95 protein-coding genes, 4 tRNA genes and 1 pseudogene (1 of these 100 running past the window's edge) are annotated in these 115343 nt (G+C 46.1%); 53 read left to right on the top strand and 47 right to left on the bottom strand.

Translation table 11 applies throughout. The features are described 5' to 3' along the window. Positions 1-480 carry the 5' portion of an endonuclease/exonuclease/phosphatase family protein gene (locus HGH91_RS28990; RefSeq protein ID WP_168742742.1) on the bottom strand. Its footprint begins 372 nt before the window's first position, so only the first 480 of its 852 coding nucleotides appear in the window; it begins with the start codon at positions 478-480; its stop codon lies off the left edge, out of view. Between the two features lie 105 nt (positions 481-585). Then, complete coding sequence (locus HGH91_RS28985) at positions 586-1272, bottom strand: peptidoglycan DD-metalloendopeptidase family protein (protein ID WP_168742741.1); 687 nt, start codon at positions 1270-1272, stop codon at positions 586-588. Positions 1273-1338: 66 nt separating this feature from the next. On the opposite strand from HGH91_RS28985, the gene HGH91_RS28980 reads away from it, so the two are divergent. Genes HGH91_RS28980 through HGH91_RS28970 form a run of 3 tightly spaced genes read left to right on the top strand, consistent with a single transcriptional unit; the run spans position 1339 to position 3782 of the window. Further along, entirely contained in the window at positions 1339-2097 is a 759-nt protein-coding gene (locus HGH91_RS28980) for a prolipoprotein diacylglyceryl transferase (protein ID WP_168742740.1), read from the top strand. After that, a complete protein-coding gene (locus HGH91_RS28975) occupies positions 2090-3499 on the top strand; it encodes a radical SAM protein (RefSeq protein WP_168742739.1) in 1410 nt (469 codons plus the stop codon). The genes HGH91_RS28980 and HGH91_RS28975 overlap by 8 nt, the downstream gene beginning before the upstream one ends. Positions 3500-3515: 16 nt before the next feature. Then, positions 3516-3782 carry a hypothetical protein gene (locus HGH91_RS28970; protein ID WP_168742738.1) on the top strand — a complete coding sequence of 89 codons (267 nt, stop codon included), beginning with the start codon at positions 3516-3518 and terminating at the stop codon, positions 3780-3782. 350 nt (positions 3783-4132) lie between these two features. On the opposite strand, the gene leuS is transcribed toward HGH91_RS28970, so the two are convergent. Further along, positions 4133-6898, bottom strand: a complete 2766-nt coding sequence (leuS, locus tag HGH91_RS28965; RefSeq protein ID WP_168742737.1) for a leucine--tRNA ligase — start codon at positions 6896-6898, stop codon at positions 4133-4135. 259 nt (positions 6899-7157) lie between these two features. Between leuS and HGH91_RS28960 the strand changes: the two genes are divergently transcribed. From HGH91_RS28960 to HGH91_RS28950, 3 genes are all read left to right on the top strand, one after another. Next, positions 7158-8030, top strand: coding sequence for a cell division protein FtsX (locus HGH91_RS28960; protein WP_168742736.1), 873 nt, complete (start codon positions 7158-7160; stop codon positions 8028-8030). A gap of 38 nt (positions 8031-8068) precedes the next feature. Then, a complete protein-coding gene (locus HGH91_RS28955) occupies positions 8069-8365 on the top strand; it encodes a DUF3098 domain-containing protein (protein ID WP_168742735.1) in 297 nt (98 codons plus the stop codon). A gap of 75 nt (positions 8366-8440) precedes the next feature. Further along, entirely contained in the window at positions 8441-9241 is an 801-nt protein-coding gene (locus tag HGH91_RS28950) for an undecaprenyl-diphosphate phosphatase (protein ID WP_168742734.1), read from the top strand. A gap of 54 nt (positions 9242-9295) precedes the next feature. Here the strand turns inward: HGH91_RS28950 and HGH91_RS28945 are convergent, their stop codons facing one another. Both HGH91_RS28945 and tsaE read right to left on the bottom strand, forming a co-directional pair. After that, complete coding sequence (locus HGH91_RS28945) at positions 9296-10513, bottom strand: alanine dehydrogenase (protein ID WP_168742733.1); 1218 nt, start codon at positions 10511-10513, stop codon at positions 9296-9298. A gap of 43 nt (positions 10514-10556) precedes the next feature. Beyond that, a complete protein-coding gene (gene tsaE / locus HGH91_RS28940) occupies positions 10557-10994 on the bottom strand; it encodes a tRNA (adenosine(37)-N6)-threonylcarbamoyltransferase complex ATPase subunit type 1 TsaE (RefSeq protein WP_168742732.1) in 438 nt (145 codons plus the stop codon). Positions 10995-11178: 184 nt separating this feature from the next. Here tsaE and HGH91_RS28935 point away from each other — a divergent pair, with 184 nt between their 5' ends. Together HGH91_RS28935 and HGH91_RS28930 are read left to right on the top strand one after the other, a co-directional pair. After that, the gene (locus HGH91_RS28935; protein ID WP_168742731.1) at positions 11179-13281 is read left to right on the top strand and encodes a heavy metal translocating P-type ATPase; all 2103 of its coding nucleotides are present in this window, start codon (positions 11179-11181) and stop codon (positions 13279-13281) included. 159 nt (positions 13282-13440) lie between these two features. After that, entirely contained in the window at positions 13441-15348 is a 1908-nt protein-coding gene (locus HGH91_RS28930; protein ID WP_168742730.1) for an ATP-dependent DNA helicase RecQ, read from the top strand. A gap of 22 nt (positions 15349-15370) precedes the next feature. Here the strand turns inward: HGH91_RS28930 and HGH91_RS28925 are convergent, their stop codons facing one another. Then, on the bottom strand, positions 15371-16417 hold the full coding sequence (locus HGH91_RS28925; RefSeq protein WP_168742729.1) for a Gfo/Idh/MocA family oxidoreductase: 1047 nt from the start codon (positions 16415-16417) through the stop codon (positions 15371-15373). A gap of 51 nt (positions 16418-16468) precedes the next feature. Next, positions 16469-18022, bottom strand: coding sequence for a helicase HerA-like domain-containing protein (locus tag HGH91_RS28920; RefSeq protein ID WP_168742728.1), 1554 nt, complete (start codon positions 18020-18022; stop codon positions 16469-16471). Positions 18023-18190: 168 nt separating this feature from the next. Here HGH91_RS28920 and HGH91_RS28915 point away from each other — a divergent pair, with 168 nt between their 5' ends. Then, positions 18191-18688 carry a DUF2975 domain-containing protein gene (locus tag HGH91_RS28915; protein ID WP_168742727.1) on the top strand — a complete coding sequence of 166 codons (498 nt, stop codon included), beginning with the start codon at positions 18191-18193 and terminating at the stop codon, positions 18686-18688. A gap of 8 nt (positions 18689-18696) precedes the next feature. After that, positions 18697-18900: a helix-turn-helix domain-containing protein gene (locus tag HGH91_RS28910; RefSeq protein WP_168742726.1), complete on the top strand. Its 204-nt coding sequence runs from the start codon at positions 18697-18699 to the stop codon at positions 18898-18900. A 91-nt stretch (positions 18901-18991) separates the two neighbouring features. On the opposite strand, the gene HGH91_RS28905 is transcribed toward HGH91_RS28910, so the two are convergent. The 8 genes from HGH91_RS28905 to HGH91_RS28870 all read right to left on the bottom strand — a co-directional run bounded on the left by HGH91_RS28905 (position 18992) and on the right by HGH91_RS28870 (position 26928). After that, entirely contained in the window at positions 18992-19372 is a 381-nt protein-coding gene (locus HGH91_RS28905) for a co-chaperone GroES family protein (RefSeq protein WP_211092464.1), read from the bottom strand. A gap of 56 nt (positions 19373-19428) precedes the next feature. Then, positions 19429-20268: an MBL fold metallo-hydrolase gene (locus HGH91_RS28900; RefSeq protein WP_168742725.1), complete on the bottom strand. Its 840-nt coding sequence runs from the start codon at positions 20266-20268 to the stop codon at positions 19429-19431. A gap of 73 nt (positions 20269-20341) precedes the next feature. After that, positions 20342-21625 (bottom strand): MFS transporter, encoded by a 1284-nt coding sequence (locus HGH91_RS28895; protein WP_168742724.1) that lies wholly within the window; start codon positions 21623-21625, stop codon positions 20342-20344. An 81-nt stretch (positions 21626-21706) separates the two neighbouring features. Next, positions 21707-22324, bottom strand: coding sequence for an ATP-binding cassette domain-containing protein (locus tag HGH91_RS28890; protein ID WP_168742723.1), 618 nt, complete (start codon positions 22322-22324; stop codon positions 21707-21709). After that, a complete protein-coding gene (gene lpxA, locus HGH91_RS28885) occupies positions 22308-23108 on the bottom strand; it encodes an acyl-ACP--UDP-N-acetylglucosamine O-acyltransferase (RefSeq protein ID WP_168742722.1) in 801 nt (266 codons plus the stop codon). The genes HGH91_RS28890 and lpxA overlap by 17 nt, the downstream gene beginning before the upstream one ends. A gap of 5 nt (positions 23109-23113) precedes the next feature. Further along, positions 23114-24523: a bifunctional UDP-3-O-[3-hydroxymyristoyl] N-acetylglucosamine deacetylase/3-hydroxyacyl-ACP dehydratase gene (locus HGH91_RS28880; RefSeq protein WP_168742721.1), complete on the bottom strand. Its 1410-nt coding sequence runs from the start codon at positions 24521-24523 to the stop codon at positions 23114-23116. Between the two features lie 42 nt (positions 24524-24565). Further along, positions 24566-25615 carry a UDP-3-O-(3-hydroxymyristoyl)glucosamine N-acyltransferase gene (lpxD, locus tag HGH91_RS28875; RefSeq protein ID WP_145660475.1) on the bottom strand — a complete coding sequence of 350 codons (1050 nt, stop codon included), beginning with the start codon at positions 25613-25615 and terminating at the stop codon, positions 24566-24568. A 68-nt stretch (positions 25616-25683) separates the two neighbouring features. Continuing rightward, the gene (locus HGH91_RS28870) at positions 25684-26928 is read right to left on the bottom strand and encodes an HD domain-containing protein (RefSeq protein WP_168742720.1); all 1245 of its coding nucleotides are present in this window, start codon (positions 26926-26928) and stop codon (positions 25684-25686) included. Between the two features lie 347 nt (positions 26929-27275). On the opposite strand from HGH91_RS28870, the gene HGH91_RS28865 reads away from it, so the two are divergent. The 6 genes from HGH91_RS28865 (at position 27276) to HGH91_RS28840 (ending at position 33450) form a co-directional block, all read left to right on the top strand. Continuing rightward, positions 27276-28829: a response regulator gene (locus HGH91_RS28865; protein WP_168742719.1), complete on the top strand. Its 1554-nt coding sequence runs from the start codon at positions 27276-27278 to the stop codon at positions 28827-28829. A gap of 23 nt (positions 28830-28852) precedes the next feature. Beyond that, a complete protein-coding gene (locus HGH91_RS28860) occupies positions 28853-29179 on the top strand; it encodes a hypothetical protein (RefSeq protein ID WP_168742718.1) in 327 nt (108 codons plus the stop codon). Between the two features lie 23 nt (positions 29180-29202). After that, positions 29203-29964 carry an MBL fold metallo-hydrolase gene (locus tag HGH91_RS28855; RefSeq protein ID WP_168742717.1) on the top strand — a complete coding sequence of 254 codons (762 nt, stop codon included), beginning with the start codon at positions 29203-29205 and terminating at the stop codon, positions 29962-29964. Between the two features lie 70 nt (positions 29965-30034). Then, entirely contained in the window at positions 30035-30997 is a 963-nt protein-coding gene (locus tag HGH91_RS28850; protein WP_168742716.1) for a helix-hairpin-helix domain-containing protein, read from the top strand. Between the two features lie 12 nt (positions 30998-31009). Further along, complete coding sequence (locus HGH91_RS28845) at positions 31010-32149, top strand: acyl-CoA dehydrogenase family protein (RefSeq protein ID WP_168742715.1); 1140 nt, start codon at positions 31010-31012, stop codon at positions 32147-32149. Between the two features lie 425 nt (positions 32150-32574). Next, positions 32575-33450 carry a c-type cytochrome gene (locus HGH91_RS28840; protein WP_168742714.1) on the top strand — a complete coding sequence of 292 codons (876 nt, stop codon included), beginning with the start codon at positions 32575-32577 and terminating at the stop codon, positions 33448-33450. Between the two features lie 62 nt (positions 33451-33512). Here HGH91_RS28840 and HGH91_RS28835 read toward each other — a convergent pair whose 3' ends face one another. From HGH91_RS28835 to HGH91_RS28815, 5 genes are all read right to left on the bottom strand, one after another. Then, positions 33513-33797 carry a hypothetical protein gene (locus HGH91_RS28835; RefSeq protein WP_168742713.1) on the bottom strand — a complete coding sequence of 95 codons (285 nt, stop codon included), beginning with the start codon at positions 33795-33797 and terminating at the stop codon, positions 33513-33515. Between the two features lie 58 nt (positions 33798-33855). Continuing rightward, complete coding sequence (gene clpX / locus HGH91_RS28830) at positions 33856-35103, bottom strand: ATP-dependent Clp protease ATP-binding subunit ClpX (protein ID WP_168742712.1); 1248 nt, start codon at positions 35101-35103, stop codon at positions 33856-33858. A 223-nt stretch (positions 35104-35326) separates the two neighbouring features. After that, complete coding sequence (gene clpP / locus HGH91_RS28825; RefSeq protein WP_145660446.1) at positions 35327-36028, bottom strand: ATP-dependent Clp endopeptidase proteolytic subunit ClpP; 702 nt, start codon at positions 36026-36028, stop codon at positions 35327-35329. After that, positions 36018-37397, bottom strand: coding sequence for a trigger factor (gene tig / locus HGH91_RS28820; protein ID WP_168742711.1), 1380 nt, complete (start codon positions 37395-37397; stop codon positions 36018-36020). Before tig ends, clpP begins: the two co-directional genes overlap by 11 nt. A gap of 215 nt (positions 37398-37612) precedes the next feature. Next, positions 37613-37694 (bottom strand) — tRNA-Leu (locus HGH91_RS28815). Between the two features lie 234 nt (positions 37695-37928). Between HGH91_RS28815 and HGH91_RS28810 the strand changes: the two genes are divergently transcribed. Then, positions 37929-39152 (top strand): ROK family transcriptional regulator, encoded by a 1224-nt coding sequence (locus HGH91_RS28810; protein WP_168742710.1) that lies wholly within the window; start codon positions 37929-37931, stop codon positions 39150-39152. Between the two features lie 56 nt (positions 39153-39208). Further along, the gene (locus tag HGH91_RS28805) at positions 39209-39631 is read left to right on the top strand and encodes a VOC family protein (RefSeq protein ID WP_168742709.1); all 423 of its coding nucleotides are present in this window, start codon (positions 39209-39211) and stop codon (positions 39629-39631) included. 92 nt (positions 39632-39723) lie between these two features. Here the strand turns inward: HGH91_RS28805 and HGH91_RS28800 are convergent, their stop codons facing one another. Continuing rightward, entirely contained in the window at positions 39724-42012 is a 2289-nt protein-coding gene (locus HGH91_RS28800) for a hypothetical protein (RefSeq protein ID WP_168742708.1), read from the bottom strand. Between the two features lie 129 nt (positions 42013-42141). Here HGH91_RS28800 and HGH91_RS28795 point away from each other — a divergent pair, with 129 nt between their 5' ends. Continuing rightward, positions 42142-43530 (top strand): S41 family peptidase, encoded by a 1389-nt coding sequence (locus tag HGH91_RS28795; protein ID WP_168742707.1) that lies wholly within the window; start codon positions 42142-42144, stop codon positions 43528-43530. 152 nt (positions 43531-43682) lie between these two features. Here HGH91_RS28795 and HGH91_RS28790 read toward each other — a convergent pair whose 3' ends face one another. After that, complete coding sequence (locus tag HGH91_RS28790; RefSeq protein ID WP_168742706.1) at positions 43683-44084, bottom strand: response regulator; 402 nt, start codon at positions 44082-44084, stop codon at positions 43683-43685. 154 nt (positions 44085-44238) lie between these two features. On the opposite strand from HGH91_RS28790, the gene HGH91_RS28785 reads away from it, so the two are divergent. The 5 genes from HGH91_RS28785 to HGH91_RS28765 are packed head-to-tail and all read left to right on the top strand — an operon-like array spanning position 44239 to position 51346. Then, complete coding sequence (locus HGH91_RS28785) at positions 44239-48249, top strand: response regulator (RefSeq protein WP_168742705.1); 4011 nt, start codon at positions 44239-44241, stop codon at positions 48247-48249. 6 nt (positions 48250-48255) lie between these two features. Further along, complete coding sequence (locus HGH91_RS28780; protein WP_168742704.1) at positions 48256-48630, top strand: response regulator; 375 nt, start codon at positions 48256-48258, stop codon at positions 48628-48630. A gap of 3 nt (positions 48631-48633) precedes the next feature. After that, complete coding sequence (locus HGH91_RS28775) at positions 48634-49461, top strand: protein-glutamate O-methyltransferase CheR (protein ID WP_317166862.1); 828 nt, start codon at positions 48634-48636, stop codon at positions 49459-49461. 18 nt (positions 49462-49479) lie between these two features. Next, entirely contained in the window at positions 49480-50052 is a 573-nt protein-coding gene (locus HGH91_RS28770) for a chemotaxis protein CheB (protein WP_168742703.1), read from the top strand. A gap of 22 nt (positions 50053-50074) precedes the next feature. Beyond that, complete coding sequence (locus tag HGH91_RS28765) at positions 50075-51346, top strand: response regulator (protein WP_168742702.1); 1272 nt, start codon at positions 50075-50077, stop codon at positions 51344-51346. 39 nt (positions 51347-51385) lie between these two features. On the opposite strand, the gene HGH91_RS28760 is transcribed toward HGH91_RS28765, so the two are convergent. The 6 genes from HGH91_RS28760 to HGH91_RS28735 all read right to left on the bottom strand — a co-directional run bounded on the left by HGH91_RS28760 (position 51386) and on the right by HGH91_RS28735 (position 57077). Beyond that, positions 51386-51458 (bottom strand) — tRNA-Ala (locus HGH91_RS28760). Between the two features lie 61 nt (positions 51459-51519). Beyond that, entirely contained in the window at positions 51520-51939 is a 420-nt protein-coding gene (locus tag HGH91_RS28755) for a two-component system response regulator (protein WP_168742701.1), read from the bottom strand. Beyond that, positions 51923-53020: a sensor histidine kinase gene (locus HGH91_RS28750; RefSeq protein ID WP_168742700.1), complete on the bottom strand. Its 1098-nt coding sequence runs from the start codon at positions 53018-53020 to the stop codon at positions 51923-51925. Before HGH91_RS28750 ends, HGH91_RS28755 begins: the two co-directional genes overlap by 17 nt. Positions 53021-53035: 15 nt before the next feature. Beyond that, a complete protein-coding gene (locus HGH91_RS28745; protein ID WP_168742699.1) occupies positions 53036-55189 on the bottom strand; it encodes a 7TM diverse intracellular signaling domain-containing protein in 2154 nt (717 codons plus the stop codon). 56 nt (positions 55190-55245) lie between these two features. Next, on the bottom strand, positions 55246-55896 hold the full coding sequence (locus tag HGH91_RS28740; RefSeq protein WP_246121026.1) for a hypothetical protein: 651 nt from the start codon (positions 55894-55896) through the stop codon (positions 55246-55248). 86 nt (positions 55897-55982) lie between these two features. Further along, entirely contained in the window at positions 55983-57077 is a 1095-nt protein-coding gene (locus HGH91_RS28735; RefSeq protein WP_168742698.1) for a ThiF family adenylyltransferase, read from the bottom strand. A gap of 454 nt (positions 57078-57531) precedes the next feature. On the opposite strand from HGH91_RS28735, the gene HGH91_RS28730 reads away from it, so the two are divergent. Beyond that, entirely contained in the window at positions 57532-58260 is a 729-nt protein-coding gene (locus HGH91_RS28730) for a superoxide dismutase (RefSeq protein ID WP_168742697.1), read from the top strand. A gap of 70 nt (positions 58261-58330) precedes the next feature. On the opposite strand, the gene HGH91_RS28725 is transcribed toward HGH91_RS28730, so the two are convergent. The 3 genes from HGH91_RS28725 to HGH91_RS28715 all read right to left on the bottom strand — a co-directional run bounded on the left by HGH91_RS28725 (position 58331) and on the right by HGH91_RS28715 (position 62184). Further along, complete coding sequence (locus HGH91_RS28725; protein ID WP_168742696.1) at positions 58331-59950, bottom strand: ArnT family glycosyltransferase; 1620 nt, start codon at positions 59948-59950, stop codon at positions 58331-58333. Between the two features lie 85 nt (positions 59951-60035). After that, positions 60036-60710 carry a phosphatase PAP2 family protein gene (locus HGH91_RS28720; protein ID WP_145660389.1) on the bottom strand — a complete coding sequence of 225 codons (675 nt, stop codon included), beginning with the start codon at positions 60708-60710 and terminating at the stop codon, positions 60036-60038. Positions 60711-60744: 34 nt separating this feature from the next. Then, positions 60745-62184 carry an LptF/LptG family permease gene (locus HGH91_RS28715; RefSeq protein ID WP_168742695.1) on the bottom strand — a complete coding sequence of 480 codons (1440 nt, stop codon included), beginning with the start codon at positions 62182-62184 and terminating at the stop codon, positions 60745-60747. A 133-nt stretch (positions 62185-62317) separates the two neighbouring features. Between HGH91_RS28715 and HGH91_RS28710 the strand changes: the two genes are divergently transcribed. Next, positions 62318-62935: a hypothetical protein gene (locus tag HGH91_RS28710; RefSeq protein ID WP_168742694.1), complete on the top strand. Its 618-nt coding sequence runs from the start codon at positions 62318-62320 to the stop codon at positions 62933-62935. Here the strand turns inward: HGH91_RS28710 and HGH91_RS28705 are convergent. Further along, the gene (locus tag HGH91_RS28705; protein WP_145660380.1) at positions 62932-63312 is read right to left on the bottom strand and encodes an START-like domain-containing protein; all 381 of its coding nucleotides are present in this window, start codon (positions 63310-63312) and stop codon (positions 62932-62934) included. The two genes, HGH91_RS28710 and HGH91_RS28705, sit on opposite strands and share 4 nt — an antisense overlap. A 363-nt stretch (positions 63313-63675) precedes the next feature. Here HGH91_RS28705 and HGH91_RS28700 point away from each other — a divergent pair, with 363 nt between their 5' ends. The 9 genes and pseudogenes from HGH91_RS28700 (at position 63676) to HGH91_RS28660 (ending at position 71692) form a co-directional block, all read left to right on the top strand. Further along, positions 63676-64542 (top strand): RNA polymerase sigma factor RpoD/SigA, encoded by an 867-nt coding sequence (locus HGH91_RS28700; RefSeq protein ID WP_089758842.1) that lies wholly within the window; start codon positions 63676-63678, stop codon positions 64540-64542. A gap of 228 nt (positions 64543-64770) precedes the next feature. Continuing rightward, positions 64771-66096 (top strand): signal recognition particle protein, encoded by a 1326-nt coding sequence (ffh, locus tag HGH91_RS28695; protein WP_168742693.1) that lies wholly within the window; start codon positions 64771-64773, stop codon positions 66094-66096. A 108-nt stretch (positions 66097-66204) separates the two neighbouring features. Continuing rightward, positions 66205-66456 (top strand): annotated as a pseudogene (gene rpsP / locus HGH91_RS31350) (30S ribosomal protein S16); the annotation flags it as partial. A gap of 339 nt (positions 66457-66795) precedes the next feature. Continuing rightward, a complete protein-coding gene (gene rimM / locus HGH91_RS28685) occupies positions 66796-67317 on the top strand; it encodes a ribosome maturation factor RimM (RefSeq protein ID WP_168742692.1) in 522 nt (173 codons plus the stop codon). Positions 67318-67330: 13 nt separating this feature from the next. Further along, a complete protein-coding gene (gene trmD, locus HGH91_RS28680; protein WP_145660367.1) occupies positions 67331-68002 on the top strand; it encodes a tRNA (guanosine(37)-N1)-methyltransferase TrmD in 672 nt (223 codons plus the stop codon). A 119-nt stretch (positions 68003-68121) separates the two neighbouring features. Continuing rightward, the gene (gene rplS / locus HGH91_RS28675; RefSeq protein ID WP_079473603.1) at positions 68122-68469 is read left to right on the top strand and encodes a 50S ribosomal protein L19; all 348 of its coding nucleotides are present in this window, start codon (positions 68122-68124) and stop codon (positions 68467-68469) included. A gap of 160 nt (positions 68470-68629) precedes the next feature. Further along, complete coding sequence (locus tag HGH91_RS28670) at positions 68630-68911, top strand: twin-arginine translocase TatA/TatE family subunit (protein WP_145660364.1); 282 nt, start codon at positions 68630-68632, stop codon at positions 68909-68911. Between the two features lie 59 nt (positions 68912-68970). Continuing rightward, positions 68971-70416, top strand: coding sequence for an Asp-tRNA(Asn)/Glu-tRNA(Gln) amidotransferase subunit GatA (gene gatA, locus HGH91_RS28665; RefSeq protein ID WP_168742691.1), 1446 nt, complete (start codon positions 68971-68973; stop codon positions 70414-70416). 10 nt (positions 70417-70426) lie between these two features. Beyond that, positions 70427-71692 carry a lytic transglycosylase domain-containing protein gene (locus HGH91_RS28660; protein ID WP_168742690.1) on the top strand — a complete coding sequence of 422 codons (1266 nt, stop codon included), beginning with the start codon at positions 70427-70429 and terminating at the stop codon, positions 71690-71692. A gap of 77 nt (positions 71693-71769) precedes the next feature. Here HGH91_RS28660 and HGH91_RS28655 read toward each other — a convergent pair whose 3' ends face one another. From HGH91_RS28655 to gap, 3 genes are all read right to left on the bottom strand, one after another. Then, positions 71770-73185: a cation:proton antiporter gene (locus tag HGH91_RS28655; RefSeq protein WP_168742689.1), complete on the bottom strand. Its 1416-nt coding sequence runs from the start codon at positions 73183-73185 to the stop codon at positions 71770-71772. Between the two features lie 149 nt (positions 73186-73334). Further along, a complete protein-coding gene (locus HGH91_RS28650) occupies positions 73335-74534 on the bottom strand; it encodes a phosphoglycerate kinase (protein WP_168742688.1) in 1200 nt (399 codons plus the stop codon). Positions 74535-74699: 165 nt separating this feature from the next. Continuing rightward, positions 74700-75716 (bottom strand): type I glyceraldehyde-3-phosphate dehydrogenase, encoded by a 1017-nt coding sequence (gene gap / locus HGH91_RS28645; protein WP_168742687.1) that lies wholly within the window; start codon positions 75714-75716, stop codon positions 74700-74702. A gap of 142 nt (positions 75717-75858) precedes the next feature. Between gap and HGH91_RS28640 the strand changes: the two genes are divergently transcribed. The 6 genes from HGH91_RS28640 to HGH91_RS28615 all read left to right on the top strand — a co-directional run bounded on the left by HGH91_RS28640 (position 75859) and on the right by HGH91_RS28615 (position 81372). Beyond that, positions 75859-75930, top strand: a tRNA-Glu gene (locus HGH91_RS28640). 404 nt (positions 75931-76334) lie between these two features. Continuing rightward, positions 76335-77783: a hypothetical protein gene (locus tag HGH91_RS28635; RefSeq protein ID WP_168742686.1), complete on the top strand. Its 1449-nt coding sequence runs from the start codon at positions 76335-76337 to the stop codon at positions 77781-77783. 3 nt (positions 77784-77786) lie between these two features. After that, positions 77787-78719: a hypothetical protein gene (locus tag HGH91_RS28630; RefSeq protein WP_168742685.1), complete on the top strand. Its 933-nt coding sequence runs from the start codon at positions 77787-77789 to the stop codon at positions 78717-78719. Then, positions 78655-79662 (top strand): gliding motility-associated C-terminal domain-containing protein, encoded by a 1008-nt coding sequence (locus HGH91_RS28625; protein ID WP_168742684.1) that lies wholly within the window; start codon positions 78655-78657, stop codon positions 79660-79662. Before HGH91_RS28630 ends, HGH91_RS28625 begins: the two co-directional genes overlap by 65 nt. Before the next feature lie 5 nt (positions 79663-79667). Beyond that, positions 79668-80666: a type IX secretion system membrane protein PorP/SprF gene (locus HGH91_RS28620; RefSeq protein ID WP_168742683.1), complete on the top strand. Its 999-nt coding sequence runs from the start codon at positions 79668-79670 to the stop codon at positions 80664-80666. A 61-nt stretch (positions 80667-80727) separates the two neighbouring features. Then, a complete protein-coding gene (locus tag HGH91_RS28615) occupies positions 80728-81372 on the top strand; it encodes a hypothetical protein (protein ID WP_168742682.1) in 645 nt (214 codons plus the stop codon). Positions 81373-81413: 41 nt separating this feature from the next. Here HGH91_RS28615 and HGH91_RS28610 read toward each other — a convergent pair whose 3' ends face one another. Then, entirely contained in the window at positions 81414-84191 is a 2778-nt protein-coding gene (locus tag HGH91_RS28610) for a TonB-dependent receptor (protein ID WP_168742681.1), read from the bottom strand. Positions 84192-84476: 285 nt separating this feature from the next. Between HGH91_RS28610 and HGH91_RS28605 the strand changes: the two genes are divergently transcribed. The 3 genes from HGH91_RS28605 (at position 84477) to HGH91_RS28595 (ending at position 88825) form a co-directional block, all read left to right on the top strand. Further along, positions 84477-85163: a DUF1345 domain-containing protein gene (locus HGH91_RS28605; RefSeq protein WP_168742680.1), complete on the top strand. Its 687-nt coding sequence runs from the start codon at positions 84477-84479 to the stop codon at positions 85161-85163. Between the two features lie 255 nt (positions 85164-85418). Beyond that, positions 85419-85490: transfer RNA gene (locus HGH91_RS28600), tRNA-Glu, on the top strand. Positions 85491-85624: 134 nt separating this feature from the next. Further along, positions 85625-88825 carry a sensor histidine kinase gene (locus tag HGH91_RS28595; RefSeq protein WP_168742679.1) on the top strand — a complete coding sequence of 1067 codons (3201 nt, stop codon included), beginning with the start codon at positions 85625-85627 and terminating at the stop codon, positions 88823-88825. Positions 88826-88909: 84 nt separating this feature from the next. Here the strand turns inward: HGH91_RS28595 and HGH91_RS28590 are convergent, their stop codons facing one another. From HGH91_RS28590 to HGH91_RS28570, 5 genes are read right to left on the bottom strand one after another with little or no spacing between them, the layout of a single operon-like run. Further along, positions 88910-90313, bottom strand: a complete 1404-nt coding sequence (locus HGH91_RS28590) for an MBL fold metallo-hydrolase RNA specificity domain-containing protein (protein ID WP_168742678.1) — start codon at positions 90311-90313, stop codon at positions 88910-88912. A 31-nt stretch (positions 90314-90344) separates the two neighbouring features. Beyond that, complete coding sequence (locus tag HGH91_RS28585) at positions 90345-90854, bottom strand: DUF4442 domain-containing protein (protein WP_168742677.1); 510 nt, start codon at positions 90852-90854, stop codon at positions 90345-90347. Positions 90855-90861: 7 nt separating this feature from the next. Continuing rightward, on the bottom strand, positions 90862-91365 hold the full coding sequence (locus HGH91_RS28580) for a thioredoxin family protein (RefSeq protein WP_168742676.1): 504 nt from the start codon (positions 91363-91365) through the stop codon (positions 90862-90864). A gap of 28 nt (positions 91366-91393) precedes the next feature. Further along, a complete protein-coding gene (gene ppk1 / locus HGH91_RS28575) occupies positions 91394-93385 on the bottom strand; it encodes a polyphosphate kinase 1 (RefSeq protein WP_168742675.1) in 1992 nt (663 codons plus the stop codon). Between the two features lie 6 nt (positions 93386-93391). Continuing rightward, a complete protein-coding gene (locus tag HGH91_RS28570) occupies positions 93392-94624 on the bottom strand; it encodes a Pycsar system effector family protein (protein WP_168742674.1) in 1233 nt (410 codons plus the stop codon). Positions 94625-94772: 148 nt separating this feature from the next. On the opposite strand from HGH91_RS28570, the gene HGH91_RS28565 reads away from it, so the two are divergent. Both HGH91_RS28565 and HGH91_RS28560 read left to right on the top strand, forming a co-directional pair. Next, on the top strand, positions 94773-95624 hold the full coding sequence (locus HGH91_RS28565; RefSeq protein WP_168742673.1) for a hypothetical protein: 852 nt from the start codon (positions 94773-94775) through the stop codon (positions 95622-95624). After that, the gene (locus HGH91_RS28560; protein WP_168742672.1) at positions 95621-99274 is read left to right on the top strand and encodes a BamA/TamA family outer membrane protein; all 3654 of its coding nucleotides are present in this window, start codon (positions 95621-95623) and stop codon (positions 99272-99274) included. The genes HGH91_RS28565 and HGH91_RS28560 overlap by 4 nt, the downstream gene beginning before the upstream one ends. 49 nt (positions 99275-99323) lie before the next feature. Here the strand turns inward: HGH91_RS28560 and HGH91_RS28555 are convergent, their stop codons facing one another. The 5 genes from HGH91_RS28555 to HGH91_RS28535 form a co-directional block, all read right to left on the bottom strand. Then, on the bottom strand, positions 99324-101654 hold the full coding sequence (locus tag HGH91_RS28555) for a GAF domain-containing protein (protein ID WP_168742671.1): 2331 nt from the start codon (positions 101652-101654) through the stop codon (positions 99324-99326). 213 nt (positions 101655-101867) lie between these two features. After that, the gene (gene lysA, locus HGH91_RS28550) at positions 101868-103091 is read right to left on the bottom strand and encodes a diaminopimelate decarboxylase (protein WP_168742670.1); all 1224 of its coding nucleotides are present in this window, start codon (positions 103089-103091) and stop codon (positions 101868-101870) included. Between the two features lie 179 nt (positions 103092-103270). After that, the gene (locus HGH91_RS28545; protein ID WP_168742669.1) at positions 103271-103666 is read right to left on the bottom strand and encodes an RNA-binding S4 domain-containing protein; all 396 of its coding nucleotides are present in this window, start codon (positions 103664-103666) and stop codon (positions 103271-103273) included. A gap of 67 nt (positions 103667-103733) precedes the next feature. Next, complete coding sequence (locus tag HGH91_RS28540; RefSeq protein ID WP_168742668.1) at positions 103734-105107, bottom strand: dipeptidase; 1374 nt, start codon at positions 105105-105107, stop codon at positions 103734-103736. A 170-nt stretch (positions 105108-105277) separates the two neighbouring features. Continuing rightward, positions 105278-105742, bottom strand: a complete 465-nt coding sequence (locus HGH91_RS28535) for a response regulator (protein WP_168742667.1) — start codon at positions 105740-105742, stop codon at positions 105278-105280. 390 nt (positions 105743-106132) lie between these two features. Between HGH91_RS28535 and HGH91_RS28530 the strand changes: the two genes are divergently transcribed. From HGH91_RS28530 to HGH91_RS28515, 4 genes are all read left to right on the top strand, one after another. After that, positions 106133-106720 carry a LemA family protein gene (locus tag HGH91_RS28530; protein WP_168742666.1) on the top strand — a complete coding sequence of 196 codons (588 nt, stop codon included), beginning with the start codon at positions 106133-106135 and terminating at the stop codon, positions 106718-106720. A gap of 78 nt (positions 106721-106798) precedes the next feature. Next, entirely contained in the window at positions 106799-107257 is a 459-nt protein-coding gene (locus HGH91_RS28525; protein ID WP_168742665.1) for a TPM domain-containing protein, read from the top strand. 35 nt (positions 107258-107292) lie between these two features. Then, a complete protein-coding gene (locus tag HGH91_RS31460; protein WP_211092462.1) occupies positions 107293-108066 on the top strand; it encodes a TPM domain-containing protein in 774 nt (257 codons plus the stop codon). Positions 108067-108083: 17 nt separating this feature from the next. After that, positions 108084-109007 (top strand): hypothetical protein, encoded by a 924-nt coding sequence (locus tag HGH91_RS28515; protein WP_168742664.1) that lies wholly within the window; start codon positions 108084-108086, stop codon positions 109005-109007. Between the two features lie 86 nt (positions 109008-109093). Here the strand turns inward: HGH91_RS28515 and HGH91_RS28510 are convergent, their stop codons facing one another. Beyond that, positions 109094-111643: a M1 family metallopeptidase gene (locus tag HGH91_RS28510; protein WP_168742663.1), complete on the bottom strand. Its 2550-nt coding sequence runs from the start codon at positions 111641-111643 to the stop codon at positions 109094-109096. 134 nt (positions 111644-111777) lie between these two features. Here HGH91_RS28510 and HGH91_RS28505 point away from each other — a divergent pair, with 134 nt between their 5' ends. From HGH91_RS28505 to truA, 3 genes are all read left to right on the top strand, one after another. Beyond that, complete coding sequence (locus HGH91_RS28505) at positions 111778-112275, top strand: biotin/lipoyl-containing protein (protein WP_168742662.1); 498 nt, start codon at positions 111778-111780, stop codon at positions 112273-112275. Positions 112276-112314: 39 nt separating this feature from the next. Beyond that, positions 112315-113889 (top strand): DUF4476 domain-containing protein, encoded by a 1575-nt coding sequence (locus HGH91_RS28500; protein WP_168742661.1) that lies wholly within the window; start codon positions 112315-112317, stop codon positions 113887-113889. 117 nt (positions 113890-114006) lie between these two features. Continuing rightward, the gene (gene truA, locus HGH91_RS28495) at positions 114007-114768 is read left to right on the top strand and encodes a tRNA pseudouridine(38-40) synthase TruA (RefSeq protein WP_168742660.1); all 762 of its coding nucleotides are present in this window, start codon (positions 114007-114009) and stop codon (positions 114766-114768) included. Positions 114769-115343 lie beyond the last annotated feature (575 nt).

Genomic DNA, 115343 nt, shown 5'->3' with positions numbered 1-115343 from the left:
ATGATCAAAGTGGGTATTGAAGTGGAAGAAGAGCTTGTTGGTTTTCTTATCCTTGAATTTTCCCCAGGTAACAATACGGGTACAGGCGCCATCCCAGCCAATTTTTCCTGCTACAGCGGGTGTTTCAGATAACCAGAATGTTTCACTTTTCAGCAACTGTAAGCGCGTAGTATCGTAAAAAATAGCAGAAAATTCCCCCTTGGTTTTACCATCGTCCCGGCCTACGCCAATGCTTTTGTATTGTGGCAGTTGTTGCTGGAGGTCCTGCATCTGGTCGTTCAGCGCTTCCTGAACCCCCAATGTATGCGCTCCCAGGAATAGCACTTCTGAAGCCACTTTGTCCTTGCGGTGAGGCCATGCGTTAAGACTATCATCCGGGTTATTGTAGCGGATGTTGAAGGTCATTACTTTTAAAGGTACCTGTGCGGTTGCCATGCCAACTATCAGGCTGCAAACGCCAGACAGCAATAGTTTTCTCATACCAAATCGATTTAAACGCATAAAAATAGCATCTGTGCGGATAAATCCTAATGAATCGGTAACAATTTACTATTTCATCATCTCTGTACTGGGCTGGCAGCGAAGTTAATGTGTGTATTGATTGAGTTGTAAAATGATATCCGGATCTGGGCAGTTGGACAAGTATTTTTCTTTCTCGCTATAACGGCATACGCCCGGGTAGTCGCCACGGAAGCCCTGCATATCTTCAATAACCTGGAAATGCAGGTGTGGTGGCCATCCACCATTTTCTGACGGAGTGCCGAAATGTGCCAGCTGGTGCCCGGCTGCAATAGGCATGTTTTCATATAGTCCCTGTAAATTGGAGATACTCAAATGCCCGTACAAGGTATAGAAGGTGTATCCATCAAGCTGGTGCTGCAAAATAATAGTAGCGCCATAATCCCCGAAATGATCATTAAACCGGAAACTATGTACATGTGCATTCAGCGGAACATACAACTGTGTACCGGCTTCTCCCCATACATCCATACCCAGGTGAAGGCGCCGGGGTTCTTCGCCCGCATCGAAATGAGGACTCACCGCGTATATGGTCCGGTGCTCGGCATAACCGCCAATGCCCAGGCGGCAACCACTTTGTTCCAACGTGGTATCAATGTATTTGCTAAACCGGTTGATGTCCTGCAGGATATTTTTGGTAAGCGTGGTGTTGTTGGCAGTGAAATCCATTACCAGCAGGGGTTCATGATCGCCCATCAGCGGAATAACCGGCTTGAAGGAGGACTGATACTTCTTTAATACCTCTTGTAACATATTTTTGCGTACTTGAAGTTCATCTAAATATAAATATTAATTTGTGTATTAAATAATCATTGCCCATTGCAGTTCCCTGTTTACATCCATTTATTTTCTGTACAGCTGCCGTTACATGCGGTCACGGAAACGTTGGGCATGTTTATCGGCTTCCGGTATTTCTTGTACCTGCGCAAGCAGCGGGGCGACCAGGTAAATCAGCCAAACCGGCTTTGGGCCATTATCGGGGCTATTTTTGGCGCGCTATTCGGAAGCCGCCTGTTGGGAGCATTGGAAAATCCACCGGGATTGCTTCAGACCGGTAATATCCTGTTATATATCTACCAAAGTAAAACTATTGTAGGAGGCTTGCTGGGCGGCCTGATAGGGGTGGAGCTGGTAAAGAAGATAATTGGTGAACGTCAATCTACCGGCGACCTGTTTGTATACCCGCTTATTCTTGCTATGATCATAGGCCGGATAGGCTGCTTTTCCATGGGTATTTATGAAGAAACATACGGGATACCCACTTCACAGCCCTGGGGCATGAAGCTGGGCGATGGTATCTCCCGGCACCCGGTATCTCTCTATGAAATTATTTTCCTGCTGGTCCTGTGGATGTTGCTGGTAATGATCAATAAGAGATATACCCTGGTTAGCGGCGCTACTTTTAAATTGTTTATGATAGGATACCTGTTATTCCGGCTCTTGCTCGATTTTATCAAACCCGGCTATCGTTATGCCTTTGGCCTGGGATCGATACAGCTGGCCTGTTTGGCAGGATTGCTCTATTATTTACCCAGCATTGTTTTCCCCTCACGATTAATTCAAAAGCAATATGCCTGAAAAAAATTATACCTATTACGATTTTACACTGAGCATCTGTAGTACTTGCCTACGGCGGGTTGACGCCAAAGTGATATTTGAAGACGGGAAAGTTTTCATGATAAAACATTGTCCGCATCACGGGCGCGAAAAAGTGTTGATTGCAACAGATATCGACTACTACAAGAATACCCGCAACTATAACAAGCCGTCGGAAGCACCGTTGAAAACCAATACCCATACGCATTATGGGTGTCCATATGATTGTGGACTATGTCAAGATCATGAGCAGCATTCCTGCCTGAGCGTAATAGAAGTAACCGATCGGTGCAACCTTACCTGCCCTACCTGCTATGCCATGTCGTCGCCCCATTATGGCCGGCACCGCACACTGGAAGAAATAGAGCGGATGATTGATATCATCGTGGAAAATGAGGGCCAGCCCGATGTAGTACAGTTGAGCGGAGGGGAGCCAACCTTGCATCCACAGTTTTTTGAGATATTGGATATTGCCAAACGTAAGCCTATACGGCACCTGATGATCAATACCAATGGCGTACGCATTGCCAAAGACCTGGAATTTACCAGGAGACTGGCGACCTATATGCCCGATTTTGAAGTATATCTCCAGTTTGACTCTTTCAAACCGGCAGCGCTGGAACGTATGCGTGGTAAGGATCTGACGGAAGTGCGCCAGCAGGCGCTGTCCAACCTGAACGCCGTTAACCTCAGTACTACGCTGGTGGTTACACTTCAGAAAGGCGTAAACGACGACGAAATGGGTGCCATTATCGACTATGCCCTCAAACAGCCTTGTGTGCGTGGCGTTACCTTTCAGCCAGTACAGGTGGCAGGCCGTACAGATGATTTTGACCCTGCCACCGACAGGATCACGTTAACGGAAGTACGACAACAAATATTACAGCAGTCGCCTGTCTGGCATGCCAATGATATTATCCCGGTGCCCTGCAACCCGGATGCACTGGCCATGGCCTATGCGCTTAAAATAGATGGACAGGTATACCCGCTCACCCGGTATGTAGATCCTGCTGTATTACTCAATAATTCAAAGAATACGATTGTATACGAACAGGACGAACGGCTGCATCAGCATGTGCTGAAAATATTCAGTACAGGGATTTCTACCGATGCTGCGGTAAATGATATGCAATCGCTGCTCTGCTGCCTGCCGCAGGTACAGGCTCCCGGTCTTGACTATACGAATCTCTTCCGCATCGTGATTATGCGCTTCCTGGACGCGTACGACTTTGATGTGAGGGCCATTAAAAAATCATGTGTGCATATTGTACACAAAGATGGACGTATTATTCCTTTTGAAACGATGAATCTTTTTTACAGGGATGATAAAGAGGAATACCTGAATACATTACAGGCAGAGCGGACTTTTACGCCACTCGTTTAATCAAATCTTTTATACCATGAATCAAACATTTAAAGATTTGTTGAAAGCTACATTGATCCCGTTGGGGCTTATGTTGTTGATGTGTATTACCGGCGATGGAGGGATCATCGTAGCGGGTATTGCTGTACTACTTTGTACAGGAGCGTATGTTTTAGTAGGGATTATTTGTTTGCTAACGGATAAAATGCATTGGGGAAAAGTACTGTTGCTATCGGCCGGAGTTATCCTGCTCGTGGGCTTTTCCACCTGTGGATTAATTATGAATGGGATGAATTTTCATTGATGTCTGTAAGAATAGGTAAACATGAGTAACACATTTAAACAAGTACTTTTATACACATTTATCCCATTGGCGTTGATGGGAATTTTAATCTATACGAGCGGACAAAGCGGGCTAACAAGTCCGCAGGTATTGGCATTGGTACCTGGTGGTTATATTGTTGGAGGACTTTTTTTGTTGCTTACCCGGCGCCATCCATTAGGAAAAGTATTATTGATGTCTGGAGGTTTGATGGTGTGTATAGCGTTAGGACTTTTTGTATACATTATCACGACTTTTCATGATTGTTAGCAATAAAAAACGGGCTATTGTGATTTGCGCAACAGCCCGTTTTTATTATACTGGCAGCGGTTTTACACCACCACGTTAATCATCTTTCCTTTTACGATAATCACCTTTTTAGGGGCTTTACCTTCGAGCCATTTCTGTACTACTTCGTTGGCCAGCACTTCTTTTTCGATATCCGGTACTGCGGCATCCAGCGGGAATCCCATTTCAGAGCGGGTTTTGCCATTAATGGCTACCGGGTAGTTGAAGGCGGTTTCTTTGGTATACTTTTCTTCATATACCGGGAAGATAGCATTCAGGATGCTTTCATTGTGTCCCATATACTGCCACAGTTCTTCGCAGAGGTGTGGTGCATACGGTGTTAACAATATCAGCAAAGGCTCCAGGATAGCGCGTTTATGACAGCGCAGGGTAGCAAGTTCATTTACACAGATCATAAACTGGCTTACGGCGGTGTTATAAGAGAAGCTGGAAGTATCGTGATCTATCTTCTGGATCGTTTTATGCAAAATTTTCAGCTCTTCTGGCGTAGGTGCCTGTTCATTTACCAGGATACCCTTTTGTTCATCGGCAAATAAGCGCCACAGCTTTTTGAGGAAGCGGTGTACGCCTTCAATACCTTTGGTATCCCAGGGTTTGGACTGTTCTACAGGGCCAAGGAACATTTCGTACATGCGGAAAGTATCGGCGCCGTATTTTTCTACCAGGTCGTTAGGATTAACCGTATTGAATAAACGCTTACTCATTTTTTCCAGCTGTATGCCGCAGATGTATTTGCCATCCTCCAGGATGAAGGTGGCATCGGCGAAGTCTGGTTTCCAGTGTTTAAACGCCTCTGTGTCCAGCTCTACACCATCTACTATGTTTACATCCACATGGAGTTGATCTGTTTCGTATTGGTCTTTCAACCCATGAGATACGTACTGGTGGGTGCCGCGAACGCGGTATACAAGTCGGGAGCTTCCGCCGATCATACCCTGGTTGATCAGGGATTTAAACGGCTCGTCGAAGCCGATATGCCCCAGGTCATACAGCACTTTGGTCCACATGCGGGAGTAGAGCAGATGCCCTACGGCATGTTCGGTACCACCTACGTATACATCTACCTGGTTCCAGTAGTCGGTGGCTTTACGGTCGGCAAAGGTATGGCTGTTATGAGGATCCATGTAGCGCAGGAAGTACCAGCTACTGCCGGCATAGCCAGGCATGGTATTGGTTTCGCGTTTTACGCCGGGCGCTACATTTACCCAGTCAGTGATGTTGGCCAGAGGGCCTTCGCCTTCTTCACCGGGTTTATAGTTTTCCACATGAGGCAGCTCCAGCGGGAGGTCTTTTTCATCCATCGCATAGGGAACGCCGTCTTTATACACGATTGGGAATGGCTCACCCCAGTAGCGCTGGCGGCTGAAGCCTGCATCGCGCATTTTGTAGTTGATCTGGCGTTTGCCAATGCCCATTTCTTCGAGTTTGCTGTTCACCACGTCCATGGCGGGTTTCATATCCATGCCATCGATGAAGCCACTATTTTGCAGTTTAGCATCCTTGGTAGGATTGGCTTCCTGGCCGTTGAAGGCATCGCCGATGATGTTGGTGATGGGGATATTGAAATGTTTGGCAAAGCCATAGTCGCGCTGGTCGCCGCAAGGTACGGCCATGATGGCGCCGGTACCGTAGCCCGCCAGTACATATTCTGCAATCCACACTGGTATTTCGCGGCCATCAAACGGGTTGATGGCATAGGCGCCGGTAAAGCAGCCGGTAATTTGTTTTACATCGGCCATACGTTCCCGCTCGGAGCGGCTTTGCACGTATTCGAGGTATTTATCAATAGCGGCTTTTTGTTCCGGGGTGGTGATCAGGGATACCAGGTCGTGTTCTGGCGCCAGTACCATGAAGTCTACGCCGAAAATAGTATCGGGGCGGGTAGTATATACTTCTACGTGTTCGCTGGAGTTTTTCAGGGCAAATTTTATTTCTGCTCCCTGGCTTTTCCCGATCCAGTTACGTTGCATTTCTTTCATGGCATCGCTGAATGCCACCGTTTCCAGGCCTTCCAGCAAGCGATTGGCGTAGTCGGTGATGCGCAGGAACCACTGGCTCATCTTCTTCTTGATCACGGGGTAACCTCCACGTTCGCTCACGCCATTTACCACTTCATCGTTGGCCAACACGGTTCCCAGGGCGGGGCACCAGTTTACCTCGGCATGAGCCAGGTAGGCCAGGCGGTATTGCATTAATATGTCCCGTTGCTCTTTTTCGCTATAATTTTTCCAGTCACCGGCGGTAAACTGGATGCTGCGGTCGCCCGGGCATATGTGGCCGGCATTGCCTGCCTGCTCAAAAATAGCGGTCAGGGTGCTGATAGGTTCCGCCTTCTGGCTGCTGCGGTTATACCAGCTTTCAAAGATCTGAAGGAAGATCCATTGGGTCCACTTATAATAAGAAGGATCGCTGGTAGTTACCTGGCGGTTCCAGTCGTAGCAAAAGCCGATATTATCGAGCTGTTCACGGAAAGCTTTGATATTTTGCTCGGTAGTGACTGCGGGGTGCTGGCCGGTTTCCAGGGCATATTGTTCGGTCGGCAGCCCAAAAGCGTCATAACCCATGGCATGGAGCACATTATAGCCTTTTAGCCTTTTATAACGTGCATAGATGTCTGTAGCAATGTATCCCAGGGGGTGTCCTACGTGAAGACCAGCCCCGGAGGGGTAGGGGAACATGTCCAGTACGTAACATTTGGGCTTTGGACTGTCATTGCTCACACGGTAAGCATGCGATTGCTCCCATTGTTGCTGCCATTTTTTTTCGATTGCCCTGAAATTGTATTCCATATCGGTTGCAGATGGACCTTTATCAGCGGATATGACAATACATCCTATGATAAAGGCGTTATCATTTATAGTTTAAAAATTTTTAATAATGCCGGTTCAGCAAAATAATGTTAAATTCATTAATACTCCAATGTCAATCCCCAACATCTGTATATATTGCTATTCTAATGCCCGGATATGGTGTATTCCCTGAACGGGTTGGCAAAATTAAACACATAACTATTAATTTTTATTATTTTCGCCGATAAACTGCAGATTAATGGCGCAATCCGGGAAATCATCAGCAAAGAAGTCGAAACCATCCTACCTGTATTCCATCATTGGGGTGGCATTGGTATTGTTTTTATTGGGCACACTGGGTCTGGTGGTAATACATGCTAATAAGTTAAGCAAGTATTTTAAGGAAAGCATTGAGGTACAGGTGATCCTCCGGGACAATGTAAAAGAAAACCAGGCACTGGCTCTCCGCGACTCTATGGCTCATAAGCCGTATGTGAAGTCGATCGAGTACGTGTCGAAAGATATGGCCGCCCAGCGGTTCAAAAAGGACTTTGGGGAAGACTTTATCACCCTGTTACAATACAATCCGCTTTACAGCAGCATCAATATCAAGGCTAACGCTAACTATGTTAACAACGACAGCCTGAAGATTATTGAAAATAACCTTTCCCAGCAGAGCATTGTGAGGGAAATTTCCTATCAGCGCATGCTGGTGAGCAAATTGAACGAAAATGTGAACCGGATAGGGCTGATCATACTGATCATTAGCGGGTTATTATGCCTGGTGGTAATTTTCCTGATAGATAATACCATCCGCCTGGCCATGTTCAGTAACCGTTTCCTGATTAAAACCATGCAAATGGTGGGTGCTACCCGCTGGTTCATTGCCAAGCCGTTCGACCTGCGTAGTATTGCCAATGGGGCTATCAGCGCTGCTATTGCCATTGCAGGCCTGGTGGGTATCATGTCTTTTGCAGATAAATTACTGCCTGAATTGACGGGGTTAAGAGACAACCTGATGATTGCCCTGCTTTTTGTAGGCATGATCCTGATCGGTATCTGTATTTCCCTGGTGAGTACGCATCGCTCTGTGATGAAGTACCTACGACTGAAACTGGATGATCTGTATTAATTAATTGCTTTAACTGAAGATATAACACACCAAATATTATGGCTAAAACAAGCATAAACCCAGGTTCCAAAAAGGATGTACAGACCAAGGAAGAAGCATTGGTCAACAGCCACCCTATTTTACCCAAAGAAAACTACAAATTTATGCTGGCTGGTATTGTTGTCATCGTATTGGGTTTTCTCCTGATGATGGGAGGCGATTCCAACGATCCCAACTCCTTTAAACCAGAACAGGTATATAGCTTCCAACGTATTACCCTTGCGCCTATTGTGATTGTGCTGGGTTTGTTGGTGGAGGTATATGCCATTATGCGTCGTCCCAAGACCAACGCATAGTGTATGCCCGTAAAAGTATTCTTACAGCGATGATTGCTCATCGCTTTTTTTTTAACTTTTAACCATATTAAATCAATGAATGTTTTACAGGCTATCATTATTGCCATTGTAGAAGGATTGACAGAGTTTCTCCCTATTTCCTCCACTGGTCATATGATCATTGTGAGTTCATTACTGGGAATAAGCAAGGACGAATTTACCAAGCTGTTTGAAGTAGTGATCCAATTGGGCGCTATCCTGGCGGTAGTGGTATTTTACTGGAGAAAGTTCCTGGTATTCGACAAAAACCGGTTTAACTTCTATCTCAAGTTGATCGTAGCTGTTATCCCCGCGCTGATCTTAGGATTCTTATTCAGCAAAAAAATAGACGCCATGCTGGAAAGTCCGCTGACGGTGGGCATTACCCTCTTCGTAGGGGGTATCATACTACTTTTTGTAGATAACTGGTTTAAGGCACCTGTCATCGATTCAGAGGAAAAGATCAATATTTTTACGGCCCTTCGCATTGGGTTTTACCAGTGCCTGGCCATGATCCCCGGTACCAGTCGTAGTGCGGCTTCCATTGTTGGAGGTATGCAGCAAAAATTATCGCGCAGTGTAGCCGCAGAATTCTCCTTTTTCCTGGCAGTGCCTACCATGGCGGCAGCTACAGGATACAAACTCCTGAAAGGAAAAGAACTGCTGATGGCACATCCTGAAAACCTGAAACTTCTGCTAATAGGCAACGTGGTAGCATTTGTAGTAGCCCTGGGCGCTATCAAATTCTTTATCGGTGCAGTAAAGAAATACGGATTTAAAATGTGGGGTTATTACCGGATTGTGATCGGGCTGGTTATTATAGCCGCTATCCTGATGGGGTATTCTCTCGAAGTATAATTTTATTGACTGCTTTATGCCGGTTGCCGGCATAAAGCAGTCAATCTTATCCGCCTATCCTTTCACCGCCAGCAGCAGTTCCAGGTCGGTATATTTCAATTTGAATTTCTCGCTCAAATGGTAATTGGTTAATGCCCCTTTATACAGGTAAATACCATTACGTACGCCCCGCTTAATCCACACCAGGTTCTCAAATCCGCCATCATCGGCAGCTTCTACCAGTAACGGCATCAGTACATTGCTGATGGCTTCAGAGGCCGTGCGGGCAAATCCGGAAGGAATATTGGGTACACAGTAATGCACCACATCATATTTTTTGAACACGGGGTTTTCGTGGGTGGTAATTTCAGAGGTTTCGAAACAACCGCCCCGGTCGATGCTCACATCCACGATCACGGAACCGGCTTTCATATTGCTCACCATCGATTCGCTTACTACTATGGGGGTGCGTCCGCTTTGCGACGACAGGGCGCCTACTGCTACGTCGGCATTCCGTAGTTGCTCTGCCAGTACTTTGGGCTGGATAACGGAGGTGAACACCCGTACGCCGATGTTGTTTTGAAGCCTTTTCAGCTTATAAATGTTGTTATCGAATACTTTTACGGAAGATCCCAGGGCCAGCGCGGTACGGGCTGCAAATTCGCCCACAATACCGGCGCCTATGATCACCACCTTGGTAGGTGGGATACCAGTAACACCTCCCAGCAGGATGCCCTTACCTTTGTTATCATTGCTCAGGTATTGCCCGGCAATCAGCATACAGGCCCCACCGGCAATTTCACTCATAGCCCGTACAATAGGGTAGGTACCGGCATCATCTTTCAGGTTTTCGAAAGATAACAGGGTGATACGCTTATCCATCATTTTCTGTACCTGTAGCGCTTTCAGGGCTGCCAGGTGAATAGGGGAAATAACGATCTGATGAGCGTGGAGGAGTTCTATTTCTTCATCGTTCAGGGGAGCGGATTTTACGATAATTTCCGCTTTAAAGACTTCTTTTTTATCGTATACTATTTCTGCCCCGGCTTCGGAGTAGTCAGTATCATAATAGTGCGATCCATCGCCCGCTTTATGTTCTACCACAATGTGGTGTCCATGTGCCGCTAAAATGCTGACTGCATCGGGCGTAAGGGCAATCCGGTTCTCCTGGAAAGACGTCTCTTTGGGAATACCTATAAACAAACGGGAATTTTTCTGCGGAATGTCCAGCGTCTCCTCGAGTGGTGAATAGGTAAATCCAGCACTTACTACAGGTTTTTGCCTCTGCTCCATATGCGGTGTTCAGTTTTTATAAATCGAAGTATTCAAAGATACATCATTTGAGAGAGGAAGCGATTTCACGCAGCACCCTTTTTTCGTCGGGCTGCACTTCCAGTTGCAGATGTATGGTACCGGGTGGTAAAAGGGGGGCTACTACTTCGGGCCATTCCACAAAGCAGATCGCATCCTGGTAAAGGGTATCCTCCACGCCGGCGCTGATGGCGTCATCTTCGTCCCGGAGCCGGTAGAGGTCCAGGTGGAAGATACGCCGGGGCTGGCCTCCGGCATCTGTGTAGCCATATTCGTTGATAATGGAAAAAGTGGGGCTGGCGGTGGCGTCTTCTACACCTTTGGCTGTGCATAAAGCCTTTACCAGTGTGGTTTTACCTGCTCCCATCGGGCCGTCTAATGTAAATACCTGTTTGTCAGCAAAATATTCCCAGAATTGTTGGGCGGTTGCCGGTAGTTGGTCCAGCGTAAATGTCCATTGCATGCACGAATTTACATAAATAACCCCAAAATGCTGCTTCGTTGCATTAATACCTGCTCATCGGTAAGAAGAAGATAAATCGGCCACCCTGGCCGAAAATGCCCGTTCAAATGACTCGCCGTTGCATTAATATTTTCCAGCTTTATTGCCTCAGCCAATAACTTTGTAAACAGGAGGAAGATCTCAGATGACACCAGTAAGTTGCAAGGTAGAAGGGATGCATTGCACCAGTTGTGCACTCAGTGTTTCCAAATACCTGGAAAAAAAAGGGATGCAGGATGTAAATGTCAGTTTCGCTACAGAAGAAGTGAGCTTTACAGCCCCGTCGGGAGCCGATTCTAAGGAAGCGCTGGAAGGAATTGCCCAGATGGGTTACCGCGTGGTATTGCCGGAAGATAAGCCCGCCGAACGGAAGTTTTATACCTCCCTTACATTCAAATTCATTTTTTGCGCCATATTTACGGCACCCCTGTTATTGCATATGTGGGTGAGCTGGCCCTGGCTGCACCAGTCCTGGGTACAGTTTGGGCTTACCCTGCCGGTATATCTCACCGGGATGTGGCATTTTGGAAAGAGCGCAGTCAGATCCCTGATCAACCGTATGGCCAATATGGACGTGCTGGTAACATTGGGCGCTACCGCTGCCTTTGTATATAGTTTTGTAGGTACCGTGGTATATGGCAGCCCCGACTATATGTTTTATGAAACTACCGCCGCCATCATTACCCTGGTATTCCTGGGTAATATGCTGGAAGAGCGATCCGTAAAACAAACTACCACGGCCATTTCAGAGCTGGCCCGTATGCAAATTACCACTGCAAGGCTTATTAACACGGATCACGGACACGAACATATCCATGAAGTAGATAACCGCACCCTTCGCACAGGCGATTGCGTACTGGTAAATACGGGCGACAAAATACCCATGGATGGCACCATCTACTGGGGCAGCGGGCATATCAATGAATCGATGATTACCGGCGAAAGCACCCCTGTCAGTAAAAAAGAAAAGGATAAGGTCATAGGCGGTACGATACTGGAAGATGGCAGCATCAAGGTATATATCACCGCTACAGGCAAGGATACAGTATTATCCTACATTATAGAGCTGGTAAAACAAGCCCAGGCCGATAAACCGCCCATGCAAAAGCTGGCCGACCGCATCAGCGCTATATTCGTACCCCTGGTGCTCAGTATTGCAGTGATTACTTTTGCAGGCTGGTATTTCATCGGACATACTACGCTGGCTACAGCCATGATGCGCAGCGTAGCTGTACTGGTGATTGCCTGTCCCTGTGCCATGGGACTGGCTACGCCGGCGGCAGTAATGGTGGGCCTGGGACGTGCTGCCCGTAATGGTATTCTCATTAAAGGCGGACATACCCTGGAAATGTTTAAAGATATCAGGCAGGTGGTATTCGACAAAACGGGTACCCTTACCACCGGTAAGCTGGAGCTGAGCGCCTGCCGGTTTTTTAATATGTCGGAAGATGAGTTTAAACAGGTGGTATATAGCCTGGAGAAATATTCCTCGCACCCGATTGCCCGCTCTATCGCCGCACTTTGGAAAACCGCCGGGGAACTGCCTTTACAACAGGTGAGAGAGCATAAAGGATTGGGGATGCGCGCCAGCGATAAAGCCGGTAATCAATGGGAACTGGGTTCTTTCCGACTGGCCGGTAATGCCACCACCGATGACAGTCACAACTTATATCTCCTGAAGAATGGCCAGCTGACCGGGTGGATTGACTTCAGCGATGAAATCAGACCGGAAGCTGCTGCCGTAATTGCTCAACTGAAACAGGCTGGTATTGAGCCGATCCTGCTGAGCGGAGATACTACCCGCAAATGCCGGGAGCTGGGCGAAAAGCTGGGCATCACGGCTATCTATGCTGAACAATCGCCGGAGCAAAAACTGCAAATGGTGGATACGCTCCTGAAAACAGCACCTACCGCCATGGTGGGCGATGGGATCAACGATGCGCCGGCACTGGCTAAAGCCACCATCGGTATATCATTGAGCGATGCTACACAGGTAGCTATGCAAAGCGCCAACGTAGTGCTGCTCAATAATCATCTCGGATCTCTGCCACTGGCCCTGGGCTTGGGAAAGCATACTTATCTCACGATTAAACAAAACCTCTTCTGGGCGTTTATTTATAACGTAGTAGCCATACCGGTAGCAGCCCTGGGATTCCTGAATCCTATTGTGGGTGCAGGTATTATGGGATTGTCTGATGTAGTGCTGGCAGTTAATTCTGTGAGATTGCGTTATAAGAAAGTATTCTAAAAAAGCGCAAAGCAGAAAGCGCAAAGCAAAAAGCTATTGTGAAGAACAATCTTAGCGGATACCAATTCGCGCTGGTCATTCTCCTCAATAGCTTTTTGCTTTGCGCTTTCTGCTTTACGCCCTTATAAGTTATCTTCGCAATAACCATTAAATTTTTCTTTGAGTACACCCGTAGCCATATTGCAACAATACTGGGGATACCAGCAGTTTCGCCCTTTACAGGAAGATATTGTCAATTCCATATTAAAGGACCAGGATACGCTGGCACTGCTGCCTACCGGAGGGGGAAAGTCTATCTGTTTCCAGGTGCCGGCCATGATGAAACCAGGTTTATGCCTGGTTATTACGCCGCTCATTGCCTTGATGAAAGACCAGGTTGTGAACCTGAAACGAAGAGGTATTACGGCCTATTCCATCTATTCCGGCATGCAATATAAAGAGGTAGAGAGAGTACTGGAAGCCGCCCGCCGCGGTGGATGCAAGTTTTTATATGTATCTCCGGAAAGACTACAAAGCAAACTTTTTCAAACCTACTGCGATGGACTACCGGTAAATATGATAGCGGTAGATGAAGCACATTGTATTTCACAATGGGGATACGATTTCCGGCCAGCCTACCTGGAAATTGCCGAAATCCGGAGTTTCTTCCCACACGCGCCGGTACTGGCACTTACTGCTTCTGCCACGCCTAAAGTGCAAACGGATATCTGTGATAAGCTGCTGATGAAAGACGCCCAGGTATTTACCAAAAGCTTTGCCAGGGCCAATCTTTCTTACAGCGTGCTGGAGGAGGCTACCAAAATTGATAAGGTAAAATACCTGCTGGAACGTGTGCCCGGATGTGGTATTGTGTATTGCCGCAATCGCAAAAAAACAAAAGAGATAGCCTCCCTGCTGGCATTACAGGGCATCCCGGCCAGTTACTATCATGCCGGATTGCCCCAGGCAGAACGCGCTGCGAGACAGGAAGCCTGGATCAATAATGAAACCCGTATCATGGTATGCACCAATGCTTTTGGGATGGGGATCGATAAACCGGATGTACGCATCGTGGTACACTATGATATGCCCGACAGCCTGGAAGCCTATTACCAGGAAGCCGGACGGGCAGGGCGTGATGAACAAAAAGCCTACGCGGTATTGCTTTATAATGAAGATGAACTGGCAGATATGCAGGAACGCATAGCCATGCAGTTTCCTACACTGGAACAAATTCGCGAGGTGTACCAGGCCATCGTCAACTATTTACAAGTGCCTATAGGCAGCGCAGAAGGCATGTACTTTGATTTTGATATCAATGACTTTGCCCGTGTTTTTCAGCTGAACCTTACCATGGCCTATAGCGCCGTACGCCTGCTGGAACAGGAAGGGGTGCTGCAATTAAGCGAAAGTGTATTCCTGCCCTCCCGTGCAGAATTTGTTACCGACAAAGCATCGTTGTATGAGTTCGAAAATGCATATCCTGCATTGGAAGAAATTATTAAAACGTTGCTGCGTACCTATGAAGGAATCTTCGATAATGCCGTACCTGTTTATGAAAGGCAGATAGGCCGTATCATGCTCATGGAAGACGATGATATTGCTGCCCAACTGCAACAACTGCATAACTACGGTGTATTGCGGTATCAGCCGCGCCGCGATCAGCCACAGCTCTGCTTCCTGCATGAACGGGCCTCGGCGCAGTACCTGCGCGTTAATATGGCCAGGGTAGAGGTGCGTAAAAAAGTGTATGCCGACAGACTGGAGGCAATGTTTGCGTATGCCCGGAACCGTGATACCTGCCGCACACAGCAGCTGGTAGCCTATTTCGGAGAAAAGGAATGTGCGCCCTGCGGCGTATGTGATATTTGTTTGAAAAAGAAATCAAAACCGCTGGATGCCACCGCATTTAAACGTATATCCGATACCGTTATCAACTATTTGAAAGCAGAACCTCTGTTGTTTATCGCATTACAGGGAAAAATGCAGGACGTGGGAAGAAACGACCTGATGGAAGTATTGCAATTCCTGAATGAAGAAGGACTGGTGTTTCGCGATGAAGCGGGTAGGCTTTCAGCTCTCAGGTAGCTGAGAGCTGAAAGCACAGCAATTATAAGGTAACTACTTTCCCTTCCTTACTGCTCTCAAAAGCAGCTTCTATTACCCTGATTACTTTAATAGCATCTTGCGGAGGCACCGGGTTGGCGGCTTTATTGACCAGGGCTTCGTATACTCCCTGGTAATAGTCCATGTAATTGCCGCTACCGCCGGGGATATATTTCTTTACGACTTTACCATCAATTTCGGTATGTAATAAACCCCATTCGTGTGGCGCTTCTGCTCCCCAGTCGGGACTGTTGGGGAAAAGGCCTCTTTGCAGCTGGGCTTCCTGTATATCGGACTTGGTTTTGATAAAGGAACCAATGCGTCCGTGTATCTGGTAAGCCGGCAGGGCTTCCCTTACCAGGTAACTGCATTTTACGCGGGCGCGCAGCTGATCATAATAAAGTACCAGTTCAAAATAATCATCTACAATCGAGTCCCTGCGGATAACCCGGATATCCGCCCATACTGCTTTAGGCATGCCAAACAGTGTAATGGCCTGGTCGATCAGGTGAGAGCCCAGGTCGTACAGGGAGCCGGTACCAGGACCGCCCACTTCTTTATGCTTTTTGTAGCTGAGTTCTTCTTTGAAACGGTCGTAGTGTATTTCTGCTTCAAGGATGTCGCCCAACTGGCCGGATTGCACTATTTGTTTAACAACTTTGTAATCGCTGTCGTAGCGGCGGTTGTGATAAACGCTGAGCAGCAGTCCTTTTGATGCAGCCAGGGCCGCCAGCTCTTCACCTTCTTTAGCGTGTACTGTAAAAGGCTTTTCTACGACTACATTCTTTCCTGCTTCCAGGGCGGCTTTTACATAATCGTAGTGCGTGTAGTTGGGGGTATTTACTACAATCAATTCCAGGTCTTTATCGGCCAGCATCTCTTCCACGCTCGTATATACCTTTACGTTAGGGTACCGCTGTTGAGCCAGGTGCTTGCTTCTTTCTACAACCGCTGTAAATTCGAATCCCGGATTTACGTGGAGGAAGGGGGCATGAAATATTTGCCCGGACATGCCGTACGAGCATACGCCCGTCTTGATAATTCTACTCATACTTTAAATATATTGATGTAAGCAGGCAGCGAAGTGCTACCGGTTGCATAATTAAAACCAACTTTTACTTTTACTGCTTCGTCCACCCAGGCCCAGTGCGCCCAGCAGGCTACGTGTAATAACGCTGGCGGCCGTACGTCCTACCTGTCTGGCGGCAGAGCTTTCCAGTACCTGTTCAATAAATCCTTTTTCTTCTTTTTGTTTACCGCCAGCGGCTTTAGGCGCTTCCTGGGCGGCGGTTTTGTCGGCTGCTTCCTGCAGTTTGGCAGTAAGAATTTCGTAGGCGCTTTCGCTGTCAATTTCTTCGCTGTATTTTTTTACGAGCTTGGAATTGTCCGCGATGGCATCGACTTCCGCTGTTGTTAAAACATCCATCCGGGATCTTGGGGAAACCAGCATGGTAGCGGCGAGCGGGGTAGGTACCCCTTTTTCATTCAGGCAGGTAACCAGCGCTTCACCAATTCCTATCTGCGTTAACAGCTCGTCTGTTTTATAGAAGTCCGATAACGGGTAGTTCTCGGCGGTTTGCTTGATGGTTTTCCGGTCGTTGGCGGTAAACGCGCGCAGGGCGTGTTGTACTTTGAGGCCCAGCTGTCCCAGTACAGAAGGAGGTACGTCCATCGGGTTTTGGGTACAGAAGAAAATACCTACTCCTTTTGAGCGGATCAGTTTTATGATGGTATCTATTTGTTTCAATAGCGCATCGCTGGCTTCATTGAAAATGAGATGGGCTTCGTCGATAAACATGACCAGCTTGGGTTTATCAAGGTCGCCTTCTTCCGGGAGGGTGGCATATAACTCGGCCAGCAGGCTAAGCATAAAGGTGGAAAAGAGTTTGGGCCTGTCTTGTATATCGCTTACACGCAGGATGGATACCATGCCCCGGCCATCGTCGCTCACGCGCATCAGGTCATCTACTTCAAAGGATTTTTCTCCGAAAAATAAACCTGCGCCTTGTTGTTCCAACTCTATCACTTTACGTAAAACAGTGCCGGTAGAAGTGGTGGATATTTTACCGTAGTCTTTTTCCAGGTCTGCCTTGCCTTCGTCGCTGGCGTATTGCAGTACTTTTTTAAAGTCCTTTAAATCGAGTAAGGGAAGCTTGTTATCGTCGCAATACTTGAACAGCATGGCCACCAGGCCTGCTTGCGTATCATTCAGCTCCAGTATTTTTGACAGGAGGATAGGGCCAAATTCGCTGACGGTAGCGCGAAGGCGCACGCCTTTCTCCTGGCTGAGCGACAGTAATTCTGCCGGGTAAGCTGCAGGGCTCCAGCTGCCACCTATTTTCTGATACCTTTCTGTTATTTTAGGATTACTGGTGCCGGCAGCCGCAATACCACTCAAGTCCCCTTTAATGTCCATTAAGAGCACAGGTACACTGGCATCGCTCAGTCCTTCTGCAATTACCTGCAGGGTTTTTGTTTTACCGGTGCCCGTAGCCCCTGCAATAAGGCCGTGCCGGTTGAGGGTACTCAGTGGGAGCAATACATCTGCTCCTGCAACTACTTCGCCGTTCAACATGGCACAACCTAATTTGAAATGCTCGCCTTTGAAGGTATAGCCGTTTTTGATATAGTCCAGAAATGCGTCCTGATTGGCCATGACTTAGAATTTTTTTTATGAAGATAATAAAAAGCATTAACCGTTTAAGAATCAATTTACTATCTATCTGTATATATCGTTTTTCAACTTATATTTATTGATAATCGATAAAATTATTTTGATTTTCGATACGCGTTTCATATTTTTGAATTCATAAAATAACTGCACATGAAAGTTGCTACCTATTTGCTGTTACTTAAAATTGCGGTACTTATTTCAGTATTGCTGACTATCGGAATCATTGGAATGAATATCTACACCTACTTTTTTCAATTAGGGCCTCAGATTGGGGCTGGTCCACAGGCTTACTTCCAAACCTTGGCGTTTGAGCATATTATCCTGGCAATGCTCTACCTGGTGATCGCTTTTTGTTCGTTTAAATTATTAGCAGGAACGGCAGATCAGCAGCTCATCTCGCGGAAAAATTTATTCTTTGTAAAGGGAATTCTTTGGGTGTTATTGGCGTTATTGTTGACAAAAATGACTTTCGCCTGGTTTATTGGAAACAGCGTCATGATTCCATCAAATAGGAGGTTGTATTTCCGCGTGGTCGGCATCTTAGGATCAACCTGGGAGTTGCTGGTGGCATTCATTGTTATTTTTATCTTAGCTGTTGTTTTCGAAAAGGCCGTGTGCTTAAAGGAAGAAGAGACGCTTACTATTTAATTGCTGTTATGGGAATAATCGTGAACCTGGATGTAATGTTGGCTAAAAGAAAAATGTCACTCACAGAATTGAGTGTACAGGTAGGCATTACGATGGCTAACCTGAGTATACTAAAGAGTGGCAAAGCCAAAGCTATCCGCTTTTCTACGCTGGAAGCAATCTGCCGGGTATTGGATTGTCAGCCGGGAGATATCCTGGAATATAAGGAATAGTGCTTCCTCCTTTATCATGCCGTGATAAAAATAAAAAATCTGCTGTTTAGCAGCAGGTTTTTGAAATATGGAAAAATGTATGGTTCGCGCTTTAAAGGTCTTCTTCTCTTTCCAGCATTAAGATAGCGCCCTGCGGTACTATATAATACGTTTCCTCTTCATATACCACCGCGGTAGAGCCACTAAGCAGGAAGATAGCTAAATCGCCTTCTTTTACCTGTAAAGGGATATACTTTACTTTTTCTTCTTCCGGTTTCCATGCTTCATCTACATCAGCGGGAGTAGGTATAGCGTAGCCCGGACCGGTTTTGATAACATAGCCCCGCTGTACTTTTTCTTTTTCCTGTACCCCCGGAGGCAGGTACAAGCCGCTGCTGGTGCGTTCGTGGGGAGTAGCTGGCTTTATGAGCACGCGGTCGCCCACCACAATCAGTTTTTTCAATTTATTATCCGTTGTTATGTGTATAGCCATACCACCCCATTATCAAAAATGATGCAGCAGCCGGGATGGTGACAGAGTGACAGGAATCAGAGGCTGCTTAACTTAAATGTTTCGCCTGCCCTGATGCCTTTTTCAGTCTGCTGTAATACGCAACACTCATTCACCGGGTCATGCTCGAAAAACAAGATGTATTCATTATTTACCGCCTCTTGCAGAAAAGTTTTCTTTTCATGAATCGTTCTCAGCGGGAACATGTCGTAAGACATGACATAAGGAATGGGAATATGCGCCGTAGAAGGCAGTAAATCCGCCATGTATATAATGGTTTTACCCTTGTATTGAATTTGCGGAAGCATCATCGCATCCGTATGGCCACTTACAAAACGGATGGAGATATTGTCAACAAATGAAATGCCTTCGGTGTGGGCAATGAACCGGAGCTGGCCACTTTCTTTGATAGGCAGGATATTTTCTTTCAGGAAAGATGCCTTTTCCCGGTCGTTGGGATGAGTGGCCCAGTTCCAGTGCCCCTCATTACTCCAGTATACGGCGTTTTTAAAGGCGGGCACCAGGGCATCGCCCTGGCGGACAATACTACCGCCACAATGGTCGAAATGTAAGTGGGTAAGGAATACGTCGGTGATATCATCGCGGTGGAAGCCATGTGCAGCCAGCGATTTGTCGAGGGTTGCATCGCCATGGGGCTGATAATGGCTGAAGAATTTGGTGTCCTGTTTGTCGCCCAGGCCATTATCAATCAGGATAAGCCGGTTGCCATCTTCAATCAGCAGGCAACGCAGGGCCCAGGTACACAGGTTGTTTTCATCGGCCGGATTCAGTTTGTTCCAGATGCTTTTAGGCACTACGCCGAACATGGCGCCACCATCCAGCTTAAAGAATCTTGTATCTATGGTGTATAATTTCATAAAATTGTTATTTGGATATTTGGTACCAGAAAGTTACCCATTTCTGCAACCAAATATCCAAATAACAATAAAATTAAATCGCTGGTTTTAATTGTTGCTGTTTACGCAGCGCTGATAAAATCCATATCAACCCAATGATGAAAAACACGACCAGCGCCAGTACTGAGTTGCGCATATCTTCGGTCAGATCATCTATATAGGCAAACGAAAACATACCTATTACGATAGATAGCTTTTCGGTAACATCATAATAACTGAAGAAGGAAGTTGTGTCTGTTGTTTCCGGCATTAGCTTGGCATAGGTGGAGCGACTGAGGGATTGTATACCTCCCATGACAAGGCCTACGGCGGTAGCCAGCATATAGAAGTGAGTAGCTGTTTGCATTTTATAACCCGCAATACAGATACCTACCCATAGTATTACTACGCCAATCAATACACGAAGATTACCATATTTATCCGATAACCGGGCCATGCTCCAGGCGCCAACAATAGCTACCAGCTGTATAATCACCACGGTTACAATCAGCATCTGGGCAGGCAGGTGTAATACTTTACTGCCAAAAACGGTGGCGGCCATCATCACGGTTTGTACACCCATACTGTAGAAAAAGAAGCCACGCAGGAATCTTTTCAATACCGGCATCTGCTTTACCTGGGCATATACCTTGCGCAACTCCGTAAAACCTTCAGTCAGCGCACTACCCGTATGTTGCGATACAGTAGCAATACTATCCGGAAGCCGGGCAAAGGTGATGAGCGCAAAACCCAGCCACCATACGCCTACTAAGAGGAAGGTGATCTTTACCGGCATACTTTCATCCATACCCAGCTTTTCGCCCGCCATCACCAGGCCAAAACCAATCAACTGTAAGATAACGCTGCCTATATATCCCATGCTAAAGCCGCGGGCACTGATTCGGTCTCTGTCTTCAGGCGCGGCTATTTCAGGCAGATAGGAGTTGTAAAACACCAGGCCCCCGCAATAACCTACGGTGGATAGCATAAAACAAACAACCCCCAGCATCAGCGTACTGGAGTCAAAAAAATACAACGTGCTACAGGAAAGCGCACCTAATATGGTAAAGAAGCGGAGGAAATTCTTTTTGTTTCCCCGGGTATCTGCAATAGAAGATAAAATAGGAGAAGTGATAGCCACCAGCAAGTAAGCCGCTGCCATGGTGTAATTGTACAAGGCGGAGTTTACAAATTTCATTCCCAGGAAGGAAACATGTTCGTTGGTAACTGCAAGAAAATAGATAGGGAAAAAAGTAGTAGTGATAACCAGGTTGTACACGGAGTTGGCCCAGTCGTACATGGCCCAGCCATTGATCACTTTAGTACTGGCAGTCTTCATATAGCTTATAGCTTTTTACGAAGATAGTTTTTATCAGCAGAAAGCAAAAGCTAAAGAGAAAAAGGACGGAAGTATGTTTTCTTATTTATAGTCGAGGATCTGGATATGCTCTTTGCACATGAAATATTCCTGCTCATCATTAGAGCTGACAATAATCATACGATTGCCCCCATATTCATTGATGAGCGCCTGGTATTGGGCAGTACCGGCTGCATCGAGGTTGGTGCAGGGCTCATCGAGCAGGAGCACGGGAACGTCAGATAAGATGGCCAGTGCCAGCTTGGTACGCTGTTTCATGCCGGAAGAAAAATTCCGTATTTGCTTGTTGGCCGCCTTTTCCAAGCCTACCAGCTCCATAGCTTTTTTGGGAGTGATGCCGGGAAGAAGGCTTTTGAACTGTTGATGAAAGTGAATGATTTCTGAGAGGGTGAACTCTTCAATCAGCTCCAGGTAAGGCGCTGCAATGGCACAGTACCGGAAAAACGCATCCGTTGCGATGGGTTTTTCCGGTGTGCCGTATGTAATGATGCCTTCATTGTGTTGAATAGCGCCATAGATGACTTGTAGTAAAGTAGATTTGCCCGAACCATTAGGCCCCAGTATAGCATAGCGTTGTCCTTCACTAAAGGTGAGGGTTACACGCCGGAAAATCCAGTCGTAGTTATAACGCTTGCCTGTCTGGTTAAGAGATATCGTCATTGGTTCTGGAAGTATAGCCTCTCATAATACCACGTCCTGATTCACGGATGAACGACAGGATTTCATCTCTTTCATCAGTAGCAGGGAATTCTGCTTCTATGATACTGATAGCTTTGGATAACTTAAAGCCTTTCACAAAAATTATCCGGTATATATCCAGGATGTGATTGATTTTTTCCAGCGGAAAGCCTCTGCGCTTCAGGCCTACGGAGTTTACACCCACATAGGATAATGGTTCGCGGGCAGCTTTTACATAAGGAGGCACGTCTTTACGTACCAGGGAGCCCCCGGTAACGAAGGCGTGATCACCGATTTTGCAGAACTGTTGCACCGCCACCATACCTGCCAGCACTACGTTGTTGCCAACGGAAATATGGCCTGCCAAGGTGGTGTTATTGGAAAATACGCAGTAGTTACCTACTTCGCAGTCGTGTGCAATATGGCTGTAAGCCATGATCAGGCAATTATTACCGATTTTGGTTCTCCACTTGTCTTTGGTACCGCGGTTGATGGTTACATATTCACGGATAGTGGTATTGTCGCCTATTTCCGCCGTAGTTTCTTCACCCGCAAATTTCAAATCCTGAGGGATGGCGGAAATAACAGCACCCGGGAAAATACGGCAGTTTTTGCCGATGCGGGCTCCTTCCATAATAGTTACGTTGGAACCAATCCAGGTGCCATCACCGATTTCAACATTTTTATGTATGACGGTAAATGGATCAATTTTTACATTAGGCGCTACTTTGGCGTCTGGATGTATGTATGTTAGCGGGTGGATCATTGCTATTATTTGCCTTCTCTTGTTTTTATAATTTGTGCTACCATGTCGGCCTCAGTAGCTACCTTGTTACCGATAAATACTGTCCCCCGCATTTCTACAAGGCCTCTTCTGATAGGACTCAGCAATTCCATTTTAAGAATCATGGTATCGCCGGGTACTACTTTGGATTTGAATTTACAGTTGTCGATTTTCAGGAAATAGGTATCATAATTTTCCGGATCCGGTACCCGGTTCAGTGCCAGGATACCGCCTACCTGTGCCAGCGCCTCCAACTGTAGTACACCGGGCATTACCGGGTTACCGGGGAAGTGGCCCTGGAAGAAGCCTTCATTGAAAGTAACGTTCTTGATACCAACTACTTTCTCTTCTCCCAGCTCAATGATCTTATCTACCAGCAGCATCGGGTAACGATGCGGCAGCGTTCTTTCAATACGCGGTGTATCGAAAATGGGTGGTTGATTAGGATCGTATACAGGTACGTCTTTATTGTGCTTGTTCTTTTTAATATACGCTTTGATCTTACGGGCAAATTCCACGTTGGAAGCGTGTCCCGGACGGGTAGCAATGATATGCGCATTGATCGGATAACCAATCAGGGCCAGGTCACCTACTACGTCCAATAGTTTGTGACGGGCAGGTTCGTTAGGGAAGCGCAGCTCTATGTTATTGAGAATACCTTCTTTCTGTACAGAGATGTTGTCCCGGTTAAACACCTTGGCTAAGCGGGCCAGTTCCTCGTCTGTTACTGGTTTGTCTACCACAACAATCGCGTTGTTGATATCGCCGCCTTTAATCAGGTTGAGCGACAACTGGTATTCCAGTTCATGCAAAAAGCAGAACGTACGGCAGGGCGCAATTTCTGTTTTGAACTCTTCTATCCCTTTCATTTTGGCGTGTTGGGTGCCCAATACGGGGGAGTTGAAGTCGATCAGACAGGTAATGCGGTAGTCTACTGCCGGCATAGCTACCATTTCTACCTTTTTCTTCTCATCAGAATAGCTGATGTTGGTATCGATGGTATAGTATACTTTCTTGGCATCCTGGTTTTGAAGGCCTGTTTTTTCTATAGCGTCAATAAATGGCCAGGCGCTGCCATCCATGATAGGAATTTCGCCGCCATCCAGCTCTACCAGTGCGTTGTCCACACCGGTTCCTGCTAAAGCTGCCATAATATGTTCTACGGTACTTACCCGGGCGCCGTTATGCTCCAGGGTAGTGCTGCGGGTAGTTTCCACTACATAATCCACGTCCGCTTTTACGATAGGTTGCCCCGGCAGATCTATACGTTGAAATTTAATCCCATGGCCTGGTGTTGCCGGCTTCAGGGTCATATTAACATAGGCGCCTGTATGCAAGCCAATACCCGACAAGGTAATTTCGCCCTTCAGGGTATGTTGGTATTGCTGATTTTCCATAATAAGCTAACTAATATGTAACTATTTGATCAGTAATCAATTTTATACACCTGCTCTTTCCTGTAGCAGCTGTTTTACCATCTCCTCCAGTTCCTTCACGCGCTTTTCAAGGTCCGGCAAATTTCTAAAAATTGCCTGACTTTTCAGCGAACTTTTATAATCGTACGCCGGAGAGCCGGTTAAAGACGTATTGGGCACGGTGATAGACTTAGACAAGCCGCTCTGTGCATTGATTTTAGTGTTATCGGCAATATGGATATGACCTACCATACCTACCTGTCCGCCAATCACACAGTTCTGGCCAATCTTGGTACTGCCGGATACCCCTGTTTGGGCGGCAATAACCGTATTGGTGCCTATGTCCACATTATGCGCTACCTGGATCAGGTTATCCAGTTTCACGCCTGCGCGGATCACGGTGCTACCCATGGTAGCCCGGTCGATGGTGGTATTGGCGCCAATTTCCACGTTGTCGTGAATCACCACATTGCCAATTTGCGGCACCTTTTTATAAGAACCATCCGGCTGAGGGGCAAAGCCAAAGCCATCGCCACCTATTACGCAACCGGCATGCAGCATAACGCGGCTGCCTACCACACAGTTGTCGTATACTTTAACGCCCGGGTACAGGATGGAATCGTTGTTTACGATCACATTGTCGCCCAGGTATACGCCAGGATATATTTTTACGTTGTTGCCCAGTACCACGTTTTCTCCCAGGTAAGCAAAGGCGCCTACAAACACGTTTTCACCCATTTTTACGGAAGCAGGAACATAGGAAGGTTGCTGAATACCTGATTTGTTACCAGTGAGGTAACGGTATTGTTCCAGCAGCAGTGCAAAACTGCTATAGGCATCTTTTACCCTGATCAAAGTGGATTTAATCGGACGTTCTATTACCAGGCTTTCATTCACAATAAGAATGGAAGCATTGGTGGTATATATGAACTCTTCATATTTAGGATTGGCAATGAAACTGAGCATGCCCTCGCCAGCTTCTTCAATCTTGGCGATGTTGCTCACCTTTACGTCCGGATTTCCCTCCAGCTTACCATTTAACATGGTAGCTAATTGTAATGCGCTAAACTGCATAGTTTAAAATTGTAATGTTTTCCAGGCCACACCGGATAGTATGAAATTATTCTTTAACATTTTATTCCTTATAAAACGTTGTTAGCCTGAATTTTTGGATGACAAATGTAGAATTTTTTTACCGGTATCGCCAGCGTATGGCTAATCAGTGCATTGTCTATGGAGGAAATGTCTTTTACAGTTCCGTCTTTAAATAGGATATTAATCTTCTCGTCATTAACATTATAGGCCCTTAACGTAGCGGCGCCGGAAAAAACAAAGTAATCCAGGTCAGGTCCTTCAATGCCCCATTTCTGTTTAATCTGTTCCTTCAACAAACGCGCGGCACTGTCATCAAATGCCTGGTTACTTAATACGACTTTGAATAAGTTCCTGTTTATTAACCATTTGCACAAAAGGGACAATACTTTGTCCTCGTGCATCGTCCACACCTTTATCGCTCCCAGGATATCATAGTCGTCCAGTTGGCAAAATAACTGCAGACAGTCCGGTGTTCGTTCAAAATTGTCCCTGGTCACTGTATTATACAGGAAATATGCCAGTGCGGGAGAACAGAACAATTCTTTTCCCTCCTGGGCCAGCTGTTTGGCCCTGCGCAGGATCTTTACCAGCATATTTTCCGCGCTCAGCACCGTTTTATGCAGGTATACCTGCCAGTACATCAGCCGCCGGGCAATGACAAATTTTTCGATAGAATAGATGCCTTTTTCTTCCACCATCAGCTCTCCATGATGTACGGTCAGCATTTTTATAATGCGATCATACCCGATGGTGCCTTCAGCCACCCCGGTATAGAAACTGTCGCGGTTCAGGTAATCCATCCTATCCACATCTAACTGGCTGGATACCAGTTGATGCAGGAATTTTTTATGATACCGTCCGTTAAAGATGTCAAGTGTAAGTGTCAGGGCGCCATCCATCTCCTTATTGAGGTGCTCCATCAGCCACTGGGAAATCTCTTCATGAGATACTCCTTCTATAATGCCATTTTCCAACGCATGAGAATAAGGACCATGGCCGATATCATGCAATAAAATAGCCAGTTTAGTGGCTATCTCTTCATCGGCGGTAATCGCAACCCCTTTGCTCCGCAATTCCTGCAAAGCCATGCTCATCAGGTGATAGGCGCCCATGCTATGATGAAATCGCGTGTGCATTGCACCCGGGTACACCAGGTGGGCCAGCGCCATCTGATGTATGCGGCGGAGCCGCTGGTAACATGGGTGTGAAATGAGGTTAAGAATCAACGGGTGATCTATGGTAATAAAGCCATACACCGGATCATTAACAATTTTTCGCTTGCGTTCGGTCATTGCATTTAATTATACATTCCAGACAGGGCGTCCGCGTCTGAAATCCCTGGTGCCTGTTGCAAAGCTACACCATGAATTAATTATATGTAATTTTTTTACTTATAATGACGCTCTCCGTCCACGAAACCCCTATGACAGACAGTAAAAAACAATTGGTAGGTTACAGGTAATTAAATGTTATGGATGCGAAGGTAAATAACTTTATCAGCCCTCACACTTTTTACTGCGATCATTTTACCAGGTATTTCCGTTTTTAACATATAATTACGGCCAATTGACTGGCAGGGAATGATATTTGCCGAAAAATAGGGGTAAATTTCTTTTTTTTCGGCACCTTAAATCTTATTATGAGTCAGATAAATATACTATGGGTAGACGATGAGATAGAATCCCTCAAATCGCAAATTATCTTCCTGGAAAACAAAGGGTATAAAGTTTCCGCCCTCACCAATGGCTATGACGCCCTCGAATTCCTGAAAGACCAGGTAGTCGACGTGGTATTACTCGATGAATCCATGCCCGGTATCACAGGGCTCGAAACCCTGAGCAAAATCAAGGAGATCGATCAGCAGATTCCTATCGTGATGATCACTAAAAATGAGGCGGAAAATGTAATGGACGACGCCATCGGCTCCCAGATTACCGACTATCTCATTAAACCAGTCAATCCCAACCAGGTATTACTATCCCTCAAAAAAATAATTGACAACAAAAGGTTGGTGGCCGAAAAAACCACCACTGCCTACCAGCAGGAGTTCCGCAGCTTGTTCATGGCACTCAGCTCCAATCCTGATTACAACGAGTGGATGGATATCTATAAAAAACTGGTGTATTGGGAAATGGAAATGGCCAAAACCAATAGTCCGGAGATGCTGGAGGTATTCAATGCGCAGAAAACGGAAGCCAATAGCGAATTTTCCAAGTTCATTTCCCGGAACTACAGCGACTGGCTCCATCCAAAGACCAAGGATGCCCCGGTGATGTCGCACACCCTGTTCCGCGATAGAGTGGTGCCCAACCTGGATCCCAATGTGCCCAATGTATTCCTGCTGATAGATAATCTCCGCTATGACCAGTGGAAAGCCATTCTGCCCATTTTCCAGGAATCTTTCCGGCTCATGGAGGAAGAATCTTTCTTCAGTATTTTGCCTACCAGTACCCAATACAGCCGTAATGCCATATTTGCTGGTATGCTCCCCGTGGATATAGAACACCGATTCCCGCAGGAATGGAAGAATGACGATGAAGAAGGGGGAAAAAATATGTTTGAAGAGCATTTCTTCGCTGCCCAGCTAAAACAGCTGAAAATGGATCCGCGGTTTTCCTATACCAAGGTGACCAATCATGCGGATGCCCAGTCTATGCTCAATAACATCCATAATATGCTCGACTACCCGCTGAGCGTTATCGTATACAATTTTGTGGATATGCTCAGCCATGCCCGCACAGAAATGGAGGTACTGAAAGAACTGGCCGGCGATGAAGCTTCTTACCGCTCTATTACTGCCAGCTGGTTTGAACACAGCCCGTTGCACCAGGCGCTGAAGCGCATCAGCGATAAAAAGTTCAACCTGCTGATCGCAACGGATCATGGTAGCGTAAGGGTGAAAACGCCGGTAAAGGTGATCGGTGATAAGCAAACCACCACCAACCTGCGCTATAAGCACGGTCGTAACCTGAATTACGATCCCAAGGAAGTGCTGGCCTTCAGGGATCCACGTGATGCCGGCTTACCAAAGCCCAACGTGAATTCGTCTTATATCTTTGCCAAAGGCGATGGCTATCTCTGCTATCCCAATAACTATAATTATTTCGTCAACTACTATCGTAATACCTTTCAGCACGGCGGAATTTCCCTGGAGGAAATGATCGTGCCCTTTGCAAGAATGACCACCAAATAGGCGCTTTTTGCTATTTTCGCATCATGAATATCAAAATCACACCTAACAACCTGTCTAAACTGGAAAAGATCTTTGAGGAGGCTAAATATGTACTGCGCTTCGAAAAAGGTAGTTTCCTTTCCGGGTACTGCATTCTGGAACACAAGAAAGTGGTAGTGATCAACAAATTTCTGAACCTGGAAGGGCGTATTAATACCCTCATTGATATCTTAACCACGCTGCCGCTGGATGAAGAAGCCCTCACCGCCGAATCTCACAAGCTGTACAAACAGATACAGTCCAGCAAACTTGTTCCCAACGCAGATGAAGCAGCTGCGGAGGACGAACAGACAACACCATCAGCGGAATAAGTTAAACAGACAAATGCATTGGGATGAAAGTCACATTTTTAGGTACCGGTACATCGCAGGGAGTTCCCGTAATAGCTTGTGGTTGCGAAGTGTGTGCTTCTATTGATAAAAAAGACAAACGTTTACGGAGCAGTATACTGATTACCGCTCCGGCTGGAAATATTGTAGTGGATACTACGCCTGATTTCCGCTACCAGATGCTGCGGGAAAAGGTAGGCCACCTGGAAGCGGTGCTGATCACCCACTCGCATAAAGATCATATTGCAGGCATGGATGATATCCGTGCCTTTAATTATTTTCAGAAAAGCGCGATCAACATATACGCTACAGAATTTAGCCAAACCGTGATCAAGCGCGAGTTTGCCTATGCATTTTCCGATTTTAAATACCCCGGAATTCCCGAAATCAATCTACGGAACATTCCCGGTGAGCCCTTTGATATCAACGGATTGCCCGTAACGCCTATACAGGTGATGCACCACAAGATGCCGGTGATGGGCTTCCGCGTACATGATTTCACCTATATTACCGATGCCAACTATATTGCGCCGGAGGAAAAGGACAAGATAAGAGGCTCGAAAATACTGGTGCTGAACGCGCTTCGCAAGGAAAAACATATCTCCCATTTTACCCTGGAGGAAGCCATTGAGTTAGGACGGGAACTGGAAATTCCACAGGTATACTTTACCCATATCAGCCACCAGCTGGGCTTGCACGAGGAAGTGTCTAAAGAGCTGCCTGCCGGTATGGCCCTGGCTTATGACGGATTAAGCCTGGAAATTTAGTGCCGTTTTATTTCTGTTAACATACCACGTACCGCGATGGTGTAGCTTTGGGGCAAATTGTTGTTGACCCATGTGGAAAACGGTTGTACGTGAATACCTGCGCTTTTCCAGGAAGGAGCGCGCCGGTATAACCCTGCTGGTGGCAGTTATGCTGCTGACCTGTTATACCCCCGACCTGCTGTTTTATTTCCGGCGTGTGCCCGTTACCGATAGTACCGATCTGAAAGCAGCTATCCAATATTTTGAGGCGTTGGAGGTTGATTCGGTGTCTGCCGAACCTGCAGCGGAAGCGGTTTTACCCGGGAAGCCTTTATTTTATTTCGATCCCAATACCCTGTCGGTGGCTGGCTGGCAGCAGTTGGGACTCAGTGAGCGCACCGCCCTTACTATTACAAAATATGTGGCGCATGGAGGTCATTTCCGGGAGCCGGCCGATCTGCAGAAAATCTATGGCCTGCCACCAGTACTATGTGCCCGCCTGCAGCCATGGGTACGTATTGTAAGAGATAACAGCCCGAAGAAAATACAGTGGGAGAAGGATACTACAGCAGGGTATAAGAGGGAGCAATCAGGGTATCGTGGCTGGCAAAAAGATACAACGTTTAGGCGTTATAGTAAGAAAGCCCCGCCGGAGATAATTGACATTAATACCGCAGATTCGTTAGTCTGGCAAACTTTACCGGGGATAGGGCCGGGGTTTTCCCGCCGGATTATTGCCTTCCGGGAGAGGTTGGGAGGTTTTTATGCGGTAGAGCAGGTAGCTGAATGTTATGGATTACCTGACTCCACATTTCAAAAAATTCAACCTTTCTTAAAGATCGGTAGCAGTTCTCTAAAAAAACTAGACCTCAACCTCACAGATGAAAAATCTTTGGCAGCTCACCCATATATACGCTATAAACTGGCCCATTTAATTGTGCAGTACCGCAGTACCCATGCGGGTTTCAGGGAGGTATCGGAGCTTCGCAACCTGCCGTTGGTGGATGACGTTATTTATCGTAAAATTGAGCATTACATAGACATCAAACATTAAATCCACGCGTTTATGAACTTTGAGCCTACGGAAATGCAACAACAGATTGCACAAATGATCCGGGATTTCGGAAAGACAAATATTCAACCATACGTGATGGAATGGGATGAGCGGCAGGAATTCCCGGTAAAGGTATTGAAGCAGCTGGGAGAGCTGGGCCTGATGGGCGTTTTGGTACCACAGGAATATGGTGGTAGCGGCCTGGGATACCTGGAATATGTAACGGTTATCAGTGAGATATCCCGTATTTGCGGTGCTATTGGCTTAAGCGTGGCAGCGCATAATTCTTTGTGTACCGGTCATACCCTGCAATTTGGCAATGAAGCCCAGAAACAGCGGTATCTGCCTAAGCTGGCCAGCGGCGAATGGATCGGCGCCTGGGGATTAACAGAGCCCAATACAGGCTCCGACGCCATGAACATGAAATGTGTAGCTAAGAAAGAAGGGAATGAATGGGTGATCAACGGTACCAAATGCTGGATTACCCATGGTAAAAGCTGTGATATGGCTGTAGTGATAGCCCGTACCGGCGATATACGCGATAGTCATGGTATGAGTGCGTTTGTAGTAGAAAAAGGGACTCCCGGTTTCAGCGGGGGAAAGAAAGAAAATAAATTAGGCATGCGGGCCTCCGAAACCGCAGAAATGATATTTGACAATTGCCGCATTCCCGCCGAAAATATGCTGGGCAAGGAGGGCGATGGCTTTATCCAGTCTATGAAGGTGCTGGATGGTGGCCGTATTTCTATCGCGGCGCTGTCACTTGGGATTGCCAAAGGCGCTATGGATGCTGCCATCAAGTATTCCAAGGAAAGACACCAGTTTGACCAGCCTATTGCCAATTTCCAGGGCGTTTCCTTTAAACTGGCAGATATGGCCACAGAGGTTGCCGCTGCGGAATTACTCACTATGCAGGCCGCCGATATGAAAAACCGGAAGGTAAAAATGACCCAGCAAGCCGCCATGGCCAAGTATTACGCTTCAGAGGTAGCGGTAAAAGTAGCGAATGATGCCGTACAAATCTTTGGAGGATATGGCTATACGAAGGATTTTCCGGTGGAAAAATTTTATCGTGATGCAAAATTATGCACCATCGGAGAGGGGACTTCAGAGATCCAAAAGATCGTAATTGCCCGGGAAGCACTGAGATAGAATAACGATTTTGCTATTGATTTTGATAAGCTTGAAGAGATATAATTTTTTTAATTTAAAGAAAGGCCATTTATAAGCCGTTCATCATTTTTTCAAAATAATTTAATATTAACCCTTTAGTGTTATTGAATATTGCAAAAGGAACGTTAAATTTGGGTTAATTCATCACTCTTTACCGTTTATCAACCTTAACACACAAAATCAAGAAAGATTTGAAACACTTTTACGCAATGAGAAGCACCCTGTAATACGGGTGCTTTTCTATACCGGGTCTGGCCGGTTTATCCCGTATAAAAGATGCTTAGTAAAAGATGTAGACCTGTAATCCACGTTATGATTTTGTCCATAATTCAGTACTACTACTGAGCCTCATCATATTTATCCCTATTACTTTTGCCCCTCACTTATTGTTAATTCTTATTGTTATGTTCTCCAAAATCTTGAAATGGGCCGCCATTGCCGGGCTGGCGCTATTGCTGCTATTATTGCTATCATTCGGCATTTTTTCTTTTCTTTTTCATCAGCACACGAACCGGCAATATGTGGTGCAGGTAAGGGATATCCCGGTTCCCGATGATTCGGCCACTATTGCTGCGGGGCGGCACTTGTATGAAATCAAGGGCTGTGGCGAATGTCATGGGACCAACCTGGGTGGAAAAATGTTTGTAAACGATCCACCTATCGGGCGTTTCTCGGGGCCTAACCTCACCAGTGGGAAAGGTGGCCTGCCGGCCAGCTTTGATAACAGGGCCTGGTTAAAGGCCATGCGGCACGGTTTAAATGCCGAAAATAAGCCGTTATTATTGATGCCTTCCCAGGAGTTCACGTTGATGGATGATCGCGATATGGCGGCTATAATTGCGTTTTGCAAGGCACAACCTCCGGTGGATGTTCCTACACAACCCATGCAGGTAGGTGCTTTAGGTAAGATTTTATCTGTGGCCGGGAAAATCCCGATGTTCCCGGCGGAATTGATAGATCATTCCCGTCAGCAGCCGCAGCAGGTAGCCAAAGCTGCTACAGTGGATTATGGGAGGTATTTATCGGCCTCTTGTCAGGGCTGTCACCGCCCTACGCTAACAGGAGGGGATAATCCTGTACCCGGTGGGGTTCACGTGGCCAATATTACCGCTACAGGTAATGTGGGAAAATGGTCTAAAGAAGATTTTATCACCGCATTGCGTACAGGAAAAACGCCGGAAGGGAAACAGTTGCTGGTGAGTGATATGCCCTGGAATATGACGGCGCAATACACCGATGATGAGCTGACAGCGCTTTATCTTTACCTGAGAAGTATCTAAAAAGGAAAGGGATTTTCCGGTAGGTCACTACCCGAAAATCCCTTTTTATAAGCGGGAGGAACCTACTTTTTATCTTTGAAGAAGTCAGACACTTTTTCTTTTGCCTCTTCTGCCCAATCCTCTGCCTTGTCTTTCACATCTTCCAGAAAATCGCCCGCCTGGTCCATCAGGCCGGGCTTCTTGTCTTCTGCTTTTCCTGACATGCCTGCAAACCAGTTATCAACAGTGCCTGCGATAAATGGCGGTAATTTTCCCTTCACATATTCTTTGATCACGTCTATGGACTGTACCGCCTGTTCGGGCGTAAGTCCGGCTTTTTCCTGCAATTGCTGAATGAGTTCCTGCATAAAATAGCGTGTTTTATGGTTAGCAATAGTTTGGCAATTCCGGGTGTCCGAAAGGGGACTAGGCTACTTTCAGTTTTACGAGGGTAGACTGCTCCAGTTTAGACTGTGCATATTCCCGGGTAAGGTGGAAAGTAGTTTCATTAGCGGAAGGCAGTTCGTACATGGCATCGCTCAATACTACTTCGCAGATGGAGCGTAATCCACGTGCGCCGAGTTTGTACTCCATGGCTTTGTCTACGATATACTCTACCGCTTCGTCTTCTACCTGTAAATCGATGTTTTCCACTTTGAAAAGCTTCTTGTATTGTTTTACCAGCGCGTTTTTAGGCTCTGTTAAGATCGCTTTCAACGTGTCCCTGTCGAGAGAATTGAGGTAGGTTACTACCGGCAAACGTCCCAATAACTCAGGGATCAGTCCAAAGGATTTCAGGTCTTGCGAATTGATGTAGCGCAGGATTTGTTTCCTGTTTTCTTCTTCCCTTTCCTTGTTAACGGTGAAGCCGATAGAATGTGTTTGTATTCTTCTGCTGATAATTTTTTCGATTCCATCAAATGCGCCGCCGCAGATGAAGAGAATGTTTTGCGTATTTAATTTTATCAGCTTTTGTTCCGGGTGTTTACGACCGCCCTGTGGAGGTACCAGTACTTCGGTGCCTTCCAGCAGTTTGAGGAGGCCCTGTTGTACGCCTTCTCCGCTCACGTCGCGGGTGATGGACGGGTTATCGCTTTTACGGGCAATCTTATCGATTTCGTCGATGTATACGATACCGCGTTCAGCTGCTTCCACGTCGTAGTTACATACCTGTAGGAGGCGGCTGAGGATACTTTCCACGTCTTCGCCTACATAACCTGCTTCGGTGAATACGGTAGCATCCACGATGGCAAAAGGAACGTTCAGTTGTTTGGCGATGGATTTGGCCAGTAATGTTTTACCGGTACCGGTTTCACCCACCATGATGATATTGGATTTTTCAATTTCCACTTCATCGTCACCTATCTGCTGATTGAGTCTTTTATAGTGGTTGTATACAGCTACTGCCAGTATTTTCTTGGCGTCGTCCTGTCCGATTACATATTCGTCCAGGAATCTTTTCATGTCTATTGGTTTAGACACTTTTGGGGTAAAATGGGGCGCTACGCTTGCCGCAGCAGTCTTTTTGCCCGGAGTGAATAATTCCTGGTCAATTATTTCCTGTGCGTTGGCTACACAATTTTCGCAGATATGACCTTCTGCGCCGGCGATCAGTATCTGCACTTCTTCCTTGGGACGGCTGCAAAAGGAGCAACGAATTTTTGATTCTTTCATTTCGGAATAGATTATTTTTCTACGAAACTATCATTGTCTGCATTGGCATTGCAGGGTTACAAATTTACACTAAATAGCCGAAAGCGGAAAGTATCGTGCATAAAGCTATTGTAGCGAAAAAGGATAGCGAAAACGGTAGCGAAATATATCAAAAAATCGCTATCATCTTCGCTATCCTTTTTCGCTACAATAGCTTTATGCTTTGCGCTTTATGCTTTAAACTTTACTGTGGTGTATCCAGATTTTTCTTTGGATTTTTCTGGAGAACGTCATCAATGATGCCGTATTCTTTTGCTTCATCCGCAGTCATCCAATAGTCACGATCGGAGTCTTTTTCCACTTTTTTCACAGGTTGTCCGCAGTGGCCGGCAATAATTTCGTTCAGCTCTTTCTTCAGTTTTACGAACTCACGCGCAGTGATTTCGATATCTGAAGTCTGGCCTTCTGCACCGCCGTGAGGCTGGTGAATCATTACGCGGGCATGTTTCAGCGCAGTACGTTTTCCTTTAGCGCCGGCTACCAGCAATACAGCGCCGAAAGAGGCCGCCATACCGGTACAAATAGTAGCGATTTCAGGAGAAACTACCTGCATGGTATCATAAATACCCAGACCTGCATACACACTACCACCGGGGCTGTTGATGTACATCTGGATATCACGGTTACGGTCGGCAGACTCCAGGAATAACAACTGTGCAGTAATTACGTTTGCTACGTAGTCGTTTACCGGGTCGCCCAGGAAAATAATACGATCAGCCATCAACCTGGAGAAAACGTCCATCTGTTGCATGTTTAACTGACGCTCTTCAAGGATATAAGGAGTCAGGCTGTTTAACTGGTGGCTTTTAGCGTAACTATCTACTACCAGGCTGCTGATTCCACGATGCTGGATGGCATATTTTCTGAATTCGTTATTAATGTTCATGATGGTGATGTTTATGAGGTAAATTAACAAAATCTTCTGCTTTGATTTCCTCTTCTTTCACGTTCACCTTAGCTTCCGCCCAGTCAAACAACTTGGCAGTGATCATTTCACGGTAAGTCTGGTCTACGAATTTTTCATCCTGTAACAGGCGATCCAGGTAGCTGTCTAACCATTCTGCTCCATCAGCAGCGGCGCCGCCATAGTAGCCTAATACTTTTTGTTTGGCATTTTCTTTCAGGTCTTCGAAAGAAACTTCCAGTTTATTTTCTTTAACCAGTTTATCGCTGATCAGTGTCCAACGCAGTTGATGGTCGAAACCAGGGAATTCTTTTTCAGCTTCTTCTGCGGTTTTAGGTTTTTCGCCACCTACCTGCAGCCAGCGTTTGAGGAAATCCTTTGGTAAATCAATGGGAGTTTCGTGTACCAGTACTTCAAACAGGTCGTTGTGAAGGTGGTTACGGCTTTCGGAATCCCAGTATTTACCGATTTCTTCTTTCAGTTTAGCCCGGAAAGCCTCTTCTGTGGTGATTTCTTCACCAGGATAAACTTCCTTGAAGAATTCTTCGTTCAATTCTCTTTTTTCAATCAGACCTACCTTGGTAATAGTCAGTTTGAAATATTTCTTTGCTGCTTCCTTGTCGTTTGTTTCAAAGCCCAGATCTTTCAGGATCCAGCCTAAGCGTTGTTCGTCGAAAGAAGTAGCCAGTTGGAATACGATGCTGTCGTCATTTTTCTTGCCCTGCAGTTCAGCCTGGATAGCAGGTGAGAAATACTTAACGAGTAAAGCGTTTTCTTTTACGATACCGCCTTCGATCACATTACCCTTTTCGTCAGACTCTTCGAATTTAACGTTAATCACGTTATCTTCCGAAGTAATTGTTTCAGGTTCTGTGGTTTTGCCACCTTTCAGCTGTAAACGCTGTACTTCATCGTTTACCATTTCATCGGTAACGGCTACTTTATATTTGGTAAGGGTGGTTTTGTTGTTTTCCAGCGGAGTAACAGCGAAAGCAGGTTTCAGACCTACTTCAAATTCGAAGGAGTAGTCGGCCGGTGCATTGAAGTTCAGATCTTTAGGTTCTTTCTCCAGGGATAATGGCTGGCCAAAGATTTCCAGTTTCTCTGCCTGCACATAGCCCATTAATTCTCTTTCTACAGTTTTCAGAATTTCATCACCAAAGATAGCCTGACCGTGCATCTTCTTAACCATCCCTGCAGGTACCATTCCTTTACGGAAGCCAGGTATGTTGGCGTTTTTGCTGAATTGTTTTACCGCCTTGTCAAAATTAGGAAGGTAATCTTCCCTGTTCACTTTCACAGTGATCTTATCGTTCAATAAACCAATGTTTTCTCTGGTAACGGTTGCCATAATTGAATTATATAAAGTGTTCTTTAAGAAGCAATAATGATTCCTTGTTTGTTTTTCTGCCATGAAGTCACAACGGCAAGTAGGAATGGCAGGAAATTATTTGTTATTAAAATCAGGTGAAAGTGTGTCTGAATAAGACAACAGTGACAATGAAAGGGAAGGAGAGCATAGCATTATCACATTGCCATATTGACGCATTGCCACATAATTATAAGTGCGGATGAAGGGACTCGAACCCCCATGCCTCGCGGCACCAGATCCTAAGTCTGGCATGTCTACCAATTTCATCACATCCGCATTAAATAAAAGAACTCACTCATTTTTGTACTCATTCACCCCCCGAAGGCTGGTGAACACACATGACAAGAGCTACCTTTTTTAGCTTAAAAAGGATTGCAAAGGTATCAATTTTTGCGAATTAACAAAATCATTTATAAGAGAACTTTAGCCGCCTTTCTCGGCCTATTTTAAAAAAAATCAGATTTAGCGCCTTAAATTGGAGATAATTATTGTAAAAGTCTATCTGATGCTATGGCCAAGACCTTCTTTGAAGAATTAAACAATGCAAATGCTACAGGGGTAGCTTATAAGAATATCAACCTGAAAAAGGCCGCCCTGGCCTATTTTGCCAATAATGGCCACGCTACCATCGCGGATTTGTGTAAGGAACTGAACCTGAGCACACCCAAGGTAACCAACCTGGTCAACGATCTTATCAACGACGGGCTGGTAATGGATTACGGGAAAATTGAATCCACCGGCGGCCGAAAGCCCAACCTGTACGGCCTGGTGGCCGATTCGGCTTTCTTTATCGGGGTAGATGTGAAACACGACCACCTCAACCTGGGCCTGTCAGATTTTCATAAAAACCTGGTCACCACGGTGGAAGCACTTCCTTATACGCTCGATAATACCAAAGCCTCGCTGGAAGAGCTCTGTCAACTTATTAATAATTTTATTGATGGATTGACCGTGCCCAGGGAGAAGATCCTGGGAATCGGCATTAATATCTCTGGTCGTATCAACTATGCCACCGGCTATAATTATAGCCTCTTCTACTTCGATGAGGAACCGCTCAGCAAAGTAATCGGCAATAAGGTAGGAATCCGGGTATTCCTGGAAAACGACTCCCGCGCCATGGCTTATGGCGAATTTTGTTCCGACCTGGTACATGGCGAACGCAATGTGCTCTTCCTGAACCTGGATTATGGGATAGGTATGGGCGTACTGATCAACGGGGAACTGTATTACGGTAAATCCGGTTATAGTGGGGAAGTGGGGCATATTCCGATGTATGATAATGAAATTATCTGCCATTGCGGTAAAAAAGGATGCCTGGAAACCGAAGCCTCTGGCTGGGCCCTGGTCGATATGTTCCGCCAGAAACTGGCAGCGGGCTCTTCTTCCATGTTGTCACGTACCCACCGGTCGCTGGAAGACATTCACCTGCCCGACATTATTGAAGCAGCCAACAACGACGATATGCTGGCCATAGAACTCATTGCTAAAGTGGGAGAGAAACTGGGGCGTGGTGTGGCGTTGCTGATGAATATTTTTAACCCCGAACTGGTGATCCTGGGCGGGGCGCTGGCAGCTACCCAGGACCATATCCGGCTGCCCATAAAAAGCGCGATGAAAAAATATTCACTGAGCCTTGTGAGTAACGATTCCAAACTGAAAATGTCGAAGCTGGGTGAACGGGCCGGCATCATCGGAGCCTGCCTGTTAGTAAGAAATAAAGTGTTGATAAGTTAGTTTTGGTTAACTTTATTATCTACCTGAATTCCATCTTTTACCCAAAAAAAAATGTCATGTCAAGCACATTAACGACCTACTTCATTTTCAACGGCAACTGCCGGGAAGCGATGACCTTTTATCAAAAAGTGTTGGGTGGTGATCTGAAAGTAATGACGATGGCCGACTCCCCCATGAAAGACCAGGTACCTCCCGGTGCGGAAAACCTGGTGATGCATGCCTTCCTTCAAACACCAGGCTTTGCACTCATGGCCTCCGATGGCATGCAGGGACCGCCACCCGTAAACGGTGATTCCGTTTCACAGGCACTCGCTGTTAATGCTACAGAAGACGCAGAAGCCGTATTTGCTAAACTGTCTGAAGGAGGGAAGGTGACAATGCCTATCCAGGAAACATTCTGGGCACACCGGTATGGTCAGTTAATCGACAAGTATGGTATGCATTGGATGGTGAGCTATAACAAGCCCATGGAGATGTAATCACGCAAAGGCGCTAAAAAGCAAAGCAGCAAAGGAATTTGTTATAATGTATTTATTCCTTTGCTGCTTTGCTTCTTAGTTTCTTTGCGTGGCTATTTCTTTTTCCTGAAGAAGGAAAATAATCCCCCTCCCTTGAGTTGCCTCTTTTTTTCTACGGCCGGTTGATATCCAGGATCATTCACTACAATCAGGTCGATTAGTTTTTTACAGGACGAAAAATCTTCCTTCGCTTCGAAAGCCAGTGCCATGGTATATCGTATGGCGGAAGCCTCAGCATCCCAGGCCCAGTTGTTGCCCGCATAAATGTTTACACATTGTATACCATAAGCCAGGCATTGATCATACTCCTGTTCACCAAGGTAAGCCTCTGCCATAAAAGCGTATACCCCAAACCGGTAGTTAGGTGAATTATCTGCTGCATCGCCACTGGCCATTATTTCCAGCGTTTGCTGCATATCGGCAATGGCTGCTTTATATCGCTTCAGTTTCAGTGCTGCTTTTCCCCTGAAATAATAAATTTTCATTTGGGAGATGACCGGCAATTGCCGTATGCCACCAATGGAAATACGATTGTTAATGGCGCCGATGCAATGTTCATACTGCCCGTTATCAAAATAAAGATACATCAGGTTGAAGTAGGCATCGCTGTCATCCGGCTTGTCGGTTAAATGGCTTTCCAATGCCAGTATACGTTCCGGCAAATCATTGTCGCTGTTGCTCCTGATAAATGCCCTGCCGGTTTTAATGCGATCGATATTGTAAATGATGGTGTCGCGGTCGTATACTTCCAGTTCTTCCATATCGCGAACAATCCATTCATTGTATTCGTTCAATATTTTTTCATACAGGTCCAACGCTTCGGCATGCCGCTCCAGGGTGCAGAGATCGTCTATCATTCGTTCATGAATAGATACATAGTACATCAGGGGTAATACATCGGTATAATTCTCCAGTATATTTCTCCTGTCAGCGATGGCTTCGGCCAGTTTGCCCATGTTGTGATATGCATCGGCCCTGGATTCCAGCTGCTCCCAGAAAGGCGACATATTATAGCCGATGGTATGTATATGTGCGGCTTCCACAAAAATGCCGGCTTCATATAAAGCGATGCCGTAATTGTTGCAGCACATCGCGAAATGATGCGGATGCCCGGCGTACGAATTGCCTTTATTTTCATACCAGTAGGCATGATAAAGATCAAAGGCTTTCTTGTATAAAAAGCGTTTAAGCGGCGTGGCAGCCTGCTTTAACTGCGAATCGTTTTCCAGTTGTATAATTTCCGTGAAGATAACGCCCGCTGCATACCAGTCGTACGGTACGGGATGGTCAATATCCGGCCATGCTGTTGGGAAATGTCCGGTCACCTTGTAAGCAGTATAATACCATCTTACAATACTGAATGGATAGGGTTTGATGGCCATCGATTTTTCGTACCAGGGAAAGGCTTCCTGGTAGCTGCCGATGTTGAAAAACGCAGTGGCGGTATAGTGATAAAAGTAAGCTTCATCGGGATATTGTGATACGAAGTTTTTACCCACCAGTATCTGTTCTAATGTACCTTCATCATCATCTTCTCCATAGAACTCATGCCAGAACTCTGTAGTGCCTTTACAATATTCACGGGCCAGCATAGCATGCCTGACGCCTTCTGCGAGTAATTGCTGTATATGTTTGAGCAGGCGCAGCATTTCTTCCCGGGAGTTTTCGCCGGTAGAAATGAGGATCTGCAGCATATTTGCGGCGAAATCATAGTCGGCCATTTCAAGGGCGAACCAGATCGTCGACATCAGCCGGTTGTTATACACCGTGCAATCGAAGGCCTGCTTGTAATATTCCAGTGCGGCGGGCCGGTTTTCGGTATGGTAGTAAACATCCCCGATTCGGGTGTAGCACTGGAAGCGGGCTACATTAAGCTGTGGGAGGTCCTCGGCATAGAGCGATTCATATATCTGGAGACTGCGGTGCATATCTGCCAGCGCCTTTTCCGTTTCCTCTTTGAGTACCCATACCTGGAATCGGTAAAGCAGGGCTTTAGTGGTAATGTCTTCATCGCCGTTGGTGATAAGTACATCGCAGTCGCTGATCGCTTCATCTCCTTTTTCGGTCATGATATTGGCACCAAGGTAGGCGCGGTGTAGCCTTGCCTGCGCGTGGGAAGCATCGATGGTCAATACCTGGGTGAACGCATCGTAAGCTGCTTCATACATGGCGGATACCAGGTCGGGGTTGTCGGTGGCCCTGGCGTTTTCCAGCTGGGATAATCCCAGCAAATGCCATCCCCTGGCTTCCTGAGGGTAATCCTGTAAGTATATTTCGAGTTTTGTTATTGCTTCGGTATATGCCTGTTCGTTATACAGCCTTTCCAGTTCGTCTAATTGCATACGCGGTTCATTAGGACGTGTAATTTATTAATATTGGCGCATGATGATAAATAAATTCTGATAGTTCCGTCCGAATATATATATTTAAAGACCATTTATTATCAGCCAAAAACATTCAAACCCTTTGCTATGAAAGCAATAGCTGTATTGGTATTACTATTATGTAATGCCCGTTTATACGCACAGGAATGTGATTGTAAAAAGAAATTTGACAGCGTACACATCTATCTCAGGAAAAACTATGTAGGATTTATTGACAAGGTAACACCAGCTACCCAGCAAACGTATTCGGCGTTGGTGGCCAAGCTGCGATTGCAGGCGGCAACGATCCGGGGCGCCAGCCATTGTATGTTGCTGATCAACAGGTACCTGCGGTTTTTCAGGGATCAGCACCTGGTACTGGAACCAGAATATACGCCGGTCATCGAAAAAATAATTTTGTCGCCCGCACAGCTGGAGTTGCTTGAAAAGCCAGCCGCCGGCCCGGTGATGGGTATTTATGAATCCGATAGTATGGGTAAAATGGCGCTGGTGAAAAGCCCACACGGATTGCGGCAATATGCTGCAGTAGTATTGCAGTCGCCCCAGCCGGCATGGAGCCCGGGGGATGTTGTATTTGAACTGGCCGCCATAGCGGCCGATAAGTACGACCTGGTCAATTACAGCCATCAGCGGGTGGCCTTAGACACCGTAACCATAAGTAAGCAAAGAAACGGGCTGGAAGCGCTGGGTTGGCAAAAGGCAGGCGCCGGCCATGGCCAGCCTTCCCGGGAAATGCCTGCATTCACTGATATGCCAGCTGTCACGACGTTCTTTCGTCAGGTAGACGACAGTACCGGTTACCTGCGCATCGGCGGGTTTACGGCGGCTGACTTCGCCGTAACCGACTCTGTACTGAATGCGAATGACGAATACCTCCGTAAAAATCCCCGCTTGATCATCGATATACGGGATAACGGGGTAGGAACTGATAAACTAACTGAGCGGTTACGCCCATTGTTGTATACACAGCCGGTACGTATTGTGGGAGCCGACTTCCTGGCAACAACAGATAATATTGCCGCCTGGAGCCGCATCCTGGACCAGCAAAGTGGTCAAATGCCGGACGAATACCTTGAGCAAACCCGGAAAGCCATCCACCAGGGCGATGGCCTGCAAGGCAGGTTAGTCAGCATGGGCCCCGATGAAAACATGATTTTACCGGCGCCGTTACCTGCGCCCTCCAGGGTGGCGGTGATTGTAAATAATAAATGCAGTAATGCTGCAGAGCAATTCCTGCTGGAAGCAGTACAAAGCGGTAAAGTAAAAGTATACGGCACACCTACCGCCGGCGCGTTGGATTATTCCAATGTAAATGAGGTGAAATTAACCGCACCGGCATGTACTATCCGCTACCCGGTCACCCGGTCGAGGAGAGTGGCAGCAGGACACGGGATTGATAATAAAGGTATTCAGCCCTCCGTGAAATTGAATTTCTATGCACCAGGATGGTTGGAGGAAGTAGTCAAACAATTTTAATGCAGGAGTTTTTAAGAACCGGTTAACACTTGCGGGCACTTAATTGCTCACCTTTACCTTCACAAAGCATATGCTCATGCATATATGAGGGTTTAAAAAATAGTAACAATGGTAGAAAAGCTGCCTCACAATTCTTTGTGAGGCTCTTTGTTTTAAAACAGTTGCTGCTGCAATATCCTGGAAAGCGTATGGGTAAGTTCGTGCAGGCTATTGGGTTTAGTCAGAAAATAGGAAGCCCCCAGTTGCCTGGTTTCTTTTTTATCGGAATCATGAGAAGAGGTAGTATAGATGATCACCGGTATATGCTTCAAATGATCGAGTTGCCGGATCTCTGCTAAAAATTGTTTACCATTTATTCTGGGCATGTTCAGATCCAGGAATATCAGGTCCGGGGTGAAATCACGGCTTAGCTTCATCAGCGCATCCTCCCCATTGATAGCTTCGTGGTAATTGATATCCGGTGCCAGCTCTTTTAATACTTCACCAAATATCATCCTGTCATCTATATCATCATCTATTAAAAGTACGGAGGTATATTTACTACGGTCGGGCATATCATTTTTCGAATAGGGACAAATCTATGGGATTTTGTTCTTATTTTATTATCATTTCCAGTAGATAACATTGTTCTTTGGAATGAATTGTGTAGAAACCCGGCAAGGGCGGCCGTATTAAACCAGGACCCATTAATTAAACAAGCTCAGGCAGATGAAGAAATTTTTCATGCAACTTCCACTACCGAGGAAGCTGATGTTAATAGCTGTTATACCACTGATATGCCTCATCTATTTCGGAGTAGAGGTATTCAACAAGCAAAGCGCAGATATTGATACGATCGACAACCTGGTACAAAAGGTAAACACCGCTGCGGTGATCATGAAAGTAGCTGATGAAATACACCTGGAGCGGAGAAGCAGCGTGAACTATGTATTACAAACCGGCAGCCTGAATGATTTGCTGACCCAACGCGCCAAAACCGACCTGGCCATTGAAGCCGTGAAAAGCAGGTTGCTGGCCACTGACAGCCATTTCTTCCAGTACTCCTTACTGAATACCTTAGCTCGCAAACGCCAGGAAATTGACCATAAAAATATGCCCCAGCGGGAAGTACTCGATTACTATTCGAATCTCATTTTCCGGCTGGACGATCTCGCCAATATCAATACCCCCGATATCCCGGTACTGAAAGGGCTGCAGCGCGATATGAATGCACAATCTCTCCTGGCCGGTATGGCTGCCTACCAGGGCATGTTGCGCATGGATATCTACTATTTTATGCTGAAGAAGGAAGTCTGGCCAGACGACTTTGCCCGCATCGAAAACAATAACGACATGTACAATGCCCTGCGTACAGAGTTGATGGAGCGGGCTTCGCCGGCTGTTGCCAAAAGCTTCCTGCAAATGGAACAATCAAATGAGTCGACCATCACCAACGATTTTATCCGGAATACTGTCACCACCCGCAGCATCGATACCCTTTTCAATGCCGATTCCTGGTGGGATAATTCCTCACAGGCCGTAGACCAGCTGAAGCAGCTGCAGCACAGCATCATGGATAAGGTGAGCAAGGACGCAAAGGCTATTTCAAAAAAGGAAAACGACCTGAAAACCCGTTACCTCGTAGCCCTCGTACTCATTGTAGTACTGGTGATCGCGTTTGTAAGCGTTACGATCAAAGGCATCACCGACAGCCTGGATTTGCTGCGTGTGGCGGCAGGAAATATTGCCCGCGGTATTCCCGGCTCGGCCCCGGAAATAACTACCAAAGATGCGGTGGGCAGCCTCGCCCGGTCTTTTGAAGTAATCGATCAAACCAACCAGGTATTGGCCGATGCCGCCGATCAGATTGGAAAAGGAAATTTTAATATTGACCTACAACCCCGCAGTAAAGACGATTTGCTGGGACATGCCATTGTACAAATGGCGGCCGATCTGAAAGTATTCCGCAGCAAAGGCGAACAAACTATCTGGATACAATCGGGTCTTAATCAAATCAGTGAAACCCTCCTGGGAGAAAAGGACCTGTCCGCACTCAGCAACGATGCACTCACTGATATAATACAATATACCGGTGCGCAAACAGGCGTATTGTATATCCGCCGGGCAGGAGAACTGCATTTTTCTGCCGGGTATGCGTTATCGCCGGAATACCCTGCACCACCCGTTATTGAAGTAGGTAAAACGTTGCTCGGGCAACAGGTATTGCGGAAAGAACCCCTGTACCTGCAGGATGCTCCCGATAGCTTCCTGTATATTGCTACCGGTACCGGCGCCGCCACCCCAGGACATGTACTCATTATTCCATTGATGCATGCAGGCATTACAGAAGGGGTAATGGAAATAGGTTCCCTGTATCCTTTTAACAACGGTGTGATCGATTTTGTGAAACAAGCGGCTACTAACATCGCCGTTGCCATACAAAGCACCCGCAGTCGTACCCGTCTGCAGGAGCTGCTGGAAGAAACCCAGGCACAGGCCGAAGAACTGCAAACCCAGCATAGTGAACTGGAAAGTATGAATGTGGAGTTGGAAGCACAAACGCAAAAGCTACAAGTATCCGAAGAAGAGTTAAAAGTACAGCAGGAAGAACTGATGCAATCCAATGCAGAGCTGGAAGAAAGAAGCCGCTTGCTGGAAGAGAAGAACCAGATCATCGTAGAACGCAACCTGGATATACATAAAAAAGCAGAAGAGCTGTCGCTCAGCACCCGCTACAAGTCAGAGTTCCTGGCTAATATGTCGCACGAGCTGCGTACACCGCTGAACTCTATCTTATTGTTGTCAAGGCTCCTGTCGGAAAATCATGATCATAACCTCAACGGCGACCAGGTGGAGTATGCACAAGTCATTAACAGCTCTGGTAAAGGGTTGCTGACACTGATCGATGAAATACTGGATTTGTCGAAGATAGAATCCGGTAAGATGGAACTCGAATTGGGAGAAATAGCTGTTGCCAGTGTTTGTTCCAATATGCAGGCAATGTTTGGACCTATTGCCAAAGAAAAAGGGCTGCAGCTGTTATTGGAAACTGCTGTACATACACCGGCTTATATAGAAACAGACCAGGTAAGGCTGGAGCAGGTGCTAAAGAACCTGTTATCCAATGCGCTGAAATTTACGGCAAAGGGTACGGTAACATTGGCTGCGAGCCCGGGCGAAATGCCGGATACTATTTGTTTTGCGGTGAGGGATACTGGTATCGGTATCCCGGAAGACAAGCAGCAGGTTATTTTTGAGGCATTCCAGCAGGCAGATGGTTCTACCCGGCGGAAGTACGGTGGAACAGGTCTGGGACTCTCTATCAGCCGGGAGTTGGCGAAATTATTAGGAGGCCAGCTGAGCGTAACCAGTAAGAGCATGGAGGGCAGCGAATTTGTGATAACGATTCCTGTAACGCCTAAGGCAGCGGATTCCGGCGGTTCTCATGAGGTGCCCGCTCCGGCAAGGGAAGCAGAAGCGCCCGCTGCCAGCAAATCGCGTTTCTTGTCGCCAGTGATACCGGAAGGCGTTTTTGATGACCGCGGGCTGATAGAAAAAAATGATGCGGTGATACTGATTGTAGAAGACGATACGCACTTTGCCAAGGCACTGTTGGATTTCACGCATGCCAGGGGATATAAAGGCATTGTAAGTGTAAGGGGAGATGAAGCCGCAGAGCTGGCGCGTATCTACAAGCCTATTGGCATTTTGCTGGATATCCAGCTGCCTGTTAAAGACGGCTGGCAGGTAATGGAAGAATTAAAAAATGATCCACGCACAAGACCTATCCCGGTGCATATTATGTCTTCCATGGAAGTCAAAAAGGAAAGCCTGATGAAAGGCGCGGTCGACTTTATCAGCAAGCCGGTAGACCCGGAGAGCATACAGTCGATCTTTGAAAAGATGGAATTTGTTTTACAACGTTCTGCCAAAAAAGTACTGATCCTGGAAGAAAATGCCAAGCATGCCAAGGCACTGGCTTACTTCCTGAGCAGTTACCAGGTAAATTCTGAAATCAGTAATAACGTGGGGGATGGCGTTACTTTACTGCAGCAGAAAGATGTAGACTGTGTGATCCTGGACATGGGCATCCCGGATGAAAAAGCTTATGAAGCACTGGAAATGGTGAAGGAAATAAAAGGGCTGGAACATTTGCCCATCATCATTTTTACCGGTAAAAGCCTGTCAAAATCAGAGGAACAACGTATCCGGCAATATGCAGATTCCATCGTGGTAAAAACAGCGCATTCTTACCAGCGTATGCTGGATGAAGTATCGTTGTTCCTCCACCTGGTATCTGAAAATGCGCCGGTGCCAGCCGGTGGCAATGGAAAAATGGGCACGCTGAATGAAGTATTGAAAGATAAAACCGTGTTAATAGCAGATGATGATGTACGCAACATCTTTTCTTTAACCAAGGCGCTGGAAACGCACCAGATGAGAGTATTGTCGGCCATCGATGGCAAGGAGGCATTAGAGCAGCTGAAAGATCATCCGGTAGATATTGTGCTGATGGATATGATGATGCCCGAAATGGATGGATACGACGCCATTGCGGCCATCCGTAAACAACCTGGGTTGCGGAACCTGCCGATTATTGCTGTTACGGCCAAAGCTATGATGGGCGACCGTGAAAAGTGCCTGCAGGCAGGAGCTTCCGACTATATTTCCAAGCCGGTAGATGTAGACCAATTATTGTCACTATTACGGGTATGGCTATACGATAAAGCGATGAAATAAATTGTTATGGGCAAGAAGCAAGTATTGATCGTAGATGATGATACGCGGAATATTTTTGCATTGAAGGCGGTGTTGAAATCCAGGTCTATTCCCTGTTTATCTGCTGGCAGTTGTGCAGAAGCCTTGCATCTGCTCACGGGAGACCACGATATCGGGCTGGTGCTGATGGATATTATGATGCCGGAAGTAGACGGATATGAAACAATGGCGGCTATACGTGCGCTCCCCGGAAATCAGCAGTTGCCGGTGATTGCGGTAACCGCCAATGCCATGGTGGGCGACCGCGAAAAGTGCCTGGAAGCGGGCGCGGATGATTATATTTCAAAACCTATTGATGTAGACAAGTTACTATTACAACTACAACAATATTTATCTGAATAAGAAGTGAGCAAGAACCTGATAAGCGAGCAGGAAGTAAATGTATTACTCAACGATGTGTGGGAGCGGTATGGTTATGACTTTACGGAATATGCGCCTGCTTCGATTAACCGGCGCGTGAATCACCTGTTCCAGGTGGACCGTTTCCCCAGTTTCGCGGAATACCGCTACCGTATTATCTCTGATCCGGGGTATGCCATGCGTTTTGTGGAAGAAATTACGGTGAGTGTAACGGAGATGTTCCGTGATCCTTCTTTTTACCAGGCTTTGCGCACACACGTTTTGCCAGTATTGGCCACTTACCCGTCTATCCGGATATGGCATGCAGGATGTTCTACGGGGGAAGAGGTATATTCCGTTGCCATTTTGCTAAAGGAAGCAGGGTTACTGCAAAAATCTGTTATCTATGCCACCGATATCAATGTGAGCGTGTTGGAGAAAGGTAGGAAAGGGATGTTCCGCCTGTCCCAGATGCAGCAATATTCCCGTAATTATATGGAAGCAGGGGGACGAGAAGATTTTTCATCCTACTATACCGCCAATTACGAGTATGCCAAGTTCAGGGGAGATCTGGGGGAGAAGATTATTTTCTCGCCGCATAACCTGGTAACAGATGGTTCTTTCAATGAATTCCAGTTGATCATTTGCAGGAATGTATTGATCTACTTTAATAAAAAGCTACAGGACAGGGTTCTTACTTTATTCAGTGATAGCCTGGAACAGCTGGGCTTCCTGGCCTTAGGGAGTAAAGAAACGCTGAGTTTTACCAGTGTAACCCGTAAGTTCAGACAGTTAGATAACAGGGAGAAGATCTGGCGGAAAATGCAGTTGTAATATTAAAAAAATGACTTTATGACTACGGCTCCGTATTTAATAGTAATAGGTGGCTCTGCCGGCGGGCTACAGCCTGTGTTGCACTTGTTGCCTGGATTGAACGCTTCGATCAATGCGGCGATTATCATTGTTCTACACCGGCCCAGTCATTACGAATCGCTATTGACCGACCTGCTGTTGACCAGGACTGTATTGCTGGTGAAAGAGGCGCCGGAGAAAGAACCATTGTTACCGGGTGTCGTTTACATTGCCCCGGCGGACTATCATTTACTGATAGAAAAGGACCATACTTTATCCCTGGATGCCTCGGAGAAGGTAAATTTCAGCCGGCCCAGTATTGATGTCACATTTTCTTCCGCCGCATTGGCCTACCGCAATAACATGGCTGCCATCCTGCTATCAGGGGCTAACAATGATGGAATTGAGGGATTGATGGACGTGCATGAAGCGGGAGGCACAACGGCGGTACAGGACCCTGCCACGGCGGAAGTAGACTATATGCCACGTCATGCAATGGAGCAGGCGCCTGTAGATATTGTATTACAGCCATCCGAGATGGCGGCGTTTATAAATGAGATGGGTGGGATATGATTTTATGTAAAATGAATGCGGTATGATTTTAATAGTAGATGATAAGCCGGAGAATATTTTATCGATCCGGAAAACGTTGGAACAGTACCAGTTTGAGGTCGATACCGCCTTATCGGGCGAGGAAGCGCTCCGGAAAATATTGAAGCAAAACTATACGCTCATTATTCTCGATGTGCAGATGCCCAGTATGGATGGATTTGAAGTAGCGGAAGCCCTGTCGGGCCATAGTAAAGCCAAAGATATTCCCATCATATTTTTATCAGCGGTTAATAAGGATAAAAGATTTATCGTAAAGGGATACGACTCCGGTGGAATAGATTATATCACCAAACCGGTGGATCCGGATATCCTGTTGATGAAAGTAAAAACGTTTTCCCGGCTTTACCAGCAGTCGCAGGAATTGAAGCAAATGCATCAGTCGCTAAAGGAGGAAGTGGAAGTGCGTAAGCTGGCACAGGAAGCGCTGATTGCGCATCAGCAGCAGGTAAACGACATGCTGGAGCAAAAGGTAAGAGAACGGACCGAAGAGCTGAGGGAAATTAATAAATCGCTGGAGGCCAGCAACCACGATCTGCAGCAGTTTGCCTCCGTGGCTTCACATGATTTGAAAGAGCCATTGCGTAAAATTCAGCTGTTTGGAGCTATTCTGAGGGATAAGTTTTTACAGATGAATCCCAGCGCCCTGTCGTATATGGAGCGGATTGTAAGCTCCTCTGAACGTATGGCAAGGCTTATCAACGACTTGTTGAACTATTCCCGCCTTTCGGGAGAGAGCATATACGAGCTCACGGAGTTTAATGTCATTATCGATGAAATTTTAAGTGACCTGGAGTTAATGATACTGGAGCGGGGCGCGGTGATTGCTGTAGAAAAAATGCCCCAGATTGAAGCGGTGCCGGGGCAGGTGAGGCAGGTTTTCCAGAATATCATGAGCAATGCTTTGAAATTTTCCCGGAAAGATATCGCTCCCCGGGTGGAAATTACTGCTGAAACGGTAACAGACCTGAATCCCAACAGTGCTGCCTTTTCCGGAGGGCAGTACTGCCGTATTATAATCCGGGACAACGGTATTGGCTTTAATGAAAAATATCTCTCTAAAATATTTACCATATTTCAGCGGTTACATACGGCGGAAGTATATGAGGGAACAGGGATTGGGCTGGCCATTGCCAAAAAAGTAATCGATAAGCATGGAGGCATTATTACTGCCAGGAGCCGGGAAGGAGAAGGTGCTACCTTTATTATTGTGTTGCCGCTCCGGCAGGGAAAGCATCCGCTAACGGATAATATATAAAACAGAAAACCCGCGCATTGCGCGGGTTTCTAAATCAGGTGGAGGATATCGGACTCGAACCGATCACCTCAAACATGCCATGCTTGCGCTCTACCAGATGAGCTAATCCCCCTCATTTCAATTTCCCCTTTCGGGAGTGCAAAAATATATCTTTTCCTGAAAACACCAACATTTTATATAAAATCTTTAAAAATTCCTTCCACAGCTTCTTTCAAATCCTTTAACAGCAAGGGTTTGCGAAGTAATTTAACTACCATCGGGTTGGCGTTGGTGCGGGTAATATCGCCATAATCAAGGGAAGAAGACACCATAATGATATGGCATTGGGATTTGATCTTTTGTGGGTAGGCATCAAATGCCTGCAAAAATTCAAAGCCATCCATTTCCGGCATCTGTATGTCCAGGAGTATAACGGTAGGAGGGATTTTAGGTAAGGCAATATTGGAAGACAGGAATTCCAATGCTTTGTTGGCATTGACAAATGATAGTACCGTTCTGCTGATTTGTTGAATCCCGATCAACTTTTCATGCAGTAACAAATCAATCTCATTGTCGTCAATTAATATGACACGCAGGTCAGGTATCGAATTCATTTCTGTTGGGGATGGTAATTTCAAATTGGGTGCCTTCGCCATATTTTGACTCTACATTAATGGTGCCGCCGATTTTACTCAGTGCCTCTTTCACAATGTATAAGCCAATACCACTGCCCGGTTTATTGTTGTTTTTGGATCGGAAGAACATCTTGAAGATATTATTCAAATGCTCGCTCAAAATACCAATACCATTGTCACGAATGCAAATAGTAGCCTTGTGCGGTTCTACTTTTACGGCCAGGTTTACCATAGGGTTGGCTTCCTCCGGCTTTTGGTACTTAACAGCGTTTGATATGAGATTGTTCAAAATAACACTGATCCTGAACGTATCTCCCCGGAAATCTACTGCCTGGTCTACCTGGGTTTGAAAAAGTATCTGGGTATTCTGCGGTTTAAATGCAGTGATGCAATCAGACAGCAAACTGCTGAAGTCAATTTTTTCGTATTCTACCTCCAGCCGCGAATTCCGGTAGTATTCAATAATCTTTTGAATAAAATCATCCAGCTTCAGTACACAGCTCTCGACCATATTTATATAGCCATTGGGGTCGACCACTGAATTATCCAGCCGGGAGAGATTAATAATTCCCAGTACAGACATCAGAGGGGAACGCAGGTCATGAGAGGTAGAGTAAATAAACCGGTTTAACTCATCGTTGGTTTTTTCCAGCTCTTCAATTTTCTCCCTGAGTTGTTTACGTGTCCGGTATATTTCGTAAGCGTTATTGATGGTTCTATGCAGTTCATGCTCATCCCACGGCTTCTTGATATAGGAGTAGATGTGCCCTTTGTTGATGGCATCTATAATATCTTCTACGTCGGTATAACCCGTGAGCAGGATACGCACGGGGTCGGGGAGGACTTCTTTAATTTCGTTGAAAAATTCCACCCCGGTGGTAACAGGCATTTTCTGGTCTGCGATAATAATATGCACCATGATCTCTTTCAGCAGCAGTTTTCCTTCCTGTGCCGAAGAAGCCGTATAAATTTCATAACTTCTGCGAAAGCCTGCTTTGAATGCATTCAGGTTATGAATTTCATCATCGATGTATAATATTCTAATACGGTTTTCTTTCATTGAAAGACCTTATGGTTACGATAAATGATTTGTTATATCGAGCGGTAAATATATAATAAATTCCGCTCCTTCTCCCGGGGCAGAATTCACTATAATCTTTCCCTTATGCTTTTCTATAATGCTGAATACAATGGATAAGCCGAGGCCGGTACCTTCTCCCACGTCCTTGGTCGTAAAGAAGGGGTCGAATATTTTTTCGCGTACACTTTCCGACATACCAATACCACTGTCTTTGATGGTAATGATCACAAACTCACGCTCAAGGGCCGTTTTGATGGTAATAGATTCGTTGTGATATTCTTTCTTGGATTTAATAGCATTCAATGCATTCGAGAAAATGTTCATGAATACCTGGTTGATCTTGCCTGCATAACATTCAATCTTGGGCAGGTTGCCATATTCTTTTACAATACTCACATAAGACGGGATGGCATTGCGAAGCAGTACCAGCGTAGAATCCAGTCCCTCGTGGATATCGATAGATTTTACATCGCTTTCATCGAGGCGGCTGAAGGTGCGTAATCCCTTTACGATTTCAGCAGTCCGGGTGGCGCCATCTTCGATACCCTTTATCAGGGAAGTAATTTCTTCGTGTATATAATCGATATCGATTTCCTTCTTAAACGATTCTATCTCTGCCAATACCTTAGGAATATCGGAAGTACTATCATTCAATGAGCCATATCGTTCCAGCAACTCCTTCAGGTCAGCGATATCCAATTTCAGTGGTTTGATATTGGAGGTCACGAAATTGATTGGGTTATTGATTTCGTGCGCAATACCGGCGGTGAGCTGACCCAGCGATGCCATTTTTTCCTTTTCTACCAGTTGGGTCTGAGCATCTTTCAGGTTGGTTAACGCGGTATTCAGCTCCAGGTTGGTTGCTTGGAGGTCTTCCGTCCGATCTCTTACCTTGGTTTCCAGGATGATATTTTGTTCTCTTACCAATCGCTCGTTTTCCTGTGAAATGGCCAGTGCCATTTGTTGAGACGCTTCTTTTTCTGCCTTGAAAACGTTGATCTTATGTGCCAGCGCGAAAGACAGCAACAGTACTTCCAGGGCGGATCCTATCTGCAGGGCATAGTAAGTAAAGTTATTGTAAGGAAGTACGTTAAAGTTACGCAGTACAAAAATCACTACACTGGCCAGGAATATGGACCATGCCAGCAGGAAGAACCTGGCTGCCGGAACACCCCTGGAACTGATACGAAGCGCTACCACAAAGGCCATCACCGATGCCAGGAATGCATCCAGCTGTACCAGGATTTGTGCATAGTCATACATCCCCAGGAAGGTGGGGATAAATACCACCATGTACATGACCAGGATGATATTAAGTATTTTGTTACCTATCGGGAAATTTTCTTTGGTAGATAAAAATTGCTGGATAAACGTAACCGCTGCCAGCCCGTTGAATACCGGTACCAGTGCTGTGGCGTGCATCGCCAGCCAGGAACTGTTGGGATACAGGAAGCGAAAGGAATATCCCTGCAGGGTAACTTGGGTAAGGGCTGTAAAGAAGATATAACTCACGTAAATCAGGTAGCTATTGTCCCGGGTAGATACATATATGAAGAGGTTATAGAAGATCATTGCCAAAGCAACGCCCACGTATATGCCAAATATCAGTTCCCGCTTGTTGTTTTTTTCAGCCACTGTATTGGTTGTACCCAGGTAAACGGGAAGCTGTAGCTGTTCTCCCGCCTTTACCTTCAGGTAATATTGCCGGGTTTCATTAACGGGTATGTTTATACGAAACTGGTAGTTCTGGTGATCATAGCCCCGGTCTTTATACCGGGTAAACTCTCCCAGCCGGGTGCTTTTCACCTGCTCATCGGGCAATATTTCGAAGAGCGTAATATCATCTATAATGGGATATTCCACTTCCAGCATCAGCTGGTTGGTATTGGATGCATTGTGGATTGAAAACCTGGCCCATTGGGTATAGGGCGTAATCTGCAGGTTGGGCACTTCCTGCCCCGAAGGTTTGAAAGCTTGTTGCCGGGCCTGTTCAATGGTAAGAGAATTGCCCTTATCCGTGTAAAGTTCAAGGTGCCTGCCTATCTGCAGCAGATCCTGTGAATTTTTAAATACAACAGGTTGTGCTGTTATATGTAACAGAAAAGATAAGGTAAATATAGACCACAAAATAACAAGCTTGGACAACATCAATGCTGAGATTAAATAAGGCTTGAATTTATGTTATTTTTTAATAATCATTTTAATCAGGGAGTTGAATGAACAGGAGAGGGGATTTTGAGGCTATAATTTACATCATAGCTCCCCTTGGGTCCTACTTCTATTTTAGTCTGCATGGGATTTTCCCGCAGGTCTGAAATGAGTAGCTTTTCTTTAGGATCAGCATGTGGCAGGCTGAATGGGTCGGTAATCACCATAGCGGTTGCCAGGAAGTCGTCTTTAGGATAGAAGAAAGTACCATTATTTCCCAACGATTCATCGATAATAAATCCTACCCGTTTACCTACCCGTGCCGTAATCGGAGCACACAAAACGTGGTAGGTATCGATTGGCAGCTGGGCACCAAGTACTACGCCTACCCTGGCCAGTACCTGGCTACCTATTCCCATTCCTGCTACTTCTTTGGAATTCCACATACCACAGATCTCTGCACTGCCTTTTTTTATGTAAGAATATATCCTTGGATCATATTTGCCGATAGCCGTTTCAATGGGAAGTGGTAACTTACCATCGGCTACCTGTACGCGCGCGCCTCCATATGTCTTGGTACGGGTTTCGTCCTCAACAATGATCACGATCGTGTTTTCGTGTTGCATCCAATCAGCACTGCCGGATGTTACCTGGGCTATACCAAAATAAATTTCCAGCAGCTTGAGATGCCCTGTATAAAACCTCATACAGGCCTCAGGATCATCCGGAGCCCTAAATACCCTTACATTAATCATGACATTGCGGAATAGCGCTTATACAAGGCGTAAGTACGTTAAACAATCAACTGCTCAAAATCTACATAATACCTGCCTGAATTTTTAAACTGATCCAGGGCTATACGACGACATGTGTCGGCCACCAGTGCGCCTCCCAATACCACAGATGAAGCCAGTTGAGGCCAGGTGGTAATGGTTTTTCCAATTTCTCCCAATGAAAATTTCATCCTGGCAGAAGCGTTGTCCAATGCCAGCATAGGACTGAAGATCGGCAGCTTTTCTGCGTCGGTCAGCCCCCGGAGCGTTGGAATGTCCACTTCAGGAATCAGGCCATGCATTAACGGCCTCTCCGGTTCCAGGTCAAAACGTTCAATATCTATCATCCCACGGTCATTCATTTCCATCACCACAGGGATTTTAAGCTCTTTTGCCTTTATTCTGCTCAATATCTTAATGTCAACGCCATCACACTCTTCTATAAAAATGTCGAGTACGCCGCCTGCGGTGAAGAAGTCGTCCATGTTAGCCTCTGTCATGCCATCTTCGTAGATCTTTACCTTTATGAACGGGTCCAGTTCTGCAATCTCCCGCGCCGCAATCACTACTTTGGGCACCTGGAGATTGTGTACGCCACAACGGATCCTGTTCATATTAGTCAGCTCCAGCCTGTCGAAATCTGCCAGTCGTAATTCTCCGCATAAACGTTCCATCACCAGGGTTAATGCGATCGATTGTCCTACCGATAAACCCACAATGCCTATTTTCTTTTTAGACAACACGGCAATTTCTGCCGCGGTGATTTTATGCTGGTTCCTGCTGGTACGTAACTCAATAAAATCTGCCTCGTTTACCAGGTGAACCACCTGGTTATTCCAGGGATAATATACCCAAACGCCAAATTTTTCTATCTCCACTCCATCCAGGTAAGCCTGTACTTTTTCATCATATTCAGCTGCTGTCAGGCGCTTAGTAGGATTCCTGATTTTCATCAGCTCCCTTAATTGTGAATAAATTTCGTCGTTGATGCGGATATACGGCCGGGATTTCAAAAGGGCCTCAAAGGTATGAAGGTCTTGTGCATTCTTCAAATCATAAAAAACAGGTTGGTAGTCTTTGCTTTCAACCTGTTGCCTGAGGTAGTCTTGTATCATATTTCCTGCTTTTGCAAAATGGTGCCTGACCTGATCGCACTATATGTTCCTGTATGATCGCTGTGACAAGCAAGGTCCTTTACTCTCGTAAATATGTTGCTTTTATATTATAAATTTATTATTATTATGTAGTCGGTTTGTTGGCTTTGGCGGGTTAATGAACAGGCGTTCTTAACTTACCTGCCAGGCCCGGGATAAATTGTCTGGCATTCAATAAATAACTACAATACAATCAATATTGTAATTATTATATGAATGTAAGGTAAAATAGTAATTTAATATGAAAACTTGATAAAAGTTTTTGATTATTTTGATATTAAATTACTGTTTTTATACTTTTACCTTAGTTCTAATATTTCTTTTCGTCTCTTCCCACCACAGAGATATTGGTTTAATATTTGAGGCCTTTTGGCACCTAACTTCGCTTACAATAATTATATTTAAAAAAATAAATATGGATAAGAGAGAATTTCTCAAGCTTACCAGCCTCGCAGGTGCCGCTATTTTAAGCAGACCATTAAGCAGCCTGGCTACTTCTTCTGTATCCGGACAGCCGGCATTAGCCGATCCTAAAGCCCCTTTTGTTCTGCCCGCACTGCCTTACGGCTACGATGCCCTGGAACCTTCCATCGATAAAATGACCATGGAAATCCACCACGACAAGCATCACGGGGCTTACGTAAAAAATCTGAACGAAGCTGTAAAAGGTTCTGCCTTTGAAGCCCTGACACTGGAACAAATACTCAACAAAGTGACCGACGCCGACAAAGCGGTACGCAACAACGGCGGTGGCCACTACAACCACTCCCTGTTCTGGACACTCCTGTCGCCCCAGAAACAAACGCCTTCCGATAAACTGAAAGCCGCTATCAACAAGGAATTTGGTACCTGGGAAGCGTTCCAGACCAAATTCAATGACGCTGCTAAAACCGTTTTCGGCTCCGGCTGGGCATGGCTGATAGTTACACCAGAAAAGAAACTGGTGATAACCAACACACCCAACCAGGACAATCCCCTGATGCACAATATTGTAAAAATAAAAGGTACTCCTATCCTCGGCCTCGACGTTTGGGAACATGCCTATTATCTGAAATACCACAACGTGCGTCCGGATTATATCAACGCATTCTGGAACGTGGTTAACTGGAGTGAAGTGGAGAAACGTTATAACGCTGCCGTATAAACGCTTATCTTATAAATGCAACAGCCCTCACATTGGGAGGGCTGTTGCATTTATATTGAAATAGCTGTTATTATTTACGCTTCAGGAACACAAACCCGTTTTTCTCCCCAATCACCTCCAGGTTGGGATGATGCCGGTAAGGCTCACTATCTGTAACACGACAAATAAAATAAGCAGGCTTATCAATCTGCCCATTCAGCAGCCAATTTTCATTGTAATAGTTTTTATTGCTATGTGGTTGCTCCCGGGTATAATAATGCTGGGCATAACTGTGATACCCCAACGCTTTTACATATACATCCTTGCCCTGTAAGGAAATAAAATAATCAATCGCTGCCCGCTGGGAATAAGCCTCTATTTTGGGAACAAAATGCAATACCGATACCTGGATAACGATAATAGAGCTGATAAAGAGGCAGAGCAACCCATTAGTTACCTTACGGCGCATCAGTAAACTCCCGCTGATGACCACCAGGATAATATAACTGATGCCATACGCCATTTCTGCGGGCGACCAGGAAACTGCAGCCTGGAGGTTCCCCGCCGCAAATTTATCTACATAAGGTATCAACAGATCTTTGTATATGCCTACCAGTGGTAATAGGGCAATAGCCAATCCCAGTACAATTCCCACAAATAACAACAGTGCGATATTCCAGCCGCGTAGCTGCAGTTTACCTTCAGCAAGTTTGTATACCTGCCAGGCGGCCAGGAATGACAGCGGGAAGTAACACAGGGAAGAATAATGGACAATCTTTGTTTTAACAATAGAAAACAGGATCAACGCTACCCAGAACATTACCCACATCCATACTTTGAAATCCTTTATTTCAGTGGCAGCTGAGGTAGTATATATTGTTTTTTTTCTTTTCCGGAGATAGGTGAACAGGAAGGTACTGGCCGGGAAGCACCCAATCAGCAGCACGACCCAATGATAAAAGAAAGGGCCTCCGTGTCCGGCATCTTCTGTAGTCAATAACCGGATCTGGTAGGCTACAAACTCATTCACAAACCACCACCCATGTGCAATAATTTCGTAGCCAAACCACAGCAGGGTGGTGATGCTGGCAAACAAGGCAATTAAACCCAGGTGAGCAAAACGGATACTGATTTTTCCTTTGTTCCAGATCCAGTATACCAGCAGGGTTAATAGAGCTACCAATATGGCCACGGGGCCTTTGGTGAGCACTGCCAGGCCCAGGAAAAGTCCGCTGAAAATAGCCATACGGGCCGGCTTATGGTGATAGCCTATCCTGTAGGCAAAGTAAATAGCCAGGAAAATAAAAAAGTTGAAAGTAGGATCGATGATGCCCGACTTAAAGTAGAAGTGGGGGAGCCAGGAGCCGGCATACACCAATGCCCACCAGAAACCCAGCCGGTCGTCTGCGAGCTTTTTACCAATGGTAAACAGGGTTACCAATGTGGCAATACCCATGATGGCATTGGGAAAGCGGGCTGCGAAGTCGTTTACACCAAACAGCATCATGCTGCCGGCCTGCATCCATATAAATAAAGGTGGTTTTTCCCAAAAGGGGCGGAAGTCGATTTGTACCTGGCTGAAGTGATGGCTGACAATCATTTCCCTGGCTGCCTCCGCAAAGTTGATTTCGTCCCAGTCAAACAAATGTACAGCACCCAGAAAGGGGATGAATAATAAAGCAGCCACTATAGCAATCAGCAGGTATTTCATGACAGATTTTAAAAAAAAAGCTGGACTACACATACCCCTTGGGGGGTATGCGTAATCCTTTTGACAGTTAATATTTAAATATTGTTTAAGTAGTTGTATTCGCCTGTAATAGCGCTTCCGCGCAAACTTCCGGGGAGGAGGTGGTATGTCTGAATTTAAAGAATCCGTATACAATCACTGTACTTAACGTACCTACTATGCTACCTGCATAAACGTCGGCAAAAAAGTGCTGTGCCAGGTAAATGCGGGAATAAGCAGCACAGATCCCCATTATAAAGAACAGTAATCCGGTCTTTTTATTGTTCCAGATCAGGGCAAGAAAACTAAACATGCCAAAAGCGGCAGCAGAATGGCCGGAAGGAAAGCTGCAACTGCTGTGTACACTTACCCATCTTACGGTGTGTACCAGGGTGGCGGTTTCATCACCAAAGTAGCTGATAGGTCTTGGTGCATTAAAATAATGTTTGGCTACCTGTACGATCAGGGTTACCAACAAAAGCACGGCCAATCCAATAAAGAATAGCCTGAAGCGTTGGGTCACCAGCATCAGGAATAATACAATTCCAAACATAATACCATCGCCCAGGTAAGTAAGACCGGTTACCAGCACGTCGGCCCACTCGGAGTGTTCTCCGTTAATACCCAGGAACAATTCCCGCTGGCTATAAGTTGCCAGCATCACACCTCCTACAATCAACCATAGTAGGAAGGGCAGAAAGAAGTAAATATTCTTCCTGAACAGTGTAATCAGCGTTTTCAATTCTGTAGGTTTTAAACTTGTAGGTTGTCTTTTATTAAATCGTTTTCAGAACGTTCTTCTTCTTAAATTTCCCCAGAAATTTTTTCATATTCTGAATAACGCGAAAATAGTATTCTTTATTAAAAAGCTGTGAATCATTCATGGCTTTAACAATTAGAAAACCTGCAATAGGCAGCAGCACCAGGTTGGATAGCCACATGCCCGACCAGGTATACATCACGCCGCTCCTGGCCATCTTTTCCCCGATCATGAAGAACACGTTGAAGATCACAAAGAAGATCACGGCAAACACCAGGGGGGTACCTAGTCCGCCTTTCCGGATAATAGAACCCAGCGGAGCGCCGATCAGGAACATTACGACGCACGCGGCAGCCAGGGTAAACTTACGCTGCCACTCTACCTTGTGCATGAGTATCAGGTTGTGTTTGTCTTCATATTCCAGGGTAGGCTGATCCAGCGAACTCTGTGTTTCCCGTACGGTTTGTTCCGCGCGTTCGAGCACATTACGTACACTCTTTTGAGGTATGATGGCTGCAAACTCTTTTTCTTTCAAAGGGGGCGCACTGGCTGCCCAGGCGCTGTCTTTCCATTTGAAGAAAGGATAACGTACGGTTACATACGAATTTACGGTTTTACTGAATTGTTTCTCTGCTTTCTGCATAGAATCTATTGCCATATCCAGTTGCCGCACATTCAGCATTTGCTGGTTAGAGGCAAAAAGGTCCATGTTTAGCCGGTTGAATGCAAAAGAACTGAGGTCAAATGCCTTGGTATATCTTTTAAAACCTTGCCTGATCATGTCGCCGGGAACAGTATAGCCCCGGTTGCCCCTCTCTTCGTATCTCCAGCCATTTTCCAGGATAAAATAGAGAAAGCGTTTGTTGGCGGTGAGTACCATCTGTCCTTTGTCGGCCAGGATCATGGCATTATTGTTCTGGTGATCGATGATCATCACCTGGTGAATGGTCTGGTTATCTTTATCTTTCTGGGCTACTTTGATCGTATAATCCGGGATATCTTTAAAGAAAACGCCCGATTTAATATTAAATGCCGGTTTGGCGTAGGTGATATCGTATAGCAGGGACTTGGCCTGAAGGTTGGCGACGGGGATCACATAATTGGCGAATAAAAACGCCAGGACAGCGATAACGCTGCATACGGCGAGCAGGGGACGGATAAAGCGCAACAGTGAAATACCAGACGATTTCAGGGCCACCAGCTCAAAGCTTTCTCCAAGATTTCCAAAAGTCATAATGGAAGACAGCAGTACTGCTAATGGAAGGGCCAGGGTAACCAGCGTAGCACTGGTATAGGCAATTAGTTGTATAATCACCATAGTATCCAGGCCTTTGCCAACCAGGTCGTCAACATATTTCCACAGGAACTGCATTACCAGTACGAATAGGGTGACGAAAAAAGTGGCAATAAAAGGACCCAGAAAAGTTCTTATAATGAGTTTGTCGAGTTTTTTCACTGATAATGCAATATTAAAAAAAATGGAATCCTGATATTTGTATGAATGGTTACCAGGATGCTACTAAACAGTAAAGTTAGCACGATTTCCTAAAGGAGTGGTCAGGAGGACCTGAAAATACCGTTAAAATTATATGGAAAATTCAGATTTAACGCCCGAAGAAGCGGCTATTGTCAGCAGTACGCATTTTATTCGCTTGAAAAACAGTGCAATAGAGAAGGTGATGGGACTAATGGGGGGTGTACAGGAAGCGCTGGCGGCGTATGACCGGGAAACGGATTTTCCGTTTGCGCCCGAATGGTTGTTACAGGGAGGGAAGATATCGAAAGGGGAGCAATACAAAGGTCTGCCCTGGGTGATGCTGGATTATCCAAGGTATTTCAATAAAGAAGAGATATTTGCCTTCCGGACCATGTTCTGGTGGGGACATTACTTTAGTGCTACCCTGCACCTGGGGGGCAAAGTAAAAGCACGTTTCCATACCGTACTGGAAGAAGGATATGCAGCGCTGGCACAAGCTGGTTTCCAGGTATACCTGCCGGAGGATCCCTGGGAGCATGATTTCGAAAATGGAAATTACCGTTTCATAGATACGTATAGTTTAGATGAGTGGAAGACGATGGTTAGCCACAATCATTTCATTAAGTTGGCTAAACCTTTCGTGATCGGTCATTGGGGCGAAATAATAACTGAGGTGGTAGAGGCATACGCTACGCTACTCAATATTCTCAACGGGAAGAGGGGAGCTTAGCTGCCGATGCGGTGAAAGAGATCTTTCACCTGGTATTCCCATAACTGACTTTGGTCCTTCACCTCTTTCTTCTCTGCGAAATCTTTTACTACCAGGATAGTCTCATTCGTTACTTCAGAAATTTGTATACGGAACTCAAAATATTCATCTTTGGGAGCATGCGTCCAGTGCAGCCGGATGAACTCATCTTCTTCCTGTTCGATTACTTCGGCTTCTTCCGCGGTGCCATTCCATGAAAAGGAAAAGACATTGTCCCTGAAGTCAACCCTATCTGCGAACCACTCCTGTAAGCCAGCGGGTGTAGATAAGAATTCATACAGGATACCGGGGGAGCATCTAACCGGAAATTCTAATTCATAAAGCACTTTCTTGGACATCTCTCAAATAATTAGTAAATCAATATCATCCAGTTGCAATTATAGAAAATATTTTACTCTGTCAAAATAATTTACGGTTTTTTTTTATAGTGTACACAAAAACTTTACACACCTTAATAAAACTATACATATATCTATTTTTATAAATATTAAAATCCCGTATATAATTGGCTTTATGCTTCCGCCTTTATAGTGGCGAATTTCCGCGAGAATTGCAAGCACTTAATGATCAATCGATTTTATTTGGAAATGATTTAAGAACAAGAGATTTTTTTTGGTGGCTTTCTAAAAAAAGTTATTTTTGTCAGGCATTCATCAAATCTTAACTTTTTATTAACCTGTAACTGTTCCGACTTTATGTCAATGCGCCAACTTAAAATCACTAAATCCATTACCAACAGGGAATCTCAGTCCCTGGAGAAGTACTTGCAGGAGATTGGGAAAGTGGATTTAATTACGCCGGAAGAAGAGGTAAACCTGGCTATCCGGATCAAGCAGGGCGATCAGAGAGCATTGGAGAAGCTTACTAAAGCCAACCTTCGCTTTGTGGTATCCGTTGCGAAACAGTACCAGAACCAGGGCCTGTCGCTCAGTGACCTGATCAACGAGGGGAATCTCGGGTTAATTAAAGCTGCTCAACGTTTTGATGAAACGCGCGGTTTTAAATTCATTTCCTACGCCGTATGGTGGATTCGTCAATCTATTCTCCAGGCGCTGGCAGAGCAATCCAGGATTGTTCGCCTGCCACTCAATAAAGTGGGTCTGAGCAATAAGATCAGCAAGGCGTATTCCCAGCTGGAACAGGAATATGAAAGAGAACCATCTCCTGATGAACTGGCCACCATCCTGGAAATTAATACGGATGAAGTAGAAGCTACCCTCGGTGTGGCTGCCCGTCACGTATCCATGGATGCACCATTTATCGATGGGGAAGACAATTCCCTGCTGGATGTACTGGAAAATCCGAACGCAGTAAGCGCAGATGAGGAACTGGACCACCACGACTCGCTCCGCCGCGAAATTGAGCGTTCCCTCTCCACGTTAACCGATCGTCAGAAAGACGTGATCATGCTGTACTTCGGTATCGCCGTAGAACATCCCATGTCACTCGAAGATATTGGCGAAAAGTTTGGACTGACCCGCGAACGTGTTCGCCAGATTAAGGATAAAGCTATTACCAAGTTAAGAACCACGTCCAGAAGCAAGTTGCTCCGCAACTACCTGGGATAGGCAGCTCTTCTGCCACGAAAAAGACGCTATTTAGTTGATTGTATAAGATTTTAGCCAGCGAAGATGATGACGGTAGTCCGTCATTGTCTTCGCTGTTTTATTTGCACGCAAAGACGGAGAGAAGCAAAGGAGCAAAGGAAATCCTCTCTGCTTCTTTGCTTCTCTCCGTCTTTGCGTGCAAATAACCCAAAAAAAATATACTTTTGCAATCCGTTTAAAATACCAACAATGTTTGAATCATTATCAGAGAGACTCGATTCCGCGTTTAAACAGCTTAAAGGAGAAGGCCGGATTTCCGAAATAAATATCGCTTCTACCGTTAAAGAGATCCGTCGTGCATTGGTGGATGCGGATGTAAACTATAAAATTGCCAAGGAATTTACTGATAAAGTAAAGGATACAGCTTTGGGAGAGAAGGTATTGACTTCCATTTCTCCCGGACAGTTGATGGTTAAGATTGTGAAGGACGAACTGGTAACCCTGATGGGTGGTACCGAAGCCGACTTCGATATCAAAAGCAATCCTTCCGTCGTGCTGATAGCAGGTTTACAGGGTTCCGGTAAGACTACCTTCTCCGGGAAACTGGCCAGTTATCTCAAAACCAAGAAAAATAAAAAGGCCCTGCTGGTAGCAGCCGATATTTACCGCCCCGCGGCGATTGATCAGCTGAAGGTACTGGGAGAACAGATTGGGGTAGAGGTATATAGCGAACCGGAAAATAAAAACGCGGTGCAGATTGCTGAAAACGCTATCAAGCACGCAAAGGCCAATAACTTCAACATTATCATCATAGATACTGCCGGCCGTTTGGCGGTAGATGAACAGATGATGACCGAAGTAGCCGCTGTAAAGGCCGCTGTGAAGCCAAACGAAATCCTGTTTGTCGTGGATTCCATGACCGGTCAGGATGCCGTAAATACGGCCAAAGCCTTCAACGATCGCCTCGACTTTACCGGGGTGGTACTGACCAAGCTCGATGGTGATACCCGCGGTGGTGCGGCCCTTACGATCAAATACACGGTAGAAAAGCCTATCAAGTTTGTAAGTATGGGCGAAAAACTCGATACCCTCGATGTTTTCTACCCTGAGCGTATGGCGCAGCGTATCCTCGGCATGGGTGATATCACCACCCTCGTAGAACGCGCCCAGGCACAGTTCAACGAAGAACAGGCTAAAAAGCTGGAAAAGAAAATCCGCCAGAACCAGTTCGATTTCGACGATTTCAAGGAACAGTTACAGCAGATCAAGAAAATGGGTAACCTGAAAGACTTGATGGGCATGATTCCAGGCGTAGGTAAGGCAGTGAAGGACCTGGATATCAGCGACGACGCTTTTAAAGGCATTGAAGCCATGATCAACTCTATGACCAAGGCAGAGCGCGCTGATCCGGATATGATCGACGGAAGCCGTCGCAAACGTATTGCTAAAGGAGCCGGAAAAGACATCCAGGATGTCAATCAGTTCATGAAGCAGTTTGAACAGATGCGGCAGATGATGAAAATGATGAATAAATTTGGCGGTGGCGGCAAGGGTTTGAAGGGAATGATGCGCTAGAAGATCAGAATGACATAAATTTTTTTTGCAAATATCAACTAACTGATTACATTTGCATCCCTAATTAAACAATATTTCCTAACTCGCAAAAAATAACTCGACTTATTTATGCCAGTAAAAATCAGACTGCAGAGACATGGCGCGAAGAAGAGACCCTTCTATTTTATCGTAGTTGCCGATGCGCGCGCACCAAGAGATGGTAAATTCATCCAAAAAATCGGTACTTACAATCCTTTAACAGTTCCAGCTTCTATCAACATCGATACCGAAAAGGCATTGCGTTGGTTGCAGAAAGGTGCACAACCTACTGACACTGTTAGAAGAATCTTGTCTTTCAAAGGTGTATTGTATTTGAAACACCTGTTAAGAGGTGTTACATTGAACCTGTTCGACGAGCCTACTGCTTACCAAAAGTTTGCACAATGGCAGGCTGAACACGAACAAAAAGTTTCTGCCCGTCGCGACGGTCACAAAAAAGCTAGAATGGCAGCTCCAATCGTAAGAAAGGTAGAAGACACTCCGGCTCCAGCTACTGAAGCTCCGGCAGAAGGAGAAGGTACAGAAGCATAAAACGGCAACGTTTTAACAATACCTGAAAAAGGAAATATTTGCAATCGCAAATATTTCCTTTTTTAATTTTTGTTACGAGCCAGTTTCCACACCGGAAAGGCAGTAATACAAAGGCTAACAGCGGAAAACATGAGTAACTATTTTAGTATAGGTAAGCTGGCTTCGGCGCATGGCTTACAGGGCGACCTGGTTTTAAGGCATAGCCTGGGCAAAAGATCAGCGCTGAAGGGGGTTACCGTTATTTTCCTGGAAGAGCGGAAAAACAGCTTTATTCCCTATTTTATCCAGCAGGTATCAGTAAAAGACAGCGAAAGCGTGTATATCAAGCTGGAAGGCATAGATACGAAGGAAGCGGCACAAAAGCTCATGCCGGCACAGGTATACCTGCAAGAGGAAGATTTCAAGCAGCAAACGGCTTCCTCTGCTCCCCTGGCATTGCTGGGATACGAGGCAGAAGACGAGCAATACGGCCCCCTGGGTACGATTGAGGAAGTGATTGAAATGCCGATGCAGATACTGGTGAAGGTGTTTATAAAGGGAAAAGAAGCCCTGTTGCCGGTGAATGAACAGTCGCTGGTAAAAGTGGATAAGAAAAATCAAAAGGTATATCTGAATCTGCCCGATGGCCTGATTGAGTTGTATACCAGTTAAATACGCCGAAAGCATGCGAATAGATATAATCACCGTACTACCGGAATTACTGGAAAGTCCGCTGTCTCATTCCATTATGAAGAGAGCACAGGCCAAAGGTTTGCTGGAAGTGCATGTACATCCGCTCAGGCAGTACTCTACGCTCAAACATAGCCAGGTAGACGACTACCAGTTTGGCGGTGGTGCTGGTATGGTCATGATGCTGGAGCCTATTGTCAATGCTATCGAATCACTGCAGGCTAAGGTACAGTACGATGAAATCATTTACCTGACGCCCGACGGGGAAACATTGAACCAGAAGATGGCCAACCAGCTGTCGCTCAAAGGCAACTTGCTGATGCTTTGCGGGCACTATAAAGGCATCGATCAGCGTATCCGGGATCATTTTATCACCAAAGAAATTTCTATCGGCGATTACGTACTGAGTGGGGGAGAGCTGGGAGCAGCCGTACTGGTAGATGCCATCGGGCGTTTGCTGCCGGGTGTGCTCAACAATGAAACCAGTGCGCTGACCGACTCTTTCCAGGATAACCTGCTGGCGCCGCCGGTGTATACCCGCCCCGAGGAGTTCCGCGGATGGAAGGTGCCGGAGGTACTCATGAGCGGAGATCACAAAAAAATCGAGGAATGGCGACACCAGGAATCGGTAGAAAGAACAAAACAACGCAGGCCCGACCTGTTATAACATAATGATTTATAGGTCATATAGATCGCTTTGCCATTTGAGATGCATAATTTCTTGGTTTTTAATTTGGTAAATGCTATTTCTTGACTTACTTTTGCACTCCCATAAATATTTGAAAGATGAACGCAATTTCGTTTGTTCACGAACAACTGACAGCTAACAAACAGTACCCGAAGTTTAAAGCAGGCGACAACGTCACTGTCAATTATAAAATCGTGGAAGGTAATAAAGAAAGGATTCAGTCCTTTAAAGGTGATGTATTGAAGATCCAGGGTACAGGATCAACTATGTCTTTCACTGTTAGAAAAATTTCTGATGGCATTGGTGTGGAAAGACTGTTTCCGCTTTACTCTCCTCATATCGATGGTATCGTGTTGAACAAGGTGGGTAAGGTAAGAAGAGCTAAGCTTTACTACCTGCGCGAAAGAGCTGGTAAGAAAGCCCGTATCAAAGAAAAAAGGGTTTAGTATAAATACAGGGAAATTTGTTAAAAGCGGGACCGTTCCGGTGCCGCTTTTTTCGTGTGCTTAAAAAGGTATTAAAACTCTGTCAGGACTGTCTGGAGGGGTAAAAAAGCCGATTTTATGCGCTATCTTTGTTGACTGAACAATATAAATTTTTGAGACGATGACAGCTGTTTTTGTTAAATCATCATTTTTGATTCTCCAGGATATTGGTATGTCCGAGCTGCTTTTAATTGCAGTGGTAGTATTGCTGCTTTTCGGAGGCAAGAAAATCCCTGAATTAATGCGTGGCCTGGGTAAAGGTATCCGTGAATTTAATGACGCCAAAAACAATGTGCGCCAGGAGATAGAAGAAGGTATGAGAGAAAAGCCTGTTCAGCCTTCTGCACCGGCTACTACTGATGTTCCTACTAAGGAAGCTGTAGATCCGCATCACAACGCGTAATTGATTGCCAACACCCTGCGGGGTTTTACTGATTAGTTTCAATTTTAACTGGTTTAGCCTTGTCTGAATTCAGCTGTATAACTACTTTTCATAAAGCATTATACGCCGGCAGTACAAGCTGTATGGAGCAGGTTCGTTATTACCTGGACCGTATTGCACAGCTAAAACATTTAAATGCCTTCCTGGAAGTGTATGAGGAGGAAGCCCTGGAAAAGGCACAAATGCTGGATACCCGTTTAAAAAACGGAGAAAAGCTGGGTGCATTGGCAGGAGTGGTGATAGGTATTAAAGATGTTATCTGCTATAAAGGCCATAATGTAAGTGCCGCTTCCCATATACTGGAAGGGTTTACCTCTTTGTTTTCTGCTACAGCCATTGAGCGGTTGCTGGCGGAAGATGCTATTATCATTGGTAATCTCAACTGCGATGAATTCGCAATGGGGTCTACCAATGAAAATTCTGCTTTTGGGCCTACCCTCAATGCCCTGGATAATTCCCGTGTTCCGGGAGGATCTTCCGGTGGTTCGGCAGTAGCCGTACAGGCAGATTTATGCCAGGTAAGCCTGGGAAGTGATACGGGGGGATCTGTTCGCCAGCCGGCTGATTTTTGCGGTATTGTAGGGTTAAAACCCACTTATGGCCGCATTTCCCGGTATGGACTTATTGCCTACGCATCTTCATTTGATCAGATCGGTATTTTTGGCAAAGATATTGCTGATGTGGCCGCTGTTTTACAGGTGATCGCAGGACCAGATGAGTTTGATAGTACCGCTTCTCAACAAGCAGTACCCGATTATAAAGCTGCCCTGGAGGACAATAAAACGTTCAAATTTGCGTATTTAAGAGATGCCCAGTACCATGACGGACTGGACGCAGAGATGAAGGATGGCTATATTGATTTCTTTGAAAGTTTGCAATCATTAGGCCATACGGTATCAGGAAGAAGTTTTGAATATCTCGACTATGTAGTTCCGGCCTATTACGTGCTTACTACTGCTGAAGCATCGTCTAATTTATCCCGTTACGATGGGGTAAAATATGGGCATAGAACGGCCGAACAGCACCTGGATCTCATTGAATTTTACAAAAAAAGTAGATCAGAGGGGTTTGGAAAAGAGGTAAAACGTCGTATATTACTGGGGACTTTTGTGCTGAGTGCGGGATATTACGACGCATATTATACTAAGGCACAACAGGTTAGGCGTCTTGTTACAGAAAAACTCAACGAAATATTAGAAGAGTACGACGCCATTTTAATGCCAACGGTGCCGTCTACGGCATTTAAATTAGGGGAGAAGACAGATGACCCTATAGCCATGTACCTGGCCGATATTTATACGGTACTGGCAAATCTGGCAGGGGTTCCGGCAATATCCGTTCCTTTGAGCCGGCATTCGAATGGAATGCCATATGGTGTACAGATCATCACAAAGAAGTTTAGCGAAGCAAACTTGTTGCACATAGCCAATCAGATTATGGCTAAAGAACAGGTTACTGTTGTTTAAAATAAATTGTATGAGAAAAATCTTTTTACTACTGCTGTTGCCAGCAACAAGTTTAGTGGGGTTGGAAGTGAAGGGAAGCAATAGCAATCCTAAAGAGATGGTGTATCCAATAGGAGCGCCAGATACTTCAGTTGTGAGACTGAGTCATAAGGTGCATTTACCTAAGGATTCAGTACCTGCATCTCCCACATCGGTGGCCGTTAGAAAGGCCGCCCAAAGTTTGCCTAACACCATTCGTAGCGCGAAGGTGTATGAGCAAATTAATAATAACCTGGTAGCAGGTTATGTGAGTAATTATGCGACCCGGTATAGTCAACACCTGCAAATCATGATTGATAAGGGGCAGCCTTATTTCAATATGATTGAAAAAGTATTCCGTGATAATGGTATCCCGGAAGAAATGAAATACCTCGCAGTGATTGAATCCAGCTTTAATACCAACGCCCGTTCCAGGGTAGGTGCAGTAGGTGCCTGGCAGTTTATGGCCGGTACCGCCCGCATTTTTGGTTTGAGTGTAGGTAAGAAAGTGGATGAAAGAAAAGACTTTTATAAATCTACCCTGGCTGCTGCCCAGTTCCTGAACCAGCTGTATGCACAGTTCGACGACTGGTTATTGGTGGTAGCTGCTTACAACTGTGGCGCAGGTGGCGTTCAACGTGCTATCAATGCCAGCGGACGTAAGGACTTCTGGGGAATGCAGTATTTCCTGCCAGCAGAATCCCGTAACCACGTATACAAATTTATTGCTACTGGTTATATTCTCGACAGGTTCAATAACTTCTTCGGTGTAAGCGACGATGTAAATCCTACCATTACGGTAAATATGCCGGCTGGTGAAAACATGGCCGCACCTGTAGCAAGAGGACCATTAACAGAAGACGAAATTTTCAACACCGTTGAAATCAACGTCACTGGTAAATATCGCCTGGAAGCTATTGCAAAGAAACTGGATATGTCTGTGCCAGAATTAGACCGCTTCAACCCGGGGTTTGCCAAAGCAATGGGTAGTGCAGAAAATTCTTACGACCTGCGTATTCCGAAAGAGAAAATGAAGCAGTTCATGGCGGAGAAAGATGAGATGCTGAAAGAATCTGTACAGATGACACTGGATGATAAAGCAGTAGGAGTAGATAAATCTAAATTCCCACCTCCGGTGAAAATGGCAGAAAAAACAACCGTAGCCAAGAAAACTACTTATTCTTCCAGGAAACATCATTCAGCAGCAAAGAAGCATCATACCACAAAAAAGCACACTGCTAAGAAAAAGAAGAGATAATCACCCGAATGGGTATACGATAAAACAAGAGAGGGAGCTGATCATCAGCTCCCTCTCTTGTTTTATGATGGATTGATTTATAAAGTGGTTAAGCTTTGCTTCCGTTTTTCGCTCATCGCTACCAGGTCCAGCAATGGGCCAGTCATAAACGTAGTAGCCAGGGCCATCAATACCAGCATGGCAAAGATTTCGGGCGACAGGATGCCCAGGTCAAAGCCAATATTCAACACCACCAATTCCATTAATCCACGGGTATTCATCAGGGCGCCGATGGCTACCGATTGCCGCCAGGACTGTCCCATTAAACGGGCGGTGATGGCACTACCGCCGAATTTTCCTGTTACTGCTACCAGCATGATAATACTGCAAACGATCCAGAGATCGCCCTGGTTCAGCAAACCGATTTGCGTTCTTAAACCGGTGAACACAAAAAAGATGGGTAGCAGCAGCATAACGCTCACATCTTCCAGTTTATCAGTAAGCAGTTGTTTGATATTATTGGAGGCAGGCATGATTACACCCGCCAGGAACGCGCCAAACAGTGCATGAATACCGATTACCTCTGCCACCCAGGCAGAGATCAGCAACATAAAAAATATAGTGGACACCGCCGCTTTCTCACGTCCTTTGGACATCAGGGAGGCGGTTACTTTGTTCAGCCATGGGCGAACTACCAGCAGCATCAGTGCTACAAATACCAGGGCGAGGCAAATGGTGACCAATGCGCTCATCAGGCCACTGGCATTCACAATGGCTACTACCACTGCAAGGATACACCAGGCAGTTACATCATCTGCGGCTGCACAGGTGATAGCCATAATTCCGAGGGGAGTATGGGTTAATTTTCTTTCCTGTACAATACGCGCCAGTACCGGGAAGGCGGTAATACTCATGGCGATGCCCATAAACAGTGCAAAAGAGAGGAAGCTCACATTAGCAGGCGCAAAGCGGGTAAAGAGGAAATAAGCCAGCCAAACGCCCAGGAAGAAAGGCACAATGATGCTGGCATGGCTGATCATCACTGCATCATGGGCTTTATGCCTGATTTTACTGATGTCGAGCTCCATGCCCACTATAAACATAAAAAAGGCCAGGCCTATCTGGCTGAGGAATTGCAGGTTCTTCAACGATTCCACCGGAAAAATAAAGCCGGAGAAGGAAGGCGCGATCCAACCGAGCAGGGAAGGGCCCAGTAATACGCCTGCAATGATTTCACCTACCACAGCTGGTTGTTTTATTTTATTGGCCAGTATCCCGAAGAAACGGGCTACCACCATAATCAGGATAATTTGCAGCAATAGTAGTCCCAGTGGATGCTTAAGATTATCGAGGTAATGCCACCATCCCGCCGTAGCGGGCGGTGCGGCTACCGGCTTAGCCGGAACAAGATGATTGGAGTTGACGGGCAACGATTGACCTTTTTGCAGGATGATCCAGATGAGCACCCCGAAAGAGCCGATGATGGCCGGATACCACAGCAGGCGTTTGTTCATGACACGAGAGTGAATGGTTGTCGGTAAAATACTAAAAAACGTTGGGGTATTTTTATGCTCCGTCTTATAAAGTAACAGCTACCAGTGCGAATGATGCTGGCGCCATTCGTACTGGTAGCTGTTACTTTATGTTAAATGTTTTTAAAGTTTTATTGCTGGCCTACAGCCGCGATTCCTGGCAGAACTTTTCCTTCGAAGAATTCCAGCAGAGCGCCACCGCCGGTAGATACGTAGCTCACCTTATCGGCAATACCAAACTGGTTTACCGCAGCCACAGAGTCACCGCCGCCTACCAGGGAGAAAGCTCCTTTGGCAGTGGCTGCAACAATAGCTTCGGCTACTCCTTTGGTACCGGCCTGGAAGGCGGGCATTTCGAATACGCCCATCGGACCATTCCACAGGATGGTGTTGGAATTGGCGATAGTTTCGCCAAACAGCGCTACAGATTTAGGGCCTATGTCGAGTCCCATCCATCCCGCAGGAATATTATCGTTGGATACTTCCTGGGTATTGGCATCTGGTGCAAATTTATCAGCCGCGATAGAATCGACAGGCAGTAAGAGTTTCACGCCTTTTTCCTTTGCTTTGGCTACCAGTTGATTGGCCAGGTCCAGTTTATCATTTTCGCAGAGGGAGCTACCAATTTCCTTGCCCTGGGCTTTGAGGAAAGTATAAGCCATACCGCCACCGATAATGAGGTTATTGGCGCGATCCATCAGGGTTTCGATGATGAGTATTTTATCACTCACTTTAGCGCCACCGAGGATAGCGGTAAAGGGAGCTGCTGCGTTATCCAGTACTTTGGTAGCACTGTTAACTTCAGCTTCCATCAGCAAGCCAAACATACGGTTAGCTGGTGAAAAATACTGCGCAATCACTGCGGTAGAAGCGTGGGCACGGTGTGCAGTACCGAAGGCATCATTTACATATACATTACCGAGCTTGGAGAGCTGCTCTGCAAATTGCGGATCGCCTTTTTCCTCTGCTTTGTGGAAACGCAGGTTTTCCAACAACAGCACTTCGCCCATTTGCAGGTCTGCAGCTGCTTTTTCGGCAACGGGACCTACGCAGTCAGATGCAAATTTTACAGTAATACCACCCAATAGGCTAACGAGGTGATATACCAGGTGTCTTAAAGAATATTTATCGGTAGGACCATCTTTCGGGCGGCCCAGGTGAGACATCAGGATCACGGCGCCGCCATCTTTCAGGATTTTCCGGATAGTGGGAACCGCTGCGCGCATACGGGTGTCATCGGTAATTTGGAACTCATCGTTCAGCGGAACGTTGAAATCCACACGTACCAATGCTTTGCGGCCATTAAAGTTATAGTCAGCAAATTTGCTCATATGTATCAATTTAAGATCATGAGAACGGGGTAATATTAAAAAACCGCGGTACCAACAGCGCAAAGCAAGTATACAACCAAAAAGAAAAATCTGGCCAATTGCTGCTATGGTGTAGTCCCGCGGAATTTAAAGACTCCCCGCAATAGCAGGGAGTACATGGTATAATTATTTAGTAATCAGACCAGCGAAGTACTTCACAGTACGTACCAGCTGAGATACATAACTCATTTCGTTATCGTACCAGGAAACGGTTTTAACCATTTGGTGTTCGCCTACAGTCATTACTTTAGTTTGTGTAGCGTCGAACAGGGAACCGAAGTGGATACCGATGATGTCAGAGCTTACAATTTCATCTTCAGTGTAACCGAAAGACTCGTTGGAAGCGCCTTTCATTGCTGCGTTGATTTCGTCAGCAGTTACTTTTTTACCGAGGATGGTGGTCAGCTCAGTTAAAGAACCGGTGATAGTAGGTACGCGTTGCGCATTACCGTCCAGTTTACCTTTCAGTTCAGGTAATACCAGGCCGATGGCTTTAGCAGCTCCGGTACTGTTAGGTACGATGTTAGCGGCAGCAGCACGGGCACGGCGCAGGTCACCTTTTGGATGAGGAGCATCCAGGGTGTTCTGGTCGTTGGTGTAAGCATGTACGGTAGTCATTAAACCGGTGATGATACCGAATTTGTCCTGCAATACTTTAGCCATAGGAGCTAAGCAGTTGGTAGTACAGGAAGCGCAGGAGATAACGGTTTCGCTACCATCCAGGATTTCGTGGTTAACATTGAAAACGATCGTTTTCAGATCACCAGTAGCGGGAGCAGAGATTACTACGCGTTTAGCGCCAGCAGTGATGTGTGCAGCAGCTTTATCTCTGTCTGCAAAGAAACCAGTACATTCAATTACTACATCGATGTCATGCTCTTTCCAAGGAATTTGAGACGGATCTCTCTGTGCATATATTTTCACATCTTCACCGTTCACATTGATTGCGTTTTCAGAATGCTTAACTTCTGCATCGAATCTACCCTGTGCTGAATCATATTTCAGCAAATGCGCCAGCACGTTAGGGCTGGTGAGGTCATTGATAGCTACCACATCAATGCCGGGCATTTTGTAAATTTGGCGGTATACCAAACGGCCAATACGACCGAAACCATTAATACCAATTTTGAGAGTAGTTCCCATTTTACATCGTGATTTGAGTATGAAAAAATCGAGAGCGAATTTACAATCAATACCCTTATTAATCAATATAAATTTAGGTTAGCAAAATTTTTTTTGGAAATATAAAATAACGTCCTACATTTGCAATCCCAAAACGATACATGCCGCGTTGGTCAAGGGGTTAAGACGCCTCCCTTTCACGGAGGAGTCACGGGTTCGATTCCCGTACGTGGTACAAGATGGGATACAGTCCCAAAGAGCTGAAGGCTCCTCTTTTTTAGAGGAGCTTTTTTCTTTTTAGCCCACTCATATTGGAATGCCCTGATCTCATTTATCCAACAGACATATCACAAATACAATTGCCTGCGGACCGTTTCGAAGGCAAAGCCGGAGCTGCATAATTCCATGCCAGTTTTGTAAACTTATATTGCTTCTTATTAAGTGGATAAAAATATTAATATGTAATTAATTTCATGTAAAACATTTATTGGTTTTATATTTTTTGTGCATTTTCATTCATCTTCTGTTATTATTCATTTTGTTCATTAGTCGCTGAAACGGTTTCTCCCGTGGATTATTAGGGTACATTAGTCATACCGTACCGGAAATATCCCAGTTATTACAGCGACTAATATCCTTATGCGTATCCCTTTCTATGTGTTGTTGAATATAGAGATTGCAACCAAACTAGCCCGATTGACGAGGGGATTACGCTATGCTACTATACTATGTCTCTTTTCCCTCATTTTCCCATTTTCTTCTGTTTCAGCACAAAGCGGCTGCCCCGTTCCTAAAATCAGGAAATACGCTATCGGCCAAAGACCTGTGGCTACGCCGGTTTTAGCCAGTGTTACCAGTGGCGGTAATGCAGCCGACGGAAATCCTGCTACTAACTCTACTTTAAGTGCGGCGCTCGGCGTGCTGGGGCTGGTAACTGCTACCCAATATCTCAATTTCAACAGCCAGGTAACTGCAGGAACACCTGTATATGTGAAGATCAACTACCCGGTAAACCTGGTAGGCTTAGGAAGCTCCTTTACCGTGCAACCATTTGTGTATGACGCATCGCATAATGAACAGCCGGTAGGTCAGTCTTACACCGCCGGCGATTTATTGGCCGTACTCAGTGGCGCCGGCGATATGGAAGTTGCATTTACTCCCCAAACCACCACCGGAACGCCAGTGGCTTATGATGGCGTATCGGTTACGCTCAACGGCGTATTATCTGTTGGCGCCAGCATGGGAGTGTATGACGCATATATTTTACAGGATGCTACCTCCGCCACCTGTAACCAACCCATTGACGTACTCGCAGGCGTAAGAGCGGGGGGACTGAGCATCGCCAACGCCACAGGATCCGTTACCAATAAATGGAACGCCATCGATGTGGATCCTACACTCAGCACTTATGCACAATTGAACACCGGCGCCGCCGTGCTGACACAAGTATTTGAAACCGTACTATTCAATACCACCACCCGCCCGGGCGACTCCATCTACATCGTATTGCAGGACCCAGGTGCGGGATTGCTGGATCTTAATTTGCTGACTGGCTTTACCATACAACCTTACCTGGGGAAAACAGCAGCAGGCAGCGCTATTACCAATACCAACACCCTGCTTAATTTACGGCTTCTGAGTGGCGCCGGTAATAAGTATGTTTTATCGGCCGCTATCCCTGCAGCTTTTGACCGCATTGATATTTCAATGGGTGGATTGGTAGGGGCGTTATCTTCTCTGCGGATTTATGATGTGAAAACTATCATGCCAGTTCCCACTTATGGACTCACCATCAATGGCAGTGCCAGTGCTAACCCTGTCTGCATTAAAGACGCGGGTAAACTACAGCTTAATATTTCCAATACAGATCCCTGTGCTACTTATAATTGGTATAAATCGGATAATGTGACCCTGCTTGGTACCGGCAGTTCTTTTAAGCCAGTGATTACCAGTCCGGGTACCTATACCTATTATGTGGAAGCCGTGAGAAGTGGCTGCAACAGCGTTCCCAGTAATCGTATACCCGTTAACGTTACCGTGGTTCCACGTCCCGGAGCCCCTTTATTAACCATTCAATTAAACCCTTAACATATGAAAATTGCGACTCTCGGAATGCGCCGGTCTTTCTACCCGGTTTTACTGATCCCTGTTATCCGTGGAAACCTGTTCAAACTGGCACTGGCAGCTTTGGTATCGCTTTTTGCACTCAACGCCCATGCACAAACGATCCCTGTAAAAGCGCCTGCCGACCTTTCCGTGGGAGATGACCCTACCAAGGGTACTTCCACCAGTACAGGTACCACCTTATTTTGTGTGGATCAATCTGGTTTTACATTGGCATCGAGTACTACTGACCCAACCAGCAGCCCCGCGGTTAACTATACCAGCTGGCAATGGCAGGAGATTGATGCCGCTGGTAACGCTGGAGCTTTACCTGCTACCGCCACACCAACCAACGAAAAGCTGGTGGTGGCCAGCGCTACCCCCGGCTGGCATACTTACCAGGTGACTGCAGCGACTGGTACGGCAAACTGTCCGGCAGACCCGGTGATATTTACGGTATTTGTGTTGCCAAACCTCACTGTAACTTCTGCAGTAGACCCGGCTAATAACCCCAGCCTTACCTATTGCGCAGCCGATGGTGCACCAACGATTCCCGCTAAACAAATTAACCTGACCAGCACCGTTGCGTTTAATGGCAACTTAAATAGTGTTCCAGGTTTAAAGCAATTCCAGATTTCTGATTTTGATCTTTCCTATGTTTGGTACAGACAGGACGTAACCACTGCTAGTCCGCCTCCGCCTACACAAGTAGCCACTACCACAACGGGCAGTTACACTATTACAGATCCTGCGGTGACTTCTGCGGGTACGGAGAAGAAATATAAGTATAGTGTACAGGTAAATTATAAAGTAAAAACATGCGGTGCTACTCCTTATTCTGCTATAACGCAGTCGAGTGGCACTGACGCTGTTATCACTGTTACGCCGAAACCAGGTAAACCTGTTATTACCATCCAGTAAAAGGCGTATGCTGAAGAGAGGTACTGCTTTCATATTGTTCCTGTGTGGGTACGGCCTGACTGCCGCCGGGCAGTCGGTCCCCATCAGGTATATTATGCCCGGACAGCAGGTGAAATTGTCTGCCACCTCCGTGAATGCCCCCCGGTATCAGTGGTACCGCGACGGAATGGCATTGCCTGGAGCGTTCCAGCAAGATTACGTTACCGCCACTCCGGGCAAATATACCGTGGAAGCTTATGGCAGTGGTGGATGTATTTCAGATTTATCGGACCCGGTGATTATTGCCGAAATAACCGGCCGTGGCCCCGATGCTGATATGCAGATCAGCAAGACCGCAGATAACGGCGCCTTTAAACTCAACAGCACTTTTAATTATTATCTCACCATAGCTAACAATGGCCCTGCAGATGCCACCGGTATTATGGTGACAGATAAACTTCCTCCCCAGGTATCCCTGGAACTCTTGTCTGTGCCTACTTTGGGAACGGCTACTTACCAACCGGATGATCACACGGTGGTATGGAAGATCAATAGTTTACAGGCAAGTATGGCAGCATCCCTCTCGATAAAAGTGAAAGTGATAGCAGCCGGTCAAATCACCAACACCGCTACGGTAGCTGCTGTGGAGCAGGATAACGCGCCGCAGAACAACCAGAGTACGCATCAGTTGTTGGTATTGCCATTACATATCCCCAACGCCATTACGCCTAATGGCGACGGGATCAATGATGTTTTCGTGATCAGTGGGTTGGAACAATACCCCGAAAATGAACTGACTATCCTGAATCGTTGGGGTAATCATGTGTTTGAACAAAAAGGATATACGCAAAACTGGAGTGGTAAAGGATTGAATGAAGGGACCTACTTCTACCTGCTGCGCGTCAAAGATGGAACTGGCCGCTGGCAGGAGTTTAAAGGTTATATCACGTTGCTGAAACCTTAACAACTATGTGTATCAAAAAATATTTCGTTTTCCTGGTGAGCTTATTGGTGGGCGGGCAGTATGCGCAGGCCCAGCAAGATGCACAATTCAGCCAGTATATCTTCAACGGGATTTACATTAATCCTGCTTACGCGGGATACCGGCAGGAATTGAATGCGCACGCCTTTTACCGGGATCAATGGGTAGGTATTGCCGGTGCGCCGCAAACCATGTCGCTGGCGATAGATGGCAATGTAAACGACGACCGGGTTGGATTAGCCTTACAGGTGTCGTCCGATAAGATAGGTGCCCAGAGCCAGTTAGCAGCCTATGGTAACTATGCCTATCGTATTCCATTAGGAACAGAAAGTGGCCGGCTGGCGCTCGGTATAGGCGCCGGTATTGTACAGCAGGGCCTCGATCCCGGCAAGCTCGATTTCACCAATCCCAATGAGCCAAATATCACTGGCGCTGCGCAGCATATGCTGTTGTTTGACATGCGGGCCGGAATATATTACTCAACGGCTAACTGGTTTGTTGGATTTTCGGCAGATAATCTTACGGCACAGTACCAGGCAAAAAATAAGCCACTGGCACATTTTATCCCTGTGCCCAAGCCTCACTATTATTTAACGGCGGGTGCCCTGTTTCCCATGAATGATGACGTGATGTTAAAACCTTCATTCCTGCTGAAAGATGATCGCGGAGGTCCGACCAGCCTGGATCTGAACATGTTTGTACTGCTGAAGGAAATAGTATGGCTCGGTGGTGGATATCGTACAGCCGTGAATATTTATAACAAACCCGATTTACAGCCAGGCCTCACCAAATCCAGTGCAGCCGTGGCAATGGCGGAAGTATTTGTAATACCGGAATTACGGATCGGTTACGCTTTTGACTATGCACTGAATAAATACCGCACCTACAATAACGGGACTCATGAAATTTCCGTAGGGTATTATTTTAAGAGAATGGATAATGCAAGAAGAACTTCATTAAGACAAGTTCGTTGCTCTTATTTTTAGCATGTGGGGTTTTATTGTTAAGTTTGGTAAAGGAAAACCGGACTTTTAAACGATGTAACCCATGCAAACCATTTCTGCTGTACTGTATTTTCTGAGCCATCATCCCGGCTGGTCATTTTTATTGTTAGTATTGTTTTTCGGTGCCTTATACGCCGTTACCAAAAAATTGATCTTTGGTATCCTCACTTTGCTGATGCCTATCGCCAATATTTTCCTGGCGCATATGCTGAATGCCTGGTTTCTGAACGCCTATGGCGTTAAAGGAACCGGTATTGTTACATTGATATCAGAAACTAACAGCACCCTCAACGACAACCCTATTTATGACTATGATGTGTTGGTGAAAACGCCTGATGGAGAAGACGTACTTACTGGATTTTCCACGATGTCGGCCGCTATTTACCCGGTAAGAAACGCCATATTGTTGCCGCCAGCCAATGAAGCTTTTGTGCTGAAGTATATCCCGGGTTATGAAAAGAATATCGTGATACTAAGCGATGAATCTGCTTATGGTTTGGCGAGAATTATCTATGAAAATAAGCAGCCGGTGGAAAAAGCCCGGATACAGTATGAAGCAAGTCGCAATAACAGGCAATTTAAAGAAGAATATAAGCAGGCGTTAAAAACATTTATCGCCGATCCGGATAATCTTTCCGATGATATGGCTTTAAGAGCGTACCGGGAGGTGCTCCACAGCCTGGAATAAGAAAATGAAAGGAGACGCGAGCCCGCGTCTCCTTTCATTTTTTAGAAGCTGAGATTGAGCCTTGCAAACAAGAAACGGCCATTGAAGCCAAACTGTTGTGATGCCCGGCTGTACACAAAGCGTCCGGAGCTTTGGTTAGCTGCCGATAATTTATCAGGATAGATATCCAGCAGGTTGTTGGCGCCAATAGTCAGCCCCAGGGCAGGGATAAACCGGTATCCTATACTTACATCAGTTACCACTTTGCCTTTATACCAATCCTGTGCAGTTACTACGTTAGTAGCTTCCTGTACTTTCCCGAAATAAACATTGCGTAGGAAGAAACCCCATTTCTGAATAGTATAATTCAGTGACAGGTTGGCTTTTGTTTGAGGAACGGCAGATTCCAGATAGATGCGGCTCGCGGCGTCAAAGTAGGTACTTTCTTTGCCTGCCAGTTGTGGCGATGCGTGAATAGGTCCTACCAGGTTGGTTTTGGCGAACGTGCCGGAGAGATCTGCCCGGAGATGACCTTTGCCAGGATGTACGGTATACGTAATTACCACATCTACTCCTTTGGTTTCTGTGTTGATAGCATTGGCGAAAAACCTTGCTGTAGTAGCATTGGCGGTGCGAAGGATATTGTAGATTTCCTGTTCCTGCGGTGTACCGTTTTTGTTACCGGAGAACTGCCCGGTGTAAACAATGCGATCGTTTATCCGGATGAAATAGCCGTCGACCGTTAATTTCAGCGGTCCGAGGTTGCTGGTGATACCTGCGCTATAGCTATATGAAGTTTCCTGTTTGAGTTTAGGAATGCCAAGCAAAGCTGCTACCCGGCTGTCATTGGTGAAGGTGCCTGACTCCAGGAATACGCCATCGGTGAATATACTGGAGGTGGCATTGAAGTAGCGCTGGTGCAGGGAAGGCGCCCTGAAGCCGGTGCTGGCGGCGGCTCTCAGCAGGAACTTGGGACTGAACTGGTAGCGACCGGCCAGTTTCCAGTTGAGGGTGGAACCAAAGTCGGAATAATTTTCAAAGCGGAGGGCTCCATCTACCAGTAGTTTTTCGGTGAAGTTGGCTTCCACATCGCCATAGGCAGCTACAGATGTGCGGGACGCGTTGGTGGCATTATCTGGACTAAATCCGGGGAAGCTTTGGGCGCCGCCGGCAAATGCGCTGCCATTGGCTGCAAAGCGGGTGGAGATATTTCCTTTCGGATCTGGAATGAGAATAGGGTTCCCTTGCCCGTCCGTGCCTATTTTGAGGGCATTGCCGTAGTTAATGTAGGAAGATGCTTCACCAGGCAGTATGCGGTAGTTTTCATAGCGATGTTCCGCGCCAAAGGCCACGTTGATCCCGCTCAGCACATCTTTGAAAAACCGGGTAAAATCGAGGTTAGTGGTGTTTTGAAGAAAACGGTAACCACCAGCCTCAAAGGTAGTGGGAGAGGCTTTCAGGAGAGAAGCGTTGAGTGTATTATCTACGTTGAAGTCTACCGCATTTTGCCCGATAGTATTACTAAAATCTACTTTCCATTCGCCCAGTGTGCTCCTGATACCGGCAGCCAGCGATTTATCGCGGTTATCAGTTATAATCAGTGGCAGGAAGCCATTGGGATAGATGGTATCGTTGTTCTGGGTAAGCTGGGAGGGCGTTCTGTAAAACGCGGCTGCTTCGCCATGGCGATAGTTGAGTCCACCGAAAACATACAGCTCTGCTTTGTCGCTGATAGGCAACGAAGCGTTTAAGAACAGGCTACCGCCGCGGTTGGCCGATTGTCCTATACGGGAGTTGAAGTCTTTGCGTGTAAGGCCTCTTTTGGCCAGTTCTGCATCGGTAATATCTTTTCCGGTAGGACTACCTGGCGTAGCTGCCAGGGCAGGATCGTTATAGTCGTTGAAAATGGTACCGGAGAAGGTGCCGGTGCGATTGGTATAATCGCGGTAGTCGTAAGAGCCGGCCAGGTTGATGTATCCGCCCTTATCGCCCAGGGGCAGACCGTAGTTGATGTTGGCCTGTACATTTTGCCCATCGAGCCCATTGATGGAGTTTTTGGATACATAGGCGCCGGTAGATACGCCTACATTTACTTTATTTACTTCGTCGTTGAGCACAATGTTGATAACACCCGCAATGGCATCAGAGCCATATTGGGCAGCGGCGCCATCCCGCAATATTTCTATTTTTTTGATAGCGGAAGTTGGAATGGCGTTCAGGTCGGTACCTACAGAACCTTTACCAAAGCTGCCGTTGATATTAACGAGGGAAGTGGTATGCCGTCTTTTACCATTGATGAGTACCAATACCTGGTCGGGACCTAAACCACGAAGGGAAGCGGGGTCTATATGGTCGGTTCCGTCCGACAGGGTTTGGGTGTTGGAAGTAAAAGAAGGCGCCACATAGTTGAGTATCTGGTTAATGCTTACCTGTGGGGAGTATTGGGCTATTTGTTTTACATCCACTACGTCTACAGGTACCACGGTGGATAGCTGGCTGCGTGGCGCACTCCTGGAACCCAGTACCACCACCTCGTTCAGGTCGTCGGTTGATTTAAGAACAAAGTTGAGGGTAGCTGATTCGCCGGCGGCTACAGTTATTTCCTGCACGCTGGCCTGGTAGCCGATATAGCTGGCGCTGAGTGTATATTTACCCGGCTGTACTTTTATTTTATAATGGCCGCTGGCGTCGGTGGCAGCGCCTGTGTTGGCGCCTATCACTCTTACAGAGGCGCCTGCGAGTGGTTGCTGCTTATCGGCAACGGTACCTTCAATGGTTTGTCCGTAAGCGGTAACGGACAATAGGAAAAGCCATAGCAGGGCGTACAATTTTGATTTCATGCTATTGATTTTAATGTTGAAAGTAGGAGCAGTTTACCACTCCGGGGAGTTACTATACTGGTTGATAATTACCTGGATGCCCGAAGGCATTGTTGTTGACGGCTTTCCGGGTTATCCCGGAATGTATGCCGGTTGTTGGGATTCATAGCCATTAATTAGTGTGGTACTAATTTACGAAATTGAATGGGTTAAACAATAGTCTACTGTTTTTATAGGATAATAATTTTTTCACAGGATAGGTATGTCTTTAAAAACAAGGCTATCTTTAATCTATAAGTTGTTCTTATGCGAAAAAAGAAGGCCGTAAAGTTATTGGTCGGCATGCACCCGTTACAGCGGGTATTGGTAAGCCTGGGGTTCACCGGCCTGGTGTTGGTGAGCTTTTTATTAATGAATGTCAGCTTTCATCCGTTGGTGCTGTATACATTGTTATGGGATGTATTTGCCATCTCTTACATTGTTACAGGGTGGATCGTATTTTATAATCGTACGGTAGAAGAGTTGCGTACCTGGGCGAGGATAGACGATGGCAGCCGGATATTTGTATCCTTTTTCGTGGTATTGGCTTCTATTGCCAGCCTGGTGATTGTGCTGCTGTTGATGTTGTCTAAAGAAGTGTCAGGCGGTTCTAAGGTGATTTACTTGCCCGTAGCGATTACGGGCATGCTGGCTTCCTGGGTGATGGTACATACCACGCTGACTTTCCATTACGCTAATTTATACTATGACGATGATGGGACGGATGTTACCAAACATGCCGGTGGGCTGGAGTTTCCGAGTGAAAAGCACCCGGATTATATCGACTTTGCCTATTTCTCTTTTGTGATCGGGATGACTTTCCAGGTATCGGATGTAGAGATCAGCAGGCGGGTGATCCGGCGTACGGCACTGGCCCATGGCCTGCTGTCGTTTGCACTCAACACGTTTGTGGTGGCATTGACCATTAACCTGATCGCTGGCCTGAAACAATAGATCGTATAGTCTTTGGGGTTAGTACCGGGCATCTCTCTCCCTGAAAAATATTTTCGGGGGAGATAATATTGCAATAAGTCTTCTTGAAATAGATCAAATGCCCCGTGGCTGCGGGTAGGGATGGGGTAGCTTATAGCCAGGAAAGCCAGTTTTTTGAATGGTAGAAAGCATAATCTTCTTATCTTTGAGAAGAAATCGAAAAAAAATTTTGGAATAATAAACATTTTCCTATCTTTGCAATCCCAAACAAAAAATGCCGCGTTGGTCAAGGGGTTAAGACGCCTCCCTTTCACGGAGGAATCACGGGTTCGAATCCCGTACGTGGTACAAGAAGGACTTCTGAAAAGAGGTCCTTTTTCATTTCAGCCATTATTTCCCGCACCTTACGACATACAACTAACAACAACATTTAGTACATTTATTACAGCACTGCAACTGTCTCCGATATTGTAATGATGCATATGCATGTCAAGGTAACTGCCCCACGGTGGCAACATGCAGCCAGGTATATCTTTTACCTGCTGTGGATAATGGTTGCCCTTCCCAATGCAGTAGCACAGCATCCGTCCAAGGTTTCGTACAACTTTTCCCACCTGGATATCAGCAACGGCCTGGCCAGTAATCACGTATCGGCTATTATGCAGGATAAAAAAGGGTTTATCTGGATTGCCAGCACCGCCCTGCAAAGATACGATGGCACCAATCTCCTGACGGTGGCCAGCTTCGACCGCGTGCCCGGTTCCATTTACTACGACGATATCTGTCTCTGCGAAGACCACCAGGGACGCATATGGATGGGAACCCCGGACAATGTCCGTGTATATGACCCTGTAACCGATCTGGTGAAAACGTTGAAAGTGGCCGAAAAAGATGTGCGTCCCGAAGGACTGCAATGTAGCCAGATTGTGCAGGACCACGCCGGCGTAATATGGGCTACTACGCATGATGGATTACTGCGGTTCAACGAAAAAGCCTTTAATTTCCAGAAAGCGACCATTATTCCCGAAGCTGATCGCGAACAAATGATGGATGCCATCATGGAAGATGAAGCAGGTAACCTTTGGCTCAGTGGAAAACACGGCGTTTATATCCTGGACCGGGACAGGAAGAATTTATACAGCCGCGTTAATAACCCGCAACACCTGCCTATACTGGACATAGACAATACGTTTAAAAAAATCTATACGGATGCCGATCACCAGATATGGCTGGCCTGCCGCAGTGGACAACTCTTCTGTTTCGATCCGGCCTCCCATAAACTAAACGCCTATACGTTTGAAACACCGCTGGAAAAACGCCTGCTAAAAGTAAAAAGAGAGCTGGACAACACTTTCGATCTTGTTTATGATGGGGACAAAAACGTATGGGCAGCCACTGAAAAAGGCGGAATTTTCCATTTTAACCGTGCATTGGGCCGTTTCGACCTGAATATTACCGCTAATAATAGCGATGAAAAAGGATTTCATTATAACTACGAAGCCAACTGTTTTCTGAGCGACCGGGAAGGACATCTTTGGATCGGTACCGACCGCGGAGTGAATATTCTCAGTCTGCACAATAAAACCTTCCGCCTGCTCGACAGCCGTACCGTTTTCCCCAATACGAAAGAGCAACTCCCGGCAACGGAAGTGACAGGCATTTTGCAGGCCGCTAACGGCGATGTATATGTGGGTTACTGGGGCCAGGGCTTCAGTCGCCTTACACCCGATTTGAACCTGGTACACAACTATGTGCACAATTCCACCGGGAATACCACCACTTCTTTACCTGAAGAACGGGGCCTGGTATGGAGTTTTGCAGAGTTAAAAGACGGGACTATCGTGGTAGGCCAGGAAAATGGGAATCTTTCTCTCTTTAATCCTGCTACAGGACAATTTATCAAACATGTAACCTCTCCCGTACTATATGAACAAACGGCTTTGCATTTACAACCGCAAAACGATACCACGGTTTGGATAGGTCTTTATAAAAGAGGATTGGCCAGCTGGAATCCACAACAGAATACCTTCCGGCAATTCAATGAGTTGACCGACTCCCTGAAGCGCCCGGTATCTGTGATGGATATTGTGCCCGAAAACGATTCTATGCTGTGGTTGGGCACCAGCAGCGCAGGCCTCATGCTGTTTAACACCCGGCAGCGTTGCATCGTCATCAGGGAAGCATTTACCCGGAGCTCAAGGGTATATAGCAATATTACTTCCCTGCTACGCTATAACGATAGCTTATTGTTGGCTGGTACCGATCATGGTATGTGGATTTATAATACCCTCCGGCAAACTTACCGGCCGCTGCTTACCAATACCAAGTTGTTCGACCAATGGGTGCTGAGTATGGTGATGGGTGATAAGAGTGAGGTATGGTTTACCACGCAATATGGTTTTTATCGTTATTATCTCCCCGAAAATAAACTGGAAACATTTATACAGGCCGACGATATTGTGGACAATGCCCGGAAAGTGCGCCGCCGGGTGATCCGCTTAAAGAATGGCAATCTATTGGTAGGCGCCTCTGACCATGTAGTTACCTTCGATCCCAACAGCCTGCAGGTAGCGCTGCCGCCTCCCGATGTAACGATTGTAAATCTTAAGGCGTTAGACAGCACCATCCTCATACAGGCCGCCATGCGGGATAGCCTGCCGGTAATACTGAGCCATAAGCAAAACTTTATCAGCATTGAGTTTAAGAGCCTGCAATACCACCAGGAACGCATCCGGTATTATTACCAACTGGAAGGGGTAGATGAAAACTGGGTGTTGACAGACAATATACTGGTGGCTAAATACACCAATCTTCCACCGGGAAATTACCTGTTTAAAGTACGTGCGGTAAATGCAGCGGGTACCTTTTCGGATCATATCACTACGCTTCGCCTGTTTATTAAGCCGGCATTCTGGCAAACAGGTTGGTTTCAGTTGATATGCTTGCTGCTGGCAGCTTCCCTGGTATACCTGTATTTCAGGCTGCGCATTTCTGGGATCAAGCGGGAAGCAAAGAAACGGGAGGCGATACAACAACAAATTGCACAGCTGGAAATGAAAGCGCTGCGGGCGCAAATGAATCCGCACTTTATTTTTAATGCGCTCAATTCCATCCAGACTTTCATGATGAAAAGCGAAACAGAACAGGCGTTATCTTACCTGAGCCGCTTCGCAAAACTGATCCGCAACGTATTGGATAACTCCCAGCTCAATAATATCACCGTAGCGCAGGAAGTGAGCGTATTGGAAAACTATATGGAATTGGAAAAGCTGCGCTTTTCCGACGAATTTGAATACGAAATTATCATCGATCCATCGTTGGATGCCAATATGGTAGAAGTACCTACCATGGTGATTCAGCCATTTGTAGAAAACGCCATCTGGCATGGCCTGGTGCATGAAAAAGGGAAAGGAAATCTCACTATCACTTTTAAAAAGGTAGATGACCGCGTTTTATGTACCATTGAAGATAATGGAGTGGGTAGAGAGAAGGCCGCTGCGATGAAGAAAGCAAATAGACCCGGACATCAGTCACGGGGACTGCAAATTACACGGGACCGTTTATCGCTCTATAATAGCCGCTTTAATGTAGATGCCAGCTTCGACATTGAAGATCTTGCTGATGAAGAAGGAAAAGCATCGGGAACAAGAGTAAACCTGTGGTTCCCGTTGGTAGAAGAATAGCATCACGCAAAGCAAAAAAGAAGCAAAGGAGCAAAGAAATTAAATTTCTTTGCTCCTTTGCTTCTTTTTTGCTTTGCGTGATTATTAACCTAAACCGATTTCGGAATGTCTTTCCGGAATTTCAATATCCAGGAAGCCTTTTTTCAGTAACCAGTTTCTGAATATTTGTTGTACATCGTACTCGCCGTGTACCAGGAATAGTTTTTTCACTTCCCGGGGATCCTGGCAGGCCAGCCACTGGCTTAAATCTTCATAGTCGCCATGCGCACTCATAGAGCGGATAACGCCTACTTCCGCCTTTACTTCATAGCGGCTACCGTAGATAGACACTTCTTTGGCGCCACGCATCAGGCGTCCGCCCAGTGATTGCGGCTCGCAATAGCCCACGATCAGGATGGTATTTTGTGGCTCGTCAATATTGTTGGCAATATGATGTTTCACACGGCCGGCTTCGGCCATGCCTGAAGCAGAGATGATCACGCAGGGTTCCTTGCGGAAGTTGAGTGCTTTGGATTCGTCAACAGATTTTATGTAGCGCAATCCGGGAAAATCAAATGGATCGTCGTCTGTTTTCAGGATATTGGCTACTTCCTTGTTAAATACTTCCGGGTGGGCTTTGGTAACCGCGGTAGCTTCTGTAGACAGCGGGCTGTCCACGAAGATATCTACTTTAGGCAGGGTACCTTTGAGCTGTGCATTGTTGAGCGCATAGAGCAGTTCCTGGGTGCGACCTACGCTGAAAGCAGGGATAATTAATTTTCCTCTTTTTTCTACGCACGTTTCGCGGATATAACGAAGCAGTTCATCATCTGCAGGGGCTGCATCAGCGTGAAGTGTGCTGCCATATGTAGATTCTATCAGGATATAATCTGCCTGTGGGAACGTGGCGGGCGACTTCAGAATAGCATCGTTGTAGCGGCCAATATCTCCACTAAAGGATATTTGTTCTGTTTTACCGTTTTCTGTGATACGCAGATGTACAGATGCTGCGCCTACAATGTGGCCTGCATCTGTAAACATAAGTTGAATATCCGGGTCGATATTGGTCCAGGTATTATAGCCCATGGGCTGTAAAGAACGAATGGCTATTTTGGCGTCTTCCACACTGTACAGCGGTTGTACATAGGGAAGCCCTTCTTTGGCCATTTTCTTGTTGGTGAATTTTACATCGTCCTCTTGTATTTCAGCTGAGTCCATCAACAGGATTTCTGTCATGTCGCGGGTAGCTGGCGTACAATAGATATGGCCGCTATACCCCATTTTAACCAGTCGTGGAATCAGCCCGGAGTGATCGATATGCGCATGAGACAGCACCATGTAGGTAATGTCGTGAGGCTCAAAACCAAAGTCCCTGTTCATGGCGTCGGTCTCTTGTCCCATTCCCTGGAACATTCCGCAGTCTAATAAAATCTTTTTGCCATTCTTAAGTGTGATCAGATGTTTTGATCCGGTAACGGTGCGTGCTGCGCCATGAAATGCAATTTTCATATCAGTGTTTTAAGGTGAAAGGGTTCACCGTTTACGATTTACTTTTAAACGACCAGGTGATGGCGAAAGAGGCAATTAGTATGCCGTCTTTATCCCTGCCTTCACTATGAAGGGTAACTGTTTCGGCGGTATTATTGTTCAGCGCTCTTTCCAGGGTAGCTCTCAACAGTGGCAGTTCTGCACAGGTAAACGAAGTAAGGCCGGTCGCCTTTTTTACAAAGGTCGATTCCATGCCGGTAACCAGCATGGATACACGCCTGGGGGCACCACTGGCGTACATCAGGGCTGGCAAACCAGTACTCAGCTCTGCGGCCATAGCCAGGCAGGCGAAATAAGTGGAACGGAAAGGATTTTGCGATAACCAGCGATAAGGCACGGATGTAACGCAGGTATCAGTGTCCAGTGATTGCAGTCTAACGCCCGACAACCACGCAGCAGGCAGCTTCCAAAACAGGTAGGCGGAAAACTTAAACGGATGCCGCGCAAACTTTTGAAAAGATTGCACAGCATCCGTGTTAAAAGTGGTTATGCCGGTATTCATGACGATATTATTCGTTAACGTAATGGGAGGGGAGCAGGGCGCCGGGCGACCACTGTTTCAGAAATTCCAATACTTTCTTCTTATCATAAGTATCAGCGGATTCCAGCAGGCCGGTGTTTTGCGTATGCAGCCGGTTTCCTTTGGCATCCAGCACTACCAGCACCGGGAACCCGAAACGCTGTGGAAATCCAAGTTCTTTCAGTATCGGCAGATTTTTGTTCTCCTTGCTGTAGTTGAGGTGATATACCTCATAGTTATTGTTCATGGCAGCTTTCAGCTCTGCGTCGTCCTCAATAAACTTATACAGCCTTTTGCACCAGATACACCAGTTGCCGCCCACCTGTAACAGTACGTGCTTATTTTCTGCCGCCGCTTTTTTAACCGCAGCAGCAATATCTGTTTTGGCATCGGCAGCAGGATTATAGATGTGTTCCAGGTCATGGGTTTGTGCCTGAGTAGCTGGAATAGCAAAGGCAATACTCAATAGTAGTGTCCAAACATACTTCTTCATAAAAAACTAATCATTCAGGATATCTAATTTACATTATATTTTGCACATACGCGCTGATCGCTTCCTGCGCATGGCGAGGGTCTTTCAGCTGTAATTGTACAATGTCTTTCAGCTGTTGTTGCAGGGCGGCATCATATACGGGTACACATACTTCAATGCGGCGATGGAGGTTGCGATTCATCCAGTCGGCAGAACCCATATATACTTCCTCCTGGTTATTGTTGTGGAAGATAAATATGCGGGCGTGTTCCAGGTAGCGGTCTACAATCCGGATAATGCGGATATTCCGGCTCTCCGGAATATCGGGTACCAGGCAGTTAATGCTTCTCACCACCAGGTTTATCTGTACACCCGCCTCACTGGCTTCATACAGTTTGCTGATCATCCCTCTTTCCTGGAGGTTATTTATCTTGATGATGATATGGGCAGGCTTGCCTTCCCTGGCGTGTATAATTTCCCGGTCTATCAGGCTGGTGAAACGCTCCGTCATGTTAAACTGCGCCACCAGCAGATGTTCGAACCGTAAAAAATCGTAGGCCAGTGGTTGTTCCCTGCTTTGCAGGTAGAGGAACAGCAGTTCCATCTCCCTGGTAATACCTGTGTGGGAGGTAAACAAAACATGATCGGTATAAAAACGGGCGGTGCTTTCGTTGAAATTGCCGGTAGCTATGAGTCCGCAATAATCCCATTGATAACCCCTGTTGCGCTTTACCAGCGCGGTTTTAGCATGCACCTTCATGCCAGGGATACTATAGATCAGTTTCACGCCGGCATCTTTCATTTTCTTGGCCCAACGGATATTGTTGGCCTCATCGAACCGGGCTTTTAGCTCCACGAATACAGTTACTTTTTTGCCGTTTTGCGCTGCACTGATCAGTGCCTGGGCGATCTGCGACCCGGAGGCAATGCGATACAAGGTAACATATATTTCCGCTACATCGGGATCCAGCGCGGCTTCACTGAAGAAACGCAGCACATAATCGTAACGCTGATAGGGGAGATGTACCAGCAGGTCCTGCTGCAGTACAAGGTCCAGTAACCGGTCGGTAGCCGCTGCTGTTTTGTTCTCCGCAGGAGTCACTCTGGGATAACTGATCTCCGTTAGTCCTGCGGGAGCGGGAAGATCTGCCAGGTCTTTCAGGTTATGATAACGGCCACCTGGTACCAACTCATCATCCCGGATATCAAATTGCCCGGCCAGGAAATGTAACAGTGATAAAGGGGTAGTGGCATCGTACAAGAAGCGGGTAGGTACACCCAACTCACGTTTACGGATAAACGTTTCTACTTCTTCCAGAATATCTCCCTTCACTTCATCCATATCCATTTCCGCATTACGGGTGAGCTTAATGCTATGGCAGTTTTCCACCGTATATCCCGGAAAGATATATGCGAGATGGGTACGTATGATATCATCCAGGAAGGCGATATAATGCACACCATCAATGGATGGCAGTTGCAGGAAGCGAGGCAACGATGCTGGTATATTTACTATGGCATATTCCTGCGACTCCGGGCGGTTTCCCGGGATCAGCGTTACCGCAAAATAAAGCGCATTATTTTCCAGGAATAGTTTCTTCGGTTTCCCGTTCAACCACACCGGTTGTAAATAAGCCAGTATAGTGCTGAGAAAATAATTTTTTGTAAATGCCTGGTGAGTGGCGGTTAAGGGCTGGTTATAATACAACTGTACCCCACGTGCCAGCAGGTCGGGTAATACGCTGCCAGTAAAGATCTGACCGTATTCCTGTTGCTGCCGGTTTATTTCCTGTAGTACTTCCGACAACGTACTACTGCTGATAGACTCATTTTCGCCGGCAGCAGGATCTTGCTCTAACACTTTGTTAATAGTCAATACAGCCGGCATTCTTACCCGGAAAAATTCATCCAGGTTTGAAGAAAAAATGGACAAGAATTTAATGCGTTCGTATAGCGGTACCTGTTGGTCCGCCGCCATTTGCAGCACCCGGTAGTTAAACGATAACCAGCTCAGATCGCGGTTATATAAAGGAATACCCATGAATCATTATGCTTTTACCGGGAAGAAAATAGCTGCTATCAAAAATGCAAGGACGGAAATAATTAATCCGAACATGAAGATATTATAGGAAATGCGCAGCAGCTTGTATTTATGCCCCAATACTACTCCCAGGTAGTAAATGTCGCGGGTCATGCTGCTATACAGGAAGTCGGAGTCGTTCATCATTTGCTTCATGCCCCATTGGTATTCTTCCAGGTGCATTTTGTAGAAGTTGCCAAAAAATAGCAGGTTGGCATCTTTCTTTTCTATATCTGTTTTGGTAAATACGCCACTGGTTACATTCGGGCGGGTAGCCAATACAGAGAAGATAACGGTTAGCACTGCCGTGGTGAGGAAGATAATGGAAGGAATGATCATATTGGGATAATCTTCCAATCGCCTTACCAGTACACTCAATATCACGGAGATGATGATCGAGTTGACTGAAATCATGATATGTGCTTTGCTGTCGGCCATAGAGCTGAGACGGATATGATTGGTAGAAGTGGTTCTGAACATCGTTTCTACTCCTCTTTCCGGCTTCTTGGTCTTATCTTTTTTAATTTTTTCCTGCGCTTTAAGCGGGGCAGTACCGGTATCAACGGACGCGATGGTGGCTTCCTCTGTGACTTCTGCTGTTTTTTTCTCCAGCTTCTTTTTCAGTTTAGCCAGGTTTTCGTCTTTCTGCTGTTTGAATAACGTCTGGGCATAATCGGTCCAGTAGTGATGCTCGGTTAGAAAGGCAATATTGTTGGTGAGCCAGTTGATGGCCGGGATATCTCTCTGGTAGGTAAGCTGTAGTTCCTGACGCAGGAGTTTGTTGCGGTCGGCAAATTCTTTGGAACCCAGGTGGGATAGGTCGGCATCGCAAACAATCTGTTCTACCAGGGTATGGGGCGACTGCGGCATTTTGGTGGCCAGGATAGCTCCTTGTACCATCGACTGAACCTTTTCAGGGACCTGTTGTTCCTGTAAAAACCGGAGGGCTTCCTGTGCGCCGTTTTCCTCGTGTACTTTGCCTTCCCCTATTAAATAGCCAGCATCATGAAACCAGGCAGCTACGTATACAGCCAGTAGTTCATCGTCCTGCAAACGGTAATGGGCGGCTATTTGTGCAGCAGCCTGCACTACCTGTTGGGTGTGAACCAGGTTATGATATACCAGGTTGGGATGCGGATGCTGCTGGTATTGGCTCAGCACATAATCCCGGGCTGCATCTATGATAATATTGTTTTGCATAAGGAAGAGAAAAAATTAAGATAAGGAACGGTGAATGCCGTTTTTTCATGGACTATAACGGCATATTCGCTGTTTCCGGTATTACAATTCACAAATTCAACCTAAGTTACTGCATTTTTGAGTTAAATTTATGCTATAAAGTTACACTATGGATGTCCGGATCGGGTTAATCTTTCTCCTCTTCTTACTGTCATGCAATGCTTTTAGCGACAGGGAACAAAAAGTGTATTCCTCTCCACCAGGATATGATTTAAAAGAGCCGGTGCGTTACCGGCTGCGGGAATCCATGCAGGAAATTTCCGGGATTGTACTATTCCCGGATGAACATAAGATCATGGCGATTAACGACGAAGAGGGCAGGGTTTACCAGGTAGATGTGGTAGCTACCAAGCCTTACCCGTATTATAAGTTCGCTAAAAACGGCGACTATGAAGATATTTGTCGTACTGACAGCGGATGGTTTGTATTAAAGAGCAGCGGCTCGCTGTATCATGTACATGGATTGTTTACCGACAGCGTTTATAGCGATCACTATAAATTGGAAAAGCAAGGTAAACGGGAGTTCGAAACCACCTACTACGACAGTGCCAGGAACAGTATCGTGATGATATGTAAGAATTGTGAAGACGATAAAAAGCTGGGAATTACCAGCGCTTACCGTTTCGACCTGGCCTCCAAAGCATTTGATACTACCGCCATCTATCATTTCGATGCCCGGGAAATAGCCCGACTGGTGGGGTCAGACATGCGCTTCTTTAAACCATCGGCCGCCGCTATTCACCCGATAGAAAAAAGATTATATATGGTAGCCTCAGTAAATGGACTGCTGGTCATTGCCGACCTGCAAGGCCATGTACAGGAAGCATACAACCTGAAACACCGCTTGTTCCTGCAACCAGAGGGTATTGATTTTGCACCTAACGGCGATATGTATATTTCTAACGAAGGCGGTTACGATGGCGCCGCCAGTATTCTTAAATTCACTTACAAGTCCAAATGATCAGATCCATCCTTTTTTATATTGTATTGTTCTTTCTCGCCTATGGCAATGTGAGTGCACAGTCGCCTACGGTGGTAAAGCGTATCATCCTTATCGGAGATGCCGGCGAACTGCACAGCAACGGGCATAATGCCGTAGTAGACGCGGTGCGTAAAACATTTAATCTCCAGGATAACAACAATACCATCCTCTTCCTCGGCGACAACGTATATCCCAGAGGGGTGCCCGATTCAGCCAGCGCAAAATATCCGGCCGCGAAGGAAATTCTCGATTACCAGATCAACCTGGTACGTGGGACTAACGCCCGTGGTTATATTATTCCCGGGAACCATGACTGGGATAAGAGCAAACCGGATGGCTGGGATATTATCCGCAACCAGCAACGGTACGTCGATTCCCAACACCTGGATAACGTGCAGTTCGAGCCAAAAGATGGCTGCCCCGGTCCGATAGAGGTGAAAATAGCAGATAGCATTACCCTTATTATTATGGATAGTGAATGGTGGGTGTTTCCCTATGAAAAGCCAGGTGCGGAATCTTCCTGTGACTGTAAAGACAATGATGAAATCCTCACGAAACTGTCGGAGATAGTAGCACTGAACCGCAATAAGCTGATCATCTTTGCTACGCACCATCCTTTCCGCAGCTATGGCATTCACGGTGGCTACTATACACTGAAGCAACATATCTTCCCGCTAACAGACCTGAAGCCCTCACTCTATATCCCACTGCCCGTTATAGGATCTATCTATCCTTTTGCCAGGGGAGTACTGGGCAGCCTGGAAGATATCCCCAATCCCCGGTATCGGCAAATGATCAAAGGAGTAGAAGAGGCGCTGAAACCGCATGGCCCGGTAGTATTTGTGTCGGGGCATGATCATACGTTGCAGCTTATCAGGGATCAGCAAAATGCCTATATCGTTAGTGGAAGCGGCGCTAAGCATAACCGTGTTAAAAAAGGCGCAAAATCACAATTTGCTTCTACTGACAATGGTTTCAGCACCGTAGAGTTGCTGTCTGACGGTACGGTACGCACACAGTATTATTTCGCCGACAACGGTACTACGCCGGTATTCAGCGAAAACCTGTTCCGCATGCAGGATATCTCTTCACAGGCCATGACGTACAAAACGCCTGCTGAATTGCCGCCTTATGTCAGGATGGCGGCAGATACCCAATACAACCGTTTCGGTGGTTTCCATAAATTCATCCTGGGCGAAAACTACCGCCAGGTATGGGCTACACCTTTGAATTTCCCCGTATTAAACCTGGCTACCGCCAAAGGAGGCTTGAAAGTATTGCAACGCGGAGGCGGCAAACAAACGCACTCCCTCAGGCTGGAGGATAGTACCGGTACAGAGTACGCGATGCGTTCGTTAAAGAAGTTCCCTTTGGCAGCCATACCCGAACTACTGAGAGAAACAGTTGCCCGCGATGTGGTACAGGACCAGATCTCCGCGGCCAATCCCTATGCGGCTCTGGCGGTAAGCGTATTAGCCGAAGCTGCCGGTGTGCCTCATACTAATCCTACGTTTGTATATCTCCCGGCAGATACCGCGTTGGGTGTTTTCGCAAACACTTTTGGTAACGAAGTATATCTCTTCGAAGAAAGGGAGCCCATGACCGGGAAGAATGATAAAACTTACAGTACTCCCAAAGTACTGGCTAAAATTTTAGGAGATAATGATGTACATGTAGATCAGAAAGCCGTACTACGGGCACGTATACTCGATACCTATATTATGGATTTCGACCGTCATGATGATCAGTGGCGTTGGTATAAAGAATCGCACAAAGGAGAAGATTATTATTACCCCGTACCCCGCGACCGCGACCAGGCATTTTTTATCAATGGGGGCGTATTGCCGCGCCTGGTTTCCCGTCCCTGGATATTACCGGGCATACAAGGTTTCCGTGATAACATCCCGGATGTAAATGGCTTCCAGTTCAGCGCCCGGTACTTTGACCGCTCGTTTATGAATGAGCTGGATGAAAAAGACTGGAAGAAACAAACGGATAAATTTCTGAAGAAGATGACCGATAGCGTCATACAGGCTGCTGTAAACGCTTTCCCGGATACTGTTAAGGCGCAGGTAGGGCCGATGATGATACATCGTTTGTCTGTTCGCCGCGATATCCTGGAAAAAAACATGATGAAATATTATCGCTTCCTGGCAAAAGGCGTAGATGTACCGGCTACAGAAAAAGATGAGCTGATTGTGGTCGATAAACAGGAAAATGGTGCAGTTGCACTGGACATCTTTAAAATCAGCAAGAAAGGAAATATCAAGCAAAATATCTATTCCCGTACCTTCGACCCGGCCGTTACCAAAGAAGTGAACGTATACGGTATGGGAGGCAACGACCGCTTTGTCATTAAAGGCGATCATGGTACGCCTATCCGCATACGGCTGGTGGGTGGCCGCGAGGCCGACACCTATATCGACAGTACTACGGTGAAGGCCGGCAAACGGATACGTATATACGACCAGCGAACCGGCAATGATACGTTTGCTCTCTCCCGTAATGAACAACGCCGTTTATCGAACGATCCCGCGAATATCAGATATAACAGAAACGCCTTCCAGTACGAGAAAACAGTACCTATGCTGGCTGGCGCCTATAACCGCGACGATGGTTTATTACTGGGACTCGGACTATCCGATACCCGGCATGCTTTCCGCCGGGAGCCGTTTTCATCGAAACACCTGTTTACCGCTACCCACGCGCTGGCTACCCGCGCCTGGAACTTCCGCTACGAAGGTGAATTCACTGACTTGATCGGGAAATCAGACCTCCTGCTATTTGCACGAGCCAAAGCGCCCAATAATACGATCAACTTTTTCGGCTTCGGCAATGAAACAGAATTTGATAAATCTAACGGTAAAACCATTTCCTATTACCGCGCCCGGTTTAATATCTATAACGCGGAAGCATTGCTGAGGACCAGCTTTAGCAATCACTTCAACATTGCTTACGGTCCTACTTTTACCAATTACGCGTTTGATAAAGATGAAAATGGGAATCGTTTTATCACAGATTTTAAAGCTAATGGTCTCGATTCGGGTGGCATCTACGCCAACAAAGCTTATGCCGGTGGAAAAGTGGTAGCAACGCTGGATACGCGTAATAGTAAAATTATTCCCACCCGTGGCGTTTTATGGACGACCACCTATTCCGGAAATTTTGGGTTGAATGGAAATAGCTACAATACTACCCAGCTGCAGTCGGATTTAAGCCTCTATATGAGTTTCCGGATTCCTGCCAACTTTGTGATTGTGAGCCGTTTCGGTGGTGGTAAGCTGTGGGGGAACTATGAATACTTCCAGGCATTAACAGTAGGAGGAGTCCAAAACCTGCGTGGCTACCGCAATTTCAGGTTTGCCGGCGATGCCAGCGTGTACAACAATACAGAAATAAGGGTGAAATTATTCGACCTGAAAACATACATATTGCCTGCTGGTGTAGGATTGATTGCCTTCAACGATGTGGGCCGGGTATGGCGGGAAGGAGAAACCTCGCATGTATGGCACGATGGCTATGGCGGCGGTATCTACGTGGCGCCTATCAATACACTGATCATTACCGCGGTGATAGGGCATTCCAAAGAGGAAACGGTGCCTTATGTTACCTTCGGGTTTAAGTTTTAATGAAAAGGTCCCGCTCAGCGGGACCTTTCTTTTTATATAGCGACGAGGTTTAGGCTTCTTCCATATTTACAGTTACCCTCAAGGCTTTCAGGCCACTCACTCCCTGTAATTCTTCCAATTCTACTTCCTCAATTTCCGGTAACAGGATCTTTTTGCTTTGAAGGAACGCGATGTATTTTTTCAGTTCTTCCATTTCGCGGGCATAAGAATATACCATGGCAATGGTACCGGGCTGCGTCAATCTTTCGCCGGTATCTTTAATATGCACTTTATCGATACGTTTTTTAATGATCTCGTAGCGAACATTATAGGCGCCTTCTACATCAAACCTGCGCTCATCACTGCGGAAGCTGATCGTAATAGGTGCGCTATGCATCAATATCATTTGCGTGGTTTGCAGATGCACTTTTAGCTTAGGGTTCAGTTTATGCGTCAGCCTGGCGATATGTGCCATTGAGGAAAGTTGCCATAAGCGGAGATTGCGCAAATACAGGTGGTCAAACTTCTTTTCCTGCGCAATCGACTGACCGATGTAGATAGTATATTCTATGCCATCTGTACGGTATTTTTCAAAATAACAGGGGAAAGATTGCTGAATGTATAATCTCTCTTTTTCCAGGTATTGACTGATAGCGGTATTCACATGTGAGAGGCTTTCTTCATACTCTCTCCTGTGATGATATACATGCCCCTCTGATTTATCTATCTTCTTGAAATAGTTTTCCAGCACGGGCTGCAGTGTTTCATTCCCTTCACAGAGATGTTCCAGTACTGGCTGTATTTCCTGGTCCATGAACTCATTTACCTTGAGGTCTTCGCCGGCTTGCAAGCTATTGCTGAGATGTTGCAACAAGTCGTTTGTTTTAAACTGCAATTCTTCCAGCAATGGTAGGTGCACGGTTTGCCCGATTGTTTCGAGCGTATCACGAATCAACTCCAGTTGCTCCTGCAGGTCTTCCCGGATGGCGTTGCCTTGCTGAACAGACGAGTTGCGGATATCTACAGCGCCATACAACGGATATACTTCATCGAAGCTGATGCTTTCAATATCTTTTCGTTCTTCCGGAGGAGTGAGCAGATAATTCCATGCTTCATCCACAAATTTCCATTCCACAGAAGGTTGTAAGGCAGTGAACTGGTCTTTAATCACTTCGTTCAGCCTGTTTTCCAGGATGTTCATACTGCGACTCAGCATCAGTCCCAATAAGGGATAGGCGTTTTGCAGTTTCCACAGCGGCTCTGCTGATAAGCGGTTGGGAACTGAGGACGCTAATTCCAGTACGCCCAGTATCTCCTTTTTATGGGTGATAGGGCATAGGATAAAGCTCCTGATATTTTTAATTGGAAGGAACTTAAGAAAAGGATGAGGGTTGATCGTGGCCTCATTCACATCTGGTACAATCAGCGGAACCGGGTGCTGTTGCAGATGTTCCAGCATCAACTGGAAGAAATGCTGTTGCTGTTTCTTGTTGCCGATGCCTAAGATAGGATCAGTGTTGGAAAATTGTTCTTCCAGTACGCTTTTACCGTTCACCTTGGGAAACGGTACCATGTGCGCGGTGATATCAGGAATCCCCAATATGGTGGGAATCATTTTTTCCAGGCTCCGGTAGCTGTCAATCTCGTTGTTGGCGCGCATATTCATCACCAGGTTCTTGATGTTGTTCAGCGTTTCAGACTGGGTCACATCTTTTACCGTCCATATCACAAAGCCTTCCAGGGAAAACAGGTGGGTAGGAAGCAGCTGTTGTAAAGCTTCTGGCGTAATTTGTTTCGAACAAAACTGATTATAGTCCAGGTGTGGTACTGATCCATTAACTTTTACATCTACAAACCGGGCATCGATATTCACTTTCACATAACGCTTAATGCCATCGGGCGTTTCGACCCGGTGGATAATATCGTTTTTATAATTCATGGGAAAGTGAAATACCTTTTCCAGGATTAGTTTGTAGAGCCAGGTCATTTTATCTTTCTTCACCTGGGCCAGGGAAATACCGTCGGGTACGGTGGTTAGTTCTTTTCCGTCTGAGGTGAAAAGCTGTTTAAAAAGATCTGAATAATGGAAGATGGCAAATCTATAAGGAGCTCCCATACCATAAATATCCGTAGACGAGTCGGTAGTTACCGGGAAAATGGCAGCAATCAACAAATCCAGGTATTCCTTGTATTGGCTGAGGTCCGCATCCGGTGGGATGGGGTTCAGTATATCCGGGTTGCTTTCAAACTTGTCAATGATCAGTTGATAAAAAGAGGAACGGGCATCATCTCCATTTCCTACTTTCTCTTTCAGATAGTTAAGGAATGGGACGAATGATATATTGGACTCAATTACTTTATCATCGTTAAAAACGCCGGGGTGTGCAGTTAAAACTTTCATATCTACGTATAATTATAACCAAAGGCTATTCTTTTAATGCCAGCAAAAAAATGTCTTAATACAAGTTACAATAACCAGTGCAGGTATAACAGAGAGGAGGTAATAATGGAGACGTAAAGGTAGGAGAAATATTGTATCAAGGGATGCAGGAAATTGTATTTAGTGTTGTTGATATGGCAATCAATCACCTACATCCCTTGAAAAAATAATATATTATTGCAGTTCGATCTGGTTTTTCAGCAGGTCTTCCAGGGTATCGCGTCTGCGGATCAGATGCGGTTTACCCTCTTTTACTAATACTTCCGCTGGTTTCAGGCGGGAGTTAAAGTTGGAAGACATTTCAAAACCATAGGCGCCGGCGTTATAGAACACCAGGTAATCGCCTTCTCTCACTTCATTAATTTTCCTATCCCATCCGAAGGTGTCTGTTTCGCAGATGTTTCCTACTACGGTATAGATCCGCTCCGTGCCTTTAGGGTTGGAGATATTGCGGATCAGGTGGAAAGCATCGTAAAACATAGGTCTGATCAGGTGGTTAAAGCCGGAGTTCACCCCTACAAATACATTGGCAGTAGTTTGTTTGATCACGTTGGCTTTTACTACGAAGTAACCACACTGGCTTACCAGGAATTTTCCTGGCTCAAACCACAGCTGCAGCGGGCGTACGTATGTTTTGGCGAAGGTGTTGAATGCTTCGCTCAGTTTTCTACCAAGCAGATCAATATCGGTTTCCGGGTCGCCCTGTTGGTAAGCCACTTTAAATCCGCTACCCAGGTCAATAGATTCCAGGTCGGGGAAGTGTTGTACCATTTCCAGCATTACTTCTACACCACGCAGGAACACGTCTACGTCTTTGATTTCAGAGCCGGTGTGCATGTGCAGGCCCGTTACTTTCAGCTTGGTAGAGTTGATAATGCGCTCGATATGGCGCATCTGGTGGATGGAAATACCAAACTTGCTATCAATATGGCCGGTAGAGATTTTGAAGTTACCACCTGCCATGATATGTGGGTTCAGGCGGATGGAGATCGGGTAGCTGCCGCCGAACTTATTCCCGAATTGCTCCAGGATAGACAGGTTGTCGATGTTGATAATTACGCCCAGGTCTTTCGCTGCAATAATCTCTTGCAGGTCCACGCAATTGGGGGTAAAGATGATATTCTTAGGATCAAACCCGGCTTTCAGGCCCAGTTGTACTTCCTGGATGGATACGGTATCGAGGCCGCAACCAATAGAATTGACGTACTTAAGGATATTGATGTTGGTCAATGCCTTACAGGCGTAGAAAAAGCGGGTGTCGGCCTTATGAAACGCCTTTTGCAGCTTTTCATATTGAGTTTTAATCTTTTCCGCATGGTATATGTATACCGGGGTACCAAATTCTTCTGCTATTTTCACCAGGAAATCGGCAGCAAGTACGTCGCTTTGTTTAGGCATTGATAATCCTTAGTTTAAGAATGAGGTGGCAAAATTACTACGCAAAAGTGAGAAAATGTAGAAAAATGCGTAGGGGCTACAAATGTACCAGCCGGAAGGAGTAATCATAGCTAATTTTGTGCAAAAAAGGTGTCTTTGCCACACAAAGAACACCTTTCAAAATAAGTTAGAATAAGACGCTATTCCTCGTCACCTTCCATGAATCCTTCTATACTTCTGCGGTCTTTCTTGGTAGGACGGCCAATTTTACTCTGGCGCTTACCAGTCTGGAATACAGATGGAACATAGGCGGGGGCGAGTTTATCTTCGTCGGGGGTATTGTCGGTATAATATTTAATGGCTTCTGAGTAGGCTACCCGGTTGGAAATGATACCCACTACTTCAATCGCCCATTTACGGGCTTCTCCCCTGATTTCGAATTTATCGCCTATCGCTACAGGTTTGGCAGCTTTTACGGATGAACCGTTCATTTTCACTTTACCGCTATCGCAGGCATCGGCGGCCTGGCTGCGGGTTTTAAAAACCCTGATAGACCAGAGGTATTTATCAACGCGTACTTTTTCAGTGTTACTCATGTGATAAGCTTTTAACGTTTAGCCTACGCAGCTCTCCGCTATCAGCGGGGAGCTGCGTAGCCAAAGGCTATTTCTTCGCCAGTTCCGCAAAGTACTTGTGGAAGTACGGAATGGTTTCAATGCCTTTGTAATAGTTTGCTAAACCATACTTCTCGTTGGGAGAATGCAGGTTGTCGCTGTCGAGGCCAAAACCCATCAATACTGTTTTCAGTCCCAGTGTTTTTTCAAACAGAGCTACAATTGGAATACTACCGCCACCACGAACAGGAATAGGCGCTTTACCAAAGGTAGTATTGATGGCTTCATGGGCAGCTTTAAATGCAACAGAATCAGTAGGTGTTACATACGGACTACCTCCATGATGTTTGGTCACTTTCACTTTTACACTCTTAGGCGCAATGGCTTCGAAGTGTTTGGTGAACAGGTCAGATATTTCATGCCAGTCCTGGTTAGGCACGAGGCGCATAGATATTTTTGCAAATGCTTTGGAAGGCAATACGGTCTTAGATCCTTCGCCAGTGTAACCTCCCCAGATACCGTTCACTTCCAGGGTAGGACGGATGCCGGTTCTCTCGATAGTGCTATATCCTTTTTCTCCCCACACATCAGCGATGCCCAGGTCTTGCTTGTATGCTGCTTCGTCGAATGGTGCGGAGTTGAGGGCTGCTCTTTCATCGGCGCTCAATTCCTGTACTTTATCGTAGAAACCAGGGATGGTAATGTGATTGTTTTCGTCGTGCAGGGAAGCGATCATTTTAGCGAGGATAGTGGCGGGGTTGGCTACGGCGCCACCATATACACCACTGTGCAGGTCGCGGTTAGGGCCGGTTACTTCTACTTCCATATAAGCCAGGCCACGCAGGCCGGTATCAATGGAAGGTGTATCCAGGCTAATCATGGAGGTGTCTGAAATCAATACTACATCTGCTTTCAGGCGCTCTTTATTTTGTTCCAGGAAAATACCCAGGTTGGCGGAACCTACTTCTTCTTCCCCTTCAATCATAAATTTGATATTGCAGGGAATTGAGTTGGTTTTGTGCATGGTTTCAAAAGCCTTTACATGCATGTAAAACTGGCCTTTATCGTCGGCACTGCCGCGGGCGTATATATTACCGTCTTTGATAACGGGTTCAAACGGACCGCTATGCCACAGTTCCAGCGGATCTGCGGGCTGTACATCGTAATGGCCATATACCAGTACGGTGGGTAAGGAAGGATCTATTATTTTTTCTCCGTAAACGATAGGGTGACCTGCAGTCTGACACACTTCTACTTTGTCGGCGCCTGCTTCCTGCAAACGCTGTTTCACCGCTTCTGCACAACGTTGTGTATCTCCATTAAAACGGGAGTCGGCACTCACAGAAGGAATGCGCAACAGTTCCAGTAATTCCTCCAGGAAACGATCTTTATTCTCTGCCTGGTAATCTTTCCAAACTTGCATGTTTCAGGTATGATTAAGTTTACAATGTGGTGCAAGTTAACGGAAAATCAACATTCAGAAATTCGGTACCAGGGGATTTTGATAAACGGAAGCCGGCAAATACAGGCAGATAAAAGACTGGCTTGCTTCGGTTGGAAGCAAACCATTCAAGTCACTGCAGTGGGAAATAATCAGGAAATCAACTTCTGTCTTACCAGGAATTCCAGTTGCTGGTTTACATCCAGCAGTTTGGCGGTCAATTCTTTGTTTTCTTTACGGAGCGCATATACCTCATAAGCTTTGTCAATATTATGCTTCAGCTCCTCTTCGTTCCAGGGTTTGGAGAAATACTTGTATACCTGTCCTTTATTGATCGCGTCTACCACAGCATTAATGTCAGCATAGCCAGTGAGTAACATGCGGATGGGTTCGGGGTACTTTTCCAATATGGACTCAAAAAACTCAATCCCGGTGGTTTTGGGCATACGCTGATCCGAGATAATGATGTGAAATTCCTGCTCTGCCAGTAACTTTTCTGCTTCTTCCGCAGAGGTGGCAGTTACCACGTGGTACATCCTTCTGAATGAAGCTTTAAAGGCATTCAGATTGTGTATTTCATCATCAATATAGAGTATATGGATGTGTTGTGCACTCATTTAAGCAGACTTAGTTCCAAGTTATTGATAATAAATGAGTTAGAAACAATGAAACTTTTAATATCGATTTTGTATCCATTCTGCCTCATTCACCCTAAAATCATATTGTAAAACGTTCAACGTTTATTACTTAGCAAAGGTACATATAAACATACTGTTTTATGACGAATATTTCAAGGATGACTGAACTTTTTTAAAAAATTGCCGTTTCCTTATCCAATAGCTATTTAGTGGCTGAGTTTCCATATTTTCGTGTAGGCGTGAAAAGAGTGGTTTTACCGCTTTTTCAACTGTCTTTACCGATGAAAACAACTAGTTACACCGGCAATGCGGAAAATGGGAATGCGTTTTGCTCATTTGCCGGCACTTAAAATTCTAAATTTAATCCAGATGAAAAAAGGAGTTATTGTTATTGTAGTACTCGTAATTCTAGCTATGGCAGGTTGTGGAGGTTGTAATAAGTACAACGGATTGGTGAACCAGGACGAAAACGTGAAGAATAAATGGGGAGTGGTGCAAAGTAGCTACCAACGCCGCGCTGACCTGATTCCTAACCTCGTAGCTACTGTAAAAGGAGCTGCAAACTTCGAAACTGAAACACTGGAAAAAGTAATCCAGGCCCGTGCCAGTGCTACCCAGGTAAAGGTAGACGTAAATGACCTGAGCCCGGAAAAAATACAACAATACCAGGCTGCTCAAGGTCAGTTAAGCCAGGCGCTCGGCCGTTTACTCGCCGTGTCTGAAAGCTATCCCGACCTGAAAGCAAATGCCAACTTCCAGAACCTGCAGGTACAACTGGAAGGCACCGAAAACAGGATCAACGTAGCCCGGAATGATTTCAACCAGGCGGTAAACGGATATAACAGCTCTGTACGTACCTTCCCCGGTAATATCATCGCCGGCATCACTGGTTTCAAACAGAAAGGTTATTTCGAGGCGTCTGCTGGTTCAGAGAACGCACCACAGGTGAAATTCTAATACTACCCAAATAAAGGCTCCCGGCCGGCTGCATCTCTCTTTGATTTGTTGCCGGCCGGTCCCCAAAAAATACCAGGCATGCGCTTATTCCCTTTTAAAAGAAAAGAAATTTTTTCCGAGCCGGAGAAGAACAGATTAGTGCAGGCAATACGGGTAGCCGAACGGCTTACCTCCGGCGAAATCAGGTTGTTCGTGGAAAGCCACTGCAGCTACGTAAACCCGATGGATAGGGCCAAAGAAGCCTTTGTGTCGCTCGATATGGGAAAAACGCGGCTCCGCAATGGTGTATTGGTATACGTGGCCATTAAAGACCGGCAGTTTGCCATTCTCGGCGACCAGGGAATTCACGAAAAGGTAGGCGATGACTTTTGGGCAAAGGAAGCAGCACTCCTCATCAGCCATTTCCAGGATAACCGTATTATTGATGGCATTGAAGCCTGTATTGAGGAGATAGGAAGCTCGCTACGTACCCACTTTCCACACGAAGCCGGCAACGATGAGAATGAACTACCCGATGATATCGTCTTTAATATCTGACGACCACTCTTTTTAACGATTTTAGCTTTGATACAATGAGGATACTACGCTGGTTTTTACCGGGATTATTAATGATGGCGGGTTTGCTGGCGAATGCCCAGAATATACCGCCCCGGCCTAATCCTCCAACTTTAGTCAACGACTTTGCAGGTGTACTGTTGAAAAATGAAGATGATGCGCTCGAACAAAAGTTAGTCGCCTATTACGACAGTACCTCCACCCAGATCGCGATCGTCACCCTCAAATCTGTGGGCGAGTACGACATTAGCCAGGTGTCGTTAAAAATTTTACGCGATTGGGGAATTGGTACAAAAGGTAAGAACAATGGAATACTTATTCTTGTTTCAGTTGAAGACAGGAAGATCAGGATTGAAACAGGCTACGGCATGGAAGGCGTTGTGCCAGATGCAATCGCCAATGATATCATTAACCAGGCCATTAAACCCAACTTCCGGGAAGGACGCTATTATGAAGGATTAAATGCGGCAGTTGATGGGATCGTCAAAGCTGCAGCGGGAGAATATAAGGCTGATCCACGGCAAAGCAAGCCTGGCATTAGCCCCGGGGGCGTTTTCCTGCTCATCCTGTTGATTGTCATCATCGTTTCACTTATCAGTCGCGGTGGCGGCGGCGGTGGTGGTGGAACCACTTATAACAGGCGTGGTGGCTGGATTTGGCCAGTGATCGGTAGCGGTATGTTTGGTGGCGGCGGTGGCGGCGGCGGCTGGTCTGGTGGTGGAGGCGGCGGCGGCTTCGGTGGCTTCGGAGGAGGTTCCGGAGGTGGCGGAGGTGCCAGTGGTAGCTGGTAAAGCTTGAAAATTATTTTATGTCATACCTGAATGTGTTAAATGGAGATGCGATCCTTACCTTGTTCCGGCAAAGCGAGGTGCCGGGAGAAGTGGTAGTATGCCGGGAAATGATGTGCGAAGGCAAAGTAAAGTATACAAAAGACCTCGCTGTGTTTTTTGAAAGCAGGGCCAAACACCTCGAATACCAATACGGTATTGATAAACATACTTATTATACGAATGTAGTGCAGGAGCTGGAGAAGCTGGATTCCTTCAGCTCCGGTACAGATGAAATTATACTCTGGTTTGAATACGACCTGTTTTGCCAGGTCAACATGATATTCCTTCTCCACTATATCAACATTAAACTCCCCCAGGCGCCACCTGTCAGTATTGTTGATCTCCCACATCACCCGTCATCACCCGAAGTCCTGGCCCAGGTATTTAAACAACGGGTGCGGCTAAACGCCGATGACCTTGCGCTGGCTATCGACGTATGGGATGCCTGGTGCCAACATTCACCAAAGGAGTTGGAAAACATCAGTAAAAGATTCCCCGGTAATCTCCGTCACCTGCCCGTAGCTATTATCGCACACCTGAAACGATTTCCTGATAGTATCACCGGCCTGAGCGTGATCGAGAGCTATTTCCTCCTTCGCCTCGCCCTGGGCAGTTATCGCTGGTACGATCTGTACACGCTTTTCTGGAACGAATTGGAAATCTTTGGCTTCACCAATTTTCAGCTCGATATCCTGGTAAACCGTATGGTACGCGCAGGCGTGCTGGAAGAAAATGACCAGATGCTGAAGATAACCAGCCTGGGAAAGGAAATACTCAATGAAGAAGAAAATTACCTCGATTATTGTTCGTTGGAACACCGCTGGCTGGGTGGCGTTCGGCTTTCTGATAATACCTGGTGCTGGGATCATGAAACACAGGCCCTGGTAAATGTAGAGAGATAATATCGTTGCACAGTTATAAAAAGGTCGGGGGAGATGAAAGCGGCTAGCCGTTTCCATCTCCCCCGATCTTTTTATAGTAATATTATTTACTCTTTAATAGCAGTTCTGATCGTTTCCGCTGCTTTACGCAGATAGTCTGCCTGCTTAGTCAACTCATCCCTGTTGGCGCCGCTAACCGCAGTAGCTTCCTGGGCTTTGTTTTTGCTAATTTCCTGCATCCAGTTGCTGATGTAGGTGTTTACCTGCGGATTGTTGAACTGGGCCGTCATGGCTTTCACCTGGTCTACTCCCTTAACTACCGCATCGGTATTGCTGATCTTGGATAAGAAACCCAGGTAGTCGAAGGCAGCATTCAGCTTGTCCTGGCCGCTGGTTTCATCAAATTTAGTAGCTACAAAACCGATATCTGCTGCATTCCCTTTTCTTGCGTACACACTGGCGATAGCGCCTACCAGTTTACCTTTGGTATCGCTTTCCAGTTGCTTGGCAATGGTATATGCTTTATCCAGGTCCAGTGCAGATAAGCCTTCCAGGCCGGCAGCTTCTACGCCATAGGATTTGTCTTTGGTGGCTGCTTCAAACAGCGGGGCATATTCCACACTCTTTAACTCTGCCAGCTGTTGTAATGCAGCGGCACGTACCAGGGCGCTGGGATCGTTCTTGGCCAGTTCCACCACGATAGGCAATGTGGCTGCCTTTACAGCGCTGTTGCTCATGTTCAGCTTACCAATTGTGTAGCTTCTCAAGCCATGATACTTATCTTTTAAGGCAGCCTGTAAAAGCTTCACGGCATCAGGATTGGAAGCCTGCGCCTCTCCTGCTTCGTCGATAGCCTGGCGGCGATCCAGGTAGTTAGGCGCATGGGCGTATTGATACAGATAGGTGCTGAAGGAGCGGTGATCATCTACTTTAGACAATACCACTTTATCTGCATCTACATTTACCAGGTCAGGCTTTACGAAATAAGCATAAGTAAATGAATCAACCCTGTTTTCCATAAAGATATTATGACGGGCTACTTTACCGTTCTCATAAATATCAATGGCCATAGGGATCTGCCATACTTTAGCCTCTTTTTGAATCTGTTGTAAGATAATGGTCACTGTTTTAGCGGCGTCGTTGTATTTGTAGCTGATATCCAGTTGCGGAAAACCTTTACCAAAATACCACTCATTGAAGAACCAGTTCATATCACGTCCCGTTACTTCTTCAAAGGCCAGGCGTAGCTGATGCGCTTCTGTTGCTTTGAAGGCGTTGGTTTTCAGGTACAGGTTCAACGATTTAAAGAAAGCGGAATCGCCTACTGCATAACGCAGCATATTCAGGATACGGCCGCCTTTCTGGTAGGTAATCTGGTCAAACATGTCTTCCCGGTCGCGGTAGTGAAAACGTACCAGGTCTTTGTCGCCGGAATATTGTACCATCGACATATAGGATTGCGCCGCTTCCATGCTATGTTCATCAGCGGCATCTTTACCGTATTTATGTTCCAGCCACAGGTATTCGCTGTAGTCGGCAAAAGATTCGTTGACGGTCAGGTTGCTCCAGGACTCGGCAGTAGCGAGGTCGCCAAACCAGTGGTGAAACAGCTCGTGCGCAATAACGCATTCATTATAGTTGTTGTTGTCGAGCAGTTCCCGGTCTGTTTTCTGCATGAATTCACCATGCAGGGTTGCTGTGGTATTTTCCATAGCGCCAGAAACGTAATCGCGGCCGGTAATCTGTGAATACTTCACCCAGGGATAATCATATCCCAGTATTTTGGAATAGAAGGTCAGCATTTCCGGGGTATTGCCAAAGATATTTTTAGCATATTTCTCAAAAGGCTTCTCTACATAGTAGTTCACCTCTTTCCCGCGCCAGCTGTCTTTTATAATGGCATAATCACCTACGGCCATCATAAAAAGATAGGGAGAGTGGGGAAGATCCATTTTCCAGGTATCGGTGCGGGTGCCATCGGCATTACGTTTCTGGCTTACCAGCTTGCCATTGGAAAGGGTCACATATTTATTTTCCACCGTCATGCTGATTTCCTCAGTACACTTCTGGTTGGTTTTATCGATGGTCGGAAACCAGGCGGAAGAGCTTTCAGTTTCGCCCTGAGTCCATATCTGGGTGGGCTTATTGGGATCTTTTCCATCGGGATTGATAAAATATAATCCTTTGGCGTCGCTGATAGCCGCGCTACCTTTCACTTTGAGCTCATCGGGCTTGGCCGTATAGTTAATATGTATAATGTAAGATTCAGTTGGCTTGTATTGCTTGTCCAGTGCAATGTGCAGCTGCATGCCATCATAACTGTATTTCAGGGGATTATTTTTACCAGCTTTTACCAGGGCTACTTCCTTGATATCCATGCCTTTGGCATCGAGCGTAAGGGAATCGGTGGCATAGAAGTGAGGTTTCAGGGTAATCCAGGCCTTACCATACAGGTATCTTTTGGCATAGTCAAAACGTACATCCAGCTTGGTATGTACCAGATCGTTCACTTTAGTGGCAGAAGCGCGGTAGATTTTTAGTACGGGGTCGTCCTGGGCAGCTTTCTCAGACTGGGCCATCAGGGAATTTGAAAATCCCAGTCCGGCCATTCCTCCAATCAGCATTCCTATAAGGGATTGCTTCAGATGTTGATTCATGTAAAAGATGGTTTTAAACAAATGTATCGGCTTGACCGATTTTAAAGAGCCAAATTTAAACAAATGGGCTAAATATGAGGTAAGTGGTTAAAAATGCTATTTTTGTTATGGTTACTGGCCAATAAAACAGCATTATGATCAAAGCAATAGTGAATGGCAAATCTACATTTGCCGTGAATAACGATACAAAGGTTAGCATCGACAACCAGGCAGTAGATTGGTCAGCCGCGCAACTGCCTAACGGCGATTATAGCGTTATCATGGATGGCCATAGTTACCAGGCGCAGGTATTAAAGATGGAGAAAGACACTAAGACAGTGGTATTACAAGTAAACCAACAGGTGTTCGAAGTCGTTATTGAAGAACCTATCGATCAGTTACTGGCCTCTATGGGCATCAAAGATGCCATGACCAGGAAGGTGAATGATATTAAAGCGCCCATGCCAGGACTGGTACTGAAGGTACTGGTAACTCCGGGGCAGGCTATCCATAAAGGCGATCCGGTATTGATCCTGGAGGCTATGAAAATGGAAAATGTATTTAAGGCCACAGCAGATGCGGTCGTGAAAGAAATAAAAGTGGCAGAACGCACCGCCGTGGAAAAAGGCGAGGTGCTGATCGTGCTGGAATAATATTTGCACAGGGACAGTTTTTTTATACCAATCTATAGTATGCATCTCAGATTCAGGACAGTAACATTCGTTTGGGTGTGCCTGTTACTTTGCAGCCAGGCATGGGCGCAGGTACAGCATCACTACGTATATATTCAGAGCGAGAAGGGGCAGCCATTTTATGTAAAATATAATGGCCAGGTGTTGAGTTCCACGGAACGAGGCTATATTATCCTGCCACAGCTCAGCAGTGGAACGACTCCTATTACCGTGGGTTTCCCGAAAAATGAGTCGCCCGAAGTAAAGTTTGACCTGAGGATCGCTAAAAATGATCAGGGCTTCCTGCTAAAGAAATCAGGGGATGCCGCCTATTCATTATATGATCTGCAGTCATTCCGCGAAATAAAATCAGAAGAGGGCACTGCGGTGCAAACCGCCGCCACTGAAACGCCAGCTCCGGCAACGCCAGTGGAAGCAGATACAACAGCTCCTGTTCCAGATACAGCCAAAAAAGAAATGATGGCTAACCTCCAGAAAGACCTGGAAACCACTTTTGCAGATAAAGCAGTGGTAACTGGCCCGAATAAGCCTGCTAACCCCGTGAAACCAGCTGCCAATAAAGGAAATAGCTTTTCGTCCGCTTTAGATAAAGTGGTGGTAAGCGGAGATGATAGAAATGAGCCGGAACCGGAAGTAGCCGCTACGCCAGTGCCTGCGCAGCCTGCAACAGCACCTGCTGTGGACGAGCCGGAAGCGAAGAAAGGCAAGGGCCGGAAACATAAAGGCGCCCGGGAACCCTTAACAGAAGAAGAACAGGCGCTCCTGACCGAAGTAATGGCAGAAGAGAATAAAACCGCTGCCAGCGAAGCCGCTGCTGCCGATGCCGCCAAAGCCGCCACGGAAGAAGCACCTGTAAAGAAACAGAAGAAGCATAAACAGAGAGAAGGAGATCCTGATTTTATCGAGTTCCAGGATGATAAATCACCAGCGGCTCCTGTTGCTGCTAAAGACGCCGCAGTAGCTGTACCGGTGCCGGTGGTGGTAGAAGTACCGGTGGAAGCAACACCTGTGCCTGCGGAAGATCAGCCTGCCCCGAAGAAGAAGAAACGGAGTAAAATCTTCGATGATACGGAACACCCGGCCAACGTTATCACGGATGATTCCAGCGGTTATGGCGTAATGGCTCCCCGTTCTGACGAAGCACCGGTAAAGAGCAAGAAGAAAAAGAAACATAGCGATGAGGTGGAAATGGATGCTGCCGGGGCCCCGGTAGGCGCTGCAGTGGCGGCAGAAGAACCTGCGGCTAAGAAGAAATCATCTGAGTCCCGTCTGCTGAATTCAGATTGTACTAATATCATGGATGAAGCTACCTTTCGTAAAGTGTTGCGGAAGTTTGCTGCCGCCAAAACAGACAATAGCATGATCGACGTGTTTATGAAACAAACGCGGAACTATTGCCTGGAAACAGCACAGGTGAAAACCCTGGCGTCCCTGCTCACGGCCGATGATACCCGCTATCGTTTACTGGATGCGGCTTATCCCAAAACATATGATACCGAAAAATATGGTTCACTGGAGAATATCCTGATAGATGATTACTACAGGGGAAGATTCCGGGCCATGCTGCATAAATAGCCGGTAGTAGCCACATTATATTGTTACGGAGTTGTAGGTAGACGGATAAGAGATCGTCTACTCACAACTCCGTAATTCATTATTGGTAATTCGTAATTCTTTATTTTCGCCCCCGATATGAACAGGTACTTTATAGAAGTGGGTTACAATGGGGCGCAGTACAGCGGCTTCCAGGTGCAGGAAAATTCGCATACCGTGCAAGCCGAAATAGACAGGGCTTTGAGCCTGTTGCTGAGAGATACCATCATGAGCACGGGCTCCAGCAGAACGGATGCCGGCGTAAATGCGCGGCAGAACTTCCTGCATTTTGATACGGCAGTGCCGCTGCACCCACAGTTTTTATATAAGATCAATGCCATCCTGCCGGATGATATCGTGTTGAGGGGAATATACCAGGTACCTCCGGACGCTAATTCCCGCTTTGCCGCACTGTCGCGGTCATACGAGTATACTTTATATACGCATAAAGATCCGTTTATGAAAGACAGGGGTTACTTCTTTCCTTATAAAATGGATATCGCTGCGTTGCAGGAGGCTGCTGCGGTGATTAAAACCTACAGCGACTTTACCACCTTCTCCAAGCGCAATACCCAGGTAAAGACTTATATATGTAAGATCATGGAGTCTTCCTGGACAGTGGAAGGCGAGCGTATAGTCTATAACGTTACAGCTAACCGCTTCCTGCGTGGAATGGTGCGTGGATTGGTAGGTACTATGCTGAGAGTAGGGCGGGGAAAGCTTTCCATGGATCAGTTCCGGGAGGCGATAGAGCGTAAAGACTGTACAAAAGCCGACTTTGCAGTACCTCCCCAGGGACTGTTTTTAATGAATGTACAATACCCGGAAGGGCTTTTGACCCCCATTACGTTTATTCCCTGATAATTATTTTTGACGCTACAACCCTTTGTTGTAAAGGGTTGTAGCGTTTTGTTTTAAAATAAGCCAATAAAAAAATTGGAAGTGTGAAAAAAGCGCCTACCTTTGCGCTCCGCTTTGATAGAAAGCATGTATAAAAAGCTCTTTCACACACATCATTTCCCACTGATTTTTATAGCGATACAATAGCAGTTGTTATTGATAAATTCGGAAAATAAAATTTAAAAAATCTTTAAAAAGATTTGGTGGAAATGAAAAGTTTGCTACCTTTGCAACCCCAACGATAACGGGGCAACAAACGGAAAGCGAAGTTGAGAAAATTGAAATAAAAGATGTACGGCTAAAGGGCCACTGGGATCGGATCTCACGCATCGACAAACAATCTTTAGAGATTGAAAAGTTCTTTGAAAGAATGGAAACAACAGCACGAATCTAAGTAGTGATGCTTAGGTTCAAACACAGGTAATGTTAAAGCTAAACATAATTTAAAACGATCCGATTGATTTCGAGAGAAATTAGTCAGTATCAAAACTTCTTTACAATGGAGAGTTTGATCCTGGCTCAGGATGAACGCTAGC

The sequence above is a fragment of the Chitinophaga eiseniae genome, from assembly GCF_012641265.1.
Lineage (GTDB): Bacteria > Bacteroidota > Bacteroidia > Chitinophagales > Chitinophagaceae > Chitinophaga > Chitinophaga eiseniae_A.
Note: the sequence above shows the minus strand (reverse complement) of the source record. Positions and strands in the feature narration are given on the sequence as shown.

What these genes read in the sequence shown, in the direction of transcription:
- HGH91_RS28985 (WP_168742741.1), bottom strand. Translation starts at nt 1,272, where the DNA reads ATGTTACAAGAGGTATTAAAGAAGTATCAGTCCTCCTTCAAGCCGGTT.
- HGH91_RS28975 (WP_168742739.1), top strand. Translation starts at nt 2,090, where the DNA reads ATGCCTGAAAAAAATTATACCTATTACGATTTTACACTGAGCATCTGT.
- HGH91_RS28970 (WP_168742738.1), top strand. Translation starts at nt 3,516, where the DNA reads ATGAATCAAACATTTAAAGATTTGTTGAAAGCTACATTGATCCCGTTG.
- leuS (WP_168742737.1), bottom strand. Translation starts at nt 6,898, where the DNA reads ATGGAATACAATTTCAGGGCAATCGAAAAAAAATGGCAGCAACAATGG.
- HGH91_RS28960 (WP_168742736.1), top strand. Translation starts at nt 7,158, where the DNA reads ATGGCGCAATCCGGGAAATCATCAGCAAAGAAGTCGAAACCATCCTAC.
- HGH91_RS28955 (WP_168742735.1), top strand. Translation starts at nt 8,069, where the DNA reads ATGGCTAAAACAAGCATAAACCCAGGTTCCAAAAAGGATGTACAGACC.
- HGH91_RS28950 (WP_168742734.1), top strand. Translation starts at nt 8,441, where the DNA reads ATGAATGTTTTACAGGCTATCATTATTGCCATTGTAGAAGGATTGACA.
- HGH91_RS28945 (WP_168742733.1), bottom strand. Translation starts at nt 10,513, where the DNA reads ATGGAGCAGAGGCAAAAACCTGTAGTAAGTGCTGGATTTACCTATTCA.
- tsaE (WP_168742732.1), bottom strand. Translation starts at nt 10,994, where the DNA reads ATGCAATGGACATTTACGCTGGACCAACTACCGGCAACCGCCCAACAA.
- HGH91_RS28935 (WP_168742731.1), top strand. Translation starts at nt 11,179, where the DNA reads ATGACACCAGTAAGTTGCAAGGTAGAAGGGATGCATTGCACCAGTTGT.
- HGH91_RS28925 (WP_168742729.1), bottom strand. Translation starts at nt 16,417, where the DNA reads ATGAGTAGAATTATCAAGACGGGCGTATGCTCGTACGGCATGTCCGGG.
- HGH91_RS28920 (WP_168742728.1), bottom strand. Translation starts at nt 18,022, where the DNA reads ATGGCCAATCAGGACGCATTTCTGGACTATATCAAAAACGGCTATACC.
- HGH91_RS28915 (WP_168742727.1), top strand. Translation starts at nt 18,191, where the DNA reads ATGAAAGTTGCTACCTATTTGCTGTTACTTAAAATTGCGGTACTTATT.
- HGH91_RS28910 (WP_168742726.1), top strand. Translation starts at nt 18,697, where the DNA reads ATGGGAATAATCGTGAACCTGGATGTAATGTTGGCTAAAAGAAAAATG.
- HGH91_RS28905 (WP_211092464.1), bottom strand. Translation starts at nt 19,372, where the DNA reads ATGGCTATACACATAACAACGGATAATAAATTGAAAAAACTGATTGTG.
- HGH91_RS28900 (WP_168742725.1), bottom strand. Translation starts at nt 20,268, where the DNA reads ATGAAATTATACACCATAGATACAAGATTCTTTAAGCTGGATGGTGGC.
- HGH91_RS28895 (WP_168742724.1), bottom strand. Translation starts at nt 21,625, where the DNA reads ATGAAGACTGCCAGTACTAAAGTGATCAATGGCTGGGCCATGTACGAC.
- HGH91_RS28890 (WP_168742723.1), bottom strand. Translation starts at nt 22,324, where the DNA reads ATGACGATATCTCTTAACCAGACAGGCAAGCGTTATAACTACGACTGG.
- lpxA (WP_168742722.1), bottom strand. Translation starts at nt 23,108, where the DNA reads ATGATCCACCCGCTAACATACATACATCCAGACGCCAAAGTAGCGCCT.
- HGH91_RS28880 (WP_168742721.1), bottom strand. Translation starts at nt 24,523, where the DNA reads ATGGAAAATCAGCAATACCAACATACCCTGAAGGGCGAAATTACCTTG.
- lpxD (WP_145660475.1), bottom strand. Translation starts at nt 25,615, where the DNA reads ATGCAGTTTAGCGCATTACAATTAGCTACCATGTTAAATGGTAAGCTG.
- HGH91_RS28870 (WP_168742720.1), bottom strand. Translation starts at nt 26,928, where the DNA reads ATGACCGAACGCAAGCGAAAAATTGTTAATGATCCGGTGTATGGCTTT.
- HGH91_RS28865 (WP_168742719.1), top strand. Translation starts at nt 27,276, where the DNA reads ATGAGTCAGATAAATATACTATGGGTAGACGATGAGATAGAATCCCTC.
- HGH91_RS28860 (WP_168742718.1), top strand. Translation starts at nt 28,853, where the DNA reads ATGAATATCAAAATCACACCTAACAACCTGTCTAAACTGGAAAAGATC.
- HGH91_RS28855 (WP_168742717.1), top strand. Translation starts at nt 29,203, where the DNA reads ATGAAAGTCACATTTTTAGGTACCGGTACATCGCAGGGAGTTCCCGTA.
- HGH91_RS28850 (WP_168742716.1), top strand. Translation starts at nt 30,035, where the DNA reads ATGTGGAAAACGGTTGTACGTGAATACCTGCGCTTTTCCAGGAAGGAG.
- HGH91_RS28845 (WP_168742715.1), top strand. Translation starts at nt 31,010, where the DNA reads ATGAACTTTGAGCCTACGGAAATGCAACAACAGATTGCACAAATGATC.
- HGH91_RS28840 (WP_168742714.1), top strand. Translation starts at nt 32,575, where the DNA reads ATGTTCTCCAAAATCTTGAAATGGGCCGCCATTGCCGGGCTGGCGCTA.
- HGH91_RS28835 (WP_168742713.1), bottom strand. Translation starts at nt 33,797, where the DNA reads ATGCAGGAACTCATTCAGCAATTGCAGGAAAAAGCCGGACTTACGCCC.
- clpX (WP_168742712.1), bottom strand. Translation starts at nt 35,103, where the DNA reads ATGAAAGAATCAAAAATTCGTTGCTCCTTTTGCAGCCGTCCCAAGGAA.
- clpP (WP_145660446.1), bottom strand. Translation starts at nt 36,028, where the DNA reads ATGAACATTAATAACGAATTCAGAAAATATGCCATCCAGCATCGTGGA.
- tig (WP_168742711.1), bottom strand. Translation starts at nt 37,397, where the DNA reads ATGGCAACCGTTACCAGAGAAAACATTGGTTTATTGAACGATAAGATC.
- HGH91_RS28810 (WP_168742710.1), top strand. Translation starts at nt 37,929, where the DNA reads ATGGCCAAGACCTTCTTTGAAGAATTAAACAATGCAAATGCTACAGGG.
- HGH91_RS28805 (WP_168742709.1), top strand. Translation starts at nt 39,209, where the DNA reads ATGTCAAGCACATTAACGACCTACTTCATTTTCAACGGCAACTGCCGG.
- HGH91_RS28800 (WP_168742708.1), bottom strand. Translation starts at nt 42,012, where the DNA reads ATGCAATTAGACGAACTGGAAAGGCTGTATAACGAACAGGCATATACC.
- HGH91_RS28795 (WP_168742707.1), top strand. Translation starts at nt 42,142, where the DNA reads ATGAAAGCAATAGCTGTATTGGTATTACTATTATGTAATGCCCGTTTA.
- HGH91_RS28790 (WP_168742706.1), bottom strand. Translation starts at nt 44,084, where the DNA reads ATGCCCGACCGTAGTAAATATACCTCCGTACTTTTAATAGATGATGAT.
- HGH91_RS28785 (WP_168742705.1), top strand. Translation starts at nt 44,239, where the DNA reads ATGAAGAAATTTTTCATGCAACTTCCACTACCGAGGAAGCTGATGTTA.
- HGH91_RS28780 (WP_168742704.1), top strand. Translation starts at nt 48,256, where the DNA reads ATGGGCAAGAAGCAAGTATTGATCGTAGATGATGATACGCGGAATATT.
- HGH91_RS28770 (WP_168742703.1), top strand. Translation starts at nt 49,480, where the DNA reads ATGACTACGGCTCCGTATTTAATAGTAATAGGTGGCTCTGCCGGCGGG.
- HGH91_RS28765 (WP_168742702.1), top strand. Translation starts at nt 50,075, where the DNA reads ATGATTTTAATAGTAGATGATAAGCCGGAGAATATTTTATCGATCCGG.
- HGH91_RS28755 (WP_168742701.1), bottom strand. Translation starts at nt 51,939, where the DNA reads ATGAATTCGATACCTGACCTGCGTGTCATATTAATTGACGACAATGAG.
- HGH91_RS28750 (WP_168742700.1), bottom strand. Translation starts at nt 53,020, where the DNA reads ATGAAAGAAAACCGTATTAGAATATTATACATCGATGATGAAATTCAT.
- HGH91_RS28745 (WP_168742699.1), bottom strand. Translation starts at nt 55,189, where the DNA reads ATGTTGTCCAAGCTTGTTATTTTGTGGTCTATATTTACCTTATCTTTT.
- HGH91_RS28740 (WP_246121026.1), bottom strand. Translation starts at nt 55,896, where the DNA reads ATGAGGTTTTATACAGGGCATCTCAAGCTGCTGGAAATTTATTTTGGT.
- HGH91_RS28735 (WP_168742698.1), bottom strand. Translation starts at nt 57,077, where the DNA reads ATGATACAAGACTACCTCAGGCAACAGGTTGAAAGCAAAGACTACCAA.
- HGH91_RS28730 (WP_168742697.1), top strand. Translation starts at nt 57,532, where the DNA reads ATGGATAAGAGAGAATTTCTCAAGCTTACCAGCCTCGCAGGTGCCGCT.
- HGH91_RS28725 (WP_168742696.1), bottom strand. Translation starts at nt 59,950, where the DNA reads ATGAAATACCTGCTGATTGCTATAGTGGCTGCTTTATTATTCATCCCC.
- HGH91_RS28710 (WP_168742694.1), top strand. Translation starts at nt 62,318, where the DNA reads ATGGAAAATTCAGATTTAACGCCCGAAGAAGCGGCTATTGTCAGCAGT.
- HGH91_RS28705 (WP_145660380.1), bottom strand. Translation starts at nt 63,312, where the DNA reads ATGTCCAAGAAAGTGCTTTATGAATTAGAATTTCCGGTTAGATGCTCC.
- HGH91_RS28700 (WP_089758842.1), top strand. Translation starts at nt 63,676, where the DNA reads ATGCGCCAACTTAAAATCACTAAATCCATTACCAACAGGGAATCTCAG.
- ffh (WP_168742693.1), top strand. Translation starts at nt 64,771, where the DNA reads ATGTTTGAATCATTATCAGAGAGACTCGATTCCGCGTTTAAACAGCTT.
- rimM (WP_168742692.1), top strand. Translation starts at nt 66,796, where the DNA reads ATGAGTAACTATTTTAGTATAGGTAAGCTGGCTTCGGCGCATGGCTTA.
- trmD (WP_145660367.1), top strand. Translation starts at nt 67,331, where the DNA reads ATGCGAATAGATATAATCACCGTACTACCGGAATTACTGGAAAGTCCG.
- rplS (WP_079473603.1), top strand. Translation starts at nt 68,122, where the DNA reads ATGAACGCAATTTCGTTTGTTCACGAACAACTGACAGCTAACAAACAG.
- HGH91_RS28670 (WP_145660364.1), top strand. Translation starts at nt 68,630, where the DNA reads ATGACAGCTGTTTTTGTTAAATCATCATTTTTGATTCTCCAGGATATT.
- HGH91_RS28660 (WP_168742690.1), top strand. Translation starts at nt 70,427, where the DNA reads ATGAGAAAAATCTTTTTACTACTGCTGTTGCCAGCAACAAGTTTAGTG.
- HGH91_RS28655 (WP_168742689.1), bottom strand. Translation starts at nt 73,185, where the DNA reads ATGAACAAACGCCTGCTGTGGTATCCGGCCATCATCGGCTCTTTCGGG.
- HGH91_RS28650 (WP_168742688.1), bottom strand. Translation starts at nt 74,534, where the DNA reads ATGAGCAAATTTGCTGACTATAACTTTAATGGCCGCAAAGCATTGGTA.
- gap (WP_168742687.1), bottom strand. Translation starts at nt 75,716, where the DNA reads ATGGGAACTACTCTCAAAATTGGTATTAATGGTTTCGGTCGTATTGGC.
- HGH91_RS28635 (WP_168742686.1), top strand. Translation starts at nt 76,335, where the DNA reads ATGCGTATCCCTTTCTATGTGTTGTTGAATATAGAGATTGCAACCAAA.
- HGH91_RS28630 (WP_168742685.1), top strand. Translation starts at nt 77,787, where the DNA reads ATGAAAATTGCGACTCTCGGAATGCGCCGGTCTTTCTACCCGGTTTTA.
- HGH91_RS28620 (WP_168742683.1), top strand. Translation starts at nt 79,668, where the DNA reads ATGTGTATCAAAAAATATTTCGTTTTCCTGGTGAGCTTATTGGTGGGC.
- HGH91_RS28615 (WP_168742682.1), top strand. Translation starts at nt 80,728, where the DNA reads ATGCAAACCATTTCTGCTGTACTGTATTTTCTGAGCCATCATCCCGGC.
- HGH91_RS28610 (WP_168742681.1), bottom strand. Translation starts at nt 84,191, where the DNA reads ATGAAATCAAAATTGTACGCCCTGCTATGGCTTTTCCTATTGTCCGTT.
- HGH91_RS28605 (WP_168742680.1), top strand. Translation starts at nt 84,477, where the DNA reads ATGCGAAAAAAGAAGGCCGTAAAGTTATTGGTCGGCATGCACCCGTTA.
- HGH91_RS28595 (WP_168742679.1), top strand. Translation starts at nt 85,625, where the DNA reads ATGCATGTCAAGGTAACTGCCCCACGGTGGCAACATGCAGCCAGGTAT.
- HGH91_RS28590 (WP_168742678.1), bottom strand. Translation starts at nt 90,313, where the DNA reads ATGAAAATTGCATTTCATGGCGCAGCACGCACCGTTACCGGATCAAAA.
- HGH91_RS28585 (WP_168742677.1), bottom strand. Translation starts at nt 90,854, where the DNA reads ATGAATACCGGCATAACCACTTTTAACACGGATGCTGTGCAATCTTTT.
- HGH91_RS28580 (WP_168742676.1), bottom strand. Translation starts at nt 91,365, where the DNA reads ATGAAGAAGTATGTTTGGACACTACTATTGAGTATTGCCTTTGCTATT.
- ppk1 (WP_168742675.1), bottom strand. Translation starts at nt 93,385, where the DNA reads ATGGGTATTCCTTTATATAACCGCGATCTGAGCTGGTTATCGTTTAAC.
- HGH91_RS28570 (WP_168742674.1), bottom strand. Translation starts at nt 94,624, where the DNA reads ATGCAAAACAATATTATCATAGATGCAGCCCGGGATTATGTGCTGAGC.
- HGH91_RS28565 (WP_168742673.1), top strand. Translation starts at nt 94,773, where the DNA reads ATGGATGTCCGGATCGGGTTAATCTTTCTCCTCTTCTTACTGTCATGC.
- HGH91_RS28560 (WP_168742672.1), top strand. Translation starts at nt 95,621, where the DNA reads ATGATCAGATCCATCCTTTTTTATATTGTATTGTTCTTTCTCGCCTAT.
- HGH91_RS28555 (WP_168742671.1), bottom strand. Translation starts at nt 101,654, where the DNA reads ATGAAAGTTTTAACTGCACACCCCGGCGTTTTTAACGATGATAAAGTA.
- lysA (WP_168742670.1), bottom strand. Translation starts at nt 103,091, where the DNA reads ATGCCTAAACAAAGCGACGTACTTGCTGCCGATTTCCTGGTGAAAATA.
- HGH91_RS28545 (WP_168742669.1), bottom strand. Translation starts at nt 103,666, where the DNA reads ATGAGTAACACTGAAAAAGTACGCGTTGATAAATACCTCTGGTCTATC.
- HGH91_RS28540 (WP_168742668.1), bottom strand. Translation starts at nt 105,107, where the DNA reads ATGCAAGTTTGGAAAGATTACCAGGCAGAGAATAAAGATCGTTTCCTG.
- HGH91_RS28535 (WP_168742667.1), bottom strand. Translation starts at nt 105,742, where the DNA reads ATGAGTGCACAACACATCCATATACTCTATATTGATGATGAAATACAC.
- HGH91_RS28530 (WP_168742666.1), top strand. Translation starts at nt 106,133, where the DNA reads ATGAAAAAAGGAGTTATTGTTATTGTAGTACTCGTAATTCTAGCTATG.
- HGH91_RS28525 (WP_168742665.1), top strand. Translation starts at nt 106,799, where the DNA reads ATGCGCTTATTCCCTTTTAAAAGAAAAGAAATTTTTTCCGAGCCGGAG.
- HGH91_RS31460 (WP_211092462.1), top strand. Translation starts at nt 107,293, where the DNA reads ATGAGGATACTACGCTGGTTTTTACCGGGATTATTAATGATGGCGGGT.
- HGH91_RS28515 (WP_168742664.1), top strand. Translation starts at nt 108,084, where the DNA reads ATGTCATACCTGAATGTGTTAAATGGAGATGCGATCCTTACCTTGTTC.
- HGH91_RS28510 (WP_168742663.1), bottom strand. Translation starts at nt 111,643, where the DNA reads ATGAATCAACATCTGAAGCAATCCCTTATAGGAATGCTGATTGGAGGA.
- HGH91_RS28505 (WP_168742662.1), top strand. Translation starts at nt 111,778, where the DNA reads ATGATCAAAGCAATAGTGAATGGCAAATCTACATTTGCCGTGAATAAC.
- HGH91_RS28500 (WP_168742661.1), top strand. Translation starts at nt 112,315, where the DNA reads ATGCATCTCAGATTCAGGACAGTAACATTCGTTTGGGTGTGCCTGTTA.
- truA (WP_168742660.1), top strand. Translation starts at nt 114,007, where the DNA reads ATGAACAGGTACTTTATAGAAGTGGGTTACAATGGGGCGCAGTACAGC.